Consider the following 115,343-nt stretch of genomic DNA (forward strand, 5'->3'; position numbering starts at 1 on the left):
GTTGAAGTTAATAATATAGTTGTAGATATAAAGAAGCAATATGAATTAGAAAGATTAAATATTGATAGTTGTGATAATATGTCTAAAGATATTAAAACATTGCTAGAATTTACTCAAGAATTTGAAAATATTATTTCAGAAAAACTAATAAGCCATTGTGAAGTTTTAGCAAAGCAGATGTGCAGTGAAAAGATAAACAACGAGTTTCTTGATAAATATTCAACTGAAAGTGGAATATCAGAATTTTACATAACAGATGGGGACGGGGTTACAATATTATCAAATAATAAGTTTGGAATAGGATTTAGATTTACTGAGGATGAAAGTTCACAAGCTCATGTATTTAGGAATATACTTAAAGATAACAAACTTATAGTAACTCAAAACTTTATGAAAAGAGATGTGGATGATAAATACTATAAGTTTGTTGCTATATCGAGGAAAGATGGAAAAGGAATTGTACAAGCGGGGCTTGATCTTGAGGACATACTAAAATTAAAAATATAAGAATTAAAATTCTAAACCACCCAAATTTTTTGTCAACATAAATTTTTATTTTAAAGTAAAAATAGCTTAGTTACAAGCTTTAGATAGAATGATATAATTAGATTACAAATTTAAAGATATTGATTTCAAAAGCATATAAAGGTGGGTTAGTATGGAATCAGCAAAAAATAATAAAGTATACTCATTTTTGAAGGAAAAGAGAGCAAGCAAGAGAATTGATTTTGACTTAGAAATCATGTATCCGAGAATAAATGATAAAAATGTAAATAATCCTAGCGGAGATCCTATTATGAGAGCGCTGAATATATCTGAGGCAGGAATCTGTATAAGCAGCGATATTCCACTGAAAAAGGGGGATTTTTTAGATATTCTTCTATCTATTAAGGGAAGCCCCTCTTTTACAGCTATTATGGAAATAAAATGGGTAGGATATGATGATAAAGCTTTTCTAACTGGGGGAGAGTTTTTATGTTTGACAATGGATCAAATAAATACAATTAGAAGTTTTGTTAATAAATCTTTGGAAAGTTAATAAAGAGTATAGCTCTTAAATTTAGTACAGGGCTATTGACAATAGGTTATATTTTTGCTATTCTCTATGTAATATAGAGCCTTTAATTTGATCCAGAGAGGTCAGTAAGGAAGCAAAGTTACCCATACATAAATGGACGTATTACGCCTTCCTTTAAATAGGAAGGCTTTTTTATTGCAAAGGAATTGAGCTACTGCTAGTTGGTAGATGCACAAAAAATTGCCAGATGTCCCTTTAAATTTAACACAGAGAGGTTAAAAAGGAGGAAATTATGAATAAAATTAAACATTTAATAGATCCTATGGATCTGACTGTAGAAGAGCTAAACGAAATTTTTAATTTAGCTGAGGATATTATAAAATGTCCTAAAGAATATTCAAGTCTAATGCAGGGAAGAATCCTTGCCACTCTATTCTATGAACCAAGCACAAGAACTAGATTTTCCTTTGAAGCTGCTATGATGAGGCTTGGAGGAAGTGTATTAGGTTTCTCAGAACCAAATTCCTCATCTGTTTCAAAAGGGGAAAGTCTTTCTGATACTATTCAAATAGTTTCTACCTATTCAGATATTATTGCAATGAGACATCCAAAAGAAGGTTCAGCAAAGGTTGCAACCATGTTCTCAAGTGTTCCAGTTATAAATGCAGGTGATGGTGGACATCAGCACCCAACCCAAACTCTTACTGATTTGTTATCCATAAGAAATTTAAAAGAGAGTATAGAAAATAACGTTATAGGAATATGTGGTGATTTAAAGTTTGGAAGAACTGTTCATTCACTTTTAAAAGCCATGTCTAGATATAAAAATAATAAGTTTATATTAATATCACCAAAAGAACTTACAATTCCAGAATATATAAGAGAAGAAATACTTATAGAAAACAATATAGAATTCATGGAAGTTGAAAGATTAGAGGATGTAATTGATAAATTAGATATCTTATATATGACTAGAGTTCAAAAAGAAAGATTCTTTAATGAAGAGGAGTATATAAGATTAAAAGATAGCTATATTTTAGATAAAAACAAGATGAAGTTAGCTAAAAAGGATATGATAGTACTTCATCCACTACCTAGATTAAATGAGATTTCAAAAGAGGTGGATAACGATCCAAGAGCATGTTACTTCAAACAAGCTGAGTATGGAATGTATGTAAGAATGGCACTTATATTAAAGCTTTTGGAGGTGAAGTAATGCTTAAGATAACCACAATTAAAAAGGGAATAGTAATGGATCATATAAAAGCAGGAACTGGGATAAAGATATTTAATCATCTAGAACTTGATAAGGTTGAATACCCAGTGGCATTAATTATGAATGTAGAAAGCTCTAAACTCGGTAGAAAAGATATTATAAAGATTGAGGATAATGTATCTCTAGACTACACATTTTTAAGATTATTATCGCCAACTATAACAATTAATATAGTAGAAGATGAAAGAATAGTAGATAAGATAAAGCCAACTTTACCAGAGAAGGTTGTAAATATAATTTCATGTAGAAATCCAAGATGCATAACTACAATAGAGAAAGATATACCACAGGTTTTTAATCTTACTAGTAAAGAAAAAGGTGTATATAGATGTGACTATTGTTATGAAACTAGTGAATTTTGCAATTTGTAAACTGGAGGGAAAGGTATGAATTTACTGATAAAAAATGTAAATATAGTAGATGAGAGCCATGATTTTTATGGAGATTTATATATAGAAAATGGAAAGATAAAAGAAATTGGATTAGATATTAAAAGAGAGTGTGAAACCTTAGAGGGAAATGGATTAACTTTAATGCCAAGCTTTATAGATATGCACGTTCATTTTAGAGATCCAGGTTTTACTTATAAAGAAGATATTGAAACAGGATCAAGAGCTGTTTTAAGAGGGGGATTTACCTATGTAAACTTAATGGCAAACACTAATCCTATATGTTCAAGTCTAGAGGTTTTAGAGTATGTAAATAATAAAGCTAAGGAAATAGGGCTTATAGATTTACATCAATGTTTATCTATAACTAAAGATTTTGATGGAAAGACTTTAACGCCTCTAAAGGAGCTCTCAGGAAATAAGCTAATAAAAGCAATTTCTGATGACGGTAAAGGTGTTATGGGTTCAAGAACAATGATGGATGCTATGAATATAGCTCGTGAAAATAATTGGGTAGTAATTTCTCATGCTGAAGATCATGAGTTTTCAGATATAGATATGAGACTAGCTGAAAATATGATGACCTGGAGAGATATAAGTTTAGCTAAATATACAGGTGCAAAACTTCACATGGCACATGTAAGTACCAAAGAGGCTATGGAATATATAATTGAAGCTAAATCAAATGGGTATAGCAATATAACTTTAGAAGTAACTCCTCATCATATTGCTTTAAATACAGAGATGTCAAACTATAGAGTGAATCCACCTATAAGAGAAGAGGAAGATAGAAAGTTTTTAATAGACGCTATAAAAAAGGGCTATGTGGATGCTATTGGAACAGACCACGCCCCTCATAGTAAAGAGGACAAAGAAAAAGGAGCACCTGGAATGGTGGGATTGGAAACAGCTTTTTCTATAAGCTATACAACTTTAGTAAAAGAAAATAACCTTTCTTTAAATAACTTAAGCAAGCTTATGTCTGGAAGACCAGGAGAGATTTTAGGAATAAAAAAAGGAAAGCTTACGCCAGGTTATGACGGAGATGTAGTTTTGGTAGATTTAAATAAAAAGACTAAAGTTAATTCAGAAGAGTTTGCTTCTAAAAGCAAGAATACGCCATTTGAAGGAATGGAGTATTATGGCGAAGTTGTTACTACTATAAAAGGTGGAAAAATATCGTATAAAAGGTAGGGGGATATATGAATATTATTGATAGATTATATAAAAGTGTTGAGGTAAAGGGTGTAGTATGTATAGGCTTAGATACAAGTATAGAATATGTTCCAGAATATATAATGGAAACATCAAAAAATGAAGCAGATGCAATATTTAACTTTAATAAAGAGATAATAGATGAAACCTTAGATGTTGCTGCTTGTTATAAAGTTCAGATAGCTTACTACGAAGCGTTAGGACTAAAAGGACTCGATGCTTATAAAAGAACACTTGAATACTTAAGAGAAAAGAATGCTATAATTATCGCTGATATTAAAAGAGGGGATATAGCAGCTACTGCTAAAATGTATGCTAAAGCACATTTTGAAGGGGATTTTGAAGCTGATTTTATAACTTTAAGTCCATATATGGGAATGGATTCAATAGAGCCATATCTACCTTACATGAAGGATGGTAAAAAAGGAGTATTTTCCTTAGTCAGAACTTCTAATCCAGGAGCAGAGGATATAGAATTTTTAGATACTACTAAAGGGCATAAGGTATATCATGAGGTTGGGGATAGACTTTGTAATATAGGTAATGATTATCTAGGTGAGTATGGCTATTCACAAATAGGTGGAGTACTAGGATGTACACATAAAGAAGAGGCAAAAGAATTAAGAGAGAGATTTAAAAATATGTTTTTCTTAATACCTGGTTATGGAGCTCAAGGTGGAAAGGCTGAAGACGTGGCTATGTACTTAAATAATGGCAATGGGGGAGTTGTCAACTCATCAAGAAAGATTCTTTTAGCTTATAAAGAAGGAAATGGTAATGAAAGAGTAGGATATTACGCTAGATTAGAAGCAATTAGAATGAGAGATGAGATTAGAGAAGCAATAAGTAGTAAATTCTAGGAGGGCTTTATGAATTATAAATTAGTTGAAGTTATAGAGAATAAAGAAATATGTTCAGGGATATTTAGTCTTAAAATTAAAGAAGAAGTTAAAGGAAAAGCTGGACAGTTTTATATGTTAAAACTTCAAGGAGGAACCTTACTTCCAAGACCAATATCTTTATGTGAATGGGAAGATGGTGTAGCAACCTTTTTATATGCTGTAGTTGGAAATGGAACTAAAGAATATAAAGCTCTTAAAGCTGGACAAACAATAAATGTTACAGGGCCTTTAGGAAATGGGTTTACTACAGATAGAGATTTGGGGAAAGTGGCATTAGTTGCAGGAGGAATTGGTACAGCACCATTTTTACAAGTATCTAAAGAATTAAGAAGTAATTTCCCAAGAAATATTATTGACATGTATGCAGGTTTTAGAGAAGAAGTATATCTTATAGAGGAACTAAAAGAATACTGTAATGAAGTTAACATAGCTACTAATACAGGGAGGTTTGGGGTAAAAGGTTTTGTTACAGATATTTTAGATTTAGATAAATATGATACAGTACTTTGCTGTGGACCTGAGATTATGATGAAAAAGGTTGTAGATATGGCTAAGGAAAAAGGTAAAAACATATATGTTTCTTTAGAAAAGCATATGGCTTGTGGGGTTGGTGCATGTTTAGTATGTACTTGTAAAACTAAAGAAGGTAATAAACGAACTTGCAAAGATGGTCCTGTTTTTGATGGATACTTTGTGGAATTATAAGGGGGCTAATTAATATGATAAATGTTAATATAAATGGAGTTGAGTTTAAAAATCCAGTAATAGCGGCCTCAGGTACTTTTGGGTTTGGGGAAGAGTACAATAATTTTTATGATGTTGGAATGTTAGGTGGGATTTCTTCGAAAGGATTAACCATAAATCCTAAGGAAGGAAATGATGGAATTAGAGTTTATGAAACTCCTATGGGGATGATGAATTCTGTAGGACTTCAAAATCCAGGAATAGATAGGTTCATTGAAGTTGAACTTCCTAAGATGAAAAGATATAATACTAATATTTTAGCTAATGTTGGTGGGGCAACAATTGAAGATTATGAAATGGCTTGTGAGAAGCTAAACCAAACTGATATTGATATAATAGAACTTAATATATCCTGTCCAAACGTAAAGTCAGGTGGAATGGCTTTTGGAATTAAAGGATGTATTGCAGCAGAAGTTGTTTCAAAGATAAAGAAGATAACAAATAAACCTTTAATGGTTAAGCTTTCACCTAATGCAGAGGATATAGTTGATATGGCTTATTCTTGTGTAAATGCTGGAGCAGATTCGCTATCACTGGTAAATACCTTTAAAGGATTAGCTATAGATATAAATAAAAGAAAACCAGTTTTTAATAACGTTTTTGCAGGAGTGTCTGGTCCAGCAATTAAACCTATAGCCTTAAGGATGGTGTACGAAGTCTCAAAGGCTGTTAATGTGCCGATAGTGGGACTTGGAGGAATTTTAGATTATAAGGATGCTATAGAATTTATGATGGCTGGGGCAACAGCCATACAGATTGGAACTATTAACTTCTCAAATCCACTTGCTGGTAAAGAAATAATTAAGGGAATAGAAGAGTTTTTAGTTAAAGAAGGCATAAAAGATATAAATGATATCATAGGAATTGCTAAAATATAGATATATTGATAGGAGTGTAAACATGGAAGCATATAAAAAAGAATTTATAGAGTTTATGATAGAGTGTGGAGTATTAACTTTTGGAGACTTTGTAACAAAAAGCGGAAGGAAAACCCCTTTCTTTGTAAATACAGGGAATTATAAAACAGGTAGTCAGCTAAGTAAATTAGGAGACTTTTATGCAAAAGCAATAAAAGATAATTTTGTAGATACTTACGATGTAGTTTTTGGTCCTGCTTATAAAGGAATACCATTAAGTGTAACTACTTCTATATCATTATCAAAACTATATGGGATTGATAAAAGATATTGCTCTAATAGAAAAGAGATAAAAGATCATGGAGATAAAGGTATTCTATTAGGTAGTAATCTTAATGATGGAGATAGAGTTTTAATCGTTGAAGACGTAACTACCGCTGGAACATCAATATACGAAACTATGCCTATATTAAAGTCTCAAGGAGATGTAACTGTAGAAGGACTTATAATTTCTGTAGATAGAATGGAAAGAGGACAAGGAGATAATTCAGCTTTAGTTGAGATAAGAGAAAAGTTTGGATTTAAAACTTGTGCAATTGTAACAATGAAAGAAGTTATAAACTATCTTTACAACAAAGAAATCAACGGTAAAATATATATTGATGATGAGATTATGGGTAGAATAGAAGAATATTATAAAACATATGGAGCTAAATAAAACAAATTGTTAAACATTTATCAATTAAAACCTTATCATTTTCATATATTGGAATTAAACGATAATTATTATTAACGATAAATGAATATTTGTTTCAAATGGAAAAACCTATTAACAAATTGATAATTATAGGTTATAATAAAAGCGTAATCTTTTACCAGGAGGAATGAATATGTTTAAACAATGGAATGGTTTCAGTGAGGGAGTATGGCAAGAGAGAATTGACGTTAGAAACTTCATACAAAAAAATTATACACCTTATGAAGGAGATGACTCTTTCTTAGAAGGTATATCTGATAAAACTAAAAATGTTTGGGAAAAATCAAGTAATCTTATAGTTGAAGAAATAAAAAAAGGTATAATTGACGTAGCTACTGATAGAATATCAGGAATTGACAGTTATGAAGCTGGATATATTGATAAAGAAAATGAAGTAGTAGTAGGACTTCAAACTGATGCTCCACTTAAAAGAATTGTAAATCCTTTTGGTGGATGGAGAATGGTTGAACAATCATTAGAAGCTTATGGATTTAAGATGGATGAACAAATAAGCGAGTTCTTCCCTAAATATAGAAAAACTCATAACCAAGGGGTTTTTGATGCTTATACTGATGAAATAAGATGGGCTAGAAGTGCTGGTCTATTAACTGGTCTTCCAGACGCTTACGGTAGAGGTAGAATAATAGGCGACTATAGAAGAGTTGCTTTATACGGTATTGATTTCTTAATTCAAGAAAAGAAAAAAGACTTAAAAGCTCTTAAAGGCGATATGTTAGATGAGCTTATAAGAAAAAGAGAAGAAGTTTCTGAACAAATAAGAGCACTAAGTGCTATAAAGAGTATGGCAGCAAAATATGGTGTTGATTTATCAGAACCTGCTTCAAATGCTCAAGAAGCTGTTCAAGCTGTTTACTTAGCTTATCTTTCAGCAGTAAAAGAAAATAATGGAGCGGCTATGTCTCTTGGAAGAACTGCTACATTTTTAGATGTATATATCGAAAGAGATTTAAAAGCTGGTGTTATCACTGAATTAGAAGCTCAAGAAATAATCGACCAATTTATAATTAAGTTAAGATTAGTAAGACATTTAAGAACACCAGAATATAATGATTTATTTGCAGGAGATCCAACTTGGGTAACTGAGTCATTAGGTGGTATGGGAGTTAACGGTAATACATTAGTTACTAAAAACTCTTTCAGATATCTACATACTTTAACTAATTTAGGATCAGCTCCAGAACCAAATATGACAGTATTATGGTCTGATAAATTACCAGAAGGATTCAAAAAATACTGTGCAAAAATGTCAATATTAACAGACTCAATTCAATATGAAAATGATGAGGTTATGAGACCTGTATATGGAGACGACTATGCAATTGCTTGTTGCGTATCTGCTATGAGAGTAGGAAAGCAAATGCAATTCTTTGGTGCTAGATGTAACCTTGCTAAAGCTTTACTTTACACTATAAATGGTGGAGTAGATGAGAAGAAAGGTACAGTAGTTATCCAAGGTTTAGAAAAAATTGAGGATGAAGTACTTGATTTTGAAAAAGTAAAAAATAATTACTACAAAGTATTAGACTATGTAGCTAAGCTATATGTTGATACAATGAATATAATTCACTGCATGCATGATAAATATGCTTATGAAGCAGGTCAAATGGCTCTTCATGATACAGAAGTAGGTAGATTAATGGCATTTGGTATAGCTGGACTTTCAGTAGTTGCTGACTCTTTAAGTGCTATAAAGTACGCAAAAGTTAAGCCTATAAGAGAAAATGGAATAGCTGTTGACTTTGAAATAGAAGGAGAATTCCCTAAATACGGAAATGACGATGCTAGAGTTGATGATATAGCTGTAGAATTAGTTAATAAATTCTCTAAAGAATTAAAGAAACATCCTTTATATAGAGATGCTAAACATACACTATCGGTTTTAACTATAACTTCAAACGTTGTTTATGGTAAGAAAACAGGAGCTACACCAGATGGAAGAAAAGCTGGAGAAGCATTTGCTCCAGGTGCTAACCCAATGCATGGAAGAGATATTAACGGAGCTTTAGCTTCATTAAACTCAGTAGCTAAGATACCTTATAACGAAGTTTGTGAAGATGGAGTATCTAATACTTTCTCTATAGTACCTCAAGCTTTAGGAAAAGAAGATGAACAACAAGTAACTAACTTAGTTGGAGTTCTTGATGGATATTTCACTCAAGGAGCTCATCACTTAAATGTTAATGTATTAAATAGAGCAACTTTAATGGATGCTATGGAAAATCCAGAAAAGTACCCTACTTTAACAATAAGAGTATCAGGTTATGCTGTTAACTTTAATAGATTAACAAAAAATCAACAAATGGAAGTTATAAGCAGAACTTTCCACGAAAGTTTATAAGATTTAAGGAAGCTAGTTTACTAGCTTCCTTATAAATTTAGGAGGAGTGTATTTATGATAAAAGGCAACATACATTCTATAGAAACTATGGGGCTTGTAGATGGGCCCGGAATAAGAGTTGTTGTATTTTTTCAAGGATGTGCATTAAGATGTACATTCTGTCATAATCCAGATACTTGGGCTATTTCAGGAGGGGAAAGTATAACTCCTGTAGAGCTTGTTGATAAAATTGAAAGATATAAGACCTACTTTAAAAACTCAGGTGGAGGAGTGACTTTTTCAGGAGGAGAACCACTACTTCAACCAGACTTTTTAATTGAAGTTCTGAAGTTGTGTAGAGAAAGAGGGATACATACAACCATTGATACAGCTGGAGTAGGTGCAGGTAGATACGAAGAAATATTAAGGTATGTAGATTTGATTCTTTTTGATATTAAGCATTATAATCCTAAGGAATATAGTGAAATAACAGGACGAGAAGTTAAGGAAAGTTTGAAGTTTTTAGAAATTGCTCAAGAAATGAATATTAAGATGTGGATACGTCATGTGGTTATGCCTGGAGTTACGGACACAGTTGAAGATATGCAAAACTTAGCAGATTTTATTAAAGAGTTAAAAAATGTAGATAAAATAGAACTTTTACCATATCACCTATTAGGAACTAACAAATATGAAATATTAAACATGAAATATAAGCTAGAGGGAATGCCTGCTATGGATAAGGCTAAAGCTAAAGAACTAGAGAAAATTTTAATAGATTTAGTCAAAAAATAAAAAACATCAGCTGAGGCTGATGTTTTTTTCTATTCTACTACAGAGAATTCATCTTTACCTACTCCGCAAAGTGGGCATACCCAATCTTCTGGAATATCTTCAAAAGAAGTTCCTGGAGCTATTCCATTGTCCTCGTCGCCTATTGCTGGATCGTATACATATCCACAAACATCACAAATATAACTTTTCATAGTAATTACCTCCATTGTTAAATAATAATAATTATTATTACCTGTGAGTATATTATACCATATAGTATAATAATATCAAGGGAATATTTGCCACTACATAATATTTTTACTTAATATTTCACAATGAAAGAATATTTTGCTATAGTAAAAATATTATTATATGTATAAAGATTAAAAGGGGTTGATGATTTGAAAAGAATTCTTTCACAGTTATTAGTATTTGTTACAATAGTATTTTTTATTACTGCTGGAGTAACTTTATTTATAGAATATAAAAATAAAGAATCTCTAGGAGAAAAAAGCAAAATTGAGATTAAAATAGAAAATAACAAGATAATAGTTCCTGAGGAAACATCAATAGTTAAAACTAACTATATCTTTTCTAAAAATTATTTTGTTATAAGGACAATATTAGCTATTTTAATACCAATATTTATATTAAAATCATCTCTTTTAGAATATGCTGAGGAATTATTTAATAAAAAAATTAAAAATAATTTTTCTCAGGGAGTTATCATGGGAATAGCATATACTATTATAAATTTTGTTATCTTGTTCCCTATAGCATTTTTTTCATCTTTTTATAGATTAAAGCTTGTAGGACTGCTTAATTATGGATTTATTGATTGGCTCCTAGACTTATTAAAAGGAGAAATACTAAATTTAGTTATATTTTCTCTGTTTTTAGGTCTTTCATTTTATATAATAAAAAATATAAAAAGATGGATACTTTCTCTTGGAGGTTTATACGTCCTTATAATGATTTTTGGAGTATTTATATATCCTGTTGTTATTGATCCCTTAATAAATGATATAAAGCCTGTTAGTGATAAAGTGCTTGAAACTAAAATTGTTAATTTAGCTGAAAAAAATGGAATTAAAAATTTAAAGGTATATGAAATCAAAAAAAGTGACGAAACATCAGCTTTAAATGCTTACATGACAGGAATATTTTCCACTAAGAGAATAGTTATATGGGATACGACCTTACAAAGTTTGAATGAGGATGAGATATTATCTGTAGTTGCTCATGAGATAGGCCACTATAAATTAAATCATATACCTAAAGGTATGGTGTTAGAAGCTGTGCTAAGCATAATTACATATGGGTCATCTATAATATTGCTTTTGATGATTAATAGAAAGTCTAGAAGAGCTTTAAAGGGACCTTATGGGTTAGGATATGTATTACTTTATTCAACTATAATAAGCATGGTTACTTCACCGATATCCTTATATTATTCGAGAAAAATAGAGATTGAAGCAGATAGATTTGCAATTGAAGCTACAAACGATAATTTAACTAATGGAATTTTGGAATTAAGATTTATGGAAACAAATCTATCGCCATATAACGTTGATGAATGGTATAAGATATTAAGATTTGATCATCCTACTGCAAAAGAAAGAATTGATCTTTCAAATAGTTATGATTATGATAAATAACTTATGAATTTATGAAGAATAGAAATGCTGAAATAAAAAGAGATTTACTGGTATATTTAAGTAATATATCTGTAAATCTCTTAGTCTTTATTTTACTTTAGAAGAAAAGTATCCAGGAGCAATTAATCCCTTTTTAATACCTTCAACAACTATAAGATAGGTAGCAGCTGTATCAAATCTTGCATCATGATAGTTTCCGCTTCCTTCAAATAGTTTGTCAGCAGTTTCTGTGATTTTATCCTTTGTTATAGATAGATAATCAACTACCTCTTGAAGTTTAGGATTTTTAAAGTCGCCGCTTGGTCTATAGAGTTTTAATACATTTTTGTAATAATTCATGGTACAGAAAGTATTTTTAGCTTTAAAATCTTCTCCCAATATGTATAGCAGTTCACTGTTTAAAAATTTTAAATCAAAAGATACATTATGACCAATTATAAAATCAGCTTGTATAAAATCATCTATAAAATTTTCAAAACTATCTTCAAAATAATTTCCTTCACTTAATTCATAAAGCTTTTCTAAAGAAAATCCATGAACTTCTTGAGCTGATGGATCCATTTCATCTACTGTAAAAAAATAATTTTTTCCGTAAGTTTTTTGTGGTTTTTCATTTGAATCAACTACTATATAGCTTAGTTGACAAATATGTCCTGGCTTTATACTAGTTGTTTCAGTATCAAAAAAAAGTAATTTCATAATTTGTCCTCCTAAAAATTACATAACTATATGATAATATAAATCAGTTAAATAATAAAGGATTTTAATGAAAAAAGTCTCGCTTAAAAACAAGACTTATTTAATCAAGGCTGATACATGTTCAAGAATTTCAAGACAATTGTTTAAGGTTACAGATTCTTTATCTAATAAAGGATTAAATTCTACAAAATCCATAGACCTAACCTTAGAAGTTGAGAAAACTCCTGTTAAAATATTTTTTATGTCTTTTATATTCATACCATCATGTACTGGTGTTCCTGTACCTGGTACTAACGATGAGTCTAGTGAATCTATATCAAAGCTTAAATGAAGATTATTAATATTGATGTTTGACAATCTGTTATTAAAATCCTCTAAAAATGCTGTAACGCCTATAGAATTTATATCTTTTGTAGTCCAGACATTTATATTTAATTCTGTAATTAAATCTAGTTCTCCTTGATCTAAATCACGAGCACAAATTATAAATACTTTTTTAGGATCTATTTTTCTTCCTCTAAAATATAGGTCTCTTAATACGGCATGACCTAATCCCATTGCTGCTGATAAAGGCATTCCATGAACATTTCCAGAAGGTGTAGTCAGATAAGTATTTATATCTCCATGAGCATCTACCCAAATAACACCTAAATCATCCTTAAAATATCTAGATGCACCACTTAAGCTTCCAAGTCCTAAAGAATGATCCCCGCCAATTACAAATGGGAAGGAGTTAGAAGACAATGAAGCATATACCGCATGGGCTAAATTTCTATTTGTCTCAACAATAGCAGATAAATATTTCATGTTTTCATGTTCTTTAAATTTATCTTCAACTAATAATTCAGGAACATATATGTTTCCTAAATCAAAAACTATATTGTTGCTTTTCTTTAATATTTTTAATAATCCATTTTCTCTTAATGTATTAGGACCTAAATTTACGCCTTCAATATCACAACCGTAAAAAATAGGAACTCCTATTGTATTAATTTCCATGGAATCACCTCCAATGTATAAAGTAATTCATCCTCGCATATCTTATGGTTAAGACACACCTGATAAATTATATATCATATTAAGACAAAATATAAGAGCTAATTTTTAAAATTTTGTTAAAAAAATTTAAATCATATTATATTTAGTTTGTCGAATTATAAATAAATAATTAATGAAAAAATTAACAATGTTATTGAAAGTTGTTATCATTAGTAATATAATGAAAGTGAGGATAATAATTATTATTAAATAACAATAACTAAACTAGGAGGTTTAGATTATGATTAAGGAAAAAGGAAACAAAATCTCAATTATAGGTGCAGGATTTGTAGGTTCTACTACTGCTTATGCATTAATGCTAGAAGGGCTTGCATCAGAAATAGTTATAGTTGATATAAATAAAGAAAAAGCTTTAGCAGAGGCTATGGACTTATCTCACGGAGCTGCATTTGTTAAAGCTGTTGATGTTAGAGCAGGTGAATATAAAGACACTGAAGATTCAGATATAGTAATAGTTACGGCTGGAGTTGGACAAAAACCAGGAGAAACAAGATTAGATATTATAAATAAAAATATTCCTATATTTAAGAGCATAATACCAGAAGTAGTGAAATATAGTCCTAATGCTATATTATTAATTGTATCAAACCCAGTGGATATATTAACCTATATTGCCTACAAGATATCTGGATTGCCAGCTAATAGGGTAATAGGGTCTGGAACTGTGTTAGATACTTCTAGATTTAAATATATGCTTAGTGAACATTTTGAAATAGACGCTAGGAATATCCATACCTATATAATAGGAGAACACGGCGATTCAGAAATAGCTGCATGGAGTTTAACTAATATAGCTGGAATATCAGCCGATGAATATTGTGAAAAGATGTGTAAAAGATGTGATTCCTCTTTTAAAAATGACATACCTAAAGAAGTAAAAGATGCTGCCTACAATATAATAAATAAAAAAGGTTATACAAACTATGCAGTTGGTCTAGCTATAAGGAGAATTGTTGAGGCTATTTTAAGAGATGAAGACTCTATTTTAACAGTTAGTTCTTTATTGAACGGTGAATATGGACTAGAAGATGTTTATTTAGCTATACCTACAATTGTGGATAGAGAAGGAGCTAAAAAGATATTAGAAGTTTCCTTAAATCCAGAAGAAAAGGAGAAATTAAAAGAGTCAGCAGAAATAATAAAAAAGCATTTAAAAGAAGCAGGAATACAATAGGTGAAGAGGAAAAATCCCTCTTCACCTTTTTAAATTTTTATTCTAAGTGAAACTTCTCCAGAATATATTTGTTCAATCTTACCATTTATATCTAAAAGCAGCTCACCATTTTCACCTAAATCTACAACTTTACCTGTTATGCTTTCTTTCCCTTTAAGTATAATAACTTCTTTATTTAAAACGTAGGAATTGTCTTTAATTATTTGAAAAGCTTCTTTGCTTTCAGAATTGTTAAGTAATGCTTTATAAAAATATTCAAAATTATTTAAAATAGATACAAGAATATCTTCTCGGCTAAAATCATGGTTAAAATAGCTTTTTAGAGATAAGGCTATTTTATCAATATCCCCTGGAAAATCTTCTTTACTTTGATTTATATTTAATCCAAAACCTATAATTAAGTAATTAATCTCATCCATATCACACTTCATTTCTGTAAGAATTCCACCTAGCTTTTTACCATCTAAGTATATATCATTAGGCCATTTAACTGATATAGGGATATTCATATCAATTAAGGTTTTAGCTATTGAGGCACAGATTATTGAAGTTATTTTTGAAATATCATAAGGTGACAATTTAGGTTTAAGAAAAATAGAGCAGAATATACCAGTGCCCTTAGGTGAAAACCAGGGCCTGTTAAATCTACCTCTCCCTTGAGTTTGAGTTTCAGCCAATACCAAAGTGCCATCTTTAAGAGTATCAGAACTATTTTTACAAAAATCATTAGTAGAATCTATAGTATTATAATGCAAAATTTCTTTGATTAAGGAATTATTAACTAATGAAGATTTTAAAGTATCAACAGAAAAAATATTAGGTGATGAGATTAATTTATAACCCTTTCTTGAATAAGACTCTATTACATATCCTTCTTCACGTAAGGTTTTTATATATTTCCATACAGCAGCTCGAGAGATTCCAAGCTTATCACTTATATCCTCTCCAGATGTAAATTCTTTAGGATTAGAAGATAAAGTTAATAAAATTTCATCTTTTAACATATAGTGCTCCTTAAAACATTTTTTAGTCAATTATAACATTAAAATGTCATACTTTTGAAATGTTTGGTGAAAATATTACTGTATAATTATATATTATGATTAATTTCTATGAATAGAGGGGATCAGAGAAAGAATGGGTAAGAAGAAAAAAGTTATTTTGTTAATAGCTATCTTAGTTATTATAATAGCTTCTATAGCCTTAGGAAGTTATTTTTATATGAGAACAAAAATATATACTCCTGTGGAACCGAATCTAGAGGTTACCCCAGAAGTGAAAGAAGAAATAAAATATCATGAAGAAAAAGGAATTACAAATATATTATTAATTGGAACAGATGCAAGGACATTAGATGAAGCTGCAAGAAGTGACTCCATAATTATTGCAACTATTGATGGAAGTAATCAAAAACTTAAATTTACTTCTATCATGAGAGATACTTATGTAAAGATACCAGGATATAGCGATCAAAAAATAAATGCAGCCTACGCATTAGGTGGAGCTGAGTTATTAATGATAACTATAAAAGAAAATTTTGGAGTAGCGTTAGATAAGTATATAGTAGTTAATTTTTGGGGTTTTGAAGATATTGTTGATGCTATGGGTGGCTTAGAAATTGATGTAAAGGATTATGAGATTGAGGAAATTAATAAGTACATAGGAGAAGTCAGAGAAGATAAATCTCCACCACTTGAAAAAGCTGGACTACAAAATTTAGATGGGCAACAAGCATTAGCTTATTCAAGAATAAGGAAGGTAGGAAATGGTAGTTATGAAAGAACTGAAAGGCAGAGAAATGTTTTAACACTTATTGCAACTAAAGCTAGAGACATATCTCCCTTAAAGTATACGTCAGTAGCAAATGCTCTGTTAAGTTGTGTAAAAACTAATATTGAACCAGCCAAACTTTTTGATTATGGATATACATTTTATAAATTTAATCCTCCTACATACGATCAGCTTCAAATACCTATTAATGAATTAAGTGAAGGTGGCGAGTTTTTAGATAAAGGTTGGGTGCTACTTATAGATAAAGAACAAAATGGTAATGCTATGAAAGATTTTATTTTTAATGATAAAAAGTGGGATTCTTCAAACTATAATAATTTAAGTTTTAAAAATGCTATGTGTCAATACAAAAATCAACAAGTTCAGTTTGATAAAGTTAAAGAACAGCAAGAAAAGGTATCGTTACCTGATGATAGACAAAAAACACAGATTAATGAGGATGAAGAAGAAAAAGCTAATTTAAGTAATTAATAGTAAGTAAATCCTGAGATAATGGGTGAAATGGAAGAATTTTAAAGGTTTATAGGTTTTTATAACTATATTTTCCATTAAAATATTATTAATTAATTTTAAATTTATTGAAATAGTAATACATAAATTATATAATTAAGCAGGTAAACTCATTTACTTGCTTAATTAATTGAAAGAAAGGATTTGAATACATGAACAAAAATAAATCGAAAGCAAAAGCTAGGAAGAAGAAAAGAAGGAAAAAAATATCTTTAAAAAGAGTATTTGCTTTTATTTTATTTGAAATTGTATTTACTGCTATAGTTGGACCATTTTATTTATATTATGGACCTTTTGAAAACGTAAGAAAAGGTTTTGTAGGTGCAGCTATGACATCTTACAAAAGTCAGTTTTTAGCTACTTGGTTTTTAAGTGAAGAGAAAATAAATAAAATTTTAGCAGAAAATAATAATTACGAAGAAATATCTCAAGATGTAGAATCAAAAGAAGTAAAAATACCTAAGACCCATGATGAAACAATAGAAAGATATAATATAGATGGTGGAGATAAGTTTAAGGGGTACCTTCTAATAGTTAAAGATCCAACAAGAGTAAAAGTTGGATATAGCTCTAAGTTAGGTAGAGAGGGACAAACTCTATCCCAGATTATAGAAAATAATGATGCAATAGCAGGCATTAACGCGGGAGGATTTACTGATGGAAATTCTACCGCTAAGTGGACAGGCACAGGTGGACAACCAGAAGGTGTAATACTTAATGAAGGTAACATAGTTTTTAAAGGCGCAGATGAAAATCAAAAAATTGATATGATAGCTATAAATAAGGATGGTAGACTTATTATAGGAAAATATTCAATAAATGAACTAAATGAATTAGGAGCTAAAGAGGCAGTAACATTTGGTCCTACATTAGTGGTAAATGGAAAACCTACTATTAGAAGTGGTGATGGTGGATGGGGAATAGCTCCTAGAACAGTAATTGGGCAAAGAAGTGATGGTTCTATAATGCTTTTAGTAATTGATGGAAGACAATTGTTTGGAAGTGTAGGGGCAACTTTGAGAGAAGCTCAAGATTTAATGATAGAATATGGAGCTATAAACGCAGCAAATCTTGATGGAGGGAAATCAACCACTATGTATTATGAGGGTGAAGTTATTAATACGCCTTCAGATAGTTTGGGAGAAAGAAGTATTCCAACAGCGTTTATAGTTAAATAAGAAGGGGAGAAATTAATGAAGCTATTAAAACGAATAGCTATTTGGATAGCTATTTCTTTAACAATCCAATCCTTAGGACTGCTTTATTTAGATAAAAAGATTTTTGTTAATACTACAACCTTTAAGGCTGTAAAAGTTGAGGAAGAACCTAAAAATAAAGATATTGAAATAACTTTACCTGAGGGTAAAGATCTAAGAGTAAGTTTTGATGGGAAGTTTATATCTTATCTTGAAAATGGACAAGTAAATTTAATAAGTACTAAAACAGGGGAAGCTTTAAAGATAGAAAATGAATCTGATTCTGAGGTATCTAATTACGAATGGCTATCTGATAGAAATAGAATGCTTTTAGTAGAAAAGAAAAAACAATCAAGCTCTAAAAGTAATCTTACAATATATTATTACGATGCTAATAAAAAAGAAAAGGGTAAAATGGAAGAGCTTGATAACGTTGCAGAAAGTGCAAAGGTTGATAAGATAAAGGCAGCAATATTGACTAATGTTACTTACATAAAAGTAAATGAAAAAGGAGTTAAAAGCTCTATTTATAGAATAGATATTAATCATAAGATTACACAACCTAATCTTATGAGTTCGGCAGTAAGTAATATGGATGTTATTCCTCATGAAGATAGTTTGGTTTATGAAGATAGTATAAGTGGAAGTATATATTCTACGGCTCCTAAAAAGAAGCTAGCCTTTAACGATAAAGTTACGTTGTTAAATATAGATAGCGAAGATATTGTTTATGTTGGTTCAATAAGTGGAGATAAGATATCTAAAATAACTTATGGGCTATTAAAGGAAGATACTAATAAATGGAAAAGCATGACATTAAAGGAGCCTACTGATAAAAAGGATATTCATGTTAATAGAAAAAGCGAAATATTAGTTAATGATAACTTAAATGGTGTAGTGAGTAATTTAACCACTTCTAAAGAGACAAGCTACAAGGGAAAATTTTTATTTATGTATGATACGGGTGTAGCATCTGTATCTCAAGGAAAATTAATAAAAACAGAGTTTAATAAATAGACAGGATTTACCTGTCTATTTTATTGAAGATTACTAAATTTATGTTATAATGTGAATATTATAAAGGAGGTCAAGATGAGGGAAGATATTTTAATTAAGATTTTAACTATTCCAGCTATATTAGTAGCTTTTACTTTTCATGAATATGCTCATGGAATAGTTGCAGATAAATTAGGAGATAAAACGGCTAGATTTCAAGGAAGGCTAACTCTAAATCCACTTGTACATATAGACCCTATTGGATTTATATTAATCCTAATAGCTGGATTTGGATGGGCAAAACCTATTAGGGTTAATAGAGGTGCTTTTAAAAACTACTATATGGATGATTTAAAGGTATCAATAGCTGGACCTTTAGCTAACCTTTTTACAGCAATAGTTTTTTCAATAATTTCAGGTTTCTATTACAAATTTACTTACAATACTTATGGAACTATGATATCAATTATAGGAATGATACTAGTAAACGTAGTTAGTATTAACGTGATTTTATTTTTATTTAATCTATTACCAGTTCCAGGTTTTGATGGATTTAGTATTTTGGAAGATTTATTTCCTAAGGTTTTTGGGAAGATAGGATATAATCTTTATAAATACCAACAACTAATATTTATTGGAGTTGTATTTTTGGCTTGGAGAATTTTGGCTGTACCAAGTAATTATATATTTGGCTTATTAAATAAACTAATAGAGTTTATTGTATTTTTATAGGAGGAATCATGAGACTAAGGAAAAAATGGTGGGTTAGACCAGAGCTTGAGAAAGATTCAAAGGTAATTACTAACCCAAGAGAATTAAAAGGGATTTGGAAAGAGGATTTTAAAAATAATAATGAAATATTTTTAGAATTAGGCTGTGGAAGAGGAGATTTTGCAGTAACTAAAGCTAAAAATAATCCAGACATTAATTATATAGCAGTTGATCTTAAGGATGAGGTTTTAATTTATGTTTTAAATAAGGCTAATGAAGCTGAAGTAGAAAATATAAGAATAGTTCCACTTAACATTAGCTTTATTAATGAAATATTTAGTGAGGATGAGGTATCGAGGATTTTTATAAACTTCTGCAATCCTTGGCCAAAAGATAGACATAAAAAAAGAAGACTTACACATACAAAATTTCTTGACGAATATAAGAAGTTTTTAAAGAAAGATTCTGAGATTTGGTTTAAAACGGATGATAAAGAACTATTTGATGAGTCTCAAGAATACTTTAAGGAAGCTGGTTTTGAGATAGAATACTTAACCTACGATTTACACAAATCTGATTTTAAAGAAAACATAGTAACTGAATATGAATCTAAGTGGACTAGTATGGGAATGAATATTATGTTTCTTATTGGGCGACTTAAGAAAGAATAGAAGAGGGCTGTAGCACTAATATTTAGTGCACAGCTCTTTTTTATAGATTTATTATTTTCTTCCTCTTGTTTTTTATTATATACGATATCTATTTTTCTGCTAAAATTTCCTTTTTAACCACACTCATAACCTCTTAATAAAATAGTATTAGAAAAATTGGGTACTTTTCTATTTAAGTACTTAGATTATTATTAAACATAATAATAATCTAATGAATCTAATGAATCTAATGAGGCTTGGAAAGAAGCCTCTACAGCAATAAGGTGCACTTCTATTCGGTGGACGCGGTTCTAAGCGTCAGTCTAATCATTATTTGATGAATTTAGGATAAAATGAATTTAATGAAGCCTGATAAACGGCTTCTAAATCAATAAGGGGGGAGATGATTTGATGAGACTTGAGAGGAAGTCTCTACAGGATAAGGGTGTATAATTTCTTCGTAATAAGAAAAGATAGTAATAATGTAATAAAGTAAAGGAAGTGTTTATGATGGAAAAGGATAAAATCACAGCAATTAAAAGTGGTAGTAGTGGAGAAATAGAGGCTTATGAGCTTTCTAGTGGAAAAATAATAACAAAAGAAGAGGCTGTAGGATTAGCTAGAGATGGAAAAATTGATGGGGTACAGGTTCTAGAATCAAAAAATGGTGAAGAATATTTAAGAAGCAGACCAGATGATGATGAAAGTAATAATTTAAGTGAACTACCTAAGTTTAAATAGCTTTAAGAAAGTATTTGTTTTTTTACTATATGGAAGAAAAAAGAACTTTTGTACAAAGTGCAAAAGTTCTTTTGTTTGTTTAGCAAGTAGTTTTACGATTAAAGTAAATTAAACAACAATATTTTGGATTTCTAGTTCTCTGTGATATATTACTTTGAATTTGCATCTTGCTCTTAAAGCATCACGTATCTCAAGCTCTAGAGGGATTGAGGAATAAACATTAATATTTACAACTTCGTCAGTAATTTTTATATCTAAGTATTTGACAGCACCTTCAAGGCTTCTATCTAAACTCTCAGAAATTCTTAATAATATTCCTATTTTCTCAACGATATCTACATCTAATCTATTTATTATTGAACTATATTGAGCTAAAGGAACTGTATAAGAATTATTTCTATGAAAAGCAGCAGTGCATGCACTAAGTAATAATTCTTTATGGGTCAGCCCATTCATATAAGAGTTAAGTATGACATAAAAAGAATGAATGTGATGATTATAGTATTTAATACTAATTCCGCTGTCGTGTAGAAGTGAGGCAGTCTTAATTACGTTGTCATACTCATTTCCAAGATGATGTAATGGCCTTAATTGTTCATAAAGAGTTTTTAAGATTGTATAAACATGTTCAGCATGGTCTTTATTAACATTTAAGCTTTCCATTATACCTCGTATTGAATAATCAACTATATCATCTATTGGCCCTAAATTTTTAATTATATAATCAAAAAGTAATCCTTCACGCATTCCTCTTCCACAGATTTTTAGTTGAGTAATATCTAAAAAATAAGTAAGAACTTTCATGATTAAAGTAGTTCCAACTATTATATCAACTCTATCTTTAGATACTCCATCAACTTTAATTCTTTGATTTAAATCTTTACTTTTAAGTAGATTTAAAATTTCACATAAATCCGTATTTGTAAGCTCGTAATTATGAGTTATTAATAATGGATATCTCTTTCTAATACGATCAATTTTCCCAACATTTCTAAAGGCTCCACCAACGCCGATTATGTTATCAAAATTACCTTTTTTAAGCCACGGTATAGAGGTTATGCAATCCATGATAGAACTCTTAGCATTTTCAAAATCACTATGTATAATTCGATCTCTTAAATTAAAGCCATAAGATATATTTAAACTACCTATTGGTAAGGTTGAGGATTCTATAATTTGTCCATTTTTTACCCATGCTAGATGTGTACATGTACCACTAATATCTATAAGTAAAGAATTAGTTGTATAAATAGAGTTTTTTACTCCCATGTAATTATAATAAATTTCATCCTTTAATGTAAGAACTTTTACATCAAGATTTAATTCACTTGAAATCTTTTCTATTATATACTCTCCATTATCTGCATCTCTTAAAGCTTCTGTGGCAACTACAATTATTTTAGTAGCGCCAGATGTAACACATAATGACTTAAAAGCACGCAAGGTATTAATAGTTATATTTACTTTTTCCTCTGTTATAAAATTATTATCTATAAGATCAAGTGCTAACTTAACAGGTTCACTTAATTCGTCTATTACTCTAAAATAACCACTGTCCTCAATTTCTGATAGTATAACTCTAATATAATTTGAGCAAATATCAATTACACCAACACGTTTCATAGTACACCTCTAATTTAAAAATTATTCTAAATTATTATATCAAAATATTTTAATAAATGCATTAAAGTAATAATGTACATTATATTAATATTGACAATCAAAAGCCTTAAAATGTATAATAATTATCGTAACTAAATAAAGAGTACAGTCTATGATAAGAAGAGTAGTTTAATTAAAACCTAAAGCGAGCAGGAGTTTGGTGAGAGCCTGTAGGAGTGAGATTAAATGAAGAGAGCCTTTGAGACATTATTTGAAAGCTTAGGGTAAGTAAAATAAATCGCATTTCAGCGTTAAAGAATTGAGTGGCATTTATGCAACAAGAGTGGTACCGCGGATATTTCGTCTCTTTATTATTAAAGAGGCGTTTTTTATTTTATAAAAATAGAGGAGGAAACTAAATGAATTACAAAAGTCTAATAGCTGAAAGAATTAGTTCATTAATAGATTTAGATAAGGAAGAGATAGAAAAGGCTATCGAAATTCCACCAAGAGGTGAAATGGGAGATTATGCTTTTCCATGTTTTCAGCTAGCAAAGGTTTTAAGAAAAGCACCTAACGCTATAGCTACAGAACTTAAAGAAAAATTCAATAGTGAAGGTTTTGAGAAAGTTGAAAACTTAGGACCATATTTAAACTTCTTTGTAGATAAAGGAATGTTTAATAAAAACACAATAGAAAACATCCTAACATTAGGAGATAATTATGGAGCTTCAGAATTAGGGGAAGGAAAACCTGTATGTGTTGAATTTTCATCACCTAATATAGCAAAACCTTTCCATGTAGGTCACTTATTTACTACAGTTATAGGAAACTCTTTATATAAGATGTTTAATTATCAAGGTTACAAAGCAGTAGGAATAAACCACTTAGGAGACTGGGGAACACAGTTTGGTAAACTTATCTCTGCATATAAGAGATGGATTGATGAGGAAGCTTTAGAAAGGGAACCTATAAATGAGCTTTTAAGAATATATGTTAAATTCCATGATGAGGCTGAAAAAGATCCTAGCTTAGATGATGAAGGAAGAATGTGGTTTAAGAAGCTTGAAGATGGTGATAAAGAAGCTACTGAGCTTTGGGAAAGATTCACTAAACTTTCTTTAAAAGAATTTAATAATGTATATGATGAATTAGGAGTTAAATTTGATTCTCTTGCAGGAGAAGGCTTCTATAATGATAAAATGGATGTAGTTATAAAAGAACTTGAGGAGAAAAAATTATTAACTGAAAGTAATGGAGCTAAGGTTGTTATGCTTGAAGATTACAACATGCCTCCATGTATAATATTAAAATCAGATGGAGCTACTATATATGCTACAAGAGATTTAGCAGCTGCTATGTATAGAAAGAAAACTTATGATTTTGATAAAAGTATATATGTAGTTGGTACACCTCAAGCTCTACACTTCAAACAAGTATTTAAGGTATTAGAACTTGCAGGACATGAATGGGCTAAAGATTGCGTTCACGTAGGATTTGGATTAGTTAAATTTGCAGACAGAAAGCTTTCTACAAGAAAAGGTGAAGTAGTATTATTAGAAGACCTTTTAAAAGAAGCAAAAGATAGAGCATTAGAAGTAATAAATGAAAAAAATTCAACCCTTGAAAATAAAGAAGAGGTTGCTAAAAAGATAGGTATAGGATCAATAGTATTTACTTATCTTAAAAACTCAAGAGAAAAAGATATATTATTTGACTGGAAAGAGATGTTATCTTTTGAAGGAGAAACAGGACCATATGTTCAATATTCTTATGCAAGAGCTAACAGTATATTAAGAAAAGTTGGAGAAACTAGTGGAGAAGCTAGTTATTCTGGTTTAGATTCAAAAGAAGAATTTGAATTAATTAAAACTTTAGAAGTATTTAATAAAAATATATTAAATGCACTTGATAAATTAGAACCTTCTATAGTAACAAGATATGTTGTTGATGTTGCAAAAGCTTTTAACAAATTCTATAATGCCCATACTGTAGCAAACCTAGAAGACGAAAAATTAAAAAATGCTAGAATAAATTTAGTAAAAGCTACATGCCAAGTTATTAAAAATGCTTTAAATCTTCTTGGTATTGAAGTAGTAGAAAAGATGTAAAAAATGATAATAAGGGATTCTAAATTACTTTGTGATTTAGATGAAAATATAGTTAGAAATTACACTCTTGATAATTTAGTATTTTTTGATATTGAAGCCACAGGGTTTAATGTAAAAAAAGATTGGGTTTTTGCCCTTTCTTTTTGTACCATTGTTGAAGGTTACTTAGTAGGGAAAACATTTGTTTGCAATAACATTAAAGATGAAAAAGCATTAATAGAAAAGTTTATAAATATTATAGAAAATAAAGGGTTATGCAGTTATAACGGAAAGGCCTTTGATGAACCGTTTTTAAGAAAAAGAGCTTTAATATATGGAATAGATTTTCCGAAAAATATATCTCATCGTGATTTATATAGGGAAATAAGACCATATAAAAATGGATTAAGTATAGAGTCTTTATCATTAAAGGATATTGAAAAAACATTAAACATAGATAGAGATGAAGAAACTACAGCTGTAGAGTGTATGCACTTATATAAAAGGTATTTAGAAACATCAAATGAAAAGTTTTTGAATAAGATTATAAGGTACAACTTTAATGATGTAAGATCTCTTCCATATATATTCAATTTAATCAATGAAGTTAAGGCTAAAAATATAATAAGAGAAGATGTAATAGATGAGATTAAAAGAAAAGAAATATTGAGATTATGTTTAAATAATAATATATTCTTGGAAGAATCTATAAGCAGCAATATATCTAAAAAAGCTGGTGGAAGAATACTCTTTAAACTATATAACAAAGATATAAGCAAAAAAGAAATAGAGGATATCATTAATAATAGTTATTGATGATAAAAAAATAAAACTCCTAAAAAAGAGTTTTATTTTTTTATCTTTATCTTATCATCATATTTTGGGCAGTGAGTATCACAATCACTACAATTACATTCACCTTTTGATGATTTTTTGATATTTCTATAAATTATATATCCAGAAAGAATAACTAAGACAATTGTTATAAGTATTTCTATCATAATAAAAACCACCTTATTAATATTCCACAGCTATAAATAAAATATGAAACTATCCATGCAATAAATAGCTGATTTATCACTGATAATAGAGTGAATTTAGTACCGTACTCCTTTTTTAGTGCCCCTATTGTAGAAACACAAGGAACATAAAGTAGTACAAATACCATAAAGGATAAAGCGGATAAAAAATTAAAGTAATTAGGTAAAATTAAATCTAGATTACCTCCATATATTATGCCCATTGTTGAAATAACAGTTTCTTTTGCAAGTATACCAGTGAGAAGAGATACGGCAGCTTGCCAGTTTCCAAATCCTAGAGGAGAAAATATAGGTGCAATAAAATTACCTATATAAGCTAGGAAACTTGAATTTATATCTGTTACTAGTCCAGAAAAATTAAAATTTGATAAAAACCATATGATGACACTCATAGCAAATATAATTGTACCAGCTTTTTTTAAGAATCCTTTTCCTTTATCCCAAGTATGTTTGAATACATTTTTAGGTTCAGGTAATTTATATTCAGGAAGTTCAATTATAAATGGTTCCTCATCTTTTTTGAATATAGAGTTTTTGAAGAATATACCCAATAAAAATGCAACTAATATACCAAGAAAATATAATGATCCTACAACTAAAGCCTCTCTACCTTTAAAAAATATGCTTGCAAATACTAAATATACCGGTAGCCTAGCATTACAACTCATAAAAGGAACTAATAAAGCTGTTAGTTTTCTATCCTTTTCACTTTCTAAAGTTCGAGCAGACATAATAGCCGGAACAGTACATCCAAAGCCTACCATCATAGGAATAAATGCTTTACCTGACAAACCCATCTTTCTCATTAACTTATCCATTATAAAAGCAACTCTTGCCATGTAACCAGAGTCTTCTAATATAGAGATACAGAAAAACAAAGCTAAAATTACAGGTAATAATACAACTATTCCACCTACCCCAGCAATTATTCCATCTATTATAAGACTTCTAAACCAATCTGTTGATGTAGATAGAAGTGTCTCTACAGAGGGAAGTATAAAACCATTAAGTACTTGTTCATCAAGCCAATCTGATAAAGGAATTCCAACCCAAGAAAATGTAAACTTAAATATAAACATCATAATAAGTATAAAAATAGGATAAGCTAAAATAGGATTTAATAATAATTTATCTATAAAATCATTGCTTGAGTTTTTTGAAGTTTCACTTTTTATAAATGACTTGTCCACAAGTTTATCCAAAAAAGCATAAGCTTCTTTTTCATTATAAAAGCTAAAAGTTTTTTTTGAATATGATTTAGGAAAATCATGATTTGCAATTAAAGTTTTAATTTCATCTATTCCAATTCCTTTACTAGCACTTAAAGGTATTATTTTTACACCTAACTCTTTTTCTATTAAAGGAATATCAATTTTTATTGATTTTTTTTCAACTATATCCATCATATTTAATAATAGAACTATAGGAATATTAAAAGCTTTAAGCTGAGTAGTCAGGTATAGATTTCTAACTAAATTTGATGCATCAACTATATTTAAAATAACATCAACATGTCCATCTTCCAAGAATTTTTTAGAGACCTTTTCTTCATTTGAAAATGTGTCCATGGCATAAATACCAGGTAGATCAACTATTTTAACATCCTTTAAGTAGCCTTCTTTCTTTTCAACAGTAACCCCAGCCCAGTTACCTACATATTGATTGGAACCAGTAAGTTCGTTAAAAAGAGTGGTTTTACCTACATTAGGATTTCCTAGCAAAGCAACAGTTGTCATTAAATTCCCTCCTCTTATCTTACAAAAATATTTTTAGCATCTTTTTTTCTAAGGGCAAAATCAGTACCTCTTAAATTCACAATAAGAGGATCGCCTAAAGGTGCTAAGTTTTTTAATGTAATTTTAGTTCCTTCTATACAACCAAGAGCTAAAAGTCTCTTAGTAAGCTTATCATCACAATTAATTTTTGTAATTATACCTGTATCACCAGGTTTTAAATCGCAAATGCACACTATTAACACCTCGCACTGAAAATCAATATCGTGAGTATGATACCACTATAAGTATATATAGTCAAGAAAATAACAAGCTTAAAATAGGATTATATAGATTTTTATATTGAAATGATACTTTAAATAGTGATAAAATAAAGATTAAAAAACTAAGGAGGTAGGCTATGAAAAAAATCGCAGCATTTTTTGATATAGATGGAACATTATATAGAGAAGGTTTAATAACAGAAGTATTTAAAAAAATGATAAAATATGAAATAATAGAATCAGAGAGATGGTACAAAGAAGTTAGGCCTAAATTCCTTAGCTGGGATAGAAGAGAAGGAGATTATGACTCTTATCTTCTAAAGATGATAGATATATATATGGAAGCAATAAAAGGTATAAATAGACACAATATTGAATTTATTGCTAAAAGAGTTATTGAGCAAAAAGGAGATAGGGTTTATACTTTTTCTAGAGAGAGAATTAAATGGCATAAGGAACAAGGGCATGTTTTAGTTACCGTATCAGGTTCACCTGTTGAGCTTGTAAGAGAAATGGCAATGAAATATGGTTTTGATGACTTTAAGGGTTCTATATATCTCTTAGATGAAAAGGAAAAATATACAGGTGAAGTAGTTCCTATGTGGGATTCTGTAAGTAAGCAGAAGGCTGTAGATGAAATTGTAGAAAAATATGATATAGACCTTGATCAAAGTTATGCTTATGGAGATACATCAGGTGATTTTACAATGTTTAAGGCAGTTAAGCATCCTTATTGCATTAATCCAACTAAAGAGCTATTAGATAAAGTTAGAGAGGAGGATAGCATTAGAGAAAAGATAAAGGTTGTTGTTGAAAGGAAAGACGTTACGTATAATTTAGATATAGACAACATTCAATATGTGTAAAAGAAAGAGTGAGCGCTAGTGATAATAAGGGAAAATACTATAAGGATTGATGAGCCTACTAAGGAAAATATGTTGGAGGCTCAAGACGACTTATCCTTTGAAGATGCTGTGTTTTTTGATTTAGAGCATTATGTTTATAAGAAACCTAAATGTGTTGGCGTATTTGGCGCTTGTTATTTCTCTCCTGTAAATTCTGAAATAAAAGTCACTCAGTATATGATTGAAAATAGAGAAGAAGTCAAGGATATTTTAATTCTGGCGAAAAGATACCTAGAGGATATTTGTGAAAATGAAGGCAAGAGCTCTATAGTTACTTTTTCAGGTAATAATGACTTTACAGTAATTAATTACTTATTCAATAAATACAAAGTGGATTTTTCTTTTGATGAACACTTTAAATCTGTTGATCTACAAAAAGAATATGAAAAAGTGAAAAAAGAAAGTATTGGATTAAAAAATTTAGAGAAATTATTCAATATTGAAAGAGAACATGGAGATCTTATCTCTGGAGCAAATCTAGCTAAAACTTTTCACAAAGTCCTAAAGGATAAAGACTACATATTTAGAATGCCTAAGGAAAAGATAGAAAAGATATTAGTTTATAATGAGGCGGATGTAGTTAATCTATTTCATATATATAAAGATTGGAAACAATATATGATAGTAGAAAAAGAAGAAGAGGAAATAGAAGATATAGAAGATGTAGAAGAGATTGAGAAAATAGAGGAAGAATTTCAGGAGGAAATAAAAGAGAGCTGTACAATTTAGTGCAACTCTCTTTTATTATTTACTGTTTTTTTATGTTAGTTCCATCTGAAACAAGAACTATTGTACCATCTAAATCAGTTCTATAATATTTAACTTTACTGTCTTCTAAAGATGTTATAGTTTCTTTATGGGGATGACCATACTTGTTGTTTTTACCACAAGATATAATTGCTATACTTGGATTAACTGCCTTTAGGAAATCCTTAGAAGTAGATGTGGAGCTTCCATGATGACCAACCTTTAGAACCTCTGATTCTAAATTGTACCCTTTTTTTAGTGTTTCTTTTTCAGACAGTTTTTCTGCATCTCCAGTAAATAACATGGAATTATTACCATAGGTTAATTTAATTATAGGTGAATAGTTATTAGCATCTTCATAGCTATCACTATTTGGTGCAAAAACATCTAGCTTGACATCAGAATCAAAGTCTATAGTTGATCCAGCTTTTAAAGGTTTGATTTTTAAGTCTTTATTTTTTAGTTCTCTAATCATGCTTTCAAAAGCTTTAGTTGTAGAGGTAGCTTTTGGAGCATAAAAATTAGTGATTGAGTATTTTTTTATAACTTCATCCATATTTCCAATATGGTCTTCATCTGGATGAGTTGCTATTACAGCGTCAAATTTTTTTATATTTAACTTTTTTAAGTAATCTAAAAATTTGTCTTCAGCTTTTTGTGTAGATGAGTCTATGAGCATATTTTTATCTTTATATTGTATAAGTATTGCGTCTCCTTGATCTACATCTATAAAATGCACTTTAACCATATTTGATGTTTCAGAATCAGATTTATCAATAGAGGCTAAGTCACAAGAAAATAGAAATGAAGATAGTAGTATTAAAAAAGCCATTAATATATTAATAGATATTTTTTTCATAAGTTACTCCTTTTAATAAATTACTCCCTACAGTGTACCACTTTATGCTAATTAAGAAAAGTTATTAATACTTGAACTTTCTATAGCGGGTAAGTATAATTAAGAAGATGATTTTGAGGTGGTGTTATAAATGAAGTTAATTTTTATGTTAATTTCTTATGGGATTTATATGATTGGCCTAAGAATTAAGGGAAGTATATATAAAATTTTAAAGAAATTTTCAACTAAGGAAAAAGCAGAAGCATATAGAGATAGGGTTGTTTTTAACTGGGCTAATTTTACTATTAAAATAATAGGGCTTAAAGTAAATGTAGTTGGAAGAGAAAACATACCTAAAGAAGCCTGTGTTTTTATATCAAATCATCAGAGTATTTTAGATATTCCAGTGCTTTTTTACGGAGCTCATAGAGTTATGGGGTTTATAGCTAAAAAGGAACTACTTAAAGTACCTGTGATTGGTTATTGGTTAAAGGTTGCTCATTGTGTACCTATTGATAGGGAGAATGTTAGAGAAGCTATTAAGGTAATACAAATAGGGTCTGAAAACTTATTAAAGGGAGACTCTATGGGAATATTTCCTGAAGGAACTAGAGCAAAAGATGGAATTATGAAACCTTTAAAGAAGGGAAGTTTAAAGCTTGCAACTAAAGCTAAAGCACCCATAGTTCCAGTTACTATAAATGGAACCTATAAAGCCTATGAATTAAATAAAAAAATTCAAAGTGCAGAAGTAACAATTATTTTTGATAAGCCTATATATACTGATAATATAAGTAGGGAAGAAGAAAGAGAGCTGCATACTAAGGTTCAAGATGTTATAATGAAAAATTTAGAGAAATTGCAAAAAGAGTAGATTAGTCTACTCTTTTTTGTTAGAATTTTGTTACTTGTAAGAAAATTGAAAAAACATTTAACAAAAATTGCAAATTTTGTGTTATAATTTTATGGTAATCCAATATTGAAATAAAAAATGAAATATTTATGTTGAGAATAATTCAGAATGGGGGATTGTTATGCGCAAAGAGTTTTCCTTAAGTAATGACAAAGCAACTATTAATTTCACAGCTAAGTATTGCGACAACTATGAAACTCTTTTAGAAAGTGACGGTTTTAAAAGAGTATTAGAAACATTTTTATTAAAGTCTAAGAAAAAATATTCTCATAGTTATAGGTTTTTAGTAGAAGGTTTTAAATCAGAGGATTTAGACTTTATAAGAATGGAAGTAACTAATATATTTAAAGTTCTAACAGTAATGAGTTTAGAAGAAATAGTAAAGATAAAAGATAATTATAAGGAACTTTTAATAAATAAGGATGAATTTGTTAATTTTATTGAAAACCTATATCTTTTTTGGCGAAGGTTAGAAAGATATACTATAATTTATGCAAATAGAGTTAAGACTGGTTTAGCAGCCGTTAGTTTTACGGAAATTAATTCTCAATTCACAAAATTGATATTGAGACTTTATAGAAAAATAGAAAAAAACATAATTGGATTTAATCCTAATGTATTTAGACAACTAAGTGCTGGGGCTAATGCGAGTTTAATGCTTACTAGCATTAATTGGGAAGTGCCAGAAGAGTATAGGGCATTAGAAAAGATACCATTTATAGATACAATTTTATTATCTACACCATTTATAACATATCCTAAAAAGAATACAAGAGATGGTATGTTTAGTGAAGTAAAATATAATCCATTAGAAAATGGAACAATAAATAAAGATCATTGGTTTTGTTATCCTGCTAAAATTGGCGAGTTAATGGCTTTTTTATATTTTCATAGAGATTTTATGGAACATGGTATAACCTTATGCAATTTGTTTGAACTTGCTAGAGAAGAAGATTATAGAGGTAAAAAACCAGACATAATATATGTTTTTGGTGCTAGAGAATCTGGTGAAGAAATTAAAACAGTATTTTATGATGATGAAAAGAATGATATCATGCTTGGATATGTAAGCCATTCAGAAGATATAGACTATTTTGGTTATATGAAAAAGATGAGCCTTACTCTTCATAATCTTATAATGATAAAGAGAGGGTTTTTACCTATACATGGAGCAATGGTTAATATAGTATTAAAGAATGGAAAAGAAGCAAACGTTATAATTATGGGGGATTCAGGTGCAGGAAAGTCAGAAAGCTTAGAGGCATTTAGAACCTTAAGTGAAGAACATATTTCCGATATGACTATAGTATTTGATGATATGGGTACTATAAAAGAAAAAGATGGCAAGATTTATGGGTATGGAACTGAAATAGGTGCTTTTGTAAGATTAGATGACCTAGATCAGGGGTATGCCTTTAAGGAAATGGATAGAAGTATATTTATGAACCCAGATAAGATTAATGCAAGATTAGTTATGCCCGTAGCCTCTTATAAAGAGATAATGAAGGGCTACAAGGTTGACTTATTTTTGTATGCAAATAACTATGATAATGTAGAAGAGGGTGAAGATTCCATTCAATACTTCAGCTCACCTAAAGAGGCAATAAAGGTATTTAAAGCTGGAGCTAGAATGGCTAAAGGAACTACTACAGAAAAAGGATTAGTAGAATCGTATTTTGCAAATCCATTTGGACCAGCTCAAAAGCAAAAAGAGTGTGATATTTTATTAGATAAATATTTTAATAACTTATATAAAGCAGAAGCTAAGGTTGGGCAAATGAAAACATGTTTAGCAATACAAGGCTTAGAGAAAGAAGGTCCAAGAAAGGCTGCTTTAGAACTGTTTAAAATAATTTCAAATGAGTTAAACACCTCTGAATTATAGAAGATCTCAGGGGAATGCTTAATTAAAGTTACTAGAGAGTAAAGCTAAAAAAGCTATCACGAAATGTGATAGCTTTAATTTTTTAATGAATTTATTTTATTCTTTATTTCAGTTAATATAGAATCGAACTTTTTAGATTTTATATTTGGAAAAGCGTTTATTAATCTTCTATGATTTAGGTTAATATTGTTAAGTGAATTTTCGTATTTACTTTTTAAATCCTTAAGATTTTGTTCGATATTTTGAGCTGCATCCATGGCTATTTCTTTAGTTGTACTAAATAAATATTCATATCTATCCTTAATTTCAGCTGATATATTATTTAAACTATTAAATAAGTTATTAAGCCTAATTAAAGATGATAAGGTAAAAAATACATCAGTTAAAAAATATATAATAATCAAATAGGCTATAGGAGTTAATACGACATCTGGAACTAAGTTAACTAAAGATGCTATTAATGGGTGAATTACTTTTATTATAAATACAACAGCCACTCCCCATAGTAGAGAAAAACTTAAACATATTCTTCCTTTAATATTAAAAGCATTGTCACTATAGTCCCACCATCTTGAATTAAAAAATGTTTCAAGTATAAAGCCGGTAATATATTCTACTAAAGAAACTAAAATAGTTGCAAAAATATATAATAGAATAATGTTATCATTAAAACGCTCTAAAGATATTATAGCTAATACAATTCCTGTACCATATATTGGACAAAAGGGACCATATAAAAACCCTCTATTAACAAAAAATCCTCTAACTTTATATGCATAACATACCTCTGTTAACCAACCTAATAAGGAGTAAATAAAGAAATAAAGAAATAATTCATAGATATTAGTATTAGATATAGCTGATAAGATATAAATCACTCCTTTCGAATATTAACTATAGTATATTATACAATAATTACATAGATATGAACAATTTAAAAGTAAATATATAAATTTCATCAAAATTAATGTTTTTTTAACATAAATAACTCTCTTTCCTAAGAAAGAGAGTTATTTATAAATTAATCGATTGAATTAGTTCTGTCTTTAGCGAAAAATGATATAGCGTATAATCCGCAAATTCCAACTATAGCATATATCACTCTTGAAACTGCAGACATATTGCCAAATAGTGATGCTACTAGGTCAAAATTGAAGAAACCTATTAGTCCCCAGTTTACAGCACCTATAATAACTAAGATAAGTGCTAGAGTATCTAATGTCTTCATAAATACACACTCCTTTTTAATTATTTACAACTATTATTTTAACCATAAAAAAAATATATATGTATTTATGAAATAAAAATAAGTCACCCGTTAGGATGACTTAAAATTACAATTGAATATTTCTGTCAACTGGTTGAGAAAGTGATATTATAGTATCAGTTCTTTGAATACCAGTTACTGTGTTAATTTTATTCATAAGTAAATCTTGTAGATCTGATATGTTTTTACAGATTACTTTTGCAAGTATAGAATAATCTCCTGTAGTTAAATGTAGCTCCACAATTTCCTTTATTTTTGATAACTCATCAAAAACATAATTGAAAGATGAAGTTTTATCTACATATATACCAACAAAACAGCAAACATCGTAGCTTAGTTTAGGTAAATTTAAAACTATTCTTGTTCCTCTGATTATACCTAGGTCTTCCATTTTTTTCATTCTAACGTGAATTGTTCCACCAGAAACATGACAAATTCTTGCTATCTCTAAATAAGGAGTTCTACAATCTTTAATTAATATGTCTAATATTTGTAAGTCTAAATCATCTAAGTTTGATAATTGATTCATAGACATGTTATCACCTCTTAAGTTTGATATTTTACTTTTTAATTTTATCAAATTCTAATTAAAATTTCCACAAAATAATATAAAAATAAAAAAAAATTTAAAAAAATTTTATTATATTATTAATTAATTACCTATATTTGAATAAATACTTGTATTAATATAACAATATTAAATACAAGTATTGAAAATGATTTAAATATAAACTAATATAATTATGTAGATAAAATTTTAGGGAGGAGTGAGGAAATGGCTGGCATTTTGATTTTTATACTACAATTTCTAGTATTAGGTGTTGTGATATTTGGAGTATTTACTTTATTAAGAAAATTTGTTTTTAGTAAGGTGAAAATAAATAAGTGGATTCCTTTAGCAATTGCAATTGTATTATTTATAATTCAATTTTTTGTTCAAAGAATTAATGGATACGCTGGATTAGCTTTAACTGTATTTGTATTAATATTCTTTATGTGGTTTTTAGATGTTCATCAAGGAATAGGCCCAAGCGGTAAACCTAAAGGAAAACAAATAGAGATAAGATCTAAGGCAAAACCAAATAGAGCTAAACAATTTTATAAAGATAAAGAAGATAAAAAATAAAAGCTCAATTGAGCTTTTATTTTTTGTCTTCTATAAATATAGGAGAGGTCAGAGCTATTTTTCCACCATCTTGATAAATTTTAATTACGTACCATTTTAGTGCCTCATCAAAGGGGATTTTTATTAGGTATTTGACTTTATTCAAATTAACTTTATCAAGGGTTTTAATTACGTTGCCTCCATTTGAAAGTATTTCAATTTTATTTACGGTATATTTAGTATCATAAGCGTAAATAAAAAATTCTAATTCTTTTATCTTGTCTAGTGATATAATTTCTCCCATAAAGTGATTATTTATAGAAAAATAAGTTTTTAGCGTTTTAGATTCAGTAGAATACGTTCGTCTATTTCTAAAGGCATCCATAATAGTTTTTCTACTGAAATCGTTACATACAACACATGTAAGGTTTTCTGAGTCACCAAAATTCATTCTATGATTATCTTGACCATTTATAGCACCTAGTCTCCAGCCGTCATCTAAAAGTTTATAATAGTATTTAAAGTGGCGTATATATTTATGAGGAGGAGAGCCATTAGCCACTTCTATAGAGGTAATGAAGTGATTTAATATAGGATTATAGTTTAGTTTGCTTATGGGACTATGAGGGTGATTTATAAATATTAACCCATCAGGTTGATTTAGCATCCATAAAAAAACACTTCGCATGTCATTAATAACTCCTGTAAAATAATTAGATACATTAACAATGTTAAGGTCACCCCAAGGATTACTCCTGCTCTCAAACCCCAGTATTGCTAAAGGATACTTATTTTTTTTATTATATTTAGTTAAGGATTCTTTTAAATAGTGCCACTTAGTTTTTTTTGAACCTTCTTTTTTTAGAGGTTCCTTAAGAGATGAGTTATGGTCTGTTAATATAATAAAGTCTATAGATTTTTTTGCTGCATACTCAAGTGCTTCAAGAGGACTTCCCCTCCCTGTTGAAATTTCAGTATGGCAATGGGGAATACCGTAGTAAAATTTTAATTTAGAATCTATCAAAGCATTAGCGTTATAGCTAAAAATATTTTCTTTACTACCCATTGGAGTCCTTCTTTCAAAAAGTATTTATATATTATATAATAATATGATGGATAGTAATTTTATGCTAAAAGGAGGAAATTATGATTAAAGAGTTTTTAGATAAAAAGCCAATGATTCATGAGGGGACCTTTATTGCTGAGAATTCCACAATAGTAGGAGATGTTGAGATAGGTAAAGACTCTTCTATATGGTTTGGTGCTGTTATAAGAGGAGATGAAAATAGTATAAAAATTGGTGAAGGTAGTAATGTTCAGGATAATTCAATTATTCATGTGGATGAACATAAGGTGACTATAGGTAACTTTGTTACAGTGGGCCATGGAGCTATATTACATGGATGCGATATAGAAGATGAGGTTCTAATTGGAATGGGAGCAACTGTTTTAAGCGGAGCTAAAATTGGTAAAAATACTATTATAGGAGCAGGCGCTTTAGTGAAAGAAAATGCTAACATACCAGAAGGTGTTTTATGTGTTGGTATTCCAGCTAAGGTTGTAAGAATACTAAATCAAGAAGAAAGAAATGGACTTAAAGAGCATAGCATAGAGTACATTAAGCTATCAAAAAAATATAAGTAAATGAACATTTGGAGGAAAAATGATTAAACTAGGTGAATATAATGAACTTGAAGTTGTTAAAGTAAGAGATTTTGGAGTTTTTGTTACAGATGGTGAACAAGAAATATTAATTCCAAAGGGAAGTTTAACAGGCAGAACACTAGAAGTTGAACAAAAGATAGAAGTTTTTATATATAGAGATTCAGAAGATAGAATAATAGGAACATTAAAAAAGCCTTTAGCTACTGTTTTTAATTTAGCATATCTTAAGGTTGTAGATGAATCTAATATAGGTTCTTTTGCAGATATAGGAATAGGCAAAGATGTGTTAATCCCTTTAAAAGAACAACTATACAAATTAAATGTTAATGATAAATATTTATTATATATGTATATTGATAAAACAGGAAGATTAGCAGCGACTACAGATATAGAAGACTATTTAGATATAGCAGAAGGATATGCGTTAGATCAAGAAGTTAAAGGCATAGTATATGAAATTAATGAAAATGGAACACTTAAAGTTGCAGTTGAAAGCAAATACAAAGGTTTAATTCTTAAAAATGAGTATTTTGAGTATATAGCCATAGGTTCAGAAGTAAGTGTTAGGATTAGAAGAATATATGAAGATGGAACTTTAGGACTTACTCCTAGAAAGAGAAAACTAGATGAAAGAGAAGTTCTTACAGAAAAGATATTAAAGTACTTAAATGATAATAATGGATTTATGCCTTTTAATGATAAATCATCTCCTGAGGACATAAGAAGAGTATTTAATGCTAGTAAAAATTATTTTAAAATGTCTTTAGGTGGTCTTATGAAGGAAGGCGTAATAGAACAAAAAGAAGATGGTACTTACTTAAAGTAAAATTAAAGCTCAGTTTAACTGAGCTTTTTTGCATTTATAAGAGGAAAATACAAATACTAATTGAAGAAGGGAGGCTCTTAAATGAAGAAAAAACATATACCTTTAATTTTTATAATATCATTATTAGTATTTTTAACATGTAGATTTTCTTTTATAAATATTAAAGTAAATGCAAAGGAAAACAAACCAGAAGTACATTTTATAGATGTGGGGCAAAGTGACTGTGCATTAATAAAAAATGGAGATGAGAATTATCTTATAGATAGTGGAGATAAAACTGAAAGTAGTAAGGTGATTAAATATTTAAAAGATCAAGGAATTGAGAAGCTTGATTTTATTATATTAACTCATTACCATGGAGATCATTATGGGGGACTTTATGATATAACTAAAAATATTAAAACCGATATTGTATATGTTCCTAAGTTTTACGTAGTTGAAGAGGAGAGAGTTAAGGCAATTAAATCTTTAATAGATACTAATACTTCTTTTGGAATTATAGAAAAAGGATGGACCTATGAAAAAGACGGCTTAAGCTTAAAGGTATTATTACCATCAAAACCTCATAAGTCTTTAGAAAATAATAATTCCTTAGTTATAAGAGGAGATATAAATAAAAATAGTTTTTTATTTATGGCTGATTGTGAGTTTGATGAAGAAAAGGAATTATTAGACATGAAGGAAATAGAAAATATAGATGTTCTTAAACTTGGGCATCATGGACTTGATACTTCTTCTTCAGAAGAGTTTTTAAAGCTAGTAAGTCCTAAATATACAGTTATAAATTGTGATGGAAAAGAAAGTCCTGATAAAGTTGTAATTGATAGATTAAAAACTCTAGAAACTAAAATATTAAGAACAGATATAAATGGAAACATAGTATTTACTCAAAAATAATAGAAAAAATAAGCTGTGCACAATAATTAACAAGGTGCACAGCTTATTTTTATCTTTTTCTGAAAAGTATTTTTATTAATTCATTTAATATAAAAGGAATTAAGGATAATAATATAACAAATCCCCAATCTCTTGAAGTTAAGGTAAACACTTTAAATATTTCAGCAATAGGAGGAATAGAGATTATCACTAATTGAAGTAATATACCTAAACATATGGCACCTAAAAGATACTTATTTGTAAGCGGACCTATTTCAAATAAAGTCTTTTTAGGGTTTCTAACACTTAGAGCATAAAATAATTGTGAAACTGCAAGAACAACAAATGCCATAGTTTGCGCATGCATTAATGAATCAGGATATAAATATTCTCCAACTCTAAATGCAACAAGAGTAAGTGCACCCATAATTGCACCATTAATAGCTAAAAGAACTCCAAACCTACCTGAAAATAAGCTCTCTTTAGGGTTTCTAGGCGGATCATTCATAACACCTTTATCTCCAGGGTCAACACCTAAAGAAAGTGCAGGAAAACTATCGGTTATAAGATTAACCCATAATATGTGTATAGGCAGAAGTGGTGTATCCCAATTAAGTAGTATAGCAACAAATAAAGTTACAATTTCACCAAAATTACAGCTTAAAAGAAAAATAATAGATTTTCTTATATTGTTATATATATTTCTACCTTCTTCTACAGCTGAAACGATTGTAGTAAAGTTGTCGTCTGTAAGAATCATGTCTGCAGCTCCTTTAGCTACATCTGTGCCTGTTATTCCCATAGCAACACCTATATCAGCTGTTTTTAGTGATGGAGCATCATTAACACCATCACCAGTCATAGAAACTATATTTCCATGAGATTTAAAGGCTTTAACTATCTTAACTTTATGTTCTGGTGAAACTCTTGCAAATACTTTATAATCTTTTATGTTTTCGTTGAAAGTCTCTTCTGTAAATTTATCAATTTCATCTCCTGAAATAGTTGCATCTATATTTTCAGCTATTCCAAGTTCTTTGGCTATTGCAAAGGCTGTGTTTCTATAATCACCTGTTATCATAATAGGAGTGATGCCTGCACTTTTACAGAGTTTAATAGAATCTCTAACCTCAAGTCTAGGAGGGTCAATCATTCCCATCATACCAACGTATATAAGATTTGTTTCTAAAGAATCTATAGATACATTAGAAGAATCAATTTCCTTATAAGCACAAGCGAGTACTCTTAAAGCTTCATCTGACATTTCATCTGCTGCATGCAAAATGGATTTTCTAACTTCATCATTTAAATCAACTATCTCTTCGCCAAGTAAAGCCTTATTTGATATTTTTAATATGCTATCTATAGCACCTTTGGTAAATACTTTTAAGCCACCTTCATGTTTATTAACTGTTGTCATAAGCTTTCTATCAGAGTCAAAGGGAATCTCATCGACTCTTTGAAATTGTTCATTCAAGCCTTCTTTAAATAAGTTATATTTAACACCTGCTTCTAATAAAGCTATTTCTGTAGGATCACCTGTTTTAGATTTTTCTGTATATGTAGCATCATTACATAAAATCATTCCGTGGATTAAAAGTTTGTTTGAAGGTTTTTCTAATTCTATATTATCAATATTTAATAAAGAGTTATCTGCATAAAACTTAGTTACTGTCATTTTGTTTTGAGTTAAGGTACCAGTTTTATCCGAACATATTATATTTACTGAACCTAGAGTTTCAACAGCAGGTAATTTTCTAATAATAGCATTTTCTTTAATCATTCTTTGTACGCCCATTGCTAATACTATAGCAACAATAGCTGGAAGACCTTCTGGTATAGCGGCAACAGCAAGGCTTATTGCAGTTAAAAACATTTCAAGCATATCTCTGCCTTGGAATAAAGCTATCACAAAAATTAAACCACATATAAAAATTGCAGCAAAACCTAAAGTTTTACCTAATTGAGCAAGTCTTTTTTGAAGAGGTGTAGTGTCTTCTTCAGCCTCATCTATCATTTTAGCAATTTTACCTATTTGAGTGTCCATAGAAGTTCCAACAACAACACCAATTCCTCTACCATAGGTTGCAAGAGTGGACATAAAAGCCATGTTGTGTTGATCCCCGATAGTAACATTATCTTTTTCGATAGTTATCATGGCATCTTTATCTGCGGGAACAGATTCTCCGGTAAAAGCAGCTTCATCAATCTTTAAATTAGCACTTTCAATAAGTCTTAAATCCGCAGGAATGAATCTACCAGCATCTATTACAACTATATCTCCTAGCACCACTTCTTCAGATGGGATTTCTTTTAGTTCACCACCTCTTTTAACAATAGCTTTAGGTGTTGACAGTTCTTTTAATGCTTCTAAAGCCTTTTCTGCCTTAGACTCTTGAACAACTCCTATAATTGCATTAATAAATATAACTATAAGAATTATAATAGAATCACTTATTTCTCCAACCATAGCTGAAATTATTGCAGCACCAAACAAAATATATATCATAACATCTGCAAGTTGAGAAATAAAAAGCTGTAATAAAGTTTTTTTCTTTTTAGTTGAAAGTCTGTTTGGTCCATACTCTGATAATCTTTTTTTTGCTTCTTCATCGCTTAAACCAGTGGAAATATTCGAATTTAATTCTTTTAAAACTGTCTCAGAGGTTTTTGAAAACCACATATATAAATTACCACCTTTCTTTAATTTATAAAATAGTATATATTTATAGAATATATATAATAGACTAAAAAAATACGTTGTTATATTGTTGAATATTATGAAAAAAATGCTTTTAGCTATTCTAAATATATATATTTAAATTAATTTAACTTTAGATTATAATTGTTTTAGAGGTGAGTAGTAGGTGGAGATTAAAAGAGTCGGAAAAAATACTAGAATAGATACTGAGAGAAAAATTTCGAGTTCTAGAAAAGATTTTTCTCAAAGCTTTAATCAAGCAAGAGATAGAAGATCAGGTGAAGAACTTAAAAGGATGATAGATGATATCAAAAAAAGAGGAAATAGATTAGTTTTAACAAAGACCTATGCTGACGTAGCTGCTTATAAAAGAATGATTAAAGATTATCTTGAATCTATTTTAAAATACATGTATGACCTAAAAAAAGATGTTAGCTTTTGGCAGACACAATATTTCTTAACTGTAGATACCATAGATGGAAAGCTTGAAGAGTTAACTAATATGCTTTTAAGTGAAGAGAGAGAAAATTTAAATATTGCGTCTACTATAGATGAAATTCAAGGTTTAATAGTAGACATTTATAGATAAAGGGTTTTTAAATTGAAAGAGACGGCTAAACTTATTAGTCCGTCTCTTTATGCTTATATTAACTTTATTAAAACCAACTGTTTGGAGAAGCGTCAGATGGCATTCTCCAATCTCCTCTAGGTGATAATGATATTGTACCAACCTTTGGCCCATCAGGAAGTGCACTCCTTTTAAATTGTTGAGAGAAAAATCTCCATAAAAATTTATCTAACCATTTTTTTATTACTTCTTCAGAATAATCATTTTTAAAGGCATTTTTAGCTAAGAACATAATCCTTTCAGGAGAGGAACCATGTCTTATAAAATGATATAAGAAGAAATCATGAAGTTCATAAGGCCCAACTATATCTTCTGTTTTTTGAGCAATCTCACCATTTTCATCTTTAGGAAGAAGCTCTGGAGAAACTGGAGTATCTAAGATATCAAGTAAGGTCTCATTAACTTCTTTAGATGATTCAAAATCAGCTACGTATTTCACTAAATACCTAACTAAAGTTTTTGGTATTGAGGTATTAACGGAATACATACTCATATGGTCTCCATTATAAGTACACCATCCAAGAGCAAGCTCTGAAAGATCTCCTGTTCCAACAAGTATCCCGCCTTCTTTATTAGCTAAGTCCATTAATATCTGAGTTCTTTCTCTTGCTTGAACATTTTCATAAGTAACATCATGTATGTTTTTATCATGACCAATATCTTCAAAATGTTTTAGGCAAGCTTCAACAATATTTATTTCTCTTAAATCGCAACCAAGTTCTTTGCACAAAGTTAAGGCATTATTATAAGTTCTATCAGTTGTTCCAAAACCAGGCATAGTAATAGTTAAGATATTTTTTCTATCTAAACCTAATAAATCAAAGGTTTTTACTATTACAAGTAAGGCTAGAGTGGAGTCTAGTCCTCCAGATATACCTATTACAGCTTTTTTAGATTTTGTATGTTCTAATCTTTTTGCTAAAGCTGAAGATTGAATATTAAATATTTCTCTACAGCGAATTTCTCTTTCTTTTTCTGCAGAAGGAACAAAAGGATGTTTAGATATAAATCTATCAAAGTTTTTTATTGAAGTATCTTTAAAGGAAATAGGTATTAATTTTGGCTCATTAGTTAATATTTTTGATGAATCCCTAAAACTTATATTTTTACTTCTTTCCGAATTAAGTTTAAATATATCTATAAATCCATATAATACTTCATTTTCTCTTTGAAACCTTTCATTTTCATTTATGGTTCCTCCATTTTCACTAATTAATAAGTGACCGGAGAAGAGTAAATCTGTAGTAGATTCATGAACTCCTGCTGAAGCATAAATATAAGCTCCCATACAGCGAGCACTTTGATTTTCTACAAGTAGTTTTCTATAAGTACTTTTAGATACTAGTTCATTTGAGGCAGAAAGATTACAAATTATATTTGCGCCCATAAGTGAAAGCTGAGAAGATGGAGGTATAGCTACCCATAGGTCTTCACAAATTTCGATTCCAACCTTAAGGTCTTTATAAGCAAATATTAGGTTGGTTCCAAAAGGGATATCTTGTTGGAAAAACAAATCAACCTTTTTATCTAAAAGATTTAAGCCTTCAGTAAACCATCTTTTTTCATAAAATTCAGTATAGTTAGGAATAAAGGATTTGGGAACTATGCCAAGTATCTTTCCTTCAAAAATTGCAAAAGCACAGTTATATAGGTTATAATTATATAAAAGAGGTGCTCCTACAATAATCAAGATATCTTTATCTTTAGAATCTGCACATATGGTATGCAAACCTTCATAAGCTTTTTCTATTAATATTTTCTGAGTAAATAAATCTCCACAAGTATAAGAGGTAATAGATAGTTCTGGAAAAACTAATAATTTAGTATTATTTTTATAGGCTTCATTTATTTGAATTATAATATTTTCAACATTATAATTTACGTCAGCTACCCTTAACTTAGGGCAAGCAGCTCCGACTTTTACAAAATCCATAACATCATCTCCAAAAATTATTATTTAAATTTAATATGCTGAAATTCTATCTTTTTATCCAAAGGACAAAGTTCCATTAAATTTATTATATAAATTTATAATAATTAGAAAATATAAGAAAATCAACAAAAAACATAGAAAGACTATGCTAAATTGCTTAATATAGTATAAAAAAACCTATAAAGAGTTTAAAAATAAGTTGTAAATAATCTGTAACTAGTGTATAGTATAGATATAAAGAAAAAAGGAGGTAATTAATTGAATACGGCGATTATAATCATTTGGATCATTATAGCTCTTACATTTCTTTTAGTAGATGTATTTACTTCATCTTTTCTATTTGTTTGGTTTGGAATTGGAGCACTTGTAGCATTGGCTTCATTGATATTAGGAGCACCGCTAGAGCTACAAATAGTAATTTTTCTAATTTCAAGTTTGATAGCTATAGCTATTGGATATCCTTGGGCTAGAAAAAAATTCAAAGTAAATATAAAACAAATTAAAACTAGAGAAGAAGAATTTATTGGAACTATCCATAAATCAGAAAAAGATATTATTGAAAAATCAAGCATAACACTTGATGGAGTTTTATGGAGAGTTATAAATAGAGGAGAAATAATAAATAAAGGAGATAGTTTTGAAATTATCGAATTAAAAGGAAATCAAATTATCATTGAAAAATTGAAAGGAGAACTTTAAATGGAAGGTTTAATTGGTTTAATTATTGTTATTGTTATTGCTGTAATAGTATTATCAATAATACTTAGTTCTGTAAAGGTAGTAAACACAGGTAATTTATATGTATTAGAGAGGTTTGGACAATTTTATAGAGTTTTAGAGCCAGGCTGGCACTTTACTATACCTTTTGTAGATTTTGTTAGAAGAAAAGTCTCTACAAAACAACAAATCTTAGATATTCAACCACAAGCAGTTATTACAAAGGATAATGTTAAAATATCCATAGATAATGTTATTTTCTATAAAGTGTTAAATGCAAAAGATGCTGTTTATAACATAGAAGATTTCAAATCAGGTATAATTTATTCAACTATAACTAATATGAGAAATATAGTAGGTAATATGTCTTTAGATGAAGTTTTATCAGGAAGAGATATAATTAATCAAGAACTATTAAAAGTTGTTGATGATATAACTGATGCTTATGGGATTAAAATCCTTTCAGTAGAAATTAAAAACATAATTCCTCCAGCAGAAATCCAACAAGCTATGGAAAAGCAAATGAGAGCTGAAAGAGATAAAAGAGCTGTTATACTTGAGGCAGAAGGTGCTAGACAATCATCAATAGCTAGAGCTGAAGGTGATAAGCAATCTAAGATATTGCAAGCTGAAGCTGAAAAAGAAGCTAACATAAGAAGAGCAGAAGGTTTAAAAGAATCACAACTTCTTGAGGCTGAAGGTAAAGCTAAAGCTATCGAAGCTGTTGCAGTAGCAGAAGCAGAAGCTATTAGAAAAATAAATGCATCTATAATAGAATCAGGTACTAATGAAACAGTTATAGCTCTAAAACAAGTTGAGGCATTAAAAGAAATGTCTAAAAACCCAGCAAACAAACTTATACTTCCAAATGAAACACTTTCATCTTTAGGAAGTATAGCTGCAATAGCTGAGATGTTAAAGAATAAAAACTAAAAAATGTGAATATAATAATAATACCTTTTGGAGGCTACGTAGGCCTTTGCCGTCAGATATATCTGGCGGTTTTTTTATTTATATTTACATTTAAATAAGTAATTAGTTAAATAGGCTAAAGATTAGGCAAAACAACAGGAAAAACACTTTATTATATAAGAGACTAGGTACAAGGGCCCAAGATGAGGCCCAAGATAGGGTGCAAGACGCACTTTGATGTGGTAGATGCTTTTTTCAGCGTCAATCTAATCCTTTATTGAAGAAGTTAAAATGAATTTAATGAAGCTTGAGAGGAAGAGCTCCTACAGGATAGAAGCTAAAAGGAATCTTATGGAGCTGAGAAACTCTCCTACAGGATAGAAGTGCACTGCTACTCGGTAGACGCTTCTTTCAGTGTCAGTCTAATCCTTCATTGATAAAGTTAAAAGGAATTTGATGGAGCTTGAGAGGAAGCTCCTACAGAATAGAAGTGCAGAAATGTAGAAGTTTAGAAAATCAGAACATCACAAACTCAGAAAATCACAAATTTATAAATTTAGAAATTTAGAACATCAGAAGTTGAGAAAAATATTTAAATGGAAATAGGAATTTAATAAAATTGAGTAAAAGCGCTTACAATACGAATTATAAATATAAAAAATAAATTTAAAATACGCTATAAGACGAAAGAAAAATGATTTTTGGCATATTTAGTTGACTTTTTTGAAACTCAATGGTAATCTTAGGTTGAAATAAGGTGGAAGTTAGCAGTACATGTGATATAAATTTCAATCCAATTTTACTTTGATTTTTTCAAAGTCTGTTGGATAATTTTCGTGCTTCATATTACTGTAAATAATACAATTGGGGGTTTATCATGTCAAAGATAAAAACTATATTTGTGGAAAAAAAATCTGGCTTTGAAGTTGAGGGAAAAGGCTTATACGAAGACTTTACTAGTAATCTATTGATTGAAGGAATAAAATCAGTAAGAGTTATAAACAAATACACAGTTGGTGATTTACAAGAAAAGTTTGAAGAAAAAGCTATAAACTCAATATTTTCCGAACCAATGGTAGATAAAGTTTCTTTAGAGAAAATTAACTTAAAAAGTGATGAATGGGGATTTTGTGTAGAATATCTTCCAGGTCAATATGATCAAAGAGCGGCATCTGCTGAAGAGTGTTATGAAATATTAACAGCAGGAGAGAAGATTAAAGTAAAGTCTGCAAAGGTAATTATTATTAAAGATGAACTATCAAAAGAAGATAAAGAAAAGATAAAATCTTATTACATAAATCCAGTTGATTCAAGAGAAGTTGAAATAAATTCAAGTGAGCTCTTCACAGTAAATTCAATTCCAGAAGATGTTAAAATCCTTGATGGATTTATAGAATTAACTAAAGAAGGAATTGAAGCATTTCATAAAGAACTTTCCCTAGCTATGACTCTAGAGGATCTTTTACTCATCCAAGAGTATTTTAAAGAAGAAAACAGAAATCCATATATTACAGAAATAAAGGTTATAGATACCTACTGGTCTGATCACTGTAGACATACTACATTTTTGACCACAATTAATAATATAGAAATTGAAGAGGGAACCTATAATAAAGCTTTAATAAATAGTTTTGAGGAATATAGAAAATCAAGAGAATATGTTTATGGAGATTCAGAAAGAGATATATGTTTAATGGACATAGCTGTCCTAGCAACTAAGGAGCTTAGAAAAAAAGGTTTATTGAAGGATTTAGATGAATCAGAAGAAATAAACGCTTGCTCAATTAAAGCTAAGGTTGAAACGGATAAGGGGATTTTTGATTATTTAATAATGTTTAAAAATGAAACACATAACCACCCAACGGAGATAGAACCATTTGGTGGTGCTGCAACATGCTTAGGTGGTGCTATAAGAGATCCACTTTCAGGCAGAAGTTATGTTTATCAAGCTATGAGAGTAACTGGATCTGGTGATCCTACTGAAAATATTAAAGACACTTTAAAGGGAAAACTTCCTCAAAGAACTATAACCTTAGGGGCAGCTCATGGATACAGTTCTTATGGTAACCAAATAGGTTTAGCTACAGGTCAAGTAGCTGAAATATACCATAACAACTATAAAGCTAAGAGAATGGAAATTGGTGCAGTTATAGCAGCTACTCCATTTGAAAATGTTAGAAGAGAAAGACCAAATCCAGGGGATATAGTAATACTATTAGGTGGAAGAACCGGAAGAGATGGAATAGGTGGAGCTACAGGTTCTTCTAAAGAACATACTGAAGAATCTATTGAGGTTTGTGGTGCAGAAGTTCAAAAGGGTAATGCCCCAACAGAAAGAAAACTTCAAAGACTATTTAGAAAAAAAGAGGTTGCAAGTTTAATTAAAAGATGTAACGACTTTGGAGCAGGTGGGGTTGCAGTTGCTATAGGAGAACTAAGCGAAGGTCTAGATATAAATTTAGATAGAGTTCCTAAAAAGTATGATGGTTTAGATGGAACAGAACTTGCAATATCAGAATCGCAAGAAAGAATGGCAGTAGTTGTTGAAAAAGAGGATGCTGAAACTTTTATAAGGTATGCTGAGGAAGAAAACATAGAAGCGACAATAGTTGCTGAAGTTACTGATAAAAAAAGAGTAAGAATGTTCTGGAGAGAGAATTTAATAGTAGATTTAAAAAGAGAATTTTTAGATACTAATGGGGCTAAAGCTTATACAGAGGTTAAGGTAGAGCTTCCAGAGGAGAAGGCTTCTGTATTTAATAAAGAGGTTAAAGGAAGTAAGAGAGAAAACTTCCTGAAGGTTTTGGAAAGCTTGAATGTGGCTTCACAAAAAGGATTAGTTGATAGATTTGATTCTACAATAGGAGCTAACACAGTTTTAATGCCTTTTGGAGGAGAAAGTCAATTAACTCCAGCAGAAGGAATGGCAGCTAAGGTTCCTACAGAGGATGGAACTTCTAAGGATGCTACACTTATGACTTTTGGATTTAATCCAGAGATTGGGGTATGGAGTCCATATCATATGGGATTTTATTCAGTAATAGAGTCGCTTACTAAGATGGTTTCTATGGGAGGAGATTATAAGAAAACTTATTTAACCTTCCAAGAGTATTTTGAAAGACTAGGAACTAAAAAGGAAAGATGGGGCAAACCTTTTGGAGCTTTACTTGGAGCATTTAAAGTACAAAAAGAATTAGGATTAGCTGCTATTGGGGGAAAAGATTCAATGTCAGGAAGTTTTGGGGACTTAGATGTACCTCCAACATTAGTATCTTTTGCGGTAGCTTTAGAAAAAGCAGACAATATAATTTCACCAGAATTTAAAAATACAAATTCTAAATTAGTTTTAATTAAAACCTCAAGAGATGATGAAGAGATGTTAAATCTTGAAGAGTTTAAAGCTAATATGGATAAAGTGGTTGAATTAATTAAAGCTAAAAAAGTTGTATCTTCCTTTAGCATTAAGTTTGGTGGTGTTTCAGAAGCTTTAGTAAAAATGGCTTTAGGAAACGGAATAGGGGCTAAGATTTCTAATCTTTCAGATGAAGAGTTATTTAATATAAGTCCAGCAAGCTTATTACTTGAAGTTAAGGAAGATGTAAATATAGAGGAAAGCTTTAAAGGAACTAACTTTAAGGTAATTGGGGAAACAATAGAAGAAAGAATTATAGATGTAGATGGAGAAAAACTTTCTTTAGATGAGTTAGTTAAGATATGGAAAGATAAGTTTGAAGGAGTATTTAAAAGTGAAACTTCTAAAGTTAATGAGGAAGTAAAAGCTGTTTCTTCTATAATTAAAGAGATAAAAACACCAGTTATAAAAATAGCTAAACCAAAAGTAGTTATACCTGTATTCCCAGGAAATAACTGTGAAGATGACTGTGAAAGAGCCTTTAATAAAGCTGGTGGAGAATCAAAACAAGTTTTATTTAGAAACTTAAATAAGGATATGCTTATTGATTCAATAAATACTTTAGAGAAAGAAATAAGAAACTCACAAATAATCATGATACCTGGTGGATTTTCAGCAGCTGATGAACCAGATGGTTCAGGGAAATTTATAGCTACAGTATTTAGAAATGAAAGAATTACAGATGCTGTTATGGATCTTTTAAATAATAGAGATGGATTGATTTTAGGAATATGCAATGGCTTCCAAGCTCTAGTTAAGTTAGGTTTACTTCCATATGGAGAAATAAGGGATATGCAAGATTATATGCCTACATTAACTTATAACAATATCGGAAGACATATGAACTCATTAGTAAAAACTAAAATTACTTCTAAAATATCACCATGGTTCTCAGAGGTAAAATTAGGAGATATTCATACAGTTCCAATATCTCATGGGGAAGGACGATTTGTAGCTTCAGAAGAAGTTTTAGAAGAATTAATTAAAAATGGTCAAATAGCTACTCAATATGTTGATAATGAAGGAAATGTATCTCTTAATATGCCATTCAATCCTAACGGAGCGGTAGTTGGAATAGAGGGAATAACCTCACCAAACGGAAGGATATTAGGTAAAATGGCTCATTCAGAAAGAATCGGAGAAAATTTATATAAAAATGTATGCGGAAACTTTGATCAAAAAATATTTGAAGGTGGAGTAAATTACTTTAAATAGTAGTGGAGGAGTAGAGTTATAATGGAAAAATTAGAAATGATGTATGAGGGAAAAGCAAAACAGATATTTTCTACAGAAAAAGAAGATGAAATCATAGTTTATTATAAGGATGATGCCACAGCTTTTAATGGGGAGAAAAAAGGAAGTATAGAAGATAAGGGTGCTTTAAATAATGAAATAACTTCATTGCTATTTGAGGTATTAAATGAAAAGGGAATTGAAACACATTTTATAAAAAAACTAAGTGAAAGAGAACAGCTTTGCAAAAAAGTTGAAATAGTACCACTTGAAGTAATAGTTAGAAATGTAGCGGCTGGAAGTATGGCTAAAAGATTAGGACTTGAAGAAGGAACTGAACTTAAAACCACAGTATTTGAAATCTGTTATAAGGATGATTCATTAGGAGATCCTCTTATAAATGATTATCACGCTGTAGCAATAGGGGCTGCAAGTTTTGAAGAATTAGATACAATATATGAAATTACAGATAAGATTAATGAAGTTTTAAAAGAAGTTTTCCTAAACCTTAATATAAAACTTATAGACTTTAAGTTAGAGTTTGGAAGATATAAGGGAGAAATAATCTTAGCAGATGAAATATCTCCAGATACTTGTAGGTTCTGGGATGCAACTACTAATGAAAAACTTGATAAAGATAGATTCAGAAGAGATCTTGGAAATGTTAAAGACGCCTATATAGAAATTCTAAACAGAATTAAAAATATTAAGTAAGAGAGAGGTTTAGTTATGCTAATTGATCCAAATGTTGACAAGTTCAAAGAAGAATGTGGTGTTTTTGGTGTTTACACAAATGGGGGAGTGGATGTAGCTAGACTTACTTATTATGGTCTATATGCTCTTCAACACAGAGGACAAGAAAGTGCTGGAATTGCGGTATCAAATGGAGAAGAGATTAAGCTTCATAAAGAGTTAGGATTATTAACAGAAGCTTTTACGGAAGAGGATATAAATAAATTAAAAGGTGATATTGCTATAGGTCATGTAAGATATTCAACTACAGGATCAACTAAGGTTGAAAATGCTCAGCCTTTACTTTCTAGTTATAAACTAGGTTCAATTGCTGTAGCGCACAATGGAAATCTTGTTAATGTAGATATGCTTAGAGGACTTCTTGAGGATGTTGGATATGTATTTCATACAACTATAGATACAGAAGTTGTTATAAGTCTTATAGCTAGAGGAGTAAATAAGGGAATAGAGGCAGCTGTTTATGATGCTATTGGAGCTATAAAGGGATCTTTTGCTATGGTTATTGAAACAAAGGATAAACTTATAGGTGTAAGAGATCCATATGGAATAAGACCTTTATGTTTAGGAAAAATAGATGAAGGTTATGTATTAACTTCAGAAAGTTGTGCCTTTGACACTATAGGAGCTGAATTTATACGAGATATTGATCCAGGTGAAATTGTAATTATAGATGAAAATGGGGTAAAGAGTATTAGTTATTCCGAAAAAACTGGAGGACATACATGTGCTTTTGAATACATTTATTTTGCAAGACCTGATTCAGTTATTGATGGAATAAACGTTCATCAATCAAGGGTTAGAGCTGGTGAACAGTTATTTAGAGAATCTCCAATAGATGCAGATGTAGTTATAGGAGTACCTGACTCTGGAATACCAGCAGCTGTTGGATATTCAAAGGCATCTGGAATACCTTTTGACATGGGGTTTGTTAAAAATAGATATGTAGGAAGAACTTTTATAACACCAAGTCAAGAACTTAGGGAAAGAGCAGTTTCAGTTAAACTTAACCCTCTAAAGTGTAATGTTGAAGGAAAAAGAGTTGTTCTTATAGATGATTCCATAGTTAGAGGAACTACTTCAAGACATTTAATAGAATCATTAAGAAAAGCCGGGGCTACAGAAGTACATTTTAGAGTGGCTTCGCCAGTTGTACAATTTCCATGCTATTTTGGAATAGATATTTCCTATAGAAAAGAACTTATTGGGGCAAATAAGACGACAGAAGAAATATGCGATTTCATAGGCTGTGACTCTTTAGCATATTTAAGCCTTGATGGACTTAAAGAATCTTTAGGCAATAACAGTATTAATGGATTTTGTTTAGGGTGTTTAAATGGTAAGTACCCAGTGAGTACACCGATTGAAATAGATAAAAATTATTTGGAAAGGTAGGATCAGCATGCTAACTTATAAGGATTCAGGAGTAAACATAGAAGAAGGTTACAAAAGTGTGGATTTAATAAAGAATTATGCTAAAAAGACGCTATCAGAATACGTGTTAAATGGACTTGGAAGTTTTGCAGGAATGGTTGAACTTCCAGAAGGTTATAAAAAACCAGTATTAGTTTCAGGAACAGATGGAGTGGGAACTAAGCTTGAGCTAGCATTTAAAAGCAAAAAGTATGACACTGTTGGAATAGACTGCGTTGCTATGTGTGTAAATGATATTCTTTGTCATGGCGCAAAACCTTTATTTTTCTTAGACTATATAGCTTGCGGAAAGTTAGATGCAAATGTAGCTAGTGAAATAGTAAAAGGGGTTTGTGATGGATGCCTTGAGTCTGATGCTTCTCTTATTGGAGGAGAAACAGCAGAAATGCCAGGCTTCTATAAAGAAGGAGAATATGATATAGCAGGTTTTGCAGTTGGAATAGTTGATAAGGACAAAATAATAAATGGAAGTAATATAAATGAAGGAGATGTTCTTATAGGGCTAGCATCTTCTGGAGTTCATTCAAATGGATTTTCATTAGTTAGAAAACTTTTCCCAGATATTTTTGAAAAATATAAGGGAGAAGAGATATGGAAAACACTTTTAACTCCTACAAAAATATATGTAAAACCCATATTAAGTTTATTAGATAAGTATGAGATCAAAGGAATGGCTCACATAACTGGTGGAGGATTTATAGAAAATGTTCCAAGAATGTTTACTAAAGAAAATCAAACAGCAGTTATAAAAAAGGATTCATATCCACTACCAGATATTTTTAACTTGTTAATAGAAAAGGGCGCACAAAAAGATAACATGTATAACACTTTCAACATGGGGATAGGCTTTATGCTTTGTGTAAATAAAGAAGATGCAAATAATGTTATTGAGGAATTAAATGCTTTAGGAGAAAAGGCGTACGAGATAGGATATGTTAAAGCAGGAGGTGAAGGAGTTTGCTTAGAATAGCAGTTTTAGTTTCAGGAGGGGGAAGCAATCTCCAAGCTATTATTGATGGGGTTAAAGATGGTAGCCTAGATTGTGAAATTAAATATGTTATTGCAGACTCTGAGAAGGCTTACGGTTTAGAAAGAGCTAGGCTTAATGGAATAGAGGCAATAAGCTTTGATAGAAAAGAATATAAAAGAGAAATTTCAAATAAGATTTTAGAACTTATAAAAAATAAAGTGGATTTAATTGTTCTTGCGGGATACCTTTCTATATTAGATGGAGAGATATTAAAGGAATTTAGAAATAGGATAATAAATATTCATCCTTCTCTTATTCCTTCCTTTTGTGGCGGAGGGATGTATGGAATAAAAGTTCATGAAGCTGCTATAAAAAAAGGGGTTAAATATTCAGGGTGTACAGTGCATTTTGTAAATGAAGAGGTAGATGGGGGCGAAATACTTCTTCAAAAGGTTGTGCCAGTGCTTGAGGAAGATACTCCAAAGGACCTTCAAGAGAGAATATTAATAGAAGAACATAGGATTTTGCCAGAAGCTATAAAACTTATTGCAGAAGGAAAAGTAAAAATAGAAAATGGCAGATGCTATTTAGTATAAGGAGGATAACAATGATTAAAAGAGCATTAATTAGTGTTTTTAATAAAGATGGTATTTTAGATTTCTCAAAATTTTTAGAAGCTAAAGATGTAGAAATTATTTCAACTGGAGGTACCTATAAATATTTAAAAGAAAATGGTGTTAATGTAGTTGAAATAAATGAAGTAACTGATTTTCCAGAGATGTTAGACGGAAGAGTAAAAACTCTTCATCCTAAGATTCATGGGGGAATACTTGCAATAAGAGATAATGAAGAACATATGAAAACCATAGCTGAACATGATATTAATACTATAGATATGGTTGTTGTTAACCTATATCCTTTTTTTGAAAAGGTAAAAGAAGATTTAGAATTTGATGAAAAAGTTGAGTTTATTGATATTGGTGGTCCTACAATGCTTAGAGCAGCAGCTAAAAACTTTAAGGATGTTACTGTTATAAGTGATGTAAAAGATTATGAAAAAGTAAAAGAAGAGCTTGAAACTTCTAACGAAGTATCTTTAAAAACTAAGAAGCTTTTAGCTGGTAAGGTATTTAATTTAATGAGTGCTTATGATGGAGCTATAGCTAACTTTTTATTAGACGAGGAATACCCAGAGTATCTTTCAATATCTTATAAGAAGCTTCAGGATTTAAGATATGGAGAAAATCCACATCAAAGTGCAGCTTACTATGGCTCAACTATGGTAGATGGAGCTATGAATGGTTTTGAAATCTTAAATGGTAAAGAGTTATCTTACAATAATATAAAGGATTTAGATATAGCTTGGAAGGTTACCTCAGAGTTTGAAGAAACTACTTGCTGTGCACTTAAACATAACACTCCTTGTGGAGTTGCTATAGGTGAAGATTCTTATGATGCATATATTAAGGCTTATGAATGTGATCCAACTTCAATCTTTGGTGGAATAGTAGCTTTAAATAAGAAGGTGGATAAAAAAACAGCTGAAGAGATGGTTAAGATATTCCTTGAAATAGTAGCAGCACCAGACTTTGATGAGGATGCTTTAGAGGTTTTAAGAACTAAAAAGAATCTTAGAGTAATTAAAATGAATAAGGCTCCTAAGGATAATAAGTTTATGGTAACTGTTGATGGAGGAATTTTAGTTCAAGAAGAGGACCAAAAATTAATCGATGAAATAAAGGTAGTTACTGAAAAACAACCATCTAAAGAGGAGTTAGAACAATTGATATTTGGTATGAAGGTCGTTAAATACGTTAAATCAAATGCAATTGTTGTAATAAATAACTATAAAGCAACAGGAATAGGTGGAGGACAAGTAAATAGGATTTGGCCTACTATTGATGCGTTAAAAAGAGGAGCTGGTGCAACAATATTAGCTTCAGATGCCTTCTTCCCATTTAGTGATATAGTTGAGGAAGCTTCAAAAGATGGTATTAAAGCGATAATTCAACCAGGTGGATCTATGAGAGATAAGGATTCTATAGACAAATGTAATGAGCTTGGCATAAGCATGGTGTTTACTGGAATAAGACATTTCAAACATTAATTTTTGGAGGGGCTTTATGAAATTATTATTAATAGGTGCAGGTGGAAGAGAACATGCAATAGCTTGGAAACTTGCTAAAAACGAAAAGGTAGAGAAGATATATGTAGCTCCAGGTAATGGCGGAACTGCTTTAGAAAATAAATGTGAAAACATAAATATTACAGATATAGATGAACTAGTTAGCTTTGCTAAAGAAAACGACATATATTTAACTGTAGTTGGACCAGAGGAACCACTTATAAATGGAATAGTAGATAAATTTAAAAAGGCTTCTCTTAAAATATTTGGACCAGAACAAAAGGCTGCTATGCTTGAAGGAAGCAAAAGCTTCTCTAAGGAGTTTATGGAGAAATATGGAGTTAAAACAGCAGGTTATAAAGAGTTTTATGACCATCTAAAAGCTTTAAAGTATTTAAACCAATCAGAATATCCTTTAGTAGTAAAAGCTGATGGACTTGCTGCAGGTAAAGGGGTAAGCATATGCTTTACTAAAAAAGAAGCTGAGGATGCCATATATAGCTTTATGGTTGATGATATATTTAATGGGGCAGGTAAAAAAATAATAATTGAGGATTTTCTAGAGGGGATAGAAGCTTCAATTATATCTATAGTAGATGGAAATACCATAGTTCCGTTTATCTCAGCAAAGGACCATAAGCAGATTTTTGACGGCGGAAAAGGACCTAACACTGGTGGTATGGGAGTTATTGCTCCAAATCCATTTGTAACTGAGGAAGTATTAAAAGATTTTAATGATAATATTCTAATACCTACTTTAACTGGAATCAAAGAAGAGAGATTTGATTATATAGGAATAATCTTTTTTGGGATAATGATAACTAAAAAGGGTGTAGAACTTCTAGAATATAATGTAAGAATGGGAGACCCTGAAACTCAAAGTCTTTTATCTTTAATGGAAAGTGACCTGCTAGAACTTATAGAGGCATCTTTAGAGGATAGGTTAGAAAGCTTTCCTATAGAGTGGAATAAGGGAACCTGTGTAAATGTGGTTTTAGCTTCAAAAGGTTATCCAGGAGACTATGAAAAAGGAAAAATTATAACTATAAATGAAGAAGTGAAAAACAATGTATTTGTAGCTGGTGGAAAAATTCAGGATGGAAGTTTAGTTACATCCGGAGGAAGAGTTTTATCAGTAGTAGGAATAGCAGAAACACCAGAACTTGCAAAAAAAGAAGCTTATAATAAAATTCAATCAGTTAAATTTGAGGGAATGTATTATAGAAATGATATTGGGGAAATATAGACATACATTTTAAGTTAAAAAGTGTTGCGTAATAATTTACACAGCACTTTTTTATTTTATAAAAGGATTAAAATAGGTGACAAAAAAGCATGGTAGTAAATTAATAAAAATATTAGAGATTTGTTGACAATGTATACAATTAACTAGAAAATTATAAGAGTTGTTTTATTAAATCCTTAAAAACTTTCACATATTTTGGTGCTTTAATTCATTGACTTCACCATATGATAATAGTATAAAGAATATGAGAGCACTATTCAAAAGGAGATGGGATTATGATTAAAGTAAAAGAATTTATAAAAAAGATTGTAAAGAATTTTAATTTTACTCATCAGGAATTAATGCCAAGAGATTTGAGAGATGTAATAAGAGATAGAAGATTTTAATATAGAACTAATAGTAGTTATTATTCTTGAGCCCTAAGGGGCTCATTTTTTTATATAATAATGATTAAATAATAAAAGTTAACAAATTTTCAATACTTGGTAAATTATTATCTTTTCAGTTGACAAAGTATTTTAACTATAGTATATTTTGATTATCAAAATAAGTGCTTTGATAGTCAAAGTATACATGGGGAATAAATAAGAAGACTTTCTTAATTAACAAAGGAGAGGGGTTAATGGATTATAAAGAGCGTGTGATAAACGAGCTTTTAGTACATATATTTAATGACATACTTATAATTGAACAGAAGACTTTAAGAACAGGTCCTTTAAATGATCTGTCAGTAACAGAGATACATACTATAGAAGCTATTGGAATGTATAAGCCTAGAAACATGTCAGAGGTAGCTGGAGACTTAAAAATAACTTTGGGTACACTTACTACAGCTATAAATAAGCTAATAAAAAAAGGGTATGTAGATAGACAGAGAATTGAAGAGGACAGAAGAGTAGTTCAAGTTCAATTAACTAAAAAAGGAAAACTTGCCTACAGGCTTCATGAAAAGTTTCATAGCGATATGATTAAAGATGTGGTTAAGGGTCTAGACCCAGCACATGAGGAAATTCTAATAGAATCTCTTAATCAGTTAGCTACATTTTTTAAGGAAAAAAATAATTTTTAATAAAAGGAGATCTTTATGTTATACAGTAAGATGCTTTCAATAGGGGGATACGCACCCTCTAATGTAGTTATAAATGAAGATTTAAGCAAGATAATGGATACATCAGATGAATGGATAATCAGTAGAACTGGAATTAAAGAAAGAAGGATTTCCGAAACAGAAGATTGTTCTGACTTAGCTTATAATGCAGCTAACATAGCACTAGAGAAGTCTGGTGTTAAAGCAGAGGAGTTAGACTTAATAATAGTAGCAACAGTATCACCTGATGCATTTTGTCCATCTGTAGCTTGTTTAGTTCAAGATAAACTTAAAGCTGTAAATGCAACTGCTTTTGATTTAAATGCTGCTTGTTCAGGATTTGTATATGGATTAATAACAGCAGATGCTTTAATAAAAACAGGTAATTATAAAAAGGCCTTAGTAATAGGATCAGAGGTTCTATCAAAGCTTGTTGATTGGGAAGATAGAACCACAGCAGTATTATTTGGAGATGGAGCTGGTGCTGCAATACTTTCTGCATCAGAAGAACAAGGCTTAGTTTCAGGAGTTACAAGTTCTAAAGGAGATAAGTGGATGCACTTAACCGCTGGAGCATTAGATGTAGCTTCACCATTTTCAAAGATTGAGGATAAAAAGAAAAAGACTTTATCAATGAATGGGAGAGAAGTATTCAAATTTGCAACAGGAGTTATGGTTGAAAACATCAATAATGTTCTTGAAAAATCAGGATTAACTTTAAATGATATTGATCACATAGTTCCACACCAAGCAAATGTTAGAATAATAGATTTTGTAGCTAAAAAATTAGAGCTTCCTTTAGAAAAGTTCTATATTAACTTAGACAGATATGGAAATACTTCATCAGCCTCTATACCATTAGCTTTAAATGAAATGGATAGCAAGGGATTACTTAAAAAAGGTCAAAAGATTATTTTAGTAGGTTTCGGCGCTGGCTTAACCTCTGGTGCTTTAATCATAAATTGGTAAAATACACTTAAATTTTAGGAGGATATTAAAATGGTATTTGAAAAAATAAAAACTATAATAGCTGAACAATTAGGAATCGAAGAAGAGAAAGTTACAATGGAAACAACTTTCGAAGATTTAGGAGCAGATTCATTAGATTTATTCCAAGTAATCATAGAATTAGAAGAAGAGTTTGGAATTCAACTAGAAAATGCTGAAAACATAAAAAGCGTAAGTGACGCAGTACAATATGTTAATGAGAAAATAGCATAAGAACAATTACCCTTAAAGTCAGATAGTTAATATCTGACTTATTCAATAGGAGGATAAGAATGAACAAAATAGCTTTTTTATTTGTAGGTCAAGGAGCACAATATTCAGGAATGGGAAAAGACATTGCTGAAAAATATCCTGTTTCTATGGAGGTTTTTGATAAAGCAAATGAACTTTTAGGTTTTGATATCAAGGAACTTTGTTTTAGTGGAAGTAAAGAAGAATTAAATAAAACAGAAAATACTCAACCTGCAATATTAACTACTACTTTAGCAACTTTAAAAGCACTTGAAGAAGAAGGTATAAAAGCAGAAGGTGCTGCAGGTTTAAGTTTAGGAGAATACTCTGCTTTAGTTTATAGTGGAAGTTTAAAATTAGAAGATGCTATACCACTTGTAAAAAAAAGAGGAAGATTTATGCAAGATGAAGTTCCAATAGGTATAGGTGGAATGTTAGCTGTACTAAATTTAAAAGAAGAAGTAATAAATGAAGTAATAGATAAAGTTAAACATAACGGAATTATAGAAGTAGCTAATTATAACTGTCCAGGACAGATAGTTTTATCTGGTGAAAAGAAGCCAATAGATGAAGCTGTAAATATTATTAAAGAACTTGGTGGAAGAGCTATGCCACTACCAGTATCTGCACCTTTTCACAGCTCAATGCTAAAGGGAGCTGGAGATAAATTATATGAAGAGTTAAAAAATATAGAGGTTAATGAAACTAAGGTAAAAACCTATAAGAATTTGACAGCAACACCTTATGAACAAGGTGAAAATATAAATGAAGTTTTAAGAAAACAGTTGATGAGTTCAGTTAGATGGGAAGAAACCATGAAGAATATGATAGCTGATGGTTTTAATATATTTATTGAGATTGGACCTGGTAAGACTCTAAGTTCATTCTTAAGAAAAATAGATAGAAATGTTAAAACATTTAATGTTGAAAATTTAGAGAGTCTTCAAAAAACTATTACAGGATTAAAGGAGATTTAATATATGTTAAAGGGTAAAACTATAATAGTAACTGGAGCTAATAGAGGAATAGGAAAAGCTATAGCTTTAAAACTAGGTAAAATAGGTGCTAATGTTATTGTTAACTATAGAAGCAATGAAAAAGAAGCTTCTGAAGTAGTAGCTGAGATAAAAGAATTAGGTGGAGAAGCATCTATGGTTAAAGCTGATGTATCTAAATATGTAGATGCTGAAAGCTTAATAAACGAAGCTAAAAATATATATGGAAGCATATATGGAGTAGTTAACAATGCAGGTATAACAAAGGATACTTTAATACTTAGAATGAAAGAAGAAGACTTTGATGCAGTTATAAACACTAACTTAAAAGGAACCTTTAACTGCTGTAAAGCTGCAACACCACATTTAATAAAAGCAAGACAAGGAAGAATAGTTAATATTTCCTCTGTAATAGGCTTAATAGGAAATGTAGGACAAATAAATTATGCAGCATCTAAAGCAGGCATATTAGGAGTAACTAAATCTTTAGCTAGAGAAATAGGAGCTAGAGGAATAACTGTAAATGCTATAGCTCCTGGATTTATAGAAAGTGATATGACAGAAGTTTTAGCAGATAAGTATAAAGAAGACATTCTTAAAAATATTCCACTAAAAAAATTAGGAAAAGCAGAAGATGTAGCTAATGCAGTAGCATTTTTAATGTCAGAAGAAAGCCAATATATAACTGGCCAGGTTCTAAATGTTGATGGCGGCATGGTAATGTAAGGAGAGAAAATGATGGAAAATAGAGTAGTTATAACGGGAATGGGAGCTGTGACTCCTATAGGTAATAATGTAAATGACTTTTGGAATAACTGTAAAAATGGTGTTAATGGTGTAGATTTTATCAAAGCTTTTGACACTACTGAATTTGAAGTTAAAATTGCTGCTGAAGTTAAAGACTTTACAACTGATGGAGTAATAGATAAAAAAGAAGCAAGAAGAATGGATAGATTTTCTCAATTTGCATTAGTAGCTTCAGATGAAGCTATAAAAGATGCTGATTTAGATTTAGAAAAAGTTGATAGAGATAGACTTGGAGTTATTATAGGTTCTGGTATAGGTGGATATAATACTATGGAGACAGAATTCTTTAAGCTTTTTGAAAAAGGACCTAAAAGAGTTTCTCCACTATATATTCCTATGGCAATAAGCAATATTGCAGCTGGAAATGTTGCTATAAAATATGGAGCTCAAGGTATATGTACATCTGTTGTAACTGCTTGTGCTTCAGGAACTAATTCTATAGGTGAAGCTTATAGAAACATTAAACATGGATATAGTGATATAATAATAGCAGGTGGAACAGAAGCCCCTATTACAAAATCAGGAGTGTCTGGCTTTACAAACATGAAGGCCTTAAATAGCTTAAATGATGTTAATAGAGCATCAATCCCATTTGACAAAGATAGAAGCGGTTTTGTTATAGGAGAAGGCGCTGGTATACTTATAATTGAAAGCCTTGAACATGCACAAAAAAGAGGAGCTAAAATCTATGGTGAAATAGTTGGTTATGGTTCTAACTGTGATGCATACCATATTACATCTCCAGCACCAAATGGTGAAGGTGCAAAGAAGGCTATGAAGTTAGCTATAGATGAAGCTGGAATAAAACCAGAAGATATAGGGTATATAAATGCTCATGGAACTTCAACACCTTATAATGATAAGTTTGAAACCTTAGCAATTAAGAATCTTTTTGGAGAGAAGGCTTATGATGTAGCTATTTCTTCAACTAAATCTATGACAGGACATCTTTTAGGAGCTGCAGGAGCAGTAGAAGCTATTGTATGCCTAAAGACTATGGAAGAAGGATTTATACCTCCAACTATAGGTTATAAAGAAAAAGATGAAGAATGTGACTTAGATTATGTACCTAACGTAGGGAAAGAAAAAAATGTTGAATACACATTATCTAATTCTCTAGGATTTGGTGGGCATAATGCTACTTTAGTTATTAAAAAGTGGAGTTAGGAGTTTTTTAATATGAATATAGAAGAAGTAAAAGAACTTATTAAGATGATAGATGAATCAGATTTAGCTTTGTTTGAGTTAAAGCAAGGAGATTTTTCATTAAAGATGGATAAATCCCAAACTAGAAGCTCAGAAGTAAAAGAACTTGTTAATAAAGAACCAGCTTCGCAAAAAGAAAGTGTTGTAAATAATACAATAAGTGTTCAAGAAGCAAAGGTTGAAATTAAGGAAGAAATAATAGATGAAAACTTGTTTATAGTTAAGTCTCCTATAGTAGGAACTTTCTATGGTTCTTCATCTCCAGATAAAGATCCTTACGTTCATGAAGGTAAGAAGGTAAAACAAGGTGATGTTTTATGTATTATAGAAGCTATGAAGCTTATGAATGAAATCGAAAGTGAAATAAATGGAGAAATAGTTGAAGTAATGGTTGAAAGCGAAAGCATGGTAGAGTATGGTCAGCCATTATTCAAGATAAGGAGAGCATAAGATGTTAGATGTTAATGAAATAAGAAAGATCATTCCTCATAGATATCCATTTTTACTTTTAGATAGAGTAGAAGAAGTAAATCCAGGAGTTTATGCAAAAGGATTTAAGAACTTAACTATAAATGAAGAGTTTTTTCAAGGACATTTTCCTGATATGCCAGTTATGCCTGGAGTATTAATAGTAGAAGCTTTAGCACAGTTAGGAGCGGTTTCTATTTTAAGTAAAGAAGAATTTAAAGGTAAAACTGCTTTTCTTGCTGGAATAGATAAAGCAAGATTTAAGAAAAAAGTTCTTCCAGGAGATAGACTTGATCTTGAGATAGAAATAATAAAGGTTAAAGGACCTATAGGAATAGGTAAAGGAACTGCAAAAGTTGATGGGCAAATAGCTTGCCAAGGAGAAATTCTATTTGCAATAGGATAGGTGATTATATGTTTAAGAAGATATTAATAGCTAACAGAGGAGAAATAGCAGTCAGAGTAATTAGAGCTTGTAGAGAACTTGGAATAAAAACAGTAGCAGTATACTCTGAGGCTGATAGAGAAGCTCTTCACACTCAATTAGCTGATGAAGCTGTATGTATAGGTAAAGGCCCTGCTAAAGGTAGTTATTTAAATATACAAAATATTTTAAGTGCATGTGTACTTACTGGTGCAGAAGCTATACATCCAGGCTTTGGATTTTTATCAGAAAATTCTAAGTTCGCTAAGATGTGCAGTGAATGTAATATTAAGTTTATAGGACCTGACTATGAGTCTATTGATCTTATGGGGAATAAGGCTAAGGCAAGAGAAACCATGAGAGAGGCAGGAGTACCTATAGCTCCAGGATATGAAGGGATTATAGAAAGTGAAGAACAAGCTTTAGAGATAGCTAGAGAAATAGGATTCCCTGTTATGATTAAAGCAGCTGCTGGTGGCGGAGGAAAAGGAATTAGAATAGCTTTTAACAATGATGAATTTTTAAAAGGATATTCTACTGCAAAGGCTGAAGCCATGAATTGTTTTGGAGATGATACTTTATATATAGAAAAATTCATTCAAGAACCTAAACATATAGAGTTTCAAATATTAGCAGATGAGCATGGAAATATAATTCACTTAGGAGAAAGAGATTGCTCAATTCAAAGAAAAAATCAAAAAGTTATTGAAGAAGCACCATCATTAATCTTAGATGAAGCTTTAAGAAAAGAAATGGGTGACATTGCTATAAAAGCAGCGGAAGCTGTTAATTATAAAAATGCTGGAACTATAGAATTTCTAGTAGATAAAAATAGAAATTATTATTTCATGGAGATGAATACTAGAATTCAAGTAGAACATCCTATTACTGAAATGGTAACGGGAATAGATATAGTAAAAGAGCAGATAAAAATTGCTGCTGGAATACCATTAGAAATAACTCAAGAGGATGTAACTATAAGTGGGCATGCTATAGAATGCAGAATAAATGCAGAAGATCCTAGATTTGGCTTTAGACCTTGTCCGGGGAAAATAGAAGAGGTTATTGTTCCAGGAGGTTTTGGAGTTAGAATAGATTCTGCTATATATCAAGGGTATACAATTCCTCATATCTATGATTCAATGATAGGAAAGCTTATAGTTCATGGTAAAAATAGAGAAGAAGCTATAATGAAGATGAAAAGAGCTTTAGGTGAATTTGCTATAGGTGGAGTTACTACGAATATAGATTTTCAATTTGATATATTAGAACACGAAGACTTTGTAAGAGGAGATTTTAATACTTCATTCTTAAAAGATAAGTTGGTGATTGAATGACACTAAGAGATTTATTAAAAAAGAGAACTTATATAACTTTATCTGCTGAAGCAATAAAGGGAGATAAAATAGAAGAAAACCATGAAAAGCCAATAATACCTGATGGAATGTGGCGTAAATGTAACGAATGTGGAGAGATTCTTTATAAGGAAGATGTAGAAAATAATCTTTGGGTTTGTACCAAGTGTAATTACCATTTTAGAATAAATGCAAGAACTAGATTAAATCTAATTGTAGATGAAGATAGTTTTAAAGAGAGCTTAATAGATATTAGAAGTGTTGATCCACTAAAGTTTAAAGGATATAAAGAAAAGTTATCAAAGTCTGAAAGTGATACAGGAGAAGCTGATGCTGTAATCACTGGAGTAGGTAAAATTAATGGAATAGAAGCAGCTATAGCAGTTATGAACTCTGCTTTCATGATGGGAAGTATGGGAACTGTTGTAGGTGAAAAAATTACAAGACTAATTGAAGAAGCTACAGATAAAAAACTTCCATTAATAATATTTACAACTTCTGGTGGAGCTAGAATGCAAGAAGGGATATTTTCTTTAATGCAGATGGCAAAAATCAGTGGAGCTATAAATCTTTACAACAAAACTGGATTACCTTATATAACTGTGCTTACTGATCCAACAACAGGAGGGGTTACGGCTTCTTTTGCAATGGAAGGCGATATAATCTTAAGCGAGCCAGGAGCACTTATAGGTTTTGCAGGTAGAAGAGTAATAGAAGGAACTATAAATCAAAAACTTCCTGATAATTTTCAAAAGGCTGAATTTCTATTAGAAAAAGGATTTATAGACAATATAGTTAATAGAAAGAGTATGAAGGATACTATTTATAAATTATTAATTCTTCATGGGGTGAATAATAATGAATAGAGAATCTATCAAGAAATTTTCCGCATGGGAAAAAGTAAGTATTTCTAGAAAACAAGATAGACCGAATGCTTTATTTTATATAAATCATATATGTGAAGATTTTTTTGAGCTTCATGGAGATAGAGCCTTTGGAGATGATAAGTCTGTAGTTGGTGGTATAGCTAAAATAGAGGGTATACCAGTAACTATTATTGGCATAATTAAGGGAAATAATGCAAAAGAAAACATTGAAAGAAACTTTGGTATGCCAAATCCAGAAGGCTATAGAAAGTCTTTAAGGCTTATGAAGCAAGCAGAGAAGTTTAATAGGCCAATTATATGTCTAGTTGATACTCCAGGGGCTTATCCAGGTATGGGAGCTGAGGAGAGAGGACAAGGGCATGCTATAGCTCAAAATTTAAAAGAGATGTTCTCATTAACTGTTCCTATAATATCAATATTTATAGGAGAAGGTGGAAGTGGTGGAGCTTTAGCTTTGGGTATTGGTGACAGTATTTTGATGTTAGAGCATGCTATATATTCTATACTTACACCAGAAGGCTTTGCGTCTATATTATGGAAAGATCCTTCAAGAGCTAAAGAGGCTGCAGAAGTAATGGGAATAACTGCACAAGATTTATTAAGAAACGGAATAATAGATAAAGTTATAAGAGAACCTTTAGGTGGAGCTCATCTAAATCCAGATAAAATAGCTTGGAGAATAAAAAAGAGAATTTTATCTGAATTGACTGAACTTATGGCTTTAGATAAAGAAGAGCTTTTAAGTAGAAGATATAAAAAGTTTAGAGATATGGGTAACTTTTATTAATATATAAAAATAGAACTGGATTAATTTCCAGTTCTATTTTTTCTTAATAAAAGGAATTCCACCTGATATAATAAAGTAATATAGAGCTATAGGAATAAATAAAATCACAGTTGTGGTATAGTTTAGGTATCCCAAATCATTAGCTCCAAACAATAAAATAATTAAGATAAGCGGAATAAGAGTAAGTTTTATAAAATTACTTTTATTTTTTTTGTGTTTATAAACACCATATAAGTCGAAAAGTATAAGTGCTACAAGTATAATATATACCATTTGTATACCTCGCTAAATAAAATTTCTTCTAGAGTATATCATAAAAATAAACACAATAAAAGCCATGGATTTAATGACCATGGCTTTATATTACGCTACTTTTTTAGGTTCTTTATCAAAGTTTAAATTAACATTTTTAGATAATGCTTTGATTAATCCAAATGATATTGTTCCATCTACAAAATGATGTACAAAAGTTCCTATACCTACAACAATTAAGGCTGTGCTTAAATTGTATCCAAATGGAATTACAACTAATGCTTCTAGTATAGCATGTATTGGAGCGGTTATAAGCACTACGTATTTAAATGGAACTCCTTTATTAATAAGATAACCCCCAACACCACCTACAACGGTATGCATTGCAGCTCTTGCAGCTACGAAGGCTGGAGAAGTTATTGTAAAACCAATAGCAGAACCAACACCTACAGCTATTGCAACGCCAGGACTTATTACCATAGCAATGAATAATGGAACATGGGAAGCTATAGTTGCTGTAAAAGGTCCAATAACGACCTTTAAAAATCCAAAATAAAGCGGAATAATAATTGATATAGCTGTTAAAAGTGCGGCATAAATCATTTTAGTAACATTTCTTTGCATCATATAATCCTCCTAAACTTCTGTATATACACCAGTATATAGTGGTAATTAGGATTTGTAAATAGAATTGTAGATTTTTAGACAAAGATTATGATAAAATATAAAGTAAATATATAGAAAAATATAGAGTAGTTGGTATTGAATTAGGAGGGAATTATGTTAGAAGTTAATAATATAACAAAAAGTTATGGGAAGTTTAAAGCCGTAAAAGACATAAGCTTTAAGGTAGAAGAAGGAGAAATAGCTGTTTTAGTAGGACCTAATGGAGCTGGAAAGTCAACAATAATAAAATCTATAGCAGGGCTACTAAAATATGAAGGTGAAATAAAAATAGGTGGCAAACACAATAAGAGTATTGAAGGAAAAAGATTGTTTAACTATGTTCCTGAAATGCCAGCCATGTATCCATTACTTACAGTAGATGAACATATTCACTTTATAGCAAAAGCCTATGGACTTAACGATTATAAAGAAAAAGCAGAAGAGCTTTTAAAGACTTTTGATATGGTTGATAAAAGAACTAAACTAGGACAAGAATTATCAAAAGGTATGCAGCAAAAAGTAAGCATTATATGTGGACTTATAACTAATCCTAAATTAATCCTTTTTGATGAACCTATGATAGGATTAGATCCTAAAGCAATTAAGGAACTTAAAAACTATTTTGCAAAACTTAAGGAATCAGGAGCAGCAATCATAATAAGTACCCATCTTTTAGATAGTGTTCAAGATCTATGGGATAGAATACTTATAATGAAAGAAGGGGAAATTATTTTATCAAAAACAAAGGGAGAATTTAATGAATCTGGAGATAACTTAGAAGAAATATTCTTTGAATTTACGGAGGAAAATTAGATGGGAGCATTATTTTATCTAATAAGAAGAAGTATAATAAACTTCATAAAAAACTTAAAAAAACAACCCTCTAAATTAATTCCCTTTGTATTTATAATAGGAATGGTAGTTTTTATGCTTGCAACAATGTCAAAGGATAAAAATATCTTTGACAAAAACATTCCACCACAATATATAACTTCATTTTTTACCTTAGGAATATTATTTTTCTTTTTCTCTTCCTTAATAATGTCCATAGGAAAAAGAAGCACCCAATTTTTTATGAGTGATGTAAATATGGCTTTTACATCTCCAATAAAACCACAAAATCTATTGATATATGAATTTATTAAAAGTATTTCCTCAGCTGGAGTATTTTTATTAGTTTTTCTATATCAAATACCAAATTTAAAGATTAATTTAGGATTAAGCAATATGGGCATAGTTCTAATAATATTAATACTTGGTTTGTTTTTTGTTACCCTATCAATAATATCAATATTTATATATAGCCTATGTTCTACAAAACCATACCTTAATAAAATATTTAATATAGTATTTAAAGGGGCAGCTGCTTTAACTTTATTATTTCCAGCATTAAAGTTATTTCAAAATAAGGATGATTTGTTTAACACATTTGTTAATATGTTTTCAAGCAAAAACATTGACTACATCCCTTTAATAGGTTGGCACAAAGCAATGTTTAATAAAGCAATAACAAATGTTGATGGAATATTTTTTGTATATGCACTTTTAAACATACTTGTTATAGGGATACTTGCAGTAATTCTTTATAATATGAACCTTGATTATTATGAGGATGTAATTCAAGGAGCAGAACTTAAGGAAGATGTTTTAAAACTAAAAACTAAACAGATTAATCCTAAAGAATTCAATTTAAATAATAGAAAAATGAAGACAAGAAAAATTACATTTAACTATAATGCTAATTATGGAAAAACATTATTTTATAGACACATTCTAGAATATAGAAAAACAGGATTTGGTATATTAAATTTATATACCTTATTAATGGTTTCAGCAGCAGTTATATACGGTAAGTTTGTACCTATAAATGATATATTACCTCTACTTTATGGATATATATATATTTCAGGGCTAGCTTCCTTTGGAAACAAGATACATCAAGAAATGGCAAAACCATATATATTCCTTATACCAGACTCACAAGAAAGTAAGATTTTCTGGGGAACCTTATCATCAGCTTTGAAATTCTTAGTAGATGGAAGTTTAAGTTTTTTAGTGGCAGGAATATTAACTAAATCAAATCCACTTACTATAGTTTTAGCTATAATAGTTTATGTTTCCTTTGGATTTGTGTTTATATATGGAGGAGTACTAAATTACAGATTGTTTGGAAGAATTGCATCTAATGCTTTAAAAGGATTTTTGATGTTTATAAGTATATTTGTCTACGTTCTTCCTGGGATTATAGCTTCTATTATAATATCAGTGAAGTTAGAGTTTTTAGGACAATATGCAATATACTTTTCATTTATCATATGGAACATGTTAGTTTCTCTAGTTATTATGCAGTTTGCAAAAGGTGTATTAAATCATTGTGAGCTTGATTAGAAGGTGAGTTTTACTCATCTTCTTTTTTGTTATTATGTAGGGTATAATAATGATATTAAAAAAGAAAAGAGGATATATAATATGGATAGTGTTCAGGTGGCAAAAATAGCAACAAGGATGGCTATTTCTTCAAGAGAAGAGGAACATAAATTAAGAGATGAATTTGGGGCATTGGGAGCAAATACTGCGGCTGTAGATATAGGTGGAAATATAAACAATTCTATACAAAAGATTTTAGAAAGAACTTTGGTTGCATCCAAAAGGTGTGGGCTTATACGTGAAGAACACATTCACGAAGGAGCTGTTATTGGAGCTTGTAGAGATGCAATTATGCAAGTTGCAAATAGAGCAAGTGGGCAAAATGTTGGGGGAAAAATAGGCATAGCAGTTTCGGGTGAACATCTAAGTGTTTGCATATTTTTAAGCATTGGATTACTTCACTTAAATGAGATAGTCATTGGGATTGGGCATAGAGCTATAACAAAATAAATATTTACTTTTTAATATTATTATGATATTATTAAAAATAATATTTTATCAATAAATGAGTGGATTAATTAGGTTGTTAGTAGTAAATGTAGGATATTATTGATAAATATTAGAAATAAATTAATAATTTTTTATAATTTAAGAAGGAGATGGCAGTATGGTAGGGAAGAAGAAAGTTGCCTTGATTTTATGCGCTTTAGTTGCAGTAAGTTCTTTTGTAGCTTGCGCTAAAAAAGAAGGGGACAAGAAAAAAATTGGTATTTCACAAATAGTTGAGCATCCAGCATTGGATTCTGCAAGAAAAGGATTCATTGATGGACTTAAGGAAAAAGGATTTGAGGAAGGCAAAAATCTAGAAATAGATTATCAAAATGCCCAAGGGGATATTGCAACAACTCAAACAATAGCTCAAGGATTTGTTAGTAATAAAAAAGATTTAGTATTAGCTATTGCAACACCTAGTGCTCAATCAGCTTATAATGCTACAAAGGATATTCCAATAGTATTTACAGCAGTTACAGATCCAGTAGTTGCAGGAATAGTTAAGGACGTAAAGAGTACAGGAACTAACGTTACAGGAACATCTGATAATGTTTCAATAGCAGATCAATTAAAGGTATTACAAAAGGTATTACCTAATGCAAAAACTATTGGAGTAATATATACAACTTCTGAAGCGAATTCTGGGGTGCAAGTTAAAGCACTTAAAGAAGAAGCTGCAAAATTAGGTTTACAAGTTAAAGAAGCTGGTGCAGCAACTAGCAATGATATAGATCAAAGTTTAAACTCAATATTAGGTTCAATAGATGTATTATACACTCCTACAGATAACAATGTAGCAGCAGCTTATGATTTAGTAGGTAAAAGAACATTAGAAAAAAATGTACCTATATTTGGAGCAGAATCTGCTATAGTAGCAAAAGGTGGATTAATAACAGCAGGTATTGACTACTATAAGTTAGGAAAAGAAGCTGGATATCAAGCAGCTGAAATTTTAAACGGTAAAAAACCATCAGAAATTCCAGTAGGATTCCAAACAGATTTACAAACTACTATAAACACTGATGTTGCTAAAAAACTTGGAATAACTATACCAGCTGATATAGAAAAGAGTGCTGAAAAAGTTACAGGAGGGGTTAATTAATGTCTTTAGTGTTAAATGTTTTAGAACAAGGCTTGCTATTTGCCTTAGTATCTATTGGCGTATATATAACCTATAAGATATTAGATTTCCCAGATCTTTCAGTGGATGGAACATTCCCATTAGGTGCTGCAGTATGTGCAGCCCTTTTAGCTAATGGGGTGAATCCTATCTTATCTGTATTTGTATCTTTGGCAGCAGGGGCAGTAGCAGGATGTATAACAGGATTATTACATGTAAAATTAAAAATAGACAGTTTAATGTCAGGAATATTAGTTATGATTGGATTATATTCCATAAACCTAAGAATTATGGGTAAATCCAACTCTCCACTATTTAACTTTGGGAACATATTTAAGTCTTTTGAATTAAATGTTGGAGAATTAAGACTAGCACCAATAATAATTATCTTAGCCTTTGTAATAGTTGCTAAAATAATTATGGACTTATTCTTAAAAACAAAAAGAGGATTTTTATTAATAGCAACAGGAGATAATGAACAAGTAGTTACCTCACTTGGAATAAATAAGGACAACGTTAAAATAATGGCTCTTATGATATCTAATGGATTAGTTGCATTAGCAGGAGGATTAACAGCTCAATATCAAGGGTTTTCAGATGTTGGTATGGGAACAGGTGTCGTAGTTATGGGGCTTGCATCGGTAATTATAGGAGTTTCAGTATTCCAAAAGATGAGCTTTGTAAAAGCTACAAGCTTAGCTATATTTGGTGCAATAATATATAAAGCCGTAGTTGCAATAGCTCTTCAGCTTGGCTTATCACCTAATGATTTAAAACTTATAACTGCTGTAATAGTTATTATTGCTTTAGCTGCAAATAATAAGGGCGGTATATTTAAGAGAAAAAAAGTTATGAAGGGTGGTGTTTTAGCTAATGCTGAAAGTAAAGGGACTGTGTAAGGTTTTTAATGAAAACACTGTAAATGAGCATAGAGTATTTGATGAATTTGAAATAGAAGTAAAAACTGGAGACTTTGTATCCATAATAGGTTCTAATGGAGCAGGAAAAAGTACCTTATTAAACCTAGTAGGTGGAAGTCTTTCAGGAGATTATGGTTCAATATTTATAGATGATACAGAAATGATAGATATGCCTGAATATAAAAGATCTAAAATCATTGGAAGAGTATATCAAAGTCCTTCAATGGGTGTATCACCTAACATGACTATATTAGAAAACTTATCTCTAGCAGATAATAAAGGGAAAAAGTTTGGATTAACATTTGCAGTTGATAAAAGCAGAATAGATCATTATAAAGAATTACTTAAAAAAGTTAACTTAGGGCTTGAAGATAAACTTTACACAAAGGTAGGATTATTATCAGGTGGTCAAAGACAGGCTTTAACTTTAATGATGTCAGTTATGTCTAATCCAAAACTGTTATTATTAGATGAACATACAGCTGCATTAGACCCTAAAACATCAGAGAAAATAATGGAGATAACCAGAGAGATTGTTAAAGAAAGAAAAATCACAACACTTATGGTTACTCACAACTTAAACCATGCAATCACATCAGGAAACAGACTTATAATGATGCATGAAGGAAAAATTGTAATTGATGTTAGCGGAGAAGAAAAAGCTTCACTAGATACAGATAAACTTATCAATTTATTTGAAAAAGTGCATATTAAAGATGGATTAAGTGATAGAACATTATTCAGTTAATCATCTTAGTAAACAACCCCCAAAAGCCTCATGCTTTTGGGGGTTAAACTTTTGGATAAATAAGGTATAATAAATTTAATGGAGTTTAAGATGCATCTCTCAAATATAATAAGCTTATTATGAAAGGTGTCTTATATGTTAAATACAGATAGATGTGTGATGAATAAGATAAATAAAAATGATTATGAAGATGTAAAGAAGTTGTATTTTGATGAAAGGGTGAGAGAGTTTCTTGGTGGGGTTGTAACGCAAGAATGCTATAATAACATTTTTGAAGAGATGTTAAACGTTAATGAAGAGTCAATTTACCTAACAGTTAGAAATAATACTACAGATGAAATAGTTGGATTAGTTTCCCTTGATAAACACCATGATGGAGTAAGTGCGGAAATTTCCTATCAGTTTGTGAGTGAATTATGGGGACAAGGATATGGAAATGAAGTTATTAGAAAACTTATGGATTATGCCTTTAAAGAATTAAATTTAAATAAATTAGTTGCTGAAACTCAAACAGCAAATAAAGCTTCATGTAGATTATTAACAAAGCTTGGAATGAGTATAGAAGAATCAATTTATAGATTTGGTGCTGAGCAGTGCATATTTAGGATTTTAAGAGACGAGTATTATAAAAATAATTAGGAAGAAGTGGTGAATAACATGTATGTTCAAAAGTGTGAAAATTGTTCTAATAAATTTACTAAAAAAACAATTCGAAAATCAATCTTTTTTAATGGTTACGAACCTATTGTATGTGAAAAATGTAGGAGTATCCACTATGTTTATTTTAGAACAAGGATATTACTAAGTATTTTTATTCCTGTACCTCTTTTTACAATATTACTTATAACAAAGAACTTTTCTTTTAATATTTCATTTCCTGTCCTTATATTAATCTTTGTATTGTGGTATTCCTTATTAATATTTAGTATACCATTTTTTGCTAGGTACAGAATTGAAGAAAAAAATAAATAATAGATAATATCCAACTTACTTTAAATGAATACAAAGAAAGGAACCTAATATGATAAAATTAGAAACAGAGAGATTGATTATAAGGGATCATATAGAAGAAGATATACATTCATTACATAAACTTATTTCGGATGATAGGGTTATGTATTATTTACCTGAAATCAAAACAAACAGTTTAGATGAGTCTATGGAAAATCTTTATGAAGCAATAAAGGAAAGTAACGTTAATAATAGAACCAAATATTATTTTGGGATCGTATTAAAAGATAGTAATGAATATGTAGGGGAAATAGGGTATACAGTTTTATTAGATTCTCCAGAGGGAAAAGTTGTGAATTTAGGTTACTTTATATTGCAAGAGTATTGGGGAAAAGGGTTTACATCTGAGGCTACAAAAGAAGTTATTAATTATGCCTTTAAGCAAGGTGATGTTATTAAGGTTGAGACTGGTTGTTTAAAAGAAAATACTGCTTCAGAAAAAGTTATGAAAAGTATTGGAATGATTAAAGAGGGTGAATTTAAAAAACATGTTTTATTAAATTCAAGACTTTATGATAGAGTAGAATATAGATTATTAAAGGAAGAGTGGATTTAAAAATTTAAGTATAGAGGTGATTATTTATGATAAGAATTGAATTAATAGAAGAAGAGGATTTTAATAAAGTTATTGAATGGAATTTAGATAAAACATCAGATTTTTTGTTGCAATGGGCAGGAGAATCTTACAAGTATCCATTAACTCTTGAGCAAATTAAAGAGCATTATTATAATAATATTAAAAATAGTGTGCATGATATGTACAAGATTATATGGAATGATAGTAATAAAATTATAGGTACTGTTGAACTTGCTGAAAGAGATAAAGAAAATAAGATGGGCAGAGTATCTAGATTTTTAATAGGTGATGAAAGATATAGAGGAAATGGTTTAGGAACTGAGGTTTTGAAACAAATTACCCAAATAGGGTTTGAAAAGTTTAGCTTCGATAAAATTACTTTAGGTGTGTTTGAACATAATATAGGAGCTATTAAGTGTTATGAAAAAGCAGGATTTAAAAAACATAAGCTAATAGAAAAAGCTAAAAAAGGCTCAGATGGATATTGGAATTTATTTGAGATGGAGATTTTAAGATAGAGAAATGAGGAAATGTAATGTATAAACCTTTAGCGGATAAGGTCAGACCTAAAAATATAGATGAAGTGTTTGGACAGAAGCATATTTTAGGGGAAGGTAAGATTTTAAATAGAATAATTAAAAGTAACAGGATTTCTAATATGATATTTTACGGACCTCCTGGTATTGGGAAAACTACGGTAGCTAATATTATTGCAGAAACTTCTAATAAGAGATTCTATAAGTTAAATGCAACCAATGCTTCTTTAAAGGATATTCAGCAGATTGTAAGTGAACTTGATACCTTTATGGGGAGTAATGGAGTTGTTTTATATTTAGATGAAATTCAGAACTTTAATAAAAAACAACAGCAGTCATTATTAGAGTTTATAGAAGATGGAAGAATTACCTTAATAGCATCTACTACAGAAAATCCATTTCATTATATTTTTAAGGCGATTTTAAGTAGAAGCACTATTTTTGAATTTAAGCCTTTGGAGAAAAATGATGTTATAGAGGCTTTAAAAAGAGCAAGGGATTTGGCACAGGAAGATTATAGAGGCGTACATATAGAAGTTACTTTAGAAGGTTATGAATTTTTTGCGGATTCTGCTAATGGAGATGTAAGAAAAGCTATTAATGGTTTAGAAGTAGCTCTTTATTCAACTAATCCTAATAGTGAAGGGAAAATAATAATAGATAAAGAAGTTGCAGCAGACTCAGTGCAAAAGAAGATACTTAATTATGACATTAGTGGAGATGCTCATTATGATATCTTAAGTGCTTTTCAAAAATCCATAAGGGGAAGTGACCCCAATGCAGCTATTCATTATCTAGCTAGGTTAGTTAAGGCAGGAGACTTAGTATCTATATGTAGAAGATTAATGGTTATTGCAGCTGAGGATATAGGGCTTGCATATCCTCAAGGGGTATCCATAGTGAAGGCCTGTGTTGATAGTGCTAATATGTTAGGATTTCCAGAAGCAAGAATACCTTTAGCTCATGCCACAATTTTATTAGCAACTGCACCTAAATCAAACTCAGCTATTTTAGCTATTGATAAGGCTATGAGTGATTTAGATTCCATGGATATAGATGATATTCCACTTCATTTAAAAGATGCTCATTATGCTGGAGCACAAACTTTAGGAAGAGGAATAGAATACAAATATCCACATAATTATGAAAATCATTATATAGAGCAGCAGTATTTGCCTGATAATATTAAAGATAGAGTTTATTATGAAGAGCAAAATAATAAATATGAAGAAAGTATAAAGAAGTATTGGAAGGTAATAAAAGTTAAAAAATAATAGTTATTGTTTGCAGCATAATAACTTGATATAATTGAGTTAAAATCAATTAAGGAGATGTTTATTTTGAAATCTAGACTTAAAAGTATTACGATTATAAGAAGTTTTATAGTATTATCTCTAATTGCAGTGTTAGTTACAGTAGGGGTTGGAGTATTTGGATACATAGGAGTTAAAAAAGTAAATAGTAATATTGATATGATGTATACTGAAAGAGTAGAGCCTTTAGGACTTGGAGCTGGAATAAGAGGTGAGTTTGCAAACATAAGAATAGAAACTCATAAAACTATAATAAAATATGACAAAAAATATATTGAAACCATAAATAAACATTATGACAAAATTAATGATTATTTAAAAGAGTATTCAGCTTTAAATCTTGATGAAAATGAAAAAAAGGAATTAGATGTATTTAGTAAAAATTACGATTCATACAAAAATATTTGGACAGTAATTGAAGGCGATTTATCTAAAGGAAAACCTATGTCAGAATATGATTATAGTAAGCTTTCTGAATATGCAGCTAATGGAGAAACAGCTTTATTTAACTTAAAGACATATGATATAGAAGAGGCTGCAAAGCTTAATGAGGAGAGTCAGGATGTTTATGCAAAGACAGCTAAAAACTTGAATTTGATTATATCTTTAGCTGTAGTAGGATTTTTGCTTATTTCAGCGACTATTATAACGGTTATTAGAAAAGCATCTAAAATTATGACAGATAAAATTGAACAGCTTGCAACAGGAGATTTTACAGTAGATTTTAGTACAGACAGTGAAAATGAATTTGGGGTTATGAGTAATACCTTACATAAAACTGTAGGGGATATATCTGAAACCATAAAAATCATTAAAAACAACTCAGAAGAGATAAGCAGGAAATCAGAAAATTTAGCAGCTACAGCAGAAGAAATGTCAGCATCATCAACCAACGTAAACTTTTCAATTCAAGAAGTAGCAAAGGGAACAACAGGACAAAGTGAGGAGATTATGAATATTAATGGTATATTATCAGACTTCTCAAATGATCTTGATGAAATAGTTTCAGCTATAAGGGTTATAGAAACTAATTCAAAAACTAGTGAAACCTTAGTTAATAATAGCGAACAATATGTACAAGCACTTATGAAATCTATTGATGAAGTATCTACAAAATTTAAGGATGTAGTAAGTAAAATTAATAATTTAAGCAATAATGTAGACAAGATAAGTGAAATAACTAACCTAATCAATAGCGTAGCAGAACAAACTAACCTTTTAGCGCTTAACGCATCAATAGAGGCTGCTAGGGCTGGAGAACATGGTAGAGGCTTTGCTGTTGTAGCAGAAGAAATAAGAAAACTAGCTGAACAAAGTAAAACCTCATCAGAAAATATCTATACCCTAATAAGAGACATAGGTGTAGAGAAAAATATGGTTGTTGATACAACTAAGATAATGGAAAATGAATTACATAACCAAATAAATGTAATAAGTAGTATAACAGAATCTTTTGAGAAAGTTTTTGATTCTATAAATGAAAATACACCAAGAATTAAAACAGCTACAGTTTCATTAAATAATTTAGATAATCAAAAGAATACTATATTAAATAAAATAGAAGACTTATCAGCGGTTTCAGAGGAAGTAACAGCCTCTACAGAAGAAATAGCCTCATCTTCAGATGAAATGAATAGTTCTTCTGAGGACGTTGCAAACTCAGCACAAGCTCTTAATGATATGTCAGAAGAAATGATAACTAATATAAATAAGTTTAAATTATCTTAAAATAAAAAAATAGGTATAAAATGGTTGACTAAAAACTATTCATAGGATATTATATATACATATCCTATAGGAATGGTTGGAATAAAACGCGTGTGTTGACCAGAAAACTGGAGACCAAGATATCTTTAAAGAAGATATCTTGGTTTTTTTCTTTATATAAAAGAAGTTTGTGTGATTTAAGTACAACCAAAGAGTTATAACTTTATGATTATCTATTAAGAGGAGGTTAATATAGGTGAAAAAAATTAATATATGGTTGCCAGTTTTATCAATCATTTTAGCTATAGCTTTAGATGTTTTTGTTAAAGATTCTGGTAAACATATAAAAGCAAAACATCCCTATTTAGTATATTTACTAATAATTTTGTGTATATTTTTTGTTGCTGTAGCAATCCTTTCTTATTTTAATGAGAAGACTAGAACCTGGATTGTAGAAAAAGCATTATTTTATGCAGTAGCTGTTTTATTTTTAAATTTTCTTAACTTAATTACAAAGAAATTCACATTACTTCCAATTATATATTTTCCAACTTTCGATAAAATTTTTGGAGTAATATTTGAAGAAAGAAATTTTCTAGCACTATGTTTAACATCCTCTGGGAAACTTCTTATAACAGGATATATATTTGGAGCAATCGCCGGATTTGTTACGGGAATAAGCGTGGGATTCAGTAAATGGACTAGTTACTGGGTAAATCCAATAGTTCGTATACTTGGACCAATACCATCTACTGCGTGGATTCCTATAGTTTTAATTAGCTTTCCAACTACCTTTTCAGCTAGTGCATTTTTAATAGCTCTTGCTGTATGGTTTCCAACAACCGTTATGACAAGCAGTGGTATTGCAAATATTCAAAATGCTTATTTTGAGGTTTCAAGCACTCTGGGAGCAGGAAAGTATTATCAGATATTTAAAGTTGGAGTACCAGCGGCTATGCCTCACATGTTTATAGGTCTTTTTAATGGAACCTGTGCTTCTTTCATAACACTTATGACTGCTGAGATGTTAGGAGTTAAAAATGGGATAGGATGGTACATCAATTGGCAGAAAGATATGATGGCTTATGCCAATGTATATGCAGGACTAATAATAATTGCAGTTACCTTTTCGATTTTAATTACTATACTTTTTAGAGCTCGTGACAAGGTTCTTGTGTGGCAGAAAGGAGTTATAAAATGGTAGGAGAGATAAAAGTTGAAAAAGTTATAAAGCGTTTTTCACAGTTAGATGGAGGAGAGGTTGTAGCACTTAGCGGCATTGATATTAAAATAAAGGCAGGAGAGTTTGTATCACTAATAGGGCCATCAGGTTGTGGTAAATCTACTTTACTTAGGTTAATAGCTGGACTTAATACAGCTGATGAAGGCAGCTTATATATAGATAATGAAGAAATAAATAAACCATCTTATGAAAGAGGGCTTGTTTTTCAAAACCCTATGCTTTTTCCGTGGTTAAATATACATGATAATGTTGCATTTGGACTTAAAGCTCGAGGAGTGTATAAAGAAAAGAAAAAAGAAGTTGATGAATTTATTAATTTAGTGGGATTGGCTTCTTTTAAGAAGTCGTACCCTCATCAGCTTTCTGGAGGAATGGCTCAAAGGGCATCACTTGCCAGAGCATTAGTTAATCATCCCAAAGTATTACTTTTAGATGAACCTCTTGGAGCACTAGATGCATTTACTAGAATGAATATGCAAGATGAATTAATTCGTATATGGAAAGAGAGAGGAACAACTATGATAATGGTAACTCATGATATAGATGAGGCTATTTATTTATCGGATAGGGTAATAGTAATGACTCCAAGACCAGCTAAGATTGAGACATGCATTGAAGTTGATACATCTAGACCTAGAGCACGTAATACACCAGAATTTTTAAGTTTACGCTCTAAAATATTAGAAATATTGAATTTTGCTGGTGCAGTAGATGAACCAGATTATTATTTATAAGGGGGATATATAATGAATAAAAAATTTATTTCAGTAGTCTTAGCATTAATATCTATAACATTGATATTTGCTGGATGCTCAAAAACAAAAGAGACGTCATCATCAAATGTGAGCTCAAAAGATGATGATTATGTATTAAAGATTGGATACAGTGGAAGTTTGTGTGAAGCGCCTGTTCATATGGCAGCTGAAAAAGGCTTCTTTGATGAGGAAGGTTTAAAAGTAGATTTAATTAAATTAGCCCCAGGAACTGCTTTTGAAGCTGTAACAGCTGGTAAAACAGAAGCTGGATTTGGACTTTTAGCAAGTTTGATTCAACCACTTTCGAATGGATTACCAGTAAAAATCACTACTGGATTACATACAGGCTGCGATAAGGTGCTTGTAAAAAAAGATTCAGGAATAACAAGTGTTAAAGATTTAAAAGGTAAAAAAATTGGAGTTCCAGGCTTAACTGGAAGCCCAGCTATTTTTGCTAAACGTGTTCTTGCAGATGCTGGAATTGGTGTAAGTACAGAAAAAATGGAAGTCGAATTCGTTGTTTTTAGTGCTAACGATCTTCCAATTGCCTTAGAAAATGGATCAATTGACGCTATAGCAAATAATGATCCTACTGCATCTATAGCTAAAAAGGAATATAACTTAAATACAATTGCAGATTCCGCGTTAGATGAAAAATATAAAGATCAATATTGCTGCTCAGCTTATGTTCGTGAAAATATAGCAACTGAACATCCAGAAGTTGCGGCTAAATATACAAGAGCGATGCAAAAGGCAAGTGCTTGGATTCAAGCAAATCAAGATGAGGCTACGAAAATACAAGTAGATAATAAGTGGGTTGCAGGTGATGCAGCATTTAATGCAGAGGTTTTAAAAACATACAACTATATACCATCTGTAAGTGGAGCTTATGATGCATTTGGAGCAACAGCAAAAGCTCTTCAAGAAGTAGGGATGCTTGACAAAAATGTCGATATTGAAGCACTTCACAAAAAGAGTTTTGCAAATTTTGATAATGTTCCAAATGAAGTTAAGTCTTCTGAAGTAAAAAAATAAAACTTAATAGCTTGCTGTCTATATAGATAGCGAGCTATCAATAAAATTAAGGGGGTTTTTATTATGAGTAAAATTGCAAAGAAATTAACTGATTTAATAGGGAATACACCTCTGTTAGAACTAACAGACTACAATAAAGAAAATGGAGTTCAAGGAGAATTAATAGCAAAATTAGAATATTTTAATCCAGGTGGAAGTGTAAAAGATAGAATTGGGTATGCCATGATTCAAGATGCTGAAAAAAAGGGGATTCTAAACAAGGATAGTGTAATAATAGAGCCCACAAGTGGAAATACAGGGATTGCTTTAGCCTTTGTTGCAGCATCTAAAAACTATAAACTAATACTTACCATGCCTGAAACCATGAGTATAGAAAGAAGAAATTTACTTAAAGCTTTAGGGGCAGAATTAGTATTAACACCAGGCAAAGATGGTATGAAGGGCGCTATTAGAAAAGCAGAGGAACTTTCAGCTCAAATTCCTAATTCTTTTATCCCACAACAATTTGAAAATCCCTCTAATCCTGAGATTCACAGAAAAACTACAGCTGAGGAAATTTGGGCTGATACAGATGGAAAAGTGGAGGTTTTTGTTGCTGGAGTAGGAACAGGTGGAACTGTAACTGGTGTAGGTGAAGCGTTAAAGAAGAAAAATCCTAATATAAAGATTATAGCTGTAGAACCATATGATTCACCAGTATTATCAGGTGGAGCTTCAGGTCCTCATAAAATACAGGGAATAGGTGCTGGTTTTGTACCTAAGGTTCTTAATAATGAAATAATTGATGAGATTTATAAAGTTAGAAATGAAGAGGCATTTAGAACTTCTAAAGCATTAGCAAAAAGTGAAGGTTTGTTAGTAGGAATATCTTCTGGAGCAGCAGCTTTTGCAGCAACTCAAATAGCAAAAAGAGAAGAAAATAAGGGTAAGGTAGTAGTGGTTTTATTGCCTGATACTGGAGAAAGATATTTGTCCACACCGCTTTTCCAAGACGAAGAAAGACTGTAGTAATTTATAAAATAGGGGAGTTAAGATATGAGTAGATTTATTGATAGACCAAGATATGTGTGTTCCCTTGGTGGAGGGTTAGAAACCCTCCATGCCTTACCAAGAACTGTACCTATAGTGCATGCATCTTCGGGATGTGGTGCTAATATTTCAAATGCTACAAATCCAGGTGGAGGGCACTTTGGATCAGGTTATGTTTCAGGAACTGCACTTCCAAGTACTAATGTAATAGAAAGAGATATAGTTTTTGGAGGGGAAGACAGATTAAAAGAGCAGATTCAGTCAACTCTTGAAATTGTGGATGGAGACCTTTATGTAGTAGTTACTGGTTGTATGGTTGAGATGATAGGTGATGATGTTAAAAGGGTAACTAGAGAATTCTCAGATGATGGACATCCTATACTTGTTGCTGAAACTGGTGGGTTTAGAGGAAATTCTTTTACAGGCTATGATTTGATATTAGAAACCTTGTTTAGAGAGTTTGTTTTGAAAAAAGAAGAAAAGAAAGCGAATGTAGTTAATATATTTGGGGTGGTTCCTGCTCAGGATGCTTTTTATAAAGGGAACTTAAGAGAATTAAAAAATCTTTTAAGTAAACTTGGATTAAAAGTTAACACTATTTTTGGAGAAGGAGAAACCTTAGAAGATTTAAAAAACATTGGGGATGCAAAGTTAAATATTGTAGTATCTGATTTTTATGGAGTTGACCCAGCTAAGGTATTTGAAGAAGTACATGGTACTCCATATATTGTTACATCAATACCAATAGGTGCAAGAGCTACAGAAGAATTCGTTACTTTAGTAGCTGAATCACTAGGTTTGGAAGATAAGTTAACTGAAAAAGTTATAAAAGAAGAAAAGGGAATTTACTATGATTATCTAGAAAGGATAGTAGATATAGTTAATGATGTAGATTTGCAGCGTTACGGAATAGTTGTTGGAGACGCAAACTATGGACCTGCTGTAACTAAATTTATATCAGATGAATTAGGATGGATACCTTCCCTTACAGTTATTACAGACATATTAGAAGATGAGCAGAAGGAAAAGCTTCTGGAAAGGTTTGAAGATTACGAGTCAGGTTTAAAACCAACTGTGGTTTTTGATACTGATACCTCATCTGTAAAAAGACATCTAAAAAAAGCATGGCCTCAGAATAATGGAAGTAAGTATTTTGATTCCTTTGGTCCAGCAGTTATAATAGGTAGTTCTTTTGAAAGAGATCTTTCAGAAGAGTTTGGATATCCACTACTTAATGTTTCTTTTCCAGTAACTTCAAGAGTATCTTTAAGCAGAGCGTATGCTGGCTTTAGAGGTGGCATTAATTTAGTTGAAGATTTAATCACTCTACTTGTAAGTGGTAGATAGAATAAAAATTAGGAGGGAAAATATGAGTACAATAAATTATATAGATTCTAAAACACCACCTCCAAGAGAAGATAGGTTTGTAGTAACTAATGCCTTTGGAGGAACTTGTTCAGAGATTGTAAGCTGTGGGAAAAGAAATTGTGTAAATGGTAACGAAAGAGCTTTTTCACAGACATTTGGCTGCCAATTTACTTTAAGTCTAGCAATACTTAATACATTAAGAAATGCAGTTATAATAATGCATGCTCCTGTTGGATGCGGTAGCTGTAGTATAGCAAATGCGGCCTTGAGTAAAAAATTTAAACAATTAAGAGATCCTGATGCAAAAGCTAATATATGGCTAAATACAAATTTAAATGAAGCAGATGTTATAGGTGGAGGGTTAGATAAATTAAAAGAAGCAGTATTATATGCTGAAAGTGAGTTTAGACCAGAATCCATCATAGTTGCAAATGGTTGTGTACCAGCCTTAATAGGCGATGATATAGATGGTTTGCTTCAGCAAGTTAGACCACAAGTGTCAGCTAAGTTAGTAGCAGTTCATTGTGAGGGTTTTAAAACTAGAATAATGGCTACAGCCTATGATGCCGTTTATCATGGATTATTAAGAAATTTTGTAAGAGATCAACAGATACCTTTAGAAGAAAAGATATATGAAAATGAAATAGAGAAGTTAAAAGAACAATATAGAATAAATCGCACAGTTAATGTTTTAAATGTTTCTTCTATGAGTAGAGATGATGAAGTGGAATTAGAGAGACTTTTAAATGCACTGGGTTTAACTGTTAGATTTTTGCCTTGTTATGCTGAAACAGATACCTTTAAATATGTTACAGAAGCGGCTCTAAACATAAGTATTTGTGCAACACATGATGATTATTTCTCAAAACATTTAGAACTTCTTTATGGAATACCATTTGTACTTAAAACCATTCCTATAGGTAGGAAAAATACTGAGATATGGATTAAAGATATAGCTGAATTTTTTGGACTTGAGGAAGAGGCAGAAAAACTTATAGAAAAAGAAAGCAAAGAATTAGATGAGGCATTAGAACCTTATAGAAAAACTCTAAAAGGAAAAAGAGCCTATTTAACTGGTGGAGAAATAAGAATTCTATCTACAGCAGAACTTCTTGATGATTTGGGTATGGAAGTAATAGGTATGAGAGGATTTCATTATGATGAATTTGCTGATCCATTAATAGAAGTGCTACCTAATAAAGATGAGATATTATTTAACGCAGCTACTCAACAGCCTTTTGAATTAGCAAATTTAATAGAAAGAGAAAGACCAGACTTAGTTATAGGTCATGTAGGAGGAAATGGACATATAGCAAAACAAGGAGTGCCTGTCTTCCCTTTGTTTGGACCAAGCTACAATTACCTAGGTTATTCTGGAGCTTTTGAAATAGCTAGAAGATTAAACAGAATATTAAAAAATACTATGTTTAATAAAAATATCTCTGAAAATGTAAAATTGCCATATAAAAAAGAATGGTATTCACAAAATCCATTCCATTATATAAAAAATCAAGAAGATTTAGTATAAGAAAAGAGGTGTACATCTATTAAAAAGACAGTTTATATGGATTATGCAGCTACCACCTATACTAAACCAGAAGTATTAAATGAAATGCTGCCTTATTTTACTGAATTTTATGGAAATCCCTCTTCAAGTTATGATATTTCTGATGAACCTAAAAATGCTATAAAATTAGCAAGAAAAAGAGTAGCTAGAGCTATAGGAGCTGATGAAAATGAAGTATATTTTACTAATGGAGGCTCTGAAGCTGATAGTTGGGCATTAAAAGGAATAGCCTTAGCTAATAAAAATAAAGGAAATCATATTATAACTTCAAAAATAGAACATCATGCTACATTGCATACCTGTGATTATCTAGAGAGACAAGGTTTTGAAGTAACCTATCTTTCTGTAGATGAATTTGGAATAATAAATCTGGAAGAACTAAAAAACTCAATTAAAGAAACTACAATACTTGTTTCAATAATGTTTGTAAACAATGAAATCGGAACTATTGAACCTATAAAAGAGATAGGAACTATATGTAGAGAAAAAGGGGTATATTTTCATACAGATGCAGTTCAGGCAATTGGACATATCGATATTGACGTAAATAAAATTAATATTGATCTATTGTCAATATCAGGGCATAAGTTTTATGCACCTAAGGGTATTGGAGCTTTGTATATAAGAAATGGAGTTAATATAGATTCATTGGTACATGGAGGGGGACAAGAAAGATCTAAGAGAGCGGGAACCGAAAATGTACCTGGGATAGTTGGACTTGGTAAGGCAATTGAAATTGCAACCTTAAATATCAAGGAAAAATCAGAGAGATTAACTGTACTTAGAGATAAACTTATTGAGGGGCTATTAAGTATACCAAATAGTAGCTTAAATGGACCTCTTGGAGAAAGTAGAATATCATGTAACGTTAATGTCTCTTTTGAAGATATAAATGGTGAATCTGTCTTATTATTATTATTAAATCTAGCAGGAATATATGCTTCTAGTGGAAGTGCCTGTGCATCTAAATATCTAGATCCATCTCATGTACTTGTAGCTATAGGATTAGATGAGGAGAAAGCTAAAAGTTCAATAAGATTTACATTAGGGGAAAGAAGCACTAGTGAGGAAGTTGATTACGTAATAAAAACTACTCAGGATATAGTTATGAGGCTTAGAAAAATAGATTCATATTTATAATCTCAAATATAATAAAACTTAAATGAGTGTTGCTAATGTTATTTGGCGACCAGAATTTTTAGAGAATCCTAAGAACTATGTCCCATGGTAATCTTAGTAGATGACTAAAGTCTGGTGATACATTAGCAACTTCTTATAAATAAGAGGTGGATAAATGGCTTATAAAATAGCGGTAGCAAGTAGTGATGGTAAGGTTATAAATGAGCATTTTGGTAAAGCAACTAAGTTTTTAATTTTTAATATAGATGAAGATAGATACGAGTTTTCAGAAGTATTAGAAGCATCTCCATTTTGTAGTAATGGAGATCATAATGAAGAAAAACTTTTATTAGCAACAGAAAAACTCGCAGGATGTAGAGCGGTTTTAATTACTCAGATAGGCTATGTTGCAGTAAAGGCATTAGAAAGCAGGGGAATAGAAGTGTTTGAAATTAAAACTTTAATAGAGGATGCTTTAAATAAGATAATACTATATTATTTAAAAGTTGATGGAGGAATTAAATATGACTAAAAAGTTGAAACAGATTGCGATTTATGGTAAAGGTGGCATTGGTAAATCTACAACAACTTCAAATATAAGTGCAGCATTAACCACAATGGGCTATAAGGTTATGCAGTTTGGATGTGACCCGAAAAGCGACTCAACAAATACACTAAGAGATGGTACTTACATTCCAACTGTACTTGATACCTTAAGAGAAAAAAACAAGGTAAATGCACATGATGTAATATTTCAAGGCTTCAATGGGATATATTGTGTAGAAGCAGGTGGGCCAGCTCCAGGCGTTGGATGTGCAGGAAGAGGTATAATAACTGCGGTTCAGCTATTTAAACAGCAAAGAGTATTTGAGGAACTAGATTTAGATTATGTTATATATGATGTTTTAGGAGATGTTGTATGTGGTGGATTTGCAGTTCCTATTCGTGAAGGAATAGCCGAGCATGTATTTACAGTATCTTCATCTGACTTTATGTCGGTGTATGCATCAAACAATCTTTTTAAAGGAATTCATAGATATTCTAATTCAGGTGGAGCACTGTTAGGAGGAGTTATAGCAAACTCAATTAATCAACCTTATTCTAAAGCAATAATAGATGATTTTGTGGCTAGAACTAACACTCAGGTTATGGAATATGTTCCAAGATCAATAACAGTTACACAAAGTGAGCTTCAAGGTAAAACCACTATAGAAGCTGCTCCAGATTCAGAACAAGCTAAGATTTATAAAAGACTTGCAAAAAGAATTTCAGAACATACAGATTCTAAAGTGCCATCTCCACTTACAGTAGGAGAACTTAAAGATTGGGCAGGAAAATGGGCAGATCAACTTCTTGCAATAGAGAGTGGACAAATCACTTCAAATGCAGCAGGAATATAAACTTACAATAATTAAACCTCATGTGGATAAATCTCATGAGGGATTTTTTTAAATGACAAAAAATAAAGGGAGGAAATATAAATGACAGAGTTAAAAAAATCATGTACAAATTGTGGAACATATAATTGCAAATCTAGGGATAGTGTATTCCCACCATTTTGTCTTACAGAGAATGTTGACGAAAAAATTCTAGATGAGGCTTTGGATTTATATAAAAATGATGAATTAGTATCAAAAATTGCTCATGCATCAGCAGAAGTTGAAGGGCAGTACTATGGACAATTAACAAGAGCGGAGGAAATTATAGTATTTGCAAAAAAGATAGGCGCAAAGAAGATAGGTATAGCAACTTGCATAGGACTTATTGAAGAAAGTAAAATCTTTGGTAAAATCCTTAAAGCAAAAGGATTAGACTTTTATAGTGTTGCTTGTAAGGTTGGAGGAACTGATAAAAATGAGATAGGAATAAAAGATGAGGATAAGATTATAAAAAGTGGATATGAAGCACTCTGTAACCCTATTGCGCAAGCTAAGATATTAAATGAAGAAAAAACTGATCTTAATGTGGTTGTAGGACTTTGCGTTGGGCATGATTCATTGTTTATGAAATATTCAGAAGCCCCAGTAACAACTCTTGTAACTAAAGACAGAATACTTGCACATAACCCAGTTGGTGCATTATATGCGTCTTGTTTTTATTACAGCAGACTTCTAAAAAAGGAGAATTAAGATGGGAGTTAAAATAGCTGCAGGAAGCAGTGATGGAATAGTTATAGATCAACACTTTGGAAGTGGCAATAAATTTTATATTTTTGAGCTTCTAGAAGATGGTAACTTTAATATTTTAGATATTAGAGAAGGTATAGATAATAAAGAGGATTTTTTAGAAACATATGATGAAGTGAAAGCTTTAGGCTGTAATGAAAATAGTAGTGGGAGCTGTGGGTCAGGCTGCTCACCTAAAGAGCATAATAATGATGATTTATATTCTAAAGTGAAGTTATTAAATGATTGTGATATGGTATTAATAAATAGAATAGGAAAATTTGCAGAAAAGCTATTGTTAAAAAATGGTATAAGCGCTTTAGAAGCTGAGGGAGATATTAAAGAAGCATTCTCTAGCCTTTTTAAATATTATAAAAGAATAAAAAAATTATAGATATTTACGGCAGATAATAAAGTCATGTTTAAATATATCGATTTAAATGTGACTTTATAGTTTTATATAAACTAACAAATAAATATTAGTTTAATATTCTATAACAAGTAAATACTTTCATTGTTGACAGTAAAGGTCGGATTTGCTATTATTATAAAATAAAGTTTATCATTTTAGTCGGCTTTAAGGAGTGATTTTTTTGAAATTATCTACTAAGGGTAGATATGGTGTAAAAGCTATGGTTGATTTAGCAATACATTATGGACTGGACCCTGTATCAATTAAAACTATATCTGAAAGACAAAATATATCCGAATATTATTTAGAACAATTATTTTCACCACTTAGAAAAGCAAAGCTTTTAAAAAGTATAAGAGGTGCGCAAGGAGGATATATACTAAACAAAGATCCTAAAGAAATAAAAGTTTCTGATATAATGGAGATTTTAGAAGGACCAGTTGAAATAGCAGAGTGTATTGATGGGGTTGTCTGCGACAACCTAGATTGTTGTGCAACCAGGCTTTTATGGAAAAAAATTAAAGAAAGTATTGATGAGGTTATGGAGTCTGTAACTTTACAAGACATTGTTGACGACTATAACAGTATGAAAACAAAAAATTCTTTGATAAAAATGGAGAAGAGGAGTGATAACAATGAATAAAACAGTTTACATGGATTATTCAGCTACTACATATGTTAAACCAGAAGTTCTAGAAGAAATGATGCCATATTTTACTCAAAGTTTTGGAAATCCATCATCCTTTTATGGAATTTCCAGAGATACAAAAAGAGCTATAGATAAGGCAAGAGAAAGAGTTGCAAAGCCCTTAAATGCAGACTCTTCAGAAATATACTTTACTGGCGGCGGATCAGAAGCTGATAACTGGGCCATTAAAGGTGTAGCATTTGCCCAAAAGAAAAAAGGAAATCATATTATTACAACTAAAATAGAGCACCATGCGGTATTACATACTTGTGAATGGTTAGAGAAAAATGGATTTGAAGTAACTTACCTAGATGTTGATTCAGAAGGTTTTATAAAAATAGAAGACTTAGTAAATGCAATTAAAGATACAACTATATTAGTTTCTGTAATGTTTGCAAACAATGAAATAGGAACTATTCAACCTATAAAAGAGATTGGTGAAATCTGTAGAGAGAAAAGAATAATTTTCCATACAGATGCAGTTCAAGCGATTGGAAATTTAGAGATAGATGTTAAAGACATGAACATCGACCTACTATCTTTAGCAGGGCATAAATTCTATGGTCCTAAGGGAGTAGGAGCTCTTTATATAAGAAAAGGTGTAAGAATAGATAATTTAATCCACGGTGGTGGTCAAGAAAGAGCAAGAAGAGCAGGAACAGAAAATATAGCTGGAGTTGTAGGACTTGGTAAAGCTATGGAACTTGCTTATGAAAACCTAGAAGAACACACTAAGGCAATGGAAGTTCTTAGAGAGAAACTAATAGACGGACTATTAAAAGTGCCACATACAAAGTTAAACGGACCAAGAGGTGATAAGAGATTACCTGGTAATGTTAACGTAGGTTTTGAATTTATTGAAGGAGAGTCAATACTTCTTTCATTAGATTTTGAAGGTGTTTGTGCGTCTTCAGGTAGTGCTTGTACGTCTGGTTCTCTAGATCCATCTCATGTACTTTTAGCTATAGGATTACCTCATGAAAAAGCTCATGGATCTTTAAGATTGTCTTTAGGAGATGGAAACACAGAAGAAGAGGTAGATTACGTTTTAGAAGTAGTACCTCCAATTATAGAAAGATTAAGAAATATGTCTCCACTATGGGAAGACTTTTTAAAGAAAGGGGAAAAATAATATGATATATAGTGACAAAGTAATGGACCATTTTAGAAATCCTAGAAACGTAGGTGAAATCGAAGACGCAAACGGTGTTGGAGAAGTTGGAAACGCTAAATGCGGAGATATAATGAAAATATACTTAAAGGTTGAAGATAATGTAATAAAAGATGCTAAATTCAAAACTTTTGGTTGTGGATCAGCAATTGCATCATCATCAATGGCTACAGAACTAATAATAGGAAAAACTTTAGAAGATGCTTGGGAATTAACTAATAAAGCAGTAGCAGAAGCTTTAGATGGACTTCCACCAGTTAAAATGCACTGTTCAGTTTTAGCAGAAGAAGCTATTCATAAAGCTATAAATGATTATAGAAAAAATGCTGGATTAGATTTAACAGGTTGGGATTTTGAAGAACATGATGATATTCATGACCATGTTCATGGTGATGAATAATATAAAGGTGGTTTTATGAAAAAGAAAGTTGTTGTAGGTATGAGCGGAGGAGTTGATTCCTCTGTTGCAGCATACCTCTTAAAAGAACAAGGTTATGACGTTATAGGAGTAACCATGCAAGTATGGCAAGAAGATAAGGACTATGAAGAAAGAGAAGGTGGATGCTGTTCACTATCAGCTGTAGATGATGCAAGAAGAGTGGCAGATAAGCTGGGTATTCCTTTTTACGTTCTAAACTTTAGAGATAGCTTTAAAGAAAAAGTTATAGACTACTTTGTAGATGAATACTTAGAAGGAAAAACTCCAAACCCTTGTGTAGCTTGTAATAAATATCTTAAATTTGATGAATTATTAAGAAAAGCAGAAGGAATAGGAGCAGAATACGTAGCTACAGGACATTATGCAAAAATAGCTAAAGAAAATGGTAGATATAATCTTATAAAAAGTGATGATGATAGAAAAGATCAAACCTACGCTTTATATAACCTTACTCAATACCAACTTGAGCACACATTAATGCCTTGTGGAGAATACACTAAAGATAAAATAAGAGAAATAGCGAAAGAAATTGGCTTGGCTGTTCATAATAAGAAAGATAGCCAAGAAATATGTTTTGTTAGTGATAACAATCATGGTAACTATATAACTTTAGCTAAACCTGGTACAGTTAAAATTGGTAAATTTGTTGATAAATTTGGTAATGTACTTGGAGAACATAAAGGAATTGTATACTATACAATAGGCCAAAGAAAAGGGCTAGGAATAGCACTTGGAAGACCTGTATTTGTTACTGATATAAACCCAATGACAAATGAAGTAGTCCTTGGACCAGAAGAAGATATATTTAAAACTGATCTAGTAGCTAAAGATTTAAACTTCATAACCTTTGATAAGTTAGATAAAGAAATAGAAGTTACAGCTAAGATGAGATATTCTGCAAAACCAGCTAAAGCAATTGTTTCACCTTATGAAGATGGTAAGGTAAAAGTTAGCTTTAAGGATAAGCAGAGAGCCATAACCAAGGGTCAATCAGTTGTATTCTATGATGGAAACAATGTAGTTGGCGGTGGAATAATAGAAAGTATTCTATAGAACTTAAAAAGAGCTTTTGGGTGAAACCAAGGGCTCTTTTTTCTATCTATTTATATGCTCATTTGATATATCAATAAAACTTTTAAGGGAAGCATTAAGTTTTACATGGTCATTTATTACAAATTTAAGCTTAAGTTTCTTAAAATCCTCACCTAAATCATAAACATGAAAATTATTGTTTTTAGGTAAAATACTTTTAGGTAAAAGAGACACACCAAGACCACTATTTACACCATTAAGAATAGCTTCCAAAGTATCAAATTCTAGGATGTTAACTGGACTTGAGTGGTTAGTAGCAAACCATTTTTTTAGAAGCTTACCATAGGGACAATAAGTATCTGTATTTACTATTATTGGTGTGGTTATATTATTAATATCTTTTATTGGGGTAGAAGAGATTAAAACCGTCTCCTCCATGAAACTAAAAACTTCCTTAAACTTAATAGATGGATATTCATCATATATAAAGGCACCATCTAGCTCATGTTTTGAAAGTTTATCTAAAAGAACCTCTTGCTTTTCAGTTTTTAATACTAAAGCTACAGAAGGATTTTTATCATAAAATAAAACAAATAATTTAGGTAGTCTAGAGGCAGAAATAGTTTGAGTAGCGCCAATTGTAAGTTTGGAACTAATTTTAGAAGGGGAGAACTCTTCTGTAGCTTCATCCACTAACCTAATAATTTTATCAGCATACTCAAGTAGTTTCTCTCCATGAGGAGTAACAGTGACACCTCTATTATTCCTTGTAAATAAAGTTGTATTTAATTCATTTTCAAGAACCTTAATTCTCATAGTTATATTAGACTGTGCATATCCAAGGTTTAAGGCAGCTTTTGATATAGACTTTTCATATGCAACCATTTGAAATATTCTTAAATCATTAATTTCCATAGTATAAAAACCTTTCAGAAAAATTATTCTATATTGTGATATCACTAAAAATGATATTAGCCATTATTTATAAGTATTATACAGCTTTTATTTAGGGAGTTAAACTATAATTGTAAAAACAAATATAACTATTCTTATAATTAATGAGAAGTACAAGGAGGATGAGAGTAAAATGATAGCAACACAATATAAGATCATATTACCCAGCGATTATGATATGAATATAATAAAGGACAGAGTCAAAAATAATGGTCATAAAACCGATGGTTTTGAAGATTTAAAGATCAAACTATATCTAATAACAGAAAAGGGAGAAAACAATAATCTACAAAATAGTTATTGCCCTTTATATATATGGAAAGGCAGCAAGGGCTTAAATAAATTCCTATTTGATGGCTTTTATGATAATATAATAACTTCATTTGGGTGGCAAAAAGTCAATGTAGGAATACCCCTAATTGATACAACGACTCAGGCTTTTAAGAATATAAAATACATATTTGAAGTAACAAAAGAAATAAAACCTCAAGAAAGTTTGAAAAATTTAAAAGATGAAATAGAAAAGGATATGCCTAAACTTTACGATGTAGAGTATGTTGTTATTTATAATCCAGACAAGTGGAAATATAGTATATTCTATTTTATAGAAGATTTAAGTAAAGTAAAAGCAGAAAAAGGGATAATTTATAATGTCCTTCATATATCGGAAGGAAAATGATAATAGAAACCTCGTTTAATAATTAAGCATCACTTCTTTTAATAAAAATCATTACTTAAATATTTTCTATTTTAAGTAACCAGTTTATAGGCTATAATAAAGTAAAAATGTTTTATAAGGAGCAGTTGATATGTTTGATAAAACGAGTAATTATGATTATGATAAATTTTTACAGACATTAAAAGAAACTAAGGAAATACATAATTCATTGAATGAGTTATTAAAATATGACTTTATATATCATTCTAATAAAATAGAGGGAAGCACTTTTACTACAGAAGCTCTACAAATGCTATTTGAGAAGAATATAGTTATGGGAACGCACACGCTAGATGATGTTCAAGAAACAGTTAATTCTTTTTATACCTTTGATTTAGTTATTGATTCTCTTGAAGAAGAAATAACTATAGAATCAATTAAAGAATGGCATTCAAGTTTAATGTATAGAACAAGATTATATGATTTGGGTCTTGCAGGAGTATTTAAAAAATATCCTAATAAAATACTAGGGGCAGATTTTGATACAGCAAGTCCATTAGAAACGGAAGATAAAATAAAATCTCTAATCAGTGATTATAATAGCTTGAAAAATATAACTTTAGAAGATTTAGCAAGATTTCATGTTGAGTTTGAAAAAATTCACCCTTTCCAAGATGGGAATGGACGAATTGGGCGTTTTGTATTTTTGAAGCAGTTATTAGATAATAGATTTCCACTCCAATACATGAATGGAGATACATCAGATGAATATAAAAAAGCACTAGCAAATTGTAAAGCTGATGATGTTAGCTCGCTTATTAGTTATATAAAGATGCAAAGGGACTTTATTTACGATAATAGAAATATGTTTTAAATAGGAAAAGTGCTATCTTTGAGGGATGGGGCACTTTTTTTCACTTTTATTATGTAGAAATATCTTCGCAGAAGTATATTTCATTAGATTAATTTTAGACTTAATTCACACCCAAGCACTATTATAGAAAATATTATGAGTACAGTACAAAAGGATTGATAATATGAATGAGCTTAAATTAAGTGGGAAGTTTAAATCCTTTAGCCTATTAAATAAAGAGTTGAGTAATGAGGATTTAGTTAATTATATTAATAAATATGAAGAAAATATAATGAAATATGATTTTAAATTTTATGAATTATTTTCATCAAACAATATTGAAGGAAATAGAATGACCATCGAAGAAACCAGAGTTGTTTTAGAAAAGGGAACCGTTGAAGCAAGAGTGAAGGATGTTGTTGAAGCTTTAAACTTAGAAAAAGCAATGAAAAAATACGCTCAATTAGAAAATCTTTCTTTAGAAATTATATTAGATATTCATAAAATAATAACAAACCTAGTGATTGAAGAGGAGGAGTGGTCAGGAAGGCTAAGAGATGGCAGTGTAGCTATAACAAACTCACTTCATAGACCCCCAGACTTTAAGGATGTTCCAGAAAAGCTTAAAGAATCAATTAACAAGTTTAATAAATCTGATAAGAAAATAGAAGATGTTTTTAGGCTTAAGTTAGAATTTGTAGAAATACATCCCTTCTATGATGGAAATGGAAGAACTTCAAGAGTAATTCAAAACGCATTATTAAGCAATATCGATATGCCAAGACTTATTATAAGACCACAAGATAAGCAGCATTATTATAAAGCATTAGAAGATGCTACAGTATACGGCAACAGAATGGGATTTATAAGATTTTCATTATTATATACCTTGTTTATGTGTGTAAATGGCAGGGAGTTTATTAAAGAGATTAAATAAATATAATGAAGCAAATTGTAAAGCTGATGATGTTAGCTCACTTATTAGTTATATAAAAATGCAAAGGGACTTTATTTACGATAATAGAAATATGTTTTAATATAATGTTGAAATGTACCATGAAAAAATACAGGTGAGATTGTTCACCTGTATTTTTTAGTAAAAGAAAAGTATGTATTACTATCAGTAGTTAAATACTCAGGATATCAATATCATATTCCATCCTTTTAGCTGCAGCAACAGCAATCTCTTCACCTAAAAGTTTTTTAATAATGTAAAATGACATATTAATTCCAGCAGATATACCACCCGAAGTAATTATAGGAGACTCATCAACAAACTTAACATTGCGAAGGACATTAATTTTAGTATACTCGTTTTCTAACCTATCAATATCCATCCAATGTGTTGTAGCTTGTTTTCCTTCCAATAAACCAGCTTCAGCCAATAAAAATGCACCAGTGCAGACAGATGCCATTATATCCACATGATTCATATTAGCTTTAATCCAGCTTATAATCTTTGGATTATGAATTTCAATTTCTTCTGCTCCATATCCCCCAGGTATAATTAAAATATCAAACTGTGGAGAGTCACAGAAATCATAATCAGGTTGAATTTTCAATCCATTACGAGCCTTTATTAAATCCTTTGTCTCAGCAACTGTATGTACTTTGAAGGGTTTTTCATTACATCCCATATATGTGGCAATTGAAAACACCTCAAATGGACCAGCAAAATCTAATACCTCAACTTCATTAAAAAGTAAAATACCTATATTTTTCTGTTCTAACACTTTCTCATCCTCCATATATTTTTTTACTTAATTATGTTCTTCATATCAAACCACAAAATCCAATTATTTTTTATTAGATTATAGTTTTTTATTATGATTATTATAACATGTTTTGAAAACCTCATCTGCTTTCGTTGAATTAGCTGTAAAAAATGCTATATAATAACTATATAAGGAAATAGAAACGAGGAGAACACTAAGATTACTATAGTTGAGTTTGCAGTATAGTAAGGAGGTCTTTTTATGAATGATACAGAGGATAAAATTAAAGTTGCTTATAAAGAGTCAAAAAACATTTATGACGATGTTTTGACAGCAAATAGTTTTTGGTCAAAAGCCTATAATAAATTTGCATGGGGTATGAAAGATGAGGATTATGTTCTAACACTACTTTCTTTTATTCCTGATGACTTCAATAGTAAAATCCTTGATGTACCAGTAGGAACAGCAGTATTTACAGCAAATAAATATAAAACCATAAAAAATGCTGATATTACTGCCTTAGACTATTCTACAGATATGCTCTCACAGGCTGAAAAACGCTTTGAACATATGGGAATCAGCAATATTAAATGTGTACAAGGTGATGTGTCCAATCTTCCTTTTGAAGCAGATAATTTTGATTTGGTTCTTTCAATGAATGGCTTTCATGCTTTTCCTAATAAGGAAAATGCATTTAAAGAAACTGAAAGGGTTCTTAAAAAAGGTGGTATATTCTGTGGTTGCTTTTACATTAGTGGTGAAAGAAAAACAACAGATTTTATAGTAAACAAATTCCTAATGCCCAAAGGATGGTTTACACCTCCCTTTTATACTAAAGATGAAGTTTCTCAAATACTGAATAAACTATACACCAAAGTCGAGGTTTATAATGTTAAATCCATTGTGTATTTTAGGTGTGTGAAATAAAGGAAATATTAGTTGAATGTAAATAAATATAACGAAGAAAATTGAAAGCTGATGATGGTAGCTCACTTATTAGTTATATAAAGCTGCAAAGGGCTTTTATTTACCATAATAGAAATATGTTTTTAATTTGAAAAATTAAATGTTTATTTTTTATAGAAATTTGATATAATATAAATAAGAAATACTTAGTGCGTCAACACTAAGTATCCTTAGAACATTTATTTTGTTTTAGGGCTATTGGATTTAATTATTTAAACTAAACAATCAAAAAAGCACAGCTATTCTTTGGCGGATGGAGTGCTTTTTTGTTTGCTTCTAATTTCTATATCAAGACCAATGAATTTAACTTTAATCTTTAAATAGTTTATAAAAAGATTATGTTTTAAAATTAATCTAATAATATAAATAGTAGAAAAACTTTTTATAAGCAGTTCTAACATATCCAATACCACCCCCTTTGCTACTGGTGATAATAACCAATAGTCCAAGGAGGAGAAAACGTTCAAAACCCCCGTAGCCATCCACTACGGATTAAGAAATTTACCTAATAAGTGTACCATAATTTACTAAGTTGACATAGGGGTAAATTGTGGTAATTAGTTTCCTTACTAAGATTATTTTTAGTTTAGATTGTAAATTATATGGTGAAAAAATAAAATAGAAGATTACACTAAAGGATTATTAATATCAGCTAAAGATATTATTAATCCTTTTTAATTTTAAAAGGCATGAAACAGTTGAATTTTGTAGGAATTCGTTGAATTAGATGTAAATAATGTTATATAATAGCAACATAAGGAAGCGAATGGAACAAGATTAAATTTGGATATTACTAGAAGAGAATTGTAATCATATGGGTGAGAGTGTGTGAAATATTGGAGGATATATGAAAACATATAACAAGTTAGTTAGAGATAAAATACCAGAGGTAATAAAGATGTCAGGAAGTAATTGTGATTATATAGTTGCAGATAAAGAAGAAAGATTAGATTTACTTATGAGAAAGCTTGATGAAGAAGTTTTAGAGTTTAAAGAAGATAAAAACCTTGAAGAACTTGCTGATATTATGGAGGTTTTATTTGGACTAGCAAGTAATTTAGGATTTACTGAAGAAGAGCTTTTAAAGAAGAGGGAAGATAAGAAAGGGGAAAGAGGAGGATTTAATGAGGGAATAGTTCTCCAAAGGGTATGGAGTAAGGGAACTACTCTTGGTGCTAAACAAAAAACATTTGCTTGGATATATGATGAGAATAAGATAACAATAAAGAGAACCGTTGGTAATGGCTTAGTGTTAGTAAATGAATTTACTGATCTTGAGATAGATAAGATTATTGAATTTATTAAGTTAATGGGAGAAACATCGTTAGCTAACAGTGTTTCAAAAATGAAGGATGGAACAGAGAAAGATGGGCTAGGCAAATTTATATTTGAGGAATTAAAAAGGGATATAAGTTCAGCACAAGCTTCAAGCCAATTGATTGCAATATTTTATGATGCAGGAATTATTTATACTAATGAAAAAGTTAAAGGTATAAAGTTTTGGATAAAAGATGAGGACTGGAAAGAGCAATTAAGAATTTTGTTAAGTAAAAAGGAGAATTAGAGTGGCTGATACATCTAGACTAAATAAAGTTACTGAATATATTATAGAGAAATTAAGTAATGAGTTTGGCATAGAGCTAACTAAGAAAAAACTTAGGATTGGTAAGAGTAGTGTATATAAAGAATTTACAGGAGTATCAAATGATAATAAAATAGTTTTTTTTGTATGCCATCATAGTGGACTAACTAGTGGGGACAATATACCAACAGCTAAGCTTAACAGCTTATTTACTAAATGTTACTTATTAGAAAAAGTTAATGCTGAAAAGAAGTATATATATTTTACTAACAAAGAATTTTATGAGATATTTCGAGATAAAGGCAATGGGATTATTGAGAATATTGAACTAAAGTTATTTAATGGCTTACCGGTTGAATATGAGAATGTATTGAGTGAAGTAATTAGAAATGCTTTAAGGGAAATGTCTTAAGGTTAATAGTTAACATAAATAGATTTAATAAGAGAAAAGATTGAAGAGCTTTTAAAGAAGAGAGAAGAAAGGGGAAAGAGGAGGATTTAATGAGGGAATAGTTCTCCAGAAGGTTTATGACTAATGAGTAATATAACAGATTTATCTATTGGAGGAATTGAAATTAAGGATATAATTCCTGCAAGTAGTAAGGTTGATTATAAAATATTTTCTAGACTTTTAAATGAGGATAGAGTAGTTGCAAGTTATAAGATGTATTGGCTACTTGGAATATTAGATGAGGTTAGTGAAGGAAATAGTGAGATTGAGTTTAATAGGATAATAGCTAGAATGATTACTTATGCTTGGTATCCAATTATGCAATATAAATTAAGTTTTGGTAGTTTTGATAAACTTAATTTACCTGTAAACCACATAGCACTTAAATATAATATCCCAGCTAATTATGATGAGAAGAAATTATTAGATTTTATATACACCGCTGAGGACTTAGTGCTTAAGAAAATGATGAAAGAGCTAACTCATAAAGTTCCATATAGATTGCTGACACCTTTCTTTAGTAATAAAGTAGAAGGAAAAAGAGTTGGAGTTGAAAAAATAATAACGGAGTCATCATTAGAAGATAATGCTTGCTTATATAAAATCATCAAAGGAAAAACTAATAAAATAATCATTAATGATGGATGGAAAGATTACTTAAAAGAAAACTATAAGGTAATAAAATACTGGATTTATTATAAGTTAATATGCTTTCTACAAAAGAGAAATCCTAATGTTCCTGCTATAGCCTTTAAGCTAGAAGCTCCTAGAAGTAGAAATCTAACAAAAGCAACAAAGCTATGGAATCAAGTTATTGTAGCCAAGGGTATAAATGATATTTATACAAAAAAGGAATTTACGAGTGGAAACTATAAAATTCATGGAGTGCTGAGCATAGATCACTTTATACCTTGGAGTTTTGTTTTACATGATGAGATGTGGAACTTAGTACCTACCTTTAAAAATATCAACAGCAAGAAAAGTGATAAGCTACTAACACTTACGGATTATATAGGAGACTTTTGTGATATTCAATATAAAGCCTTCACATATTTTTGTGAAAAGAAGATGGACAAGGACTTAGAAAGTTATGTTGAAGGATTAAGGATAAATGAACCATATAATTTAAATGAATATAAAGGTGAGGAAGAATTTAATAGAAAACTTGTAGAGTGTATAAGTCCATTGCATCAGATTGCTAGGAATCAGGGGTTTGAGGTGGTGGAGAAAGTTTAAGATTAGATTTTATAGTATGTATGACAAATTGCCTATGTTTCCTAAAACTTAGTAAGGAAACAATGAAAGTGATATAATTAACTTGTATTAAAATGGAAATACAAATTTTGTTGGGAGAGGTTTAAATGGCGTATAAAGTTATTTAAAATAGATAAGGGTGTGGAAGAATTACCAGCTACTTGGGTATCACTTGAAAGAGAGTTGCAAACATTGATTGAGCGGAATATGCCTACATTTTTGGGGGTTAATTTTCTTAAAACTGAATATGTAACATTTAATGGGGTACGTATAGATAGCTTAGGAATAGATGAAAATAATTGTCCTGTTATTTTTGAATATAAACGAGCTAGCAATGAAAATGTAATAAATCAAGGATTATTTTACTTGGATTGGCTTTTAGATCATAAAGCTGATTTTGAACTTTTAGTTAGGTTCTAATGAAATCTATTAAACAAGGGTATAATGTGTAAATAACACAAGAACCCTTGTTTTTTTATATCTTCCATAATAGCAAAATAAGTTGTTCGCAATAATTTAATTAATAATTCTTCAGTTGATTTATCAATTTATTCGTCATCCTTGTTTATGCTGTATGATGCTGGATCTTCAGCAATCTTCGAATCACTCTTTATAGGAGCATACTGATGAATTTTATCCGAATTAGAAGAGTACGCATCTGAATTTTCTTCGAAGTTTTCTACCTGTTCCATAACCTTGTTGAAAATCTCTGGGCTATACTGTGGTGGATAACCATTCTTCACCAAGCATATCTTTATATCAAGTTTTAACTGGTTACGAACATTTTGATTATTAAGCCAGTCTGCAAATGAAGACTTGGTATCAATAATTTCCTTTACTTTTTTTGCTAACAACTTACACTCGTTGTTAATAATCACACCATCTACTTCTTTATCTGTACCATATTCAAAATTATACTGGTCACGCAAAGCTATTAAGATATCATAAAATGCTTTTTCTTCAAAAGTTAAACCAAGTTTGCGGAAGCTATCTCTATTTTCGTTCATTTGACGCAAAATAGATAGTGCTTGCTCTGTTGCAATCTTAATAATATCATCAGAGGCTTTTTCTTGTGTTTCCCCTGCTTCTTCAGCTGTAAGCTTTTTACGTCTCTCGTGATAATCTGCAATTGTCTTTTCCAACAGTTCTTGAAATGTTTTTGCAGCTACCTGATTCACTTTTCCATATTCCTTAATTTGTTTTCTTAGCATTTTTATAAGAAGTTCAAGCTTCGTTGCAGGCATTTTAACATCAGATAGTTTTTCAAAATATTCAGGGGAGAAAATATCTTCTTCCTCACCACTTTCAAGAACACTTTCTACTTGATTATATTTTAAAGCTTCCTCGACCATTTTAGAAACTGCACGATTCATTGTGTCAGCATCAACTTCGCTTGTCCCACTCATTTTACGAACGAAACCAGCTATTGCCATAAAACACTGAGCAAGAGCAGATTCAGCCTCGCCAAGGTCCCCTGAAGGTTGACATATATCAAATGCGGTTCGCATTCTTTTAACTGTCTTTAAAAAATAGGTTTTAAACGATACTTTTTGTACTCTACCATTTCCCTCGGTCTGTAACTCTTGTGTTGAAATAAAAACATATTCCGCTGCTTTTGCAAGTGATTTGTAACGTATCATTGGATCACACTCTGGGTTTAAGAATGGAATTAGATCATAATCAGCAAATAATATCTTTAAAATTTCTAGTTCTTCTCTGAACACCACTGTAGCTTGTTCAACATCATCTACAGTAGGTGCAACGGAATTGTTCCCACCATATATCTTCATAGCTTCACGCATATTATCACGAATGCCAATATAATCTATAATCATACCAAACTCTTTGCCGGGATTCTTTCTGTTAACTCGGCTAATGGTCTGTATCAGCAAATGTTTTTTAAGTGGTTTATCATTATACATATATGTAAGAGAAGGTACATCGAAACCTGTAATCCACATATCTACAACAATAACAATTTTAAAGTTCGATTTTTCTTGTTTAAAGGCTGCATCTAAATCCTCAGAACGCTTATCATTACGTGCGCCACCTAAATAGTTATACATATTTGCTTCATCATTACTACCAACGCTTGAAACCATGGCAATGAGTGGCATAGGTTTTAACTCTTTAAGTTCTTCTTCCGTTATATCAATATCGTCTGCACCTTTCTTTTCTACGAACCATTCTGGATATTTGTCTTTAAATTTCAGTAATAAATCGTAAGCTATACGTCTGCTAGAACAAACTATCATAGCTTTTTGTATTCTCTGTGGATCCCCAGCACAGGACGAAACATAATGATCATGAATATCAACGGCAAGTCGCTCCAAACGCAAAGGCTCACCCAAAATCATTTCCATAGAACTCATGGCTTTTTTACTTGCTTCAATATCTTCGTAAGTTGCACCATCATCAGCACATTTTTTATAGTACTGCTCAATTTCCTTAGCTTTTTCTTTATCGAGCAAAACTTTTGCAATACGAGGATGGTACTTGATAGACACTGTTAACCCGTCTGCAACAGCTTGGTCCATTGTATATCGGTCAATTTCCTCACCAAAAGTTTGGTAAGTTTCTGCAATTGGCGTACCTGTAAAACCTACAAAAGTAGCCCCCGTAAAAGCTTCCTTTAATACTTTTGCATAAGGCTTAGACACCATAGCTTTCATGTTTTTGTCTGTATCTTTGCTGAATTGAATCTTTTTAGCATGCTCAATTTGAGTTCTGTGGGCTTCATCTGAAAAACATATAATATTCTTTCGGTCATTAATAAGACCAATTTTGTCATGTTCTCTGTCGCAGAATTTCTGAATAGTACAGATGTAAAATCCGCCACTTTGTCTTGCTCCGAGTTCTTGCCTTAAATGAGCTCTATTTTTTACAATAGAAACCTCGCCAAGATTTAAAAATTCCTTACTTTTTGTAAATAGTTTTGCACCTTGTTTTTGTAGTTCATCTCTGTCAACAATTAAAACAATAGTTGGAGAACCTATTTCAGAAACATCTGTACAACGCAGTGCAAGTTGACGAGCGAGAAAAGCCATTGTATAGGTTTTGCCACATCCAGTTGCACCAAAGTATGTACCGCCTTTGCCACTACCTGTAACAACTGAGTTCACAATACTTTCTTTTAAAAGTTTAGCTGCAAAAAACTGAGGATACCGGCATACAATTTCATGCTCATCACTATCATAAATACTATCTTGAAAGTAAATATAATCTCTAAAAATCTCAAGAAATCGAGTAGGACTATATACACCCTTTATCATGGTTTCTGTTTCAGCAAAAGGAAGAGTAGATATTTCATCACCATCATTTACACGACGCCAAGAATAGAAATGTTCATAAGGTGTACGGACAGTTCCTAGTCTAGTTTTGACGCCGTCAGAGATACACGCTAATGGGCAATAATGCAAAAGATGTGGAATATCTCTCCAATATCTTATATTTACTTGTTCCCAAGCATCATATATTGTGGCACGAGCGTCTGCTGGGTTTTTAAGTTCTATTACACAAAGTGGCATACCATTTACAAATAAAAGAACGTCAGGTCTGCGATTTTCTTTCTGGCCATTATTGGTATATTCCACAGTAAACTGATTAACGGCACGAAAAATATTTGTGTTTGGGTTTTCAAAATCAATCAAAGATATCATTCTTGCCATTCCATCTTGAGGCGTGAACTGAACGCCATCTACTATCCACCCATAAACCTTATGTAAGGTAGCAAAATCACTTTCACTACCTACAAGGCGAACAACATCAAAAATCTGAGTGACCTCATCTTCAGTTAAGTCAGGGTTTGTATTTGCCATAAATGTTTTGAAGTCATCTTCAATCAATACATCTCGTTTAAAAGAACGCTTTATATCATTTCCAGAAAGATACTGCCAATCCTCAGCCTCTAGAAATCCAAGAAAGGCATACTCATATTCTGATTCACAGTAGCGTCCATTATATTCTTTTAATTTAGCCATAGATTACGCCTCCTTTGATTTTTTAGCCTCTTCGATAGAGCCTTTTATTAGTATTGGACAAATATCTTTTATCTGAGATTTTAATCTTTCATTGATGAATTTGCGCTCTTTATATGCTGTATATATATCAGCAATTGACTTTTGAATTGTCATATCGGCTATAGGAAATTCAACTTTAATCAAATCATTCCAAGTAAATGTTTCTCTTGCAGACCCCCATGAATGAAACCTTGCAAATCTATCAAATTCAGTTCTATTAAAGAACATTGACAAATATTCAGGAAGTAACCTTTCTTCATCTACTGAGAAAACTTCATTAACAGATGTAACAACGATATCTTCATCAGTATTGTTGAATGCGTACGCAAATACTTTTTCATTGTGAGTAGTCTGTACAAAGCTAATTTGGCGTGGCTTAACCACTTTATAATTTGATAACTCATTTCGATTTACTTTTGAAGTAGGTTCTCTAAATTCTTTAGATGTGCTAACACCCATGACATTTTTTGTCCCATTCGAGCCATTTCGCACATCATACCTATTAATATACTTCCCAATAGGTTCACAAGGTATATTTCTTCTCAGGTCCTCAATATATGCATCGCAAACCAGTTTCAAATCCTCAAGCCCACGCTCATAGCATTGTTGATTGGTAAGCATAGAGTTATAGACATCTACATACTTTTGTTGAAGCGATATATCAGGCAATAATATTTCAAGTTCACTCATATCTTTCAAATTAAACTCTGGTCTTTGACTACCAAAATTTCTAAAGGTTACCTCTCTATAAAATTCTTTTCTACGAAAGTACATAAATAAATAGTCTGGATTAATTATTTTTTTCCCATCTTCATTTAAATAAAAAATTTGATAAAGATGAGAAACGATGCAAACTTCATCTGTGCGATACGCAATAGAACCCAAATCTAGCCTTGAAGGATTATACACAAAAGCACCTTTATTTACAATTTTGTATGGCTTTAAATTTACTCCTGACACATTGCCTTTTGGCTCTGTAAATATACCTTTATTGCTCACTCCAACAATAAATTCTTCACCATATTTCAAATCTCCATTATTACTAGTAGACTTTTTTATATAATCACCAAGTTTAATCCGTTTTAAGTTTTCTTTTTCAATATATTTCATATCCTATCCCCCTAAATGCATCTTCCAACATCTGTTGAGATTTCTTTTCAGCCTTCATGACTTCTTGCATTTCAGCTTGAATACGAGCCATTTCCTTTTCATAGTCAATATCTAAATCATGATCAATAAATTCAATATACTTACTTGGCGTAAGGGTCCAGCCTTTTGTTTCAATCTCTTGAATCTTCACACTTCGATAAAGTTCAGGCACCTCATATTTTGCTCCGTCACATCCTTCGCTTTGCCATGTATGATAAATATTAGCTGCTCTTTCAATCTGCTCTGGTATCAAGCGGACTTTCTTTTTATTTTCACCTTTAACAGGGTTTTCTGTCCATTGACGCAAATCCATAAAGAGTATTTCATGTTCACGATTACGGTGGTTTCTTCCATGATAGTTACCACCTTTTTTATTTTGGTTCAAAATCCAAAGAGTAACACTGATATCAGTAGTAATAAACAATTCTCTTGGAAGAACAACAATTGCTTCAACCTTATCGTTTTGAATAAGTTTTTTACGAATTTCTAAAGTGTCACTGTCATTTAATGCACCATTAGCAAGCAAGAACCCTGCTACACCATCAGAGGGCTTTAAGTGGGAAAGCATATGCAAAATCCAAGCATAGTTTGCATTACTTTCTGGAGGTGTAACATAGTCTGACCAACGAGCATCATTTTTCAAATTGTCATTATACCAACCTTTAAGATTGAAAGGTGGATTTGCCATAATGTAGTTAAAATACAAACCTTTGTGTAAATCATTAGTAAAAGATGAATCACTCATTTCGCCAAGATGGTGACTAATTCCACGTAAGGCAAGATTCATTTTGGCAAGACGATATGTGGCTGGTTCCTTTTCCTGTCCATAAATGTTGATGGTATTAATATTACCTTGTTTTGATTTTACAAGTTCAGCACTTTGAATGAACATACCACCAGATCCACAAGCTGGATCATATAAAGTTCCTTCATATGGTTCAATCATGGATGCCATAAGTTGAACAACGTCATGAGGAGTATAGAATTCTCCTTCTTCTTTTGTAGCATTAACAGCAAATTCTTTAAGGAAGTATTCATATACACGCCCAATAAGGTCCTTTTCTTCTCCAAATACTTTGTGACTAATTTTATTTACTTCATCAATAATCTTTTTTATATCATTAGGTGCAAGGTTACGTGTTGTAAATGTGCCTTCCACAAAACATCCTTTTAAATCTTTTGAATCTGTTGCAATGCTATGAAGAGCAGTATCAAGAGCAACATTAAGTTTCGGTGCAGGTGTATTAATAATAGTAGACCAGCGTGATTCTACTGGCAGATTATATGTTCCATCTGTAAAAGTTGCATCATCAAAAAATGCAGATCTAATATTTTCATCCTCAGGATCTAGTCCTTGTTCTATTAAAGTTTGACGAAGTTTATCAATTCCATCCTCGTACTTTTCACCAATAAAACGTAAAAAAACAAGTGTAAGCATCATATCACGCTTCTCGAAGAAAGAACCTGAATTACGTGCTGCACGTAGAATATCTCTACAATTAAATAAAATATTATCAATGTTTATTGCCTTTTCAGCAGCTTTTTTCTTTGCCATATTATTTCTCATCCTTTCCGTGTTCATTCCAATGCTTTTCTATTGAGCCAAAATCCAGATTATGAGATTCGCAAAATTCCATAATCTTTTTCATCGCAGACATAGTAGGCTTACTTTTCCCACTTTCCCATCTATTGATGGATGAAAAAGAAAAACCAAGTTCTCTAGCAAAAGACTCCTGTGATAAGAAACATTTTTGACGTAGCTTTTTTATTTCTTCTGAATATGTCATATATATTATCTCCTTAAAAGTATATGTCAATGATACAGCATTATTATATCATACATCAATTCAAAGGTATATGAATACGAATAGCAAGCCTTGTATTTCAGTCTCAGCAATTATTCCAGGGCGCAGACAACCATTCACAATACCCGCAGGTGACAACCTATAACCTGCATTTTTTATACCCACAACTATCTATACAAATTGCATGCCGTTACAAATAAATGGTAAAATGGAATATACTTACACAATAAAAGGATACCTTCACCTTCAATCTTGAGTATTGAGAAAATATGACATACCTATATTAAGATTTTCTACTGTGGGGAGTGGGGAGGAGAAGATATTGACAGAGAGGCTTCAGGAATATATAAAAAAGGTTATTTAAATAAGTATAGTTAAGAGTAGTAATATTTTTATGATATTATTACTCTTTTTACATTTAATATAATGCAATAAAAGATTACCTATATTATATTTGATGGGTTTACTATCCATTTTTCATAGAGATATAATATAATTAAGAATATTTTATTAGCTTTATAGGGGGAATAAGTTAGTGGGTAAAAGGAATTATGAGAATTTGTATGAGTACTTTAGAGGATTAAAAGATGATTGTATTACAACGAGTTTTAATGAAATTGAAAATATTTTAGAAGACATCTTACCAGATAGTGCTTATAAGTATAATGCTTGGTGGTCAAATGATACAACTCATTCACAGGCAAATAATTGGTTGGAAAATGGATATAGGTCAAGTAATGTTTCAATTACAAATAGGCAAGTGACTTTTATAAAACAGGGTAATATTAAAGTCAGTGAAGAAAAACAAACTAAAAATCGTTTTGCTGAGGTGAGGGAGTATAAAGAAATTACACCAATTATAAGTAATGAGAAATACGATAGCCATGAGGAAGAAAATAATCAGAACACTTTGAAAATAGTAGTATTAATATCTTGCACTAAGCTTAAAAGAAAAGGAACATGGGAAACTAAACTTCTTTATGATAAGAGTCATAGATTCAGATATTCTTATAAATACGCAAAAAGTATTTCTAAAGATATTTATGTAATCTCGGCTAAGTATGGGTTGTTAGAACTAGATCAAGAAATAGAAAGTTATGATGAAACTTTAATCAATAAAGGCATTAACGTTAGAAAAGAATGGAGTAGAAGTGTAATTAATGATTTAAAAGAAAGATATGACTTTGAAAAAACCAAATTTATTATACTAGCGGGCAAAAAATACTATGAGTTTTTAGTTGAAAAAATGAAGCATTATGAATTACCGCTAGAAAGATTATCTCAGGGTGAAGGATTAAAAAAGTTAAAGTTTCTTGCAGGAGGAGATTGTGAATAAAAATGGATTATTGTGTTAAATTGCATCAGCTTTTTAATAATATGACTAGGCTGAATCATAAAAATATAAAATCAATAAACTATAAAAATGGAATTTATATAGTTTTTGAAAAGGGAGAAAAGTATCTAGGACTAGATAGGATAGTGAGAGTTGGAACGCACACTTCAGATAATCGTTTAGTTAAAAGATTAGAAGATCACTTTATAAGAAAAAATAAAGATGGTAGTATATTTAGAAAAAATGTAGGTAAATCATTATTATCCAAAAGAAAAGATAAATATCTAGATATTTGGTCTATAGATACATCTAATAAAAGAAAGACAATTGAAAAATATGGAGACAATTTTGATATATTATATCAAAAAGATATAGAGAGTGAAGTAACTGATTATATGATAAATAACTTTACCTTTGTTTGCTTTGAAGTTAGTGAAAAATATAAAAGACTTCGTTTAGAAGAGGCTATAATATCAACATTAAATAGAGATGAAAACTTTAAGTCTTCCAGTGAATGGCTAGGTAATTATAGTCCAGTATCTGATATTAGTGAAAGTGCTATGTGGTTACGACAAGGATTAGATAGAGTACCCATCAATGAAGATGAATTTAGAGATATAGAAATAAGTATTTCTAGACAATAATATTTTTAGATTTTCTACTGTAGGGAGTGGGGAAGAGAAGATATTGAGTGATAAGCTAAACGAGCTTTTAAGTGTATAATTAATCAATATGATTTTAGGAGAATAACATGAACTTTGAGTATTTGTTGAAGCAATTAAAGGTTAATATATTTCTACCTAAGGAAGATTCACCAACTAAGTTACCAGACAAAGCAGGAGCATCAACCTTAGAAAAGAGCTTGCATAATTTGAGAAATCACACACAGATTAAATAAAAAATATCACGTAACATAGCTCAGCTATAAACCTTTATATGTTTATAGCTGAGCTTTTTTCTTGTTTTTAAGCAGAAGCTATAAGTAGTAGACATTCTCTGTCCATTAGAATATTCATTTGATAATGTTTGACAAATATGAATTAGAATGATATGGTAAGCATATACTCAATATTAAGCACATGCTTAATTAAGAAAGGCGGGTTATTATTTGGGAAATCGTGATAAGGAAAGGGAGAAACGACAGGGACAAATTCTACAAATAGCACTGGATCAATTTATTATGAAAGGATATTATGGAACATCTACCCGTGAAATATGTAAGATAGCTGAAGTAAGCTCTGGACTTATGTTTCATTATTTTGATTCAAAAAAAGCTTTATATGAAACCCTTATTGAAATAGGTTGTGAAAAGATGGTTTTTATGCCAGAGGAAGATCTTAGTCCATTGAAGATATTTGAGAAGAACATTCGAGATTTATTTCAGCTGATTAGGAGTAATCCATTTTCAGCAAAAATGTTTGTGTTTATGGGATATGCAGTATACAATGCTGCTCATATTTCACAAAAGGCAGGAGAGTTACTTGCGCAGCATGACATTATCAATCAGAGTGTACCTCTAATAGAGAAAGGACAAGAGTTAGGAGAAATTCGTTCAGGAAATCCTCTTGCTCTATCAATTTCATTTTGGTGCTCAATTCAAGGTATTGCAGAAGCTATAGCACTTAATCCTGATAATCCAATACCTGATGAGAAATGGATATTAGATATTCTTAAAAAGTAAAGGAGTGATAATTTTAGTGAAGAAGCAGAATATACGCAAACTAATTATATTTATAATAATAACTCTTGCAAGTGGCTGGATTGGAGTAGCCATTGACTCAGTTCTTACAGAACAGCCAGAGGGGAACTCTTTGGGCATGGGACTGTGGCTGATATTACCTTTTTTGACTGGAATAATATTAAGGATAGTATATAGAGACTGGAAAAACATAGGTCTTAAACTTAATATAAGAGATAACAAGAAATGGTATATATTATCTATAGGAATTTATCTGTTAGTAACAGCAATAACTATTGGACTAGCAAAGATCTTTAACCTAATTGAGGTGTCAAATTTTGCAAAAGGTTCATTTTTATCACTTGCAATAGCTTCTGCTACTGGGGGATTACTTAAGAATGTTTTTGAAGAATTTGCGTGGAGAGGTTATTTAACACCGAAACTTATTGAATTAAAACTCAATGACTGGTCTATTTACGGTATTTCTGGTCTTGTATGGGCATTATGGCACGTCCCGTATTATCTTGTATTTCTTCCAGATATCTATTTTGAATCAATATCAAGAGGCAATATGATTTTAATAGGGTGTATATTAATGGTATTTTGGACTATTATGTATGTAGAAATATATAGGATTACAAAGTCTGTTTGGCCATGTGTGCTTATGCATACTGTTGAAGATGCAGTACCCAATGTTATGGTCATGACAGGTGGATTTGTTTCCTTAAGTAAAATATGGGATATCTTATTAAATCCAATCACAGGTGTTATAGCTACAGCTATATTTATTGCAACAGGACTTTTGCTTAGAAGATTCAGAATGATGAAGTATGAATAAATATGTGTAATCTTGTTAATGTAAAATGTTAGATTTATATTTTAAATAGGCAACATATAATATACCCAAAATACTAGTTAGTCAATATAAACTTTGAAAATCAGTAAAATTTCTATTATATTAGTTTTAATATAATCTGATAGATATTAAATAGGTTATTGTAGTTTGAATTTGCATATAGGTCTAGTTATAATCATTCTTACAACATATACAGTATTTATGGGAGGTTTTGTATGAGTGAATTTTTGAAATTAGAGAATTTTGTTGGGCATTCAGATGTAAGTTATGAAGAAGTTATAGTTCAATTTTTACAGGATAACGAAATAACGATTGATGATTTTGAGTATGTAGGGAGATGTGACTCTGAGTGCCTGGAATGTAATGCAGAAAGATTTAGTGTCTGGCGTAGAGATATAGGAGTTATCGAAGAAGAAAACATTTTTACTTTTGATTTGGATGCCGCTGATGAAACATTAGATTTTGCTATATATTTGTGTAATAAGTGCAAGACATGGACTATTTATATTGAATAAAATATTATTCTCAAATTTAGTAATTTTACGGGGGATGTTATCTATGAAATATATTATAGCAGGAATAATTTTATATGGGTTGTTCTTTTTGATCTGCTATCTTGGCACTGGCGGAGATAAAAAGAATATGAAAAACTTCCACTCTTATCCTGATGAGGTTCAGATTAAGATAAGACTGAATAATGACTTAAGTAAAATGATTCCAGTGAAACCCTCTTATCTTAAATCTTTCTTGTCAAATCTGATGGTGTTTACAATTATTTTTATAGTTATAGGCTTTTTATTGAGTCTTTCAGAGTTTATTCCGACGTTTATCTATCTTCTAATATTAGGAGAAGGATTAAACCTATTTGATTTGATAATTATCGATTTCTGTTGGTGGAGCAAGACAAAGAGAACGCATTTTGGAGCCATTATTGACGATAAGGATTATCATGGAATTAGAAAACATTGGGCATCCTTCCTTAAGGGAATTCCGGTATTTGCTTGTGCGGCACTTTTTGCTGCAGTAGCTATAAACAAAATTTTCTGATGCATAATAAACTTTACATTTCTAGAGTACATTAAATGAATAAGCTTCTTATTATTCAACTAAAACTAAATATAAAGTTATTATGATACCGTATTATTCAAATGAATAAGCGGTATTTTTTAGTTCGTAATACAAAAAAGTTAGTTAAAAACATGAAATTATCGCGAAGTAACTACCTAAAAAATATTATATTGAAAGATTATATTATAAGATTTAGTATAATTTTATTAATTACAAAACTATATTAAATAGGTTTTAATAAAAGGAAAAAGCATTCTTTAGAAAACCTACTAAAAAATGCTTTAATTTGTAAATTTGTTAACATATTTTTTACTAAATACGCTTCTAATGATTGTTCAACTTAATACCTTTATTAAACAGGAAATGGAGTGTATGGGGCTACCCAAAGTATACTAATATCCATCGTTGTAGACGTATTATAAGTGCTACTAGTAGTAAAATTTGAATTTACAGAAATTAATCTAATTGATTGAGTATTTATATTTACAACATGGAATACATCTGTTCCATCAGAATGAAGTCTTCCAATACCAGTTATGTGGGTTGAAACAGTATCAGAGCCTGCAACATAAGATGCTTGATATCCATTTAGCCCTATTATAGTAGTGTTATCATTTACGTTTTGGACAGCAAATGCTAAAGGGTCACCAGGAGGAGTTTCTACCCATGATGCATTTAGATTAATAATAACTTGATACACCCCTGGTAAAGTAAGTGCAAAGGTATTGTTATTTAAAATAACAAAGTTTTCAGATTGGTATTGTAAAAGCTCTATTGGAAGAGGATCTGTAGATGCCACATCTGTTATTTGGCCTGAGTGAAGTATTGCGAATGGCAATTGTTGAGGGCCAGTAGCACCAGTTTCACCGGTAGCACCTGTTACGCCAGTAGAGCCAGTAACACCAGTTTCACCAGTAGCGCCTGTAACGCCAGTAGAGCCAGTAACACCAGTTTCGCCAGTAGCGCCTGTAGGTCCAGTAATACCAGTAGCGCCGGTGTCTCCAGTAGCACCCGTAGCTCCTGTTACACCAGTAACACCAGTGTCTCCAGTAGCACCGGTTTCTCCGGTAACACCACTAGCACCAGTAGGTCCAGTAACACTAGTTGGAGAAACTATATCATCTTGTACTATAACTAAAGTTGCTTTAACAGGAACTAAGGAACTTAGAACGGCAGTTCCTTCACTTATATAATTTAATGTCAAAGTAACAGGAGCAGATACTACATTAATAATTCCAAAACCAACAACTTCCCCAGTCTTAACAGGAGAATTTCCTTCAATTAAATCTCCTTGTGAGGAAGTTAATGCGAATACAACAAAGTTAGGAGATGTAGCTGTCTGTGTTGCTACCCACCAGTTTAAAATATAACGTCCGGCTTCAGTAAAGGTTACTACACCAGAAGCTGTATCATACGTAATATTTCCTGAATTATAAACGATATTATCAAATATTACACTTGAGCCAGACTGGATATATGCATTGGCTAATAGTTCAAGCTGAAGAGATGAATTACTCATATGAATCCTCCTTGTATAAAAATAATCAGGTATAAAAATAGCCTGTGTTTTATACTATGGATATAAATAAGATAATGTGTCATAAAATGTAAATGAATATATATTTGAAGGGAAATAGAGAAATATGAAAAGATAATTAGTTCGCAATTCAAAAACAGTACCAAGTATTTTAAAAATAAAGTAAGAGGCTCTTTAAAATTGAACAATACTGTATTGGATAAATATGATAAAATTAACTTATAATTGCAAGAAGATGGGGGATTAAGTTATAGATATAAATAGTAATTTATAGCTTAAATAGTGAGGATGTATGGAAAGAAAAAAAGCGGTTTCAATGTACTTATTTGGATCATTAGGACAAATGCTTATTGTATGCATTGCAGTTAGGATATTACGTAGTTTTGGAATAAAGACAGATTACACAACATTAATAGGAATGGTAGCTATTATAGTGGGCGGAGTTTCTTCTGCACTTTGGGGGAGTATTGTATCAGTTAAATATAGAAAGATATCTATAAAACAAATCTTTTGGGATTTTGTAAGTGTTAAGAAATCATATCAATATTATTTGCTTGTTATTTTGTTTTTATTGTTAGATTTCAGTTATGTTTTAGTCGGTGGAAAATTTGAGATAAGTAGCTGGTATATGCCGATTATATTATTTCTAAAAGCCATTCTATTTGGTGGAATAGAGGAGATTGGCTGGCGATATACTTTCCAACCTATTTTAGAGGAAAAAGTAAATTTTATCTTTTCAACAGCTATTACATTTGTTTCATGGGGAATATGGCATTTCTTATATTTTTATACCGAAGGTACAATATATCAAATTCAAGTAGTTCCATTTTTATTTGGTTTGTTGACAAATTGCTTTATTTTAGCATCTTTATTCAAAGTAACTCAAAGTTTATGGGTATGTGTAATGACACATGCTTTAATAAATATGTTTACACAGATAGCAATTGGGGGGAATGAGTATTTATCAATTATTTGTAAGATTATAGTTATAATTATTGCTATTACTATTCATAGAAAACACAAAATGAGTAAGAAATACGGGGAAACATAAAACTCACGTTTAAGATTGAATAGTATAAATAGTAATTTAAAGCACAGATTTTTATATTTTAATAGGAGATGAGGGATATGATTGAATATTTTCAAA

Annotated in this window: 118 protein-coding genes, 1 pseudogene and 1 other annotated feature (2 of these 120 only partly in view); of the genes and pseudogenes, 94 read left to right on the forward strand and 25 right to left on the reverse strand. The window is 30.7% G+C overall.

Going from position 1 to position 115,343, the window contains the following annotated elements; all coding sequences use genetic code 11:
• The 11 genes from P8F83_RS04080 to pflA all read left to right on the forward strand — a co-directional run.
• Positions 1–507, forward strand: partial view of a methyl-accepting chemotaxis protein gene (locus tag P8F83_RS04080; RefSeq protein ID WP_326513568.1) — the 3' portion only. Its footprint begins 999 nt before the window's first position; only the last 507 of its 1,506 coding nucleotides appear in the window; its start codon lies off the left edge, out of view; its stop codon occupies positions 505–507.
• A gap of 151 nt (positions 508–658) precedes the next feature.
• Positions 659–1,039, forward strand: coding sequence for a PilZ domain-containing protein (locus tag P8F83_RS04085; protein WP_326513569.1), 381 nt, complete (start codon positions 659–661; stop codon positions 1,037–1,039).
• A 271-nt stretch (positions 1,040–1,310) separates the two neighbouring features.
• Positions 1,311–2,234 carry an aspartate carbamoyltransferase gene (gene pyrB / locus P8F83_RS04090; RefSeq protein WP_326513570.1) on the forward strand — a complete coding sequence of 308 codons (924 nt, stop codon included), beginning with the start codon at positions 1,311–1,313 and terminating at the stop codon, positions 2,232–2,234.
• Positions 2,234–2,665, forward strand: a complete 432-nt coding sequence (locus P8F83_RS04095; RefSeq protein ID WP_326513571.1) for an aspartate carbamoyltransferase regulatory subunit — start codon at positions 2,234–2,236, stop codon at positions 2,663–2,665. Before pyrB ends, P8F83_RS04095 begins: the two co-directional genes overlap by 1 nt.
• Positions 2,666–2,680: 15 nt before the next feature.
• Positions 2,681–3,877, forward strand: a complete 1,197-nt coding sequence (locus P8F83_RS04100) for a dihydroorotase (protein ID WP_326513572.1) — start codon at positions 2,681–2,683, stop codon at positions 3,875–3,877.
• A gap of 8 nt (positions 3,878–3,885) precedes the next feature.
• Positions 3,886–4,758, forward strand: coding sequence for an orotidine-5'-phosphate decarboxylase (gene pyrF, locus P8F83_RS04105; protein ID WP_326513573.1), 873 nt, complete (start codon positions 3,886–3,888; stop codon positions 4,756–4,758).
• Positions 4,759–4,767: 9 nt separating this feature from the next.
• Positions 4,768–5,505, forward strand: a complete 738-nt coding sequence (locus P8F83_RS04110) for a dihydroorotate dehydrogenase electron transfer subunit (RefSeq protein WP_326513574.1) — start codon at positions 4,768–4,770, stop codon at positions 5,503–5,505.
• Between the two features lie 14 nt (positions 5,506–5,519).
• Entirely contained in the window at positions 5,520–6,422 is a 903-nt protein-coding gene (locus P8F83_RS04115; RefSeq protein WP_326513575.1) for a dihydroorotate dehydrogenase, read from the forward strand.
• A 22-nt stretch (positions 6,423–6,444) separates the two neighbouring features.
• The gene (pyrE, locus tag P8F83_RS04120) at positions 6,445–7,119 is read left to right on the forward strand and encodes an orotate phosphoribosyltransferase (RefSeq protein ID WP_326513576.1); all 675 of its coding nucleotides are present in this window, start codon (positions 6,445–6,447) and stop codon (positions 7,117–7,119) included.
• 172 nt (positions 7,120–7,291) lie between these two features.
• Positions 7,292–9,517, forward strand: coding sequence for a formate C-acetyltransferase (pflB, locus tag P8F83_RS04125; RefSeq protein WP_326513577.1), 2,226 nt, complete (start codon positions 7,292–7,294; stop codon positions 9,515–9,517).
• A gap of 54 nt (positions 9,518–9,571) precedes the next feature.
• Positions 9,572–10,291, forward strand: coding sequence for a pyruvate formate-lyase-activating protein (gene pflA, locus P8F83_RS04130; RefSeq protein ID WP_326513578.1), 720 nt, complete (start codon positions 9,572–9,574; stop codon positions 10,289–10,291).
• Positions 10,292–10,320: 29 nt separating this feature from the next.
• Here the strand turns inward: pflA and rd are convergent, their stop codons facing one another.
• The gene (gene rd, locus P8F83_RS04135) at positions 10,321–10,482 is read right to left on the reverse strand and encodes a rubredoxin (protein WP_073016866.1); all 162 of its coding nucleotides are present in this window, start codon (positions 10,480–10,482) and stop codon (positions 10,321–10,323) included.
• Positions 10,483–10,671: 189 nt separating this feature from the next.
• On the opposite strand from rd, the gene P8F83_RS04140 reads away from it, so the two are divergent.
• Positions 10,672–11,928, forward strand: coding sequence for a M48 family metallopeptidase (locus P8F83_RS04140; RefSeq protein ID WP_326513579.1), 1,257 nt, complete (start codon positions 10,672–10,674; stop codon positions 11,926–11,928).
• Between the two features lie 87 nt (positions 11,929–12,015).
• Here P8F83_RS04140 and P8F83_RS04145 read toward each other — a convergent pair whose 3' ends face one another.
• The gene (locus tag P8F83_RS04145; protein ID WP_286908094.1) at positions 12,016–12,627 is read right to left on the reverse strand and encodes a 3'-5' exonuclease; all 612 of its coding nucleotides are present in this window, start codon (positions 12,625–12,627) and stop codon (positions 12,016–12,018) included.
• 96 nt (positions 12,628–12,723) lie between these two features.
• Positions 12,724–13,626 (reverse strand): arginase, encoded by a 903-nt coding sequence (gene rocF, locus P8F83_RS04150; protein WP_021802361.1) that lies wholly within the window; start codon positions 13,624–13,626, stop codon positions 12,724–12,726.
• A 280-nt stretch (positions 13,627–13,906) separates the two neighbouring features.
• Between rocF and P8F83_RS04155 the strand changes: the two genes are divergently transcribed.
• Positions 13,907–14,860: an L-lactate dehydrogenase gene (locus P8F83_RS04155; RefSeq protein WP_238904245.1), complete on the forward strand. Its 954-nt coding sequence runs from the start codon at positions 13,907–13,909 to the stop codon at positions 14,858–14,860.
• Positions 14,861–14,889: 29 nt separating this feature from the next.
• On the opposite strand, the gene P8F83_RS04160 is transcribed toward P8F83_RS04155, so the two are convergent.
• Positions 14,890–15,864 (reverse strand): biotin--[acetyl-CoA-carboxylase] ligase, encoded by a 975-nt coding sequence (locus tag P8F83_RS04160; protein WP_326513580.1) that lies wholly within the window; start codon positions 15,862–15,864, stop codon positions 14,890–14,892.
• 133 nt (positions 15,865–15,997) lie between these two features.
• Here P8F83_RS04160 and P8F83_RS04165 point away from each other — a divergent pair, with 133 nt between their 5' ends.
• The 6 genes from P8F83_RS04165 (at position 15,998) to P8F83_RS04190 (ending at position 21,455) form a co-directional block, all read left to right on the forward strand.
• Complete coding sequence (locus tag P8F83_RS04165) at positions 15,998–17,122, forward strand: LCP family protein (RefSeq protein ID WP_326513581.1); 1,125 nt, start codon at positions 15,998–16,000, stop codon at positions 17,120–17,122.
• A gap of 191 nt (positions 17,123–17,313) precedes the next feature.
• Positions 17,314–18,339 (forward strand): phosphodiester glycosidase family protein, encoded by a 1,026-nt coding sequence (locus tag P8F83_RS04170; RefSeq protein ID WP_073016853.1) that lies wholly within the window; start codon positions 17,314–17,316, stop codon positions 18,337–18,339.
• 15 nt (positions 18,340–18,354) lie between these two features.
• Entirely contained in the window at positions 18,355–19,374 is a 1,020-nt protein-coding gene (locus tag P8F83_RS04175) for a dipeptidyl-peptidase IV (protein WP_315114711.1), read from the forward strand.
• Between the two features lie 75 nt (positions 19,375–19,449).
• The gene (locus tag P8F83_RS04180) at positions 19,450–20,085 is read left to right on the forward strand and encodes a site-2 protease family protein (protein WP_326513582.1); all 636 of its coding nucleotides are present in this window, start codon (positions 19,450–19,452) and stop codon (positions 20,083–20,085) included.
• A gap of 8 nt (positions 20,086–20,093) precedes the next feature.
• Positions 20,094–20,735: a tRNA (guanosine(46)-N7)-methyltransferase TrmB gene (gene trmB, locus P8F83_RS04185; RefSeq protein WP_326513583.1), complete on the forward strand. Its 642-nt coding sequence runs from the start codon at positions 20,094–20,096 to the stop codon at positions 20,733–20,735.
• Between the two features lie 486 nt (positions 20,736–21,221).
• A complete protein-coding gene (locus tag P8F83_RS04190; protein ID WP_326513584.1) occupies positions 21,222–21,455 on the forward strand; it encodes a DUF3892 domain-containing protein in 234 nt (77 codons plus the stop codon).
• A 108-nt stretch (positions 21,456–21,563) separates the two neighbouring features.
• Here P8F83_RS04190 and P8F83_RS04195 read toward each other — a convergent pair whose 3' ends face one another.
• Positions 21,564–23,078, reverse strand: coding sequence for a Ppx/GppA phosphatase family protein (locus P8F83_RS04195; protein ID WP_326513585.1), 1,515 nt, complete (start codon positions 23,076–23,078; stop codon positions 21,564–21,566).
• Between the two features lie 142 nt (positions 23,079–23,220).
• Positions 23,221–23,428 (forward strand) — a binding site (T-box leader).
• A gap of 48 nt (positions 23,429–23,476) precedes the next feature.
• On the opposite strand from P8F83_RS04195, the gene argS reads away from it, so the two are divergent.
• Positions 23,477–25,168 (forward strand): arginine--tRNA ligase, encoded by a 1,692-nt coding sequence (argS, locus tag P8F83_RS04200; RefSeq protein ID WP_326513586.1) that lies wholly within the window; start codon positions 23,477–23,479, stop codon positions 25,166–25,168.
• A 3-nt stretch (positions 25,169–25,171) separates the two neighbouring features.
• Positions 25,172–25,963 (forward strand): ribonuclease H-like domain-containing protein, encoded by a 792-nt coding sequence (locus P8F83_RS04205; RefSeq protein ID WP_315115926.1) that lies wholly within the window; start codon positions 25,172–25,174, stop codon positions 25,961–25,963.
• 32 nt (positions 25,964–25,995) lie between these two features.
• Here P8F83_RS04205 and P8F83_RS04210 read toward each other — a convergent pair whose 3' ends face one another.
• Genes P8F83_RS04210 through P8F83_RS04220 form a run of 3 tightly spaced genes read right to left on the reverse strand, consistent with a single transcriptional unit; the run spans position 25,996 to position 28,156 of the window.
• Complete coding sequence (locus tag P8F83_RS04210; protein WP_238904267.1) at positions 25,996–26,148, reverse strand: FeoB-associated Cys-rich membrane protein; 153 nt, start codon at positions 26,146–26,148, stop codon at positions 25,996–25,998.
• The gene (gene feoB, locus P8F83_RS04215; RefSeq protein WP_326513587.1) at positions 26,145–27,923 is read right to left on the reverse strand and encodes a ferrous iron transport protein B; all 1,779 of its coding nucleotides are present in this window, start codon (positions 27,921–27,923) and stop codon (positions 26,145–26,147) included. Before feoB ends, P8F83_RS04210 begins: the two co-directional genes overlap by 4 nt.
• A 14-nt stretch (positions 27,924–27,937) precedes the next feature.
• The gene (locus P8F83_RS04220) at positions 27,938–28,156 is read right to left on the reverse strand and encodes a FeoA family protein (protein ID WP_326513588.1); all 219 of its coding nucleotides are present in this window, start codon (positions 28,154–28,156) and stop codon (positions 27,938–27,940) included.
• Between the two features lie 164 nt (positions 28,157–28,320).
• Here P8F83_RS04220 and P8F83_RS04225 point away from each other — a divergent pair, with 164 nt between their 5' ends.
• Both P8F83_RS04225 and P8F83_RS04230 read left to right on the forward strand, forming a co-directional pair.
• Positions 28,321–29,049: an HAD-IB family hydrolase gene (locus tag P8F83_RS04225; protein WP_073015636.1), complete on the forward strand. Its 729-nt coding sequence runs from the start codon at positions 28,321–28,323 to the stop codon at positions 29,047–29,049.
• A gap of 18 nt (positions 29,050–29,067) precedes the next feature.
• A complete protein-coding gene (locus P8F83_RS04230) occupies positions 29,068–29,817 on the forward strand; it encodes a ribonuclease H-like domain-containing protein (protein ID WP_326513589.1) in 750 nt (249 codons plus the stop codon).
• 19 nt (positions 29,818–29,836) lie between these two features.
• Here the strand turns inward: P8F83_RS04230 and P8F83_RS04235 are convergent, their stop codons facing one another.
• Positions 29,837–30,694 (reverse strand): ComEC/Rec2 family competence protein, encoded by an 858-nt coding sequence (locus tag P8F83_RS04235; protein WP_326513590.1) that lies wholly within the window; start codon positions 30,692–30,694, stop codon positions 29,837–29,839.
• Between the two features lie 130 nt (positions 30,695–30,824).
• Here P8F83_RS04235 and P8F83_RS04240 point away from each other — a divergent pair, with 130 nt between their 5' ends.
• Both P8F83_RS04240 and P8F83_RS04245 read left to right on the forward strand, forming a co-directional pair.
• Positions 30,825–31,547 (forward strand): lysophospholipid acyltransferase family protein, encoded by a 723-nt coding sequence (locus P8F83_RS04240; RefSeq protein ID WP_073015643.1) that lies wholly within the window; start codon positions 30,825–30,827, stop codon positions 31,545–31,547.
• A gap of 160 nt (positions 31,548–31,707) precedes the next feature.
• Positions 31,708–33,471 carry a phosphoenolpyruvate carboxykinase (ATP) gene (locus P8F83_RS04245; protein ID WP_326513591.1) on the forward strand — a complete coding sequence of 588 codons (1,764 nt, stop codon included), beginning with the start codon at positions 31,708–31,710 and terminating at the stop codon, positions 33,469–33,471.
• A 74-nt stretch (positions 33,472–33,545) separates the two neighbouring features.
• On the opposite strand, the gene P8F83_RS04250 is transcribed toward P8F83_RS04245, so the two are convergent.
• The 3 genes from P8F83_RS04250 to P8F83_RS04260 form a co-directional block, all read right to left on the reverse strand.
• Positions 33,546–34,349 (reverse strand): putative ABC transporter permease, encoded by an 804-nt coding sequence (locus P8F83_RS04250; protein WP_326513592.1) that lies wholly within the window; start codon positions 34,347–34,349, stop codon positions 33,546–33,548.
• A gap of 143 nt (positions 34,350–34,492) precedes the next feature.
• A complete protein-coding gene (locus tag P8F83_RS04255) occupies positions 34,493–34,699 on the reverse strand; it encodes a DUF378 domain-containing protein (protein ID WP_021802340.1) in 207 nt (68 codons plus the stop codon).
• 106 nt (positions 34,700–34,805) lie between these two features.
• Positions 34,806–35,267: an Lrp/AsnC ligand binding domain-containing protein gene (locus P8F83_RS04260; protein ID WP_139259285.1), complete on the reverse strand. Its 462-nt coding sequence runs from the start codon at positions 35,265–35,267 to the stop codon at positions 34,806–34,808.
• Between the two features lie 246 nt (positions 35,268–35,513).
• On the opposite strand from P8F83_RS04260, the gene P8F83_RS04265 reads away from it, so the two are divergent.
• A complete protein-coding gene (locus P8F83_RS04265; protein WP_073015647.1) occupies positions 35,514–35,864 on the forward strand; it encodes a hypothetical protein in 351 nt (116 codons plus the stop codon).
• Positions 35,865–35,880: 16 nt separating this feature from the next.
• On the opposite strand, the gene P8F83_RS04270 is transcribed toward P8F83_RS04265, so the two are convergent.
• A complete protein-coding gene (locus P8F83_RS04270) occupies positions 35,881–36,909 on the reverse strand; it encodes a CehA/McbA family metallohydrolase (protein ID WP_326513593.1) in 1,029 nt (342 codons plus the stop codon).
• Positions 36,910–36,989: 80 nt separating this feature from the next.
• Between P8F83_RS04270 and P8F83_RS04275 the strand changes: the two genes are divergently transcribed.
• The 3 genes from P8F83_RS04275 (at position 36,990) to P8F83_RS04285 (ending at position 39,231) form a co-directional block, all read left to right on the forward strand.
• The gene (locus P8F83_RS04275; protein ID WP_021802336.1) at positions 36,990–37,487 is read left to right on the forward strand and encodes a gamma carbonic anhydrase family protein; all 498 of its coding nucleotides are present in this window, start codon (positions 36,990–36,992) and stop codon (positions 37,485–37,487) included.
• Between the two features lie 19 nt (positions 37,488–37,506).
• The gene (locus tag P8F83_RS04280; RefSeq protein WP_326513594.1) at positions 37,507–38,334 is read left to right on the forward strand and encodes a CvfB family protein; all 828 of its coding nucleotides are present in this window, start codon (positions 37,507–37,509) and stop codon (positions 38,332–38,334) included.
• A gap of 81 nt (positions 38,335–38,415) precedes the next feature.
• Positions 38,416–39,231, forward strand: a complete 816-nt coding sequence (locus P8F83_RS04285; protein ID WP_326513595.1) for a ComEC/Rec2 family competence protein — start codon at positions 38,416–38,418, stop codon at positions 39,229–39,231.
• A 49-nt stretch (positions 39,232–39,280) separates the two neighbouring features.
• Here the strand turns inward: P8F83_RS04285 and P8F83_RS04290 are convergent, their stop codons facing one another.
• Positions 39,281–41,893: a cation-translocating P-type ATPase gene (locus P8F83_RS04290; protein ID WP_326513596.1), complete on the reverse strand. Its 2,613-nt coding sequence runs from the start codon at positions 41,891–41,893 to the stop codon at positions 39,281–39,283.
• A gap of 184 nt (positions 41,894–42,077) precedes the next feature.
• On the opposite strand from P8F83_RS04290, the gene P8F83_RS04295 reads away from it, so the two are divergent.
• Complete coding sequence (locus P8F83_RS04295; RefSeq protein WP_021802332.1) at positions 42,078–42,500, forward strand: YaaR family protein; 423 nt, start codon at positions 42,078–42,080, stop codon at positions 42,498–42,500.
• Positions 42,501–42,567: 67 nt separating this feature from the next.
• On the opposite strand, the gene P8F83_RS04300 is transcribed toward P8F83_RS04295, so the two are convergent.
• Positions 42,568–44,472 carry an NAD(+) synthase gene (locus P8F83_RS04300; RefSeq protein WP_326513597.1) on the reverse strand — a complete coding sequence of 635 codons (1,905 nt, stop codon included), beginning with the start codon at positions 44,470–44,472 and terminating at the stop codon, positions 42,568–42,570.
• Between the two features lie 258 nt (positions 44,473–44,730).
• Between P8F83_RS04300 and P8F83_RS04305 the strand changes: the two genes are divergently transcribed.
• The 20 genes from P8F83_RS04305 to P8F83_RS04400 all read left to right on the forward strand — a co-directional run bounded on the left by P8F83_RS04305 (position 44,731) and on the right by P8F83_RS04400 (position 66,526).
• Entirely contained in the window at positions 44,731–45,171 is a 441-nt protein-coding gene (locus tag P8F83_RS04305) for an NfeD family protein (RefSeq protein ID WP_083553347.1), read from the forward strand.
• Positions 45,172–46,122, forward strand: a complete 951-nt coding sequence (locus P8F83_RS04310) for an SPFH domain-containing protein (protein ID WP_326513598.1) — start codon at positions 45,172–45,174, stop codon at positions 46,120–46,122.
• An 856-nt stretch (positions 46,123–46,978) separates the two neighbouring features.
• The gene (locus P8F83_RS04315) at positions 46,979–50,728 is read left to right on the forward strand and encodes a phosphoribosylformylglycinamidine synthase (protein ID WP_326513599.1); all 3,750 of its coding nucleotides are present in this window, start codon (positions 46,979–46,981) and stop codon (positions 50,726–50,728) included.
• 21 nt (positions 50,729–50,749) lie between these two features.
• Complete coding sequence (gene purC, locus P8F83_RS04320; RefSeq protein ID WP_021802327.1) at positions 50,750–51,460, forward strand: phosphoribosylaminoimidazolesuccinocarboxamide synthase; 711 nt, start codon at positions 50,750–50,752, stop codon at positions 51,458–51,460.
• 15 nt (positions 51,461–51,475) lie between these two features.
• Entirely contained in the window at positions 51,476–52,891 is a 1,416-nt protein-coding gene (gene purF, locus P8F83_RS04325) for an amidophosphoribosyltransferase (protein ID WP_326513600.1), read from the forward strand.
• Positions 52,892–52,898: 7 nt separating this feature from the next.
• Positions 52,899–53,900: a phosphoribosylformylglycinamidine cyclo-ligase gene (gene purM / locus P8F83_RS04330; RefSeq protein ID WP_326513601.1), complete on the forward strand. Its 1,002-nt coding sequence runs from the start codon at positions 52,899–52,901 to the stop codon at positions 53,898–53,900.
• Complete coding sequence (purN, locus tag P8F83_RS04335; protein WP_326513602.1) at positions 53,888–54,496, forward strand: phosphoribosylglycinamide formyltransferase; 609 nt, start codon at positions 53,888–53,890, stop codon at positions 54,494–54,496. The genes purM and purN overlap by 13 nt, the downstream gene beginning before the upstream one ends.
• A gap of 11 nt (positions 54,497–54,507) precedes the next feature.
• Positions 54,508–56,007 (forward strand): bifunctional phosphoribosylaminoimidazolecarboxamide formyltransferase/IMP cyclohydrolase, encoded by a 1,500-nt coding sequence (purH, locus tag P8F83_RS04340; RefSeq protein ID WP_326513603.1) that lies wholly within the window; start codon positions 54,508–54,510, stop codon positions 56,005–56,007.
• Positions 56,008–56,023: 16 nt separating this feature from the next.
• On the forward strand, positions 56,024–57,271 hold the full coding sequence (purD, locus tag P8F83_RS04345) for a phosphoribosylamine--glycine ligase (protein WP_326513604.1): 1,248 nt from the start codon (positions 56,024–56,026) through the stop codon (positions 57,269–57,271).
• Between the two features lie 622 nt (positions 57,272–57,893).
• Positions 57,894–58,340 carry a MarR family winged helix-turn-helix transcriptional regulator gene (locus P8F83_RS04350; protein ID WP_021802320.1) on the forward strand — a complete coding sequence of 149 codons (447 nt, stop codon included), beginning with the start codon at positions 57,894–57,896 and terminating at the stop codon, positions 58,338–58,340.
• Between the two features lie 15 nt (positions 58,341–58,355).
• The gene (locus P8F83_RS04355) at positions 58,356–59,327 is read left to right on the forward strand and encodes a beta-ketoacyl-ACP synthase III (RefSeq protein WP_326513605.1); all 972 of its coding nucleotides are present in this window, start codon (positions 58,356–58,358) and stop codon (positions 59,325–59,327) included.
• A 30-nt stretch (positions 59,328–59,357) separates the two neighbouring features.
• Complete coding sequence (acpP, locus tag P8F83_RS04360; RefSeq protein ID WP_021802318.1) at positions 59,358–59,579, forward strand: acyl carrier protein; 222 nt, start codon at positions 59,358–59,360, stop codon at positions 59,577–59,579.
• Positions 59,580–59,638: 59 nt separating this feature from the next.
• Positions 59,639–60,574 (forward strand): ACP S-malonyltransferase, encoded by a 936-nt coding sequence (gene fabD, locus P8F83_RS04365; protein WP_326513606.1) that lies wholly within the window; start codon positions 59,639–59,641, stop codon positions 60,572–60,574.
• A 3-nt stretch (positions 60,575–60,577) separates the two neighbouring features.
• Positions 60,578–61,318, forward strand: a complete 741-nt coding sequence (gene fabG, locus P8F83_RS04370; protein ID WP_326513607.1) for a 3-oxoacyl-[acyl-carrier-protein] reductase — start codon at positions 60,578–60,580, stop codon at positions 61,316–61,318.
• A gap of 12 nt (positions 61,319–61,330) precedes the next feature.
• The gene (gene fabF / locus P8F83_RS04375; RefSeq protein WP_326514818.1) at positions 61,331–62,566 is read left to right on the forward strand and encodes a beta-ketoacyl-ACP synthase II; all 1,236 of its coding nucleotides are present in this window, start codon (positions 61,331–61,333) and stop codon (positions 62,564–62,566) included.
• 12 nt (positions 62,567–62,578) lie between these two features.
• The gene (gene accB / locus P8F83_RS04380; RefSeq protein WP_326513608.1) at positions 62,579–63,055 is read left to right on the forward strand and encodes an acetyl-CoA carboxylase biotin carboxyl carrier protein; all 477 of its coding nucleotides are present in this window, start codon (positions 62,579–62,581) and stop codon (positions 63,053–63,055) included.
• A gap of 1 nt (position 63,056) precedes the next feature.
• Complete coding sequence (fabZ, locus tag P8F83_RS04385; protein ID WP_326513609.1) at positions 63,057–63,479, forward strand: 3-hydroxyacyl-ACP dehydratase FabZ; 423 nt, start codon at positions 63,057–63,059, stop codon at positions 63,477–63,479.
• An 8-nt stretch (positions 63,480–63,487) separates the two neighbouring features.
• Positions 63,488–64,834 (forward strand): acetyl-CoA carboxylase biotin carboxylase subunit, encoded by a 1,347-nt coding sequence (locus P8F83_RS04390; protein WP_181603286.1) that lies wholly within the window; start codon positions 63,488–63,490, stop codon positions 64,832–64,834.
• Positions 64,831–65,718, forward strand: a complete 888-nt coding sequence (gene accD, locus P8F83_RS04395; protein ID WP_326513610.1) for an acetyl-CoA carboxylase, carboxyltransferase subunit beta — start codon at positions 64,831–64,833, stop codon at positions 65,716–65,718. Before P8F83_RS04390 ends, accD begins: the two co-directional genes overlap by 4 nt.
• The gene (locus tag P8F83_RS04400) at positions 65,711–66,526 is read left to right on the forward strand and encodes an acetyl-CoA carboxylase carboxyltransferase subunit alpha (RefSeq protein WP_326513611.1); all 816 of its coding nucleotides are present in this window, start codon (positions 65,711–65,713) and stop codon (positions 66,524–66,526) included. The genes accD and P8F83_RS04400 overlap by 8 nt, the downstream gene beginning before the upstream one ends.
• A 33-nt stretch (positions 66,527–66,559) precedes the next feature.
• On the opposite strand, the gene P8F83_RS04405 is transcribed toward P8F83_RS04400, so the two are convergent.
• Positions 66,560–66,799, reverse strand: a complete 240-nt coding sequence (locus P8F83_RS04405; protein ID WP_326513612.1) for a hypothetical protein — start codon at positions 66,797–66,799, stop codon at positions 66,560–66,562.
• A gap of 90 nt (positions 66,800–66,889) precedes the next feature.
• Complete coding sequence (locus P8F83_RS04410; RefSeq protein ID WP_326514819.1) at positions 66,890–67,402, reverse strand: ECF transporter S component; 513 nt, start codon at positions 67,400–67,402, stop codon at positions 66,890–66,892.
• A 156-nt stretch (positions 67,403–67,558) separates the two neighbouring features.
• Here P8F83_RS04410 and P8F83_RS04415 point away from each other — a divergent pair, with 156 nt between their 5' ends.
• The 27 genes from P8F83_RS04415 to mnmA all read left to right on the forward strand — a co-directional run bounded on the left by P8F83_RS04415 (position 67,559) and on the right by mnmA (position 92,339).
• Positions 67,559–68,257: an ABC transporter ATP-binding protein gene (locus tag P8F83_RS04415; protein ID WP_286907617.1), complete on the forward strand. Its 699-nt coding sequence runs from the start codon at positions 67,559–67,561 to the stop codon at positions 68,255–68,257.
• Positions 68,258–69,832 carry a putative ABC exporter domain-containing protein gene (locus tag P8F83_RS04420; protein WP_326513613.1) on the forward strand — a complete coding sequence of 525 codons (1,575 nt, stop codon included), beginning with the start codon at positions 68,258–68,260 and terminating at the stop codon, positions 69,830–69,832.
• 81 nt (positions 69,833–69,913) lie between these two features.
• Positions 69,914–70,321: a HutP family protein gene (locus P8F83_RS04425; protein ID WP_073015703.1), complete on the forward strand. Its 408-nt coding sequence runs from the start codon at positions 69,914–69,916 to the stop codon at positions 70,319–70,321.
• Between the two features lie 157 nt (positions 70,322–70,478).
• Positions 70,479–71,465 (forward strand): ABC transporter substrate-binding protein, encoded by a 987-nt coding sequence (locus tag P8F83_RS04430; protein ID WP_326513614.1) that lies wholly within the window; start codon positions 70,479–70,481, stop codon positions 71,463–71,465.
• Positions 71,465–72,382 (forward strand): ABC transporter permease, encoded by a 918-nt coding sequence (locus P8F83_RS04435; RefSeq protein WP_021802304.1) that lies wholly within the window; start codon positions 71,465–71,467, stop codon positions 72,380–72,382. The genes P8F83_RS04430 and P8F83_RS04435 overlap by 1 nt, the downstream gene beginning before the upstream one ends.
• Positions 72,357–73,151 carry an ABC transporter ATP-binding protein gene (locus P8F83_RS04440; protein WP_073015710.1) on the forward strand — a complete coding sequence of 265 codons (795 nt, stop codon included), beginning with the start codon at positions 72,357–72,359 and terminating at the stop codon, positions 73,149–73,151. The genes P8F83_RS04435 and P8F83_RS04440 overlap by 26 nt, the downstream gene beginning before the upstream one ends.
• A gap of 135 nt (positions 73,152–73,286) precedes the next feature.
• Positions 73,287–73,790: a GNAT family N-acetyltransferase gene (locus P8F83_RS04445; RefSeq protein WP_326513615.1), complete on the forward strand. Its 504-nt coding sequence runs from the start codon at positions 73,287–73,289 to the stop codon at positions 73,788–73,790.
• Between the two features lie 18 nt (positions 73,791–73,808).
• Positions 73,809–74,123, forward strand: coding sequence for a TIGR04104 family putative zinc finger protein (locus P8F83_RS23535; protein ID WP_420022617.1), 315 nt, complete (start codon positions 73,809–73,811; stop codon positions 74,121–74,123).
• Positions 74,124–74,172: 49 nt separating this feature from the next.
• Entirely contained in the window at positions 74,173–74,718 is a 546-nt protein-coding gene (locus P8F83_RS04450) for a GNAT family N-acetyltransferase (protein ID WP_326513616.1), read from the forward strand.
• A 26-nt stretch (positions 74,719–74,744) separates the two neighbouring features.
• Positions 74,745–75,257: a GNAT family N-acetyltransferase gene (locus P8F83_RS04455; protein WP_326513617.1), complete on the forward strand. Its 513-nt coding sequence runs from the start codon at positions 74,745–74,747 to the stop codon at positions 75,255–75,257.
• A 17-nt stretch (positions 75,258–75,274) separates the two neighbouring features.
• Positions 75,275–76,549 (forward strand): replication-associated recombination protein A, encoded by a 1,275-nt coding sequence (locus P8F83_RS04460; protein WP_326513618.1) that lies wholly within the window; start codon positions 75,275–75,277, stop codon positions 76,547–76,549.
• Between the two features lie 66 nt (positions 76,550–76,615).
• Positions 76,616–78,316 carry a methyl-accepting chemotaxis protein gene (locus tag P8F83_RS04465; RefSeq protein WP_326513619.1) on the forward strand — a complete coding sequence of 567 codons (1,701 nt, stop codon included), beginning with the start codon at positions 76,616–76,618 and terminating at the stop codon, positions 78,314–78,316.
• Between the two features lie 235 nt (positions 78,317–78,551).
• Positions 78,552–79,499, forward strand: a complete 948-nt coding sequence (locus P8F83_RS04470) for an ABC transporter permease (RefSeq protein WP_315111336.1) — start codon at positions 78,552–78,554, stop codon at positions 79,497–79,499.
• Positions 79,493–80,272, forward strand: a complete 780-nt coding sequence (locus tag P8F83_RS04475) for an ABC transporter ATP-binding protein (protein ID WP_326513620.1) — start codon at positions 79,493–79,495, stop codon at positions 80,270–80,272. Before P8F83_RS04470 ends, P8F83_RS04475 begins: the two co-directional genes overlap by 7 nt.
• Before the next feature lie 12 nt (positions 80,273–80,284).
• On the forward strand, positions 80,285–81,328 hold the full coding sequence (locus P8F83_RS04480; RefSeq protein WP_326513621.1) for an ABC transporter substrate-binding protein: 1,044 nt from the start codon (positions 80,285–80,287) through the stop codon (positions 81,326–81,328).
• A gap of 63 nt (positions 81,329–81,391) precedes the next feature.
• The gene (gene cysK, locus P8F83_RS04485) at positions 81,392–82,336 is read left to right on the forward strand and encodes a cysteine synthase A (protein ID WP_326513622.1); all 945 of its coding nucleotides are present in this window, start codon (positions 81,392–81,394) and stop codon (positions 82,334–82,336) included.
• A 27-nt stretch (positions 82,337–82,363) separates the two neighbouring features.
• Positions 82,364–83,704, forward strand: coding sequence for a nitrogenase component 1 (locus P8F83_RS04490; protein WP_326513623.1), 1,341 nt, complete (start codon positions 82,364–82,366; stop codon positions 83,702–83,704).
• A 22-nt stretch (positions 83,705–83,726) separates the two neighbouring features.
• Positions 83,727–85,253 (forward strand): nitrogenase component 1, encoded by a 1,527-nt coding sequence (locus tag P8F83_RS04495; RefSeq protein ID WP_326513624.1) that lies wholly within the window; start codon positions 83,727–83,729, stop codon positions 85,251–85,253.
• A 36-nt stretch (positions 85,254–85,289) separates the two neighbouring features.
• Positions 85,290–86,432 (forward strand): cysteine desulfurase NifS, encoded by a 1,143-nt coding sequence (gene nifS / locus P8F83_RS04500; protein ID WP_326513625.1) that lies wholly within the window; start codon positions 85,290–85,292, stop codon positions 86,430–86,432.
• A 154-nt stretch (positions 86,433–86,586) separates the two neighbouring features.
• Positions 86,587–86,943, forward strand: coding sequence for a NifB/NifX family molybdenum-iron cluster-binding protein (locus P8F83_RS04505; protein WP_326513626.1), 357 nt, complete (start codon positions 86,587–86,589; stop codon positions 86,941–86,943).
• Positions 86,936–87,811: a nitrogenase iron protein gene (gene nifH, locus P8F83_RS04510; RefSeq protein ID WP_315111357.1), complete on the forward strand. Its 876-nt coding sequence runs from the start codon at positions 86,936–86,938 to the stop codon at positions 87,809–87,811. The genes P8F83_RS04505 and nifH overlap by 8 nt, the downstream gene beginning before the upstream one ends.
• A gap of 81 nt (positions 87,812–87,892) precedes the next feature.
• On the forward strand, positions 87,893–88,540 hold the full coding sequence (locus P8F83_RS04515) for a DUF1847 domain-containing protein (RefSeq protein WP_326513627.1): 648 nt from the start codon (positions 87,893–87,895) through the stop codon (positions 88,538–88,540).
• 1 nt (position 88,541) lies between these two features.
• Positions 88,542–88,970, forward strand: coding sequence for a NifB/NifX family molybdenum-iron cluster-binding protein (locus P8F83_RS04520; RefSeq protein ID WP_326513628.1), 429 nt, complete (start codon positions 88,542–88,544; stop codon positions 88,968–88,970).
• A 199-nt stretch (positions 88,971–89,169) separates the two neighbouring features.
• Positions 89,170–89,631, forward strand: a complete 462-nt coding sequence (locus tag P8F83_RS04525) for an RrF2 family transcriptional regulator (protein ID WP_073015724.1) — start codon at positions 89,170–89,172, stop codon at positions 89,629–89,631.
• On the forward strand, positions 89,624–90,808 hold the full coding sequence (gene nifS, locus P8F83_RS04530; protein WP_238906891.1) for a cysteine desulfurase NifS: 1,185 nt from the start codon (positions 89,624–89,626) through the stop codon (positions 90,806–90,808). Before P8F83_RS04525 ends, nifS (P8F83_RS04530) begins: the two co-directional genes overlap by 8 nt.
• 1 nt (position 90,809) lies before the next feature.
• Complete coding sequence (gene nifU / locus P8F83_RS04535; RefSeq protein WP_021802293.1) at positions 90,810–91,247, forward strand: Fe-S cluster assembly scaffold protein NifU; 438 nt, start codon at positions 90,810–90,812, stop codon at positions 91,245–91,247.
• Between the two features lie 15 nt (positions 91,248–91,262).
• On the forward strand, positions 91,263–92,339 hold the full coding sequence (gene mnmA, locus P8F83_RS04540; RefSeq protein WP_326513629.1) for a tRNA 2-thiouridine(34) synthase MnmA: 1,077 nt from the start codon (positions 91,263–91,265) through the stop codon (positions 92,337–92,339).
• Between the two features lie 42 nt (positions 92,340–92,381).
• Here mnmA and P8F83_RS04545 read toward each other — a convergent pair whose 3' ends face one another.
• Entirely contained in the window at positions 92,382–93,233 is an 852-nt protein-coding gene (locus P8F83_RS04545) for a LysR family transcriptional regulator (protein ID WP_326513630.1), read from the reverse strand.
• A gap of 172 nt (positions 93,234–93,405) precedes the next feature.
• Between P8F83_RS04545 and P8F83_RS04550 the strand changes: the two genes are divergently transcribed.
• From P8F83_RS04550 to P8F83_RS04560, 3 genes are all read left to right on the forward strand, one after another.
• Positions 93,406–93,951 carry a DUF4865 family protein gene (locus P8F83_RS04550; protein WP_326513631.1) on the forward strand — a complete coding sequence of 182 codons (546 nt, stop codon included), beginning with the start codon at positions 93,406–93,408 and terminating at the stop codon, positions 93,949–93,951.
• 130 nt (positions 93,952–94,081) lie between these two features.
• Positions 94,082–94,804 carry a Fic family protein gene (locus P8F83_RS04555; RefSeq protein WP_326513632.1) on the forward strand — a complete coding sequence of 241 codons (723 nt, stop codon included), beginning with the start codon at positions 94,082–94,084 and terminating at the stop codon, positions 94,802–94,804.
• Positions 94,805–94,967: 163 nt separating this feature from the next.
• Complete coding sequence (locus tag P8F83_RS04560) at positions 94,968–95,720, forward strand: Fic family protein (RefSeq protein WP_326513633.1); 753 nt, start codon at positions 94,968–94,970, stop codon at positions 95,718–95,720.
• A 190-nt stretch (positions 95,721–95,910) separates the two neighbouring features.
• On the opposite strand, the gene P8F83_RS04565 is transcribed toward P8F83_RS04560, so the two are convergent.
• Positions 95,911–96,516 (reverse strand): DJ-1/PfpI family protein, encoded by a 606-nt coding sequence (locus P8F83_RS04565; protein ID WP_326513634.1) that lies wholly within the window; start codon positions 96,514–96,516, stop codon positions 95,911–95,913.
• Positions 96,517–96,759: 243 nt separating this feature from the next.
• Here P8F83_RS04565 and P8F83_RS04570 point away from each other — a divergent pair, with 243 nt between their 5' ends.
• Positions 96,760–97,425, forward strand: a complete 666-nt coding sequence (locus P8F83_RS04570; protein WP_326513635.1) for a class I SAM-dependent methyltransferase — start codon at positions 96,760–96,762, stop codon at positions 97,423–97,425.
• Between the two features lie 278 nt (positions 97,426–97,703).
• On the opposite strand, the gene P8F83_RS04575 is transcribed toward P8F83_RS04570, so the two are convergent.
• Positions 97,704–97,871: a hypothetical protein gene (locus tag P8F83_RS04575; protein ID WP_021802280.1), complete on the reverse strand. Its 168-nt coding sequence runs from the start codon at positions 97,869–97,871 to the stop codon at positions 97,704–97,706.
• A 440-nt stretch (positions 97,872–98,311) separates the two neighbouring features.
• Here P8F83_RS04575 and P8F83_RS04580 point away from each other — a divergent pair.
• The 4 genes and pseudogenes from P8F83_RS04580 to P8F83_RS04595 all read left to right on the forward strand — a co-directional run.
• Positions 98,312–98,614: pseudogene (locus tag P8F83_RS04580) on the forward strand (nucleoside triphosphate pyrophosphohydrolase); the annotation flags it as partial.
• 415 nt (positions 98,615–99,029) lie between these two features.
• Positions 99,030–99,458 (forward strand): hypothetical protein, encoded by a 429-nt coding sequence (locus tag P8F83_RS04585; protein ID WP_326513636.1) that lies wholly within the window; start codon positions 99,030–99,032, stop codon positions 99,456–99,458.
• Positions 99,459–99,581: 123 nt separating this feature from the next.
• Positions 99,582–100,733, forward strand: coding sequence for an HNH endonuclease domain-containing protein (locus P8F83_RS04590; RefSeq protein ID WP_326513637.1), 1,152 nt, complete (start codon positions 99,582–99,584; stop codon positions 100,731–100,733).
• 159 nt (positions 100,734–100,892) lie between these two features.
• On the forward strand, positions 100,893–101,171 hold the full coding sequence (locus P8F83_RS04595; protein WP_326513638.1) for a PDDEXK family nuclease: 279 nt from the start codon (positions 100,893–100,895) through the stop codon (positions 101,169–101,171).
• 128 nt (positions 101,172–101,299) lie between these two features.
• Here the strand turns inward: P8F83_RS04595 and P8F83_RS04600 are convergent, their stop codons facing one another.
• The 4 genes from P8F83_RS04600 to P8F83_RS04615 are packed head-to-tail and all read right to left on the reverse strand — an operon-like array spanning position 101,300 to position 107,706.
• Complete coding sequence (locus tag P8F83_RS04600; RefSeq protein ID WP_326513639.1) at positions 101,300–104,731, reverse strand: type I restriction endonuclease subunit R; 3,432 nt, start codon at positions 104,729–104,731, stop codon at positions 101,300–101,302.
• Positions 104,732–104,734: 3 nt separating this feature from the next.
• A complete protein-coding gene (locus P8F83_RS04605) occupies positions 104,735–105,880 on the reverse strand; it encodes a restriction endonuclease subunit S (protein ID WP_326513640.1) in 1,146 nt (381 codons plus the stop codon).
• Entirely contained in the window at positions 105,867–107,474 is a 1,608-nt protein-coding gene (locus P8F83_RS04610; protein ID WP_326513641.1) for an N-6 DNA methylase, read from the reverse strand. Before P8F83_RS04610 ends, P8F83_RS04605 begins: the two co-directional genes overlap by 14 nt.
• Before the next feature lies 1 nt (position 107,475).
• The gene (locus P8F83_RS04615; RefSeq protein ID WP_326513642.1) at positions 107,476–107,706 is read right to left on the reverse strand and encodes a helix-turn-helix domain-containing protein; all 231 of its coding nucleotides are present in this window, start codon (positions 107,704–107,706) and stop codon (positions 107,476–107,478) included.
• Between the two features lie 553 nt (positions 107,707–108,259).
• On the opposite strand from P8F83_RS04615, the gene P8F83_RS04620 reads away from it, so the two are divergent.
• The 7 genes from P8F83_RS04620 (at position 108,260) to P8F83_RS04650 (ending at position 112,638) form a co-directional block, all read left to right on the forward strand.
• A complete protein-coding gene (locus tag P8F83_RS04620; RefSeq protein WP_326513643.1) occupies positions 108,260–109,060 on the forward strand; it encodes a DUF6884 domain-containing protein in 801 nt (266 codons plus the stop codon).
• A 2-nt stretch (positions 109,061–109,062) separates the two neighbouring features.
• Complete coding sequence (locus P8F83_RS04625) at positions 109,063–109,701, forward strand: GIY-YIG domain-containing protein (protein WP_474198367.1); 639 nt, start codon at positions 109,063–109,065, stop codon at positions 109,699–109,701.
• Between the two features lie 107 nt (positions 109,702–109,808).
• Entirely contained in the window at positions 109,809–109,955 is a 147-nt protein-coding gene (locus P8F83_RS04630; RefSeq protein ID WP_326513645.1) for a hypothetical protein, read from the forward strand.
• Between the two features lie 210 nt (positions 109,956–110,165).
• The gene (locus P8F83_RS04635; RefSeq protein ID WP_326513646.1) at positions 110,166–110,738 is read left to right on the forward strand and encodes a TetR/AcrR family transcriptional regulator; all 573 of its coding nucleotides are present in this window, start codon (positions 110,166–110,168) and stop codon (positions 110,736–110,738) included.
• Between the two features lie 16 nt (positions 110,739–110,754).
• A complete protein-coding gene (locus tag P8F83_RS04640) occupies positions 110,755–111,573 on the forward strand; it encodes a CPBP family intramembrane glutamic endopeptidase (protein ID WP_326513647.1) in 819 nt (272 codons plus the stop codon).
• A 233-nt stretch (positions 111,574–111,806) separates the two neighbouring features.
• Positions 111,807–112,106 (forward strand): hypothetical protein, encoded by a 300-nt coding sequence (locus tag P8F83_RS04645; protein WP_326513648.1) that lies wholly within the window; start codon positions 111,807–111,809, stop codon positions 112,104–112,106.
• A 43-nt stretch (positions 112,107–112,149) separates the two neighbouring features.
• On the forward strand, positions 112,150–112,638 hold the full coding sequence (locus P8F83_RS04650) for an ABC transporter permease (RefSeq protein WP_326513649.1): 489 nt from the start codon (positions 112,150–112,152) through the stop codon (positions 112,636–112,638).
• Positions 112,639–113,011: 373 nt separating this feature from the next.
• Here P8F83_RS04650 and P8F83_RS04655 read toward each other — a convergent pair whose 3' ends face one another.
• Complete coding sequence (locus P8F83_RS04655; RefSeq protein ID WP_326513650.1) at positions 113,012–114,178, reverse strand: hypothetical protein; 1,167 nt, start codon at positions 114,176–114,178, stop codon at positions 113,012–113,014.
• Positions 114,179–114,488: 310 nt separating this feature from the next.
• Between P8F83_RS04655 and P8F83_RS04660 the strand changes: the two genes are divergently transcribed.
• Together P8F83_RS04660 and P8F83_RS04665 are read left to right on the forward strand one after the other, a co-directional pair.
• The gene (locus P8F83_RS04660; protein ID WP_326513651.1) at positions 114,489–115,247 is read left to right on the forward strand and encodes a CPBP family intramembrane glutamic endopeptidase; all 759 of its coding nucleotides are present in this window, start codon (positions 114,489–114,491) and stop codon (positions 115,245–115,247) included.
• Between the two features lie 77 nt (positions 115,248–115,324).
• A protein-coding gene (locus P8F83_RS04665) for a DUF998 domain-containing protein (RefSeq protein WP_326513652.1) crosses the window boundary here: on the forward strand, positions 115,325–115,343 show its beginning. Its footprint extends 632 nt past the window's final position; 19 of the gene's 651 nt are visible here — the first part of the coding sequence; it begins with the start codon at positions 115,325–115,327; its stop codon lies beyond the right edge, outside the window.

Source organism: Clostridium intestinale, from assembly GCF_035905475.1.
GTDB classification, from domain to species: domain Bacteria; phylum Bacillota; class Clostridia; order Clostridiales; family Clostridiaceae; genus Clostridium_T; species Clostridium_T intestinale.

Bases quoted from the DNA above. Each gene is read 5' to 3' on its own strand.
- pyrB (WP_326513570.1), top strand. From the start codon at position 1,311: ATGAATAAAATTAAACATTTAATAGATCCTATGGATCTGACTGTAGAA.
- P8F83_RS04560 (WP_326513633.1), top strand. From the start codon at position 94,968: ATGAATGAGCTTAAATTAAGTGGGAAGTTTAAATCCTTTAGCCTATTA.
- pyrE (WP_326513576.1), top strand. From the start codon at position 6,445: ATGGAAGCATATAAAAAAGAATTTATAGAGTTTATGATAGAGTGTGGA.
- P8F83_RS04505 (WP_326513626.1), top strand. From the start codon at position 86,587: ATGGCTTATAAAATAGCGGTAGCAAGTAGTGATGGTAAGGTTATAAAT.
- P8F83_RS04420 (WP_326513613.1), top strand. From the start codon at position 68,258: ATGGGAGCATTATTTTATCTAATAAGAAGAAGTATAATAAACTTCATA.
- P8F83_RS04430 (WP_326513614.1), top strand. From the start codon at position 70,479: ATGGTAGGGAAGAAGAAAGTTGCCTTGATTTTATGCGCTTTAGTTGCA.
- P8F83_RS04355 (WP_326513605.1), top strand. From the start codon at position 58,356: ATGTTATACAGTAAGATGCTTTCAATAGGGGGATACGCACCCTCTAAT.
- P8F83_RS04655 (WP_326513650.1), bottom strand. From the start codon at position 114,178: ATGAGTAATTCATCTCTTCAGCTTGAACTATTAGCCAATGCATATATC.
- P8F83_RS04435 (WP_021802304.1), top strand. From the start codon at position 71,465: ATGTCTTTAGTGTTAAATGTTTTAGAACAAGGCTTGCTATTTGCCTTA.
- P8F83_RS04545 (WP_326513630.1), bottom strand. From the start codon at position 93,233: ATGGAAATTAATGATTTAAGAATATTTCAAATGGTTGCATATGAAAAG.
- P8F83_RS04410 (WP_326514819.1), bottom strand. From the start codon at position 67,402: ATGCAAAGAAATGTTACTAAAATGATTTATGCCGCACTTTTAACAGCT.
- P8F83_RS04555 (WP_326513632.1), top strand. From the start codon at position 94,082: ATGTTTGATAAAACGAGTAATTATGATTATGATAAATTTTTACAGACA.
- accB (WP_326513608.1), top strand. From the start codon at position 62,579: ATGAATATAGAAGAAGTAAAAGAACTTATTAAGATGATAGATGAATCA.
- purM (WP_326513601.1), top strand. From the start codon at position 52,899: ATGCTAACTTATAAGGATTCAGGAGTAAACATAGAAGAAGGTTACAAA.
- P8F83_RS04275 (WP_021802336.1), top strand. From the start codon at position 36,990: ATGATTAAAGAGTTTTTAGATAAAAAGCCAATGATTCATGAGGGGACC.
- P8F83_RS04415 (WP_286907617.1), top strand. From the start codon at position 67,559: ATGTTAGAAGTTAATAATATAACAAAAAGTTATGGGAAGTTTAAAGCC.
- P8F83_RS04285 (WP_326513595.1), top strand. From the start codon at position 38,416: ATGAAGAAAAAACATATACCTTTAATTTTTATAATATCATTATTAGTA.
- P8F83_RS04350 (WP_021802320.1), top strand. From the start codon at position 57,894: ATGGATTATAAAGAGCGTGTGATAAACGAGCTTTTAGTACATATATTT.
- rd (WP_073016866.1), bottom strand. From the start codon at position 10,482: ATGAAAAGTTATATTTGTGATGTTTGTGGATATGTATACGATCCAGCA.
- P8F83_RS04310 (WP_326513598.1), top strand. From the start codon at position 45,172: ATGGAAGGTTTAATTGGTTTAATTATTGTTATTGTTATTGCTGTAATA.
- P8F83_RS04175 (WP_315114711.1), top strand. From the start codon at position 18,355: ATGAAGCTATTAAAACGAATAGCTATTTGGATAGCTATTTCTTTAACA.
- cysK (WP_326513622.1), top strand. From the start codon at position 81,392: ATGAGTAAAATTGCAAAGAAATTAACTGATTTAATAGGGAATACACCT.
- P8F83_RS04475 (WP_326513620.1), top strand. From the start codon at position 79,493: ATGGTAGGAGAGATAAAAGTTGAAAAAGTTATAAAGCGTTTTTCACAG.
- P8F83_RS04390 (WP_181603286.1), top strand. From the start codon at position 63,488: ATGTTTAAGAAGATATTAATAGCTAACAGAGGAGAAATAGCAGTCAGA.
- mnmA (WP_326513629.1), top strand. From the start codon at position 91,263: ATGAAAAAGAAAGTTGTTGTAGGTATGAGCGGAGGAGTTGATTCCTCT.
- P8F83_RS04490 (WP_326513623.1), top strand. From the start codon at position 82,364: ATGAGTAGATTTATTGATAGACCAAGATATGTGTGTTCCCTTGGTGGA.
- nifH (WP_315111357.1), top strand. From the start codon at position 86,936: ATGACTAAAAAGTTGAAACAGATTGCGATTTATGGTAAAGGTGGCATT.
- P8F83_RS04425 (WP_073015703.1), top strand. From the start codon at position 69,914: ATGGATAGTGTTCAGGTGGCAAAAATAGCAACAAGGATGGCTATTTCT.
- P8F83_RS04235 (WP_326513590.1), bottom strand. From the start codon at position 30,694: ATGAAAAAAATATCTATTAATATATTAATGGCTTTTTTAATACTACTA.
- P8F83_RS04480 (WP_326513621.1), top strand. From the start codon at position 80,285: ATGAATAAAAAATTTATTTCAGTAGTCTTAGCATTAATATCTATAACA.
- P8F83_RS04660 (WP_326513651.1), top strand. From the start codon at position 114,489: ATGGAAAGAAAAAAAGCGGTTTCAATGTACTTATTTGGATCATTAGGA.
- P8F83_RS04520 (WP_326513628.1), top strand. From the start codon at position 88,542: ATGGGAGTTAAAATAGCTGCAGGAAGCAGTGATGGAATAGTTATAGAT.
- P8F83_RS04245 (WP_326513591.1), top strand. From the start codon at position 31,708: ATGCGCAAAGAGTTTTCCTTAAGTAATGACAAAGCAACTATTAATTTC.
- P8F83_RS04225 (WP_073015636.1), top strand. From the start codon at position 28,321: ATGAAAAAAATCGCAGCATTTTTTGATATAGATGGAACATTATATAGA.
- P8F83_RS04270 (WP_326513593.1), bottom strand. From the start codon at position 36,909: ATGGGTAGTAAAGAAAATATTTTTAGCTATAACGCTAATGCTTTGATA.
- P8F83_RS04515 (WP_326513627.1), top strand. From the start codon at position 87,893: ATGACAGAGTTAAAAAAATCATGTACAAATTGTGGAACATATAATTGC.
- P8F83_RS04590 (WP_326513637.1), top strand. From the start codon at position 99,582: ATGAGTAATATAACAGATTTATCTATTGGAGGAATTGAAATTAAGGAT.
- purF (WP_326513600.1), top strand. From the start codon at position 51,476: ATGCTAATTGATCCAAATGTTGACAAGTTCAAAGAAGAATGTGGTGTT.
- purD (WP_326513604.1), top strand. From the start codon at position 56,024: ATGAAATTATTATTAATAGGTGCAGGTGGAAGAGAACATGCAATAGCT.
- P8F83_RS04440 (WP_073015710.1), top strand. From the start codon at position 72,357: ATGCTGAAAGTAAAGGGACTGTGTAAGGTTTTTAATGAAAACACTGTA.
- P8F83_RS04160 (WP_326513580.1), bottom strand. From the start codon at position 15,864: ATGTTAAAAGATGAAATTTTATTAACTTTATCTTCTAATCCTAAAGAA.
- P8F83_RS04085 (WP_326513569.1), top strand. From the start codon at position 659: ATGGAATCAGCAAAAAATAATAAAGTATACTCATTTTTGAAGGAAAAG.
- P8F83_RS04265 (WP_073015647.1), top strand. From the start codon at position 35,514: ATGGCTGGCATTTTGATTTTTATACTACAATTTCTAGTATTAGGTGTT.
- P8F83_RS04445 (WP_326513615.1), top strand. From the start codon at position 73,287: ATGTTAAATACAGATAGATGTGTGATGAATAAGATAAATAAAAATGAT.
- purC (WP_021802327.1), top strand. From the start codon at position 50,750: ATGGAAAAATTAGAAATGATGTATGAGGGAAAAGCAAAACAGATATTT.
- trmB (WP_326513583.1), top strand. From the start codon at position 20,094: ATGAGACTAAGGAAAAAATGGTGGGTTAGACCAGAGCTTGAGAAAGAT.
- P8F83_RS04605 (WP_326513640.1), bottom strand. From the start codon at position 105,880: ATGAAATATATTGAAAAAGAAAACTTAAAACGGATTAAACTTGGTGAT.
- nifS (WP_238906891.1), top strand. From the start codon at position 89,624: ATGAATAAAACAGTTTACATGGATTATTCAGCTACTACATATGTTAAA.
- nifS (WP_326513625.1), top strand. From the start codon at position 85,290: ATGGATTATGCAGCTACCACCTATACTAAACCAGAAGTATTAAATGAA.
- P8F83_RS04645 (WP_326513648.1), top strand. From the start codon at position 111,807: ATGAGTGAATTTTTGAAATTAGAGAATTTTGTTGGGCATTCAGATGTA.
- P8F83_RS04095 (WP_326513571.1), top strand. From the start codon at position 2,234: ATGCTTAAGATAACCACAATTAAAAAGGGAATAGTAATGGATCATATA.
- pflA (WP_326513578.1), top strand. From the start codon at position 9,572: ATGATAAAAGGCAACATACATTCTATAGAAACTATGGGGCTTGTAGAT.
- feoB (WP_326513587.1), bottom strand. From the start codon at position 27,923: ATGACAACTGTTGCTTTGCTAGGAAATCCTAATGTAGGTAAAACCACT.
- argS (WP_326513586.1), top strand. From the start codon at position 23,477: ATGAATTACAAAAGTCTAATAGCTGAAAGAATTAGTTCATTAATAGAT.
- rocF (WP_021802361.1), bottom strand. From the start codon at position 13,626: ATGGAAATTAATACAATAGGAGTTCCTATTTTTTACGGTTGTGATATT.
- P8F83_RS04280 (WP_326513594.1), top strand. From the start codon at position 37,507: ATGATTAAACTAGGTGAATATAATGAACTTGAAGTTGTTAAAGTAAGA.
- P8F83_RS04615 (WP_326513642.1), bottom strand. From the start codon at position 107,706: ATGACATATTCAGAAGAAATAAAAAAGCTACGTCAAAAATGTTTCTTA.
- P8F83_RS04290 (WP_326513596.1), bottom strand. From the start codon at position 41,893: ATGTGGTTTTCAAAAACCTCTGAGACAGTTTTAAAAGAATTAAATTCG.
- fabD (WP_326513606.1), top strand. From the start codon at position 59,639: ATGAACAAAATAGCTTTTTTATTTGTAGGTCAAGGAGCACAATATTCA.
- P8F83_RS04195 (WP_326513585.1), bottom strand. From the start codon at position 23,078: ATGAAACGTGTTGGTGTAATTGATATTTGCTCAAATTATATTAGAGTT.
- accD (WP_326513610.1), top strand. From the start codon at position 64,831: ATGACACTAAGAGATTTATTAAAAAAGAGAACTTATATAACTTTATCT.
- P8F83_RS04155 (WP_238904245.1), top strand. From the start codon at position 13,907: ATGATTAAGGAAAAAGGAAACAAAATCTCAATTATAGGTGCAGGATTT.
- P8F83_RS23535 (WP_420022617.1), top strand. From the start codon at position 73,809: ATGTATGTTCAAAAGTGTGAAAATTGTTCTAATAAATTTACTAAAAAA.
- P8F83_RS04180 (WP_326513582.1), top strand. From the start codon at position 19,450: ATGAGGGAAGATATTTTAATTAAGATTTTAACTATTCCAGCTATATTA.
- fabZ (WP_326513609.1), top strand. From the start codon at position 63,057: ATGTTAGATGTTAATGAAATAAGAAAGATCATTCCTCATAGATATCCA.
- pflB (WP_326513577.1), top strand. From the start codon at position 7,292: ATGTTTAAACAATGGAATGGTTTCAGTGAGGGAGTATGGCAAGAGAGA.
- acpP (WP_021802318.1), top strand. From the start codon at position 59,358: ATGGTATTTGAAAAAATAAAAACTATAATAGCTGAACAATTAGGAATC.
- P8F83_RS04400 (WP_326513611.1), top strand. From the start codon at position 65,711: ATGAATAGAGAATCTATCAAGAAATTTTCCGCATGGGAAAAAGTAAGT.
- P8F83_RS04460 (WP_326513618.1), top strand. From the start codon at position 75,275: ATGTATAAACCTTTAGCGGATAAGGTCAGACCTAAAAATATAGATGAA.
- P8F83_RS04405 (WP_326513612.1), bottom strand. From the start codon at position 66,799: ATGGTATATATTATACTTGTAGCACTTATACTTTTCGACTTATATGGT.
- P8F83_RS04495 (WP_326513624.1), top strand. From the start codon at position 83,727: ATGAGTACAATAAATTATATAGATTCTAAAACACCACCTCCAAGAGAA.
- P8F83_RS04110 (WP_326513574.1), top strand. From the start codon at position 4,768: ATGAATTATAAATTAGTTGAAGTTATAGAGAATAAAGAAATATGTTCA.
- P8F83_RS04550 (WP_326513631.1), top strand. From the start codon at position 93,406: ATGATAGCAACACAATATAAGATCATATTACCCAGCGATTATGATATG.
- fabF (WP_326514818.1), top strand. From the start codon at position 61,331: ATGGAAAATAGAGTAGTTATAACGGGAATGGGAGCTGTGACTCCTATA.
- P8F83_RS04315 (WP_326513599.1), top strand. From the start codon at position 46,979: ATGTCAAAGATAAAAACTATATTTGTGGAAAAAAAATCTGGCTTTGAA.
- P8F83_RS04210 (WP_238904267.1), bottom strand. From the start codon at position 26,148: ATGATAGAAATACTTATAACAATTGTCTTAGTTATTCTTTCTGGATAT.
- P8F83_RS04165 (WP_326513581.1), top strand. From the start codon at position 15,998: ATGGGTAAGAAGAAAAAAGTTATTTTGTTAATAGCTATCTTAGTTATT.
- P8F83_RS04450 (WP_326513616.1), top strand. From the start codon at position 74,173: ATGATAAAATTAGAAACAGAGAGATTGATTATAAGGGATCATATAGAA.
- nifU (WP_021802293.1), top strand. From the start codon at position 90,810: ATGATATATAGTGACAAAGTAATGGACCATTTTAGAAATCCTAGAAAC.
- P8F83_RS04630 (WP_326513645.1), top strand. From the start codon at position 109,809: ATGAACTTTGAGTATTTGTTGAAGCAATTAAAGGTTAATATATTTCTA.
- P8F83_RS04205 (WP_315115926.1), top strand. From the start codon at position 25,172: ATGATAATAAGGGATTCTAAATTACTTTGTGATTTAGATGAAAATATA.
- P8F83_RS04145 (WP_286908094.1), bottom strand. From the start codon at position 12,627: ATGAAATTACTTTTTTTTGATACTGAAACAACTAGTATAAAGCCAGGA.
- purH (WP_326513603.1), top strand. From the start codon at position 54,508: ATGATTAAAAGAGCATTAATTAGTGTTTTTAATAAAGATGGTATTTTA.
- P8F83_RS04455 (WP_326513617.1), top strand. From the start codon at position 74,745: ATGATAAGAATTGAATTAATAGAAGAAGAGGATTTTAATAAAGTTATT.
- P8F83_RS04260 (WP_139259285.1), bottom strand. From the start codon at position 35,267: ATGAATCAATTATCAAACTTAGATGATTTAGACTTACAAATATTAGAC.
- pyrF (WP_326513573.1), top strand. From the start codon at position 3,886: ATGAATATTATTGATAGATTATATAAAAGTGTTGAGGTAAAGGGTGTA.
- P8F83_RS04600 (WP_326513639.1), bottom strand. From the start codon at position 104,731: ATGGCTAAATTAAAAGAATATAATGGACGCTACTGTGAATCAGAATAT.
- P8F83_RS04570 (WP_326513635.1), top strand. From the start codon at position 96,760: ATGAATGATACAGAGGATAAAATTAAAGTTGCTTATAAAGAGTCAAAA.
- P8F83_RS04650 (WP_326513649.1), top strand. From the start codon at position 112,150: ATGAAATATATTATAGCAGGAATAATTTTATATGGGTTGTTCTTTTTG.
- P8F83_RS04625 (WP_474198367.1), top strand. From the start codon at position 109,063: ATGGATTATTGTGTTAAATTGCATCAGCTTTTTAATAATATGACTAGG.
- P8F83_RS04170 (WP_073016853.1), top strand. From the start codon at position 17,314: ATGAACAAAAATAAATCGAAAGCAAAAGCTAGGAAGAAGAAAAGAAGG.
- P8F83_RS04100 (WP_326513572.1), top strand. From the start codon at position 2,681: ATGAATTTACTGATAAAAAATGTAAATATAGTAGATGAGAGCCATGAT.
- P8F83_RS04610 (WP_326513641.1), bottom strand. From the start codon at position 107,474: ATGGCAAAGAAAAAAGCTGCTGAAAAGGCAATAAACATTGATAATATT.
- P8F83_RS04190 (WP_326513584.1), top strand. From the start codon at position 21,222: ATGATGGAAAAGGATAAAATCACAGCAATTAAAAGTGGTAGTAGTGGA.
- P8F83_RS04300 (WP_326513597.1), bottom strand. From the start codon at position 44,472: ATGGATTTTGTAAAAGTCGGAGCTGCTTGCCCTAAGTTAAGGGTAGCT.
- P8F83_RS04240 (WP_073015643.1), top strand. From the start codon at position 30,825: ATGAAGTTAATTTTTATGTTAATTTCTTATGGGATTTATATGATTGGC.
- fabG (WP_326513607.1), top strand. From the start codon at position 60,578: ATGTTAAAGGGTAAAACTATAATAGTAACTGGAGCTAATAGAGGAATA.
- P8F83_RS04255 (WP_021802340.1), bottom strand. From the start codon at position 34,699: ATGAAGACATTAGATACTCTAGCACTTATCTTAGTTATTATAGGTGCT.
- P8F83_RS04115 (WP_326513575.1), top strand. From the start codon at position 5,520: ATGATAAATGTTAATATAAATGGAGTTGAGTTTAAAAATCCAGTAATA.